This is a genomic window from Streptomyces sp. SCL15-4, assembly GCF_033366695.1.
In the GTDB taxonomy this organism is placed as follows: Bacteria; Actinomycetota; Actinomycetes; order Streptomycetales; family Streptomycetaceae; genus Streptomyces.
The window spans coordinates 2175948-2291290 of record NZ_JAOBTQ010000001.1; the positions used below are offsets into that span (position 1 = coordinate 2175948).

Sequence of the window (115343 nt, forward strand, 5' to 3'; positions counted from 1 at the left end):
CACCTGAACATGGAGCTGGAGCACCTGCACACGGCCTGCGACCTGATGCGCAGCTACGACGGCCGGGAGCCGCAGGAGGTCCTCGCACCGGAGCTGCCGAACGTGCTGACCTTCGAGCCGAACAAGCAGTACCTGCGGAATCTGCTGGACACCCAGATGGACCTGACCACGCTGGGCGCGGGCTATGTGCGCGAGGCGCACGAGCGGTTCGAGAAGATGCAGGAGCGGATCCACGGCGGCGAGGAGCCGCCGAGCGAGCGGGTCATGGCGGAGCACGACGCGATGTTCGGCCGCGAGTACCGCGTCCAGTCCGAGGGCGAGCACCCCGACCCCCGTATGCGTGAGAAGTGAGGGAGCCGACATGTCCGAGCTGCACACTCCGCAGGCCGGTGACGACGGGGCCAAGGACACGGACGTGGTGGCGCTGCTGATGCGCCAGCACGGTGACATCCGCAATCTCTTCGACGAGGTGGAGGCCGCGACCGGGGACGAGCGGCGCGACGCGTTCCGGCGGCTGGTGCGGCTGCTGGCCGTGCACGAGACCGCCGAGGAGGAGGTCGTCCATCCCTTCGTGCGGCACGGGGTGCCCGGCGGCGAGCAGGTCGTCCGGGACCGGCTCGCGGAGGAACGGGCCGCCAAGGAGGAGCTGGCCGCGCTGGACGAGACGGACACCGACGATCCGGAGTTCCTGCCGCGGCTGATGCGGCTGCGCACGGACGTCCAGGAGCACGCGCGGGCCGAGGAACGCTACGAGTTCACGCACATCCGGCGCAGCACCGACGTCACCAACCTCGCCGCCATGGCCAAGGCCGTCAAGGCCGCCGAGGCCATGGCGCCCACGCATCCGCACCCGGGTGTGGAGTCCGCGGCGAAGAACATGGCGCTCGGGCCGGTGGCCGCGCTGATGGACCGCACCAAGGACATGGTGCGCAGGAGCATGGGCAAGGACGGCTGACCGCCGCCCGCCCGGGCGGGCGAGCCGGGGCCGGTCCCGTCGGGGACCGGCCCCGGCCGTCTTTTTCCGCCGCCGTTTACCGCCGCTGATTCCGGGCGTCGATTCCGGCCGTCGATTCCGGCCGATGTTTCCCCCGCCGCCGTTTCCGGCCGTCGTTGCTGCGTCCGGAGGCCCGCCGATCGGGTGAACCGTGGGACGGCACCGGTGCGGGAAACCGGAGTGTGCGGTGCCGGGGCCGCTTTTCCCGCGGGCACGGCGGTCTCGTTGAGTGGCAGGGTGCCGTCCGGCTCGCCAGACTGAGAACGGCGGTTCGTGATCGAAAAAGATCCGGACGGCACAGGCGATCCACACGTCCTCAGGAGATCGAATGGTGGAGCAGTCCTCCGAGGTTCCGATATCCGGGCCGGACGAACCCGCCGTCACCATGAGCGACAAGGGGCCGGCCAGGGCGGAGACCGAGAGGAAATTCGCGGCGGCACTGGCGGAACTCGTGGAGGCCGACCACATTCCGGCCGACAGCCACTTCTTCACCGATCTGGGTGCCAATTCCCTGGTCATGGCCCAGTTCTGCGCCCGATTGCGCAAAATACCGGACCTGCCCTCGCCCTCCATACGGGACATCTACCGGCACCCCACGATCCGCGGCCTGGCCGAGGCCCTGGTACCGGCCTCCCCCAACGGCGACACCCCGGCGGACCCCGCGCCCGCGCCCGCTGTGACGCCGGCGCCGGCCCCGGTGACCCGGGTGAACCCGCTCCACCACCACGTGTGCGGCGCGTTCCAGCTGCTGGTCTTCCTGGTCTACTCCCTCTTTTACGGATACATAGCCGCCGGCGGATACGAGTGGATCTCCGAGGGTTCCGGTCCGGGCGGTGTCTACTTGCGTTCGCTGCTGTTCGGAAGCGTCGCGTTCCTCACGCTGTGCGCCTTTCCCGTCCTCGCGAAATGGGTGCTCGTCGGCCGGTGGAAACCGGGCGAGTTTCCCGTCTGGGGACTGGCGTACGTGCGTTTCTGGCTGGTGAAGGTGCTGCTGCACGCGAATCCGATGGTGTTCCTCGTCGGCACCCCGCTGTATGTGCTGTATCTGCGGGCGCTCGGCGCGCGGATCGGAAAAGGCGTCACGATTCTCTCCCGCTCGGTCCCGGTCTGCACCGACCTGCTGACGATCGGCGCCGGGACGGTGATCCGCAAGGACTCCTTCTTCCTGTGCTACCGGGCGTACGCCGGCCGTATCCAGACCGGCCGGGTCACGCTCGGCCGGAACGCGTTCGTCGGCGAGAAGACCGTCCTGGACATCGACACCTCGCTGGGCGACGACGCCCAGCTCGGGCACTCCTCCGCGCTGCACCGCGGCCAGGCGGTCCCGGACGGCGAGCGCTGGCACGGCTCCCCGGCCGAGCCCACCGAGGTGGACCACGTACGGGTCCCGCCGGCCCGGTGCGGCACCGCGCGCCGGGCCTGTTACGGCACCCTCACGCTGCTGCAACTGCTGTTCGTCTACCTCCCGATCGCCCTCGGCGGCGTGTACATGGTGTTCACCGGGCTGCCGGCGATCGGCAAGCGGCTCGATCCGCAGACGGCCTCGCTGAGCCGGCCCGAGCTGATACCCGACGCGCTGGCCGTCTCGCTCGTGGTGTTCTTCGGCTTCGTCGGCGCGGGGCTGGCCGCCCTGTACACGGTGCCGCGGCTGCTGCGCGTGCTGGTGCGGCCCGACCGGGTCTATCCGCTGTACGGGCTGCAGTACACGCTGCACCGCACGGCGGCCCGCATCACCAACATCAAGTTCTTCACCTGGCTGTTCGGCGACAGCTCGTACATCGTGTACTACCTCCGCCGGCTCGGCTACGACCTGTCGCGCGTCGAGCAGACCGGGTCCAACTTCGGCACCGAGGTGCAGCACGAGACGCCGTTCCTGGTGACCGTCGGCACCGGGACGATGGTGGCCGACGGGCTGTCGCTGGCGAACGCGGAGTACTCCAGCACGTCCTTCCGGCTGTCCCGGGCGGCGATCGGGCCGCGCAACTTCCTGGGCAACAACATCGCCTATCCGGCGGGCGGCCGGACCGGGGAGAACTGCCTGCTGGCGACCAAGGTGCTGGTACCGCTCGACGGCGAGATACGCACCAACGTCGGGCTGCTCGGCTCGCCGTGCTTCGAGATCCCCCGCTCGGTGGAGCGCGACGCCCGGTTCGACCACCTGCGCACGGGCGAGGAACTGCGCCGCCACCTGTCCGCGAAGAACCGCTACAACCTGCTGTCCATGGCGTGGATGCTGTTCGCGCGCTGGCTGCACGTCTTCCTGCTGACGCTGTTCGCCCTGGTCTCCGTGGAGCTGTACGGCGTGGTCGGCCACGTGGTGATCGCGCTGTACCTGGCGCTGACGCTGCTGCTGTCCACCGCGTACTACGTCCTGGTGGAGCGCTGCATGACCGCGTTCCGCCCGCTGCGCCCGCAGCTGTGCTCCATCTATGACCGGAACTTCTGGCTGCACGAGCGCCTGTGGAAGGTCCCGGTGCAGTACCTGAACGTCTTCAACGGCACCCCGTTCAAGGCCCTGGTGTGGCGGCTGCTGGGAGTGCGGATGGGCAAGCGGGTGTTCGACGACGGCTGCTTCATCACCGAACGGACCCTCGCCGCGATCGGCGACGAGTGCACCCTCAACGCCGGCAGCAAGATCCAGTGCCACTCGCAGGAGGACGGCACCTTCAAGTCCGACGGCATCACGCTCGGCGCCCGCTGCACGCTGGGCGTCGCCGCGCATGTGCACTACGGCGTGACCATGGGCGACGGCGCGGTGCTGGCGCCCGACTCCTTCCTGATGAAGGGCGAGGAGATCCCTCCGGGCGCGCGGTGGGGCGGCAATCCGGCCGTGGACATGCCGGAGACCGGCGGCGGCCCCTCCGCCCCGGCCCCGAAGACGACCGGCGCCGCCACGGCCGCCACCAGGTGAGGAAGGTCATCCCATGGAAACGCGCGTGGAAGCCGGCCGGGAGTACTGGAGCCGGGTGCTGACCGCCGGTGGCGCGACCACCGTGCCGCGCTGGGCCCCGGAGCCGGTGCCGCGGTGGCGGGAGCGGGAGACCGCGGTCCCCGAGGACGTGACGGCCGCGGTGCGCGCCCTGGTGCGGCGCTCGGGGCTCCCGCTGAGCGCGGTGCTGCTGGCGGCGCACGCCAAGGTGCTGGCCGCGCTGTCCGGCGAGCCGGAGGTGGTGACCGGGTACACCGCCGGAGTGCGCGGTGAGCCGCTGCCGTGCCGGCTGACCGTCCCGCCGGGGTCCTGGCGGGCCCTGGTGTCGGCCGCCGAGCGCGCCGAGGCGGAGGTGCTCGCCCACCGCGAGTTCCCGGTCGCCGCGTTGCGCCGCGAACTGGGCCTGGCCGGGCCGCCGTACGAGGTGGTGTTCGGGCCCCTGGGCGCCGACGGGACGCACACCGGTGAGGGCGTGCTGCACATCCGCTGGTACGACCGGGGCGGATGCCTGGTGCTGCGGCTGCGGCACCGCGCCGACGTGCTGGACTCCGCCGCCGCCGCCCGCGTCGGCGGCTACCACTTGACGGCCCTCGGGCTGCTGGCGACCGCACCGGACACCGATCACGGCCGGCAGAGCCTGCTGTCGGCCGAGGAGGTGCGCGAACAGCTTCAGGGGCTGGCGGGACCGCACCGGGAGCTGCCGGACGCCCGCGCGCACGAGGTGTTCGAGCGGCGGGCGCGGGAGCATCCGGAGCGGGTGGCCGCCGTGCACGGCGAGCGCGCGTGGACGTACGGAGAGCTGAACGCGCGCGCCAACCGGCTGGCGCACGCGCTGCTGGCGCGCGGAGTGGGCCCGGAGGACGTGGTCGCCGTCGTCACCGAGCGCGATCTCGACTGGCTGGCGGCGACGCTGGCGGTGTTCAAGGCGGGCGGCGTCTACCTGCCCGTCGAACCGAACTTCCCGGCCGGCCGGATCGCGGCCATGCTGACCCGCGCGGACTGCCGGCTGGTGCTCACCGGCTCCGGCGGCAGCCGCACCCTGGACGAGGCGCTGGCCGCCGTACCGGGGACCGCGAAACTGCCGGTGGAGACGGCGTACGCGCAAGCGCCCGCCGACACCGACCCCGGGCTCGCGATCGAGGCCGGCCGACTGGCGTACATCTACTTCACCTCCGGCTCCACGGGGGAGCCGAAGGGGGCGATGTGCGAGCACGCGGGCCTGCTCAACCACCTCTACGCCAAGATCGACGACCTGGGGATCGGCGAGGGCTCGGTGGTGGCGCAGACCGCCCCGCAGTGCTTCGACATCTCGCTGTGGCAACTGCTGTCCGCGCTGCTGACCGGCGGGCGGACGCTGCTGGTCGGCCAGGACGTGATCGTGGACGTGGAGCGGTTCGTGGACACGCTGGTCCGCGGCCGGGTCGCCGTGGCCCAGGTCGTGCCCTCCTATCTGGAGGTGGTGTGCGCGTACCTGGAGCAGCATCCGCGCGCGCTGCCGGACCTGCGGTGCGTGTCGGTGACCGGGGAGGCGCTGAAGCGGGAGCTGGTGCAGCGCTGGTTCGCGCTCCAGCCGGGAATCCGGCTGCTGAACGCCTACGGGCTGACCGAGACCTCGGACGACACCAACCACGAGGTGCTGGACGGCGTGCCGGAGCGGGTGCTGCTGGGCCGCGCGGTCGGCAACGTCCGCGTGTACGTCGTGGACGAGCACCTGGCGCTGGTGCCGCTGGGCGCCCCGGGGCTGATCGCGTTCTCCGGCGTCTGTGTGGGCCGTGGGTACGTGAACGATCCCGAGCGGACCCGGGAGGCGTACCGGACGGACCCGTACCGGCCCGGTGAGCGGCTGTACCTGGGCGGCGACCTGGGCCGCTGGCATCCCGGCGGCAGGCTGGAGTTCCTCGGCCGCCGGGACAACCAGGTGAAGATCCGCGGCTTCCGCATCGAGATCGGCGAGATCGAGAACACGCTGCTGCGGGTGGACGGGGTGCGCGACGGCGCGGTGGTCGTCGCGGAGCGGGGCGGCGGGAACAAGCACCTGATCGCCTTCCACACCGGGCGGCGGATCCCGGACGGGACGCTGCGCGAGGCGGTCGCGGCGGCGCTGCCCGCCTATATGGTCCCCTCGGCCTTCCACTGGCGGAAGAGCCTTCCGCTGACCGCCAACGGCAAGATCGACCGCAAGGCGCTGACCGCGCTGGCGGAGCGGACGGAGCCGGCCGCGCCGCCGGACCGCGCCGCCCGGAGCGCGGACGCGCTCAGCCCCGCCGAGCGGCGGCTGGCGGCGGTGTGGGCGCGGCTGCTGGGCGTGCCCGAGGAGCGGATCGGCCGTGCGGACCACTTCTTCGATTCAGGTGGCACCTCCTTGACGGCCGTGAAGCTCAGCGTCGCGCTGGACCGCGCGGTCTCGCTGAAGGACATCACCCGCCATCCGGTCCTCGCCGACCTCGCCGCCCTCCTCGACGGCGCCGGCCGGTCCCGCCCGGAGCTGCTGCAACCGCTGTCGGAGGCGGACGGCACGCTCGACGGCGCGCTGGTGTGCTTCCCGTACGCGGGCGGCAACGCGGTCAACTTCCGCCCGATGGCGGCGGCGCTGGCCGGCGGCGGCCCGGCGGTCCTCGCCGTCGACCTGCCCGGGCACGACCTCGCGGACCGGCGCGAGCCGTTCGCGCCGATCGCGGACGTGGCCGAACGGGTCGCCGCCGAGATCACCGCGCGCGGCCTGACCCGGGTCATGCTCTGGGGGCACTCCTCGGGCGCCGCCCCGGCCCTGGAGACGGCCCGCCGGCTCCAGGAGCGGGGCGTGCGGGTGACCCGGGTGTTCCTCGGCGCGCAGCTGCTCGGCACCGCCGCCGAGCGCGGCGCCGCCGTCGCCGAGCTGAGCCGCCGCGGCGACGCGGAGATCGCGGCACGGCTGGCCGCGGACAGCGGCTACACCGAACTCGCCGAGCTGGACGAGCGGCACGCCGAGCACATCGGCGCCGCCTACCGGCACGACTGTCTGGCGGCGCACCGCTATCTGCTGGCCGCCCTCGCCTCCCCGCCGCCGGTCCGGCTGTCCGCGCCGGTGACGGTGGTCGTGGCCGCCGACGACCCGCACACGGCCGGCTACGCGCGGCGGCACCGGGACTGGCGACTGCTGGCCGACCACGTCGAGCTGCACGAGCTGCCCGACGGCGGCCACTACTTCCCGCGCACGCGCCCGGCCGGGGCGGCGCGGGCCGTCCTGACCGCGGCCGTGCCCCTGGCCTCCACCTGAGGTCCCGTCCTCCACCCGACGGGCGACCGGAAAGGAAACCGAGATGCCGTCCTCATCCCTGGCAGCACCGCTCGACGTGGAGCTGCGGCCGGACCGACCGGCGATGCTGCGCGTCGCCGCGCCGGACGACGCCGCGCGCTGGGCGGCCGAGCACCGCGAGGCGCTGCGCGCGCGGGTCGCCGAGCACGGGGCGCTGCTCGTGCGCGGCCTCGGCCTGACGGATGCCGAGCACGTCGGTGCCGTCTTCTCCCGGCTGGCGGGCGAGCCGATGGCGGAGACGGAGGCGTTCGCCCCGCGCGAGACCGTCGGCCCGGGGCTGTACTCCTCCACGCCGTGGCCGGCCAACCAGCCGATGTGCATGCACCACGAGCTGAGCTACCGGCTGCGGGTGCCCGGCCTCGTGCTCTTCGCGTGCCTGACCCCGCCCGCGACGGGCGGGGCCACCGCGGTGGCCGACGCCGAGGAGGTCCTCCGTGCCCTGCCCGCCGACCTGACGCGGCGCTTCGAGCAGGACGGCTGGCTGCTGACCCGCAGCTACAACGAGGAGATCGGGGCGTCCCTGGCGGAGTCCTTCGGCACCGACGACCGCGCCGCGATCGAGGACTACTGCCGGGCCAACGCCATCGAGACCACCTGGCTCGGCGACGGCTCGCTGCGCACCCGGCAGCGCCGCGCCGCCGTCGTCCGCCACCCGCTGACGGGCCGCCGCTGCTGGTTCAACCAGATCGCCTTCCTCAACGAGTGGACCCTCGCCCCGGAGGTGCGCGAGTACCTGGTGGACGAGTACGGCCCGGAGGGTCTGCCGTTCAACACGTGCCACGGCGACGGCAGCCCGATCGGCGAGGACGTCGTCGAGTGCCTGAACGCGACGTACGAGGCACACACCCGGCGCGAGCCCTGGCAGGCCGGTGACCTGCTGCTGGTGGACAACATCCGTACCGCGCACAGCAGGGAGCCGTTCACCGGAGAGCGGCGGGTCCTGGTCGGCATGGCCGAGCCGCGGCACCTGGCCGACGGCTCCTTCACCCCGGAGGCGAGCGGACGATGACCGATGTACTGCCCCACACCGCCCGCGCGGCCGACTCCGGCCCGCCGGCCGTGCCGACCTTCGCCGTGATCCCCGGTGAGCAGGTGAAGAAGGCCCTGGAAGGGGCCGAGAGACAGGTCGTGGAGCTGGTGGAGGCCACCTACCGGCTGCACGGCGACGGGGAGTCGGTGAACCCGCCGTCGTACTTCCTGCGCTTCCCGGACCGTCCGACGTCCCGGATCATCGCGCTGCCCGCGTCCATCGGCGGGTCCGTCCGCGTGGACGGGCTGAAGTGGATCTCCAGCTTCCCGGAGAACGTGGACTCCGGGCTGCCGCGGGCCTCGGCGGTGCTCATCCTCAACGACCACGACACCGGCTATCCGTTCGCCTGTCTGGAAAGCTCCATCATCAGCGCGACCAGGACCGCCGCGTCCGCCGCGCTGGCCGCCGACCGGCTCAGCCGCGAGCGGCCCCGGCCCACCCGGGTCGGGTTCTGCGGCACCGGCCTGATCGCCCGGTACATCCACACCTTCCTGGCCCGCACCGGCTGGACCTTCGAGGCGATCGGCGTGCACGACGTGTCCGCCGCCAGCACCGAGGGCTTCTGCGGCTATCTGCGGCAGACCGGGGCCGGTGAACCGGTCACCGTCCACGACAGCGCGGAGGGCCTGATCCGCTCCAGCGACCTGGTGGTCTTCGCCACCGTGGCCGGCCGGCCGCACGTCACGACCCCGGCCTGGTTCGACCACAACCCGCTGGTCCTGCACATCTCGCTGCGCGACCTCGCCCCGGAGGTCCTGCTCGCCTCGGCCAACTTCGTGGACGACGTGGAGCACTGCCTGAAGGCGGACACCTCCCCGCACCTGGCCGAGCAGCGCACCGGCAACCGCGACTTCCTCAACGGCACCCTCCACGACGTGATGCTGGGCCGGGCCGCGCCGCCGCAGGACCAGCCGGTGATCTTCTCCCCCTTCGGCCTCGGCGTGCTCGACCTGGCCGTCGGCAAGTACGTCTACGACCAGGTCGCCCGGGCGGGCGCACTCCGCCTCGTCGACGACTTCTTCCACGACCTGCGCCGGTACGGCTGAGGCCGTTTCCCGCAGCCCTGGCAACAGGAGGCCTGCTGTGCCCGTGATCACCGCTCCCCACGCGTTCAACGAAGGGAGCCTCTTCGTCGATCTGGAGTCGATATTCGGATGCCGCCTCTACCTCAAGTGCGAGGGCTTCAATTTCGCCGGCTCCATCAAACTCAAGGCCGCGAACGAGATGGTGGAGAGCGCCGAGCGGGAGGGGACGCTGACGCCGGACTCCGTCCTCGTCGAGTCCTCGTCCGGCAACCTCGGCGTCGCCCTCAGCATGATCGCCGCGAGCAAGGGCTACCGGTTCCTGTGTGTGACGGACTCGCGGTGCAATCTGTCGACCAAGCTGCTGATGGAGGCTCTCGGCAGTCATGTGCACGTGGTGACCGACCTGGACGGCAACGGCGGTTTCCTGGGCACCCGGCTGGAGTACGTCCGTTCGCTGTGCGCGTCCGACGACCGGTACGTGTGGCTGAGCCAGTACACCAACGCGGGCAACTGGCGGGCGCACTACCGCACCACCGCGCCGGAGATCGCCGGCCACTTCCCGGGCCTGGACGTGCTGTTCGTCGGCACGGGAACCGCCGGCACGCTGATGGGGTGCGCGCGCTACTTCCGCGAGTGGCACCGGCCGGTGCGGATCGTCGCCGTGGACAGCATGGGGTCGGTGGCCTTCGGCGGCCCGCCCGGCCGCCGGATGATCCCGGGCCTGGGCATGAGCATGCGCCCGCCGCTGCTGGACGAGTCCTACGTGGACGAGGTGATCCGGGTGGAGGAGGCGGACACCATCCGCACCTGCCACCGGCTGGCCCGGCGGGGCTTCCTGTTCGGCGGCTCCACGGGGACGGTGGTCAGCGCCGCGACGGAGTGGCTGGCCCGGCAGGACGCCCGGAAGCTGACCGCGGTGGCCATCGCCCCCGACCTCGGCGAGCGCTATCTGGACACCGTGTACCAGACCAACTGGCTCCAGGACCTGTACGGCGACCAGCTGCTGGACTCGGCCGGGCTGGAGCCCCCGCCCTGGGACGACGACCCGGCCCCCCGCGCACCGGGCCGGCGCCACAGCCCCTAGTACTGCGACGGTGCTTGCGGTGACTGGTGGCCGGGTCGGTCGTCGGTGTGGCTGTAAGCGGGGACCGCGGGAGAACGGCTGGACGCCGGCGGAGGAAACCGGCCGACGCGGGCCCGGACCGCGTGCACCGGATGCCGATCCGGATCGAGGGGGACGCCGCGCCTCGCCGACGGGAGCGGGGAAGCGGCATTCCCCTGCCGTAGGGGTCCGGTCCGGGTCGTGCCGGGGGCGGCCGCAGGAGTGGCGGCGCGGGTTCAGGGGCAGCCCGGCGCTCAGCCCGGGGGAGCCCCCGTACGCAGTCCGTCCATGACCAGGTCGAGGAGCCGGGCGGCGCGGGGCCGCCAGTCCTCGCGCGGGTCGAGCTGCCACAGGCCGGCGATGGCGAGGAGGAAGTCGTCCGCGGTGACGCCGGGCCGTACGGTGCCGGCTTCCTCGTTGGCACGGAGCAGGAGTTCCGCTGCCCGGGCCACCGGCGTCGGGGACGGCTTCGCGGGGCCGCCCGGTGCGCTGGTGACCTGCCGGATCGCGTCGGCCAGTCCGGCCTTCGTCATGGCGAACTCGGACAGCCGGTCCATCCAGGCGCGCAGGGCCTCGTCGGGTGCCCGGCTGCCGAGCAGCTGCTCGGCGCTGTCCGCGACCTGCTGCATCTCGTGGCGGTAGATCTCGAGAACGAGCGATTCGCGATTGGGGAAGTTGCGGTAGAAGGTGCCCTGTCCGACACCGGCCTTCTTGGCGATCGCGCTGAGCGGGGCGTCCGCGCAGCGCGACAGCTCGACGAGAGCCACTTCCAGGATGCGCTCGCGGTTGCGCTGCGCGTCGGAGCGCCGGGGTGAGTCCTGCTGCTGAGGCACTCGTCCTCCTCAAGGGGCGTGGCAAAAGCTCGCCCTTGCTAAGCGGACAGCTGTCCGTTAAGTTTCCACGTAGCGGACAGCTGTCCGGTCACGTCCACCATAGCGGCGGACGCGGTCCTGAGGCAGCCGCCGGCTGCACTGTTCGGCCCCAGCACCCCGCACCTTCGCTTCGCCCCGTGCGGCTCCGGCCCGCACGACGGAGATCCCCGGGCCGCCCCGACCTTCCCGGCTGCCGCCCCATCTGCCCTGGAAATGCGAAAGAAGCAGCTCATGGCCTCATCGACGTCCAGTGTCATCACTTTGAAGATCAACGGCGAGAAGCACACACTGCCCGTCGATCACCGCACCACCCTGCTCGACGCACTGCGCGAACGACTCGACCTGACCGGCACCAAAAAGGGCTGTGACCAGGGTCAGTGCGGGGCCTGCACGGTCCTGCTGGACGGACGCCGGGCCGTCGCCTGCCTGCAACTCGCCGTGGCGGCCGAGGGCCGGGAGATCACCACCATCGAAGGTGTGGCCGACGGCGAACGGTTGCACCCCGTCCAGCAGGCCTTCCTCGATCTGGACGGCTTCCAGTGCGGCTACTGCACCCCGGGCCAGATCTGCTCGGCGATCGGGGTGATCGAGGAACACGCGGCGGGCTGGCCGAGCGCCGCCACCGAAGACGTCCGCCCCGAAGCGGGACCACCGGCCCTCACCGCCGACGAGATCCGCGAGCGGATGAGCGGGAACCTGTGCCGCTGCGGCGCGTACGTCTCGATCGTCGAAGCGGTGGCCCGCGCGGCGGCAGGCCGGACGCAGGGGCAGCTCATGACGGATGCGAAGGAGACCGTGGCATGAGGGAGTTCGACTACCAGCGGGCGCACGACGTCGCCGGCGCCGTCGCACTGCTCGACGCCGATCCGGACACCCGTTACCTGGGCGGCGGCACCAACCTGGTCGACCTCATGAAGACCGGGGTCGAGCGGCCGGCACGGCTCGTCGACATCCGCGAGCTGCCGCTCGACCGGATCGAGACGACGCCCGAGGGCGGGCTGCGGATCGGCGCCACCGTCACCAACGGCGACCTGGCCGCCCACCCCGAGGTCCGGCGCCGCTACCCGGCGCTCGCCCAGGCGGTGCTGGCCGGCGCGTCGGGACAGCTGCGCAACATGGCCACGGTCGGCGGGAACCTGCTGCAGCGCACCCGCTGCGGCTACTTCACCGACATCACCCAGCCCTGCAACAAGCGGGTGCCCGGCAGCGGTTGCCCCGCCATCGAGGGCGAACACCACAACCACGCGATCCTGGGCGCGACCGAGCACTGCGTGGCCGTGCACCCCTCGGACATGGCCGTGGCACTGACCGCCTTCGACGCCGTCGTCCACTTCGAAACGGCCGACGGCCCCGGAGAGACGCCGCTCGCCGACTTCTACCTGCCCGTCGGGGACGCCCCGCACCGGGAGACCGCCCTGCCGCCGGGCGCGCTGATCACCGGCATCACGCTGCCGTCCGCCCCGGTCGCCGCCACCTCCCGCTACCGCAAGGTGCGCGAGCGCGCCTCCTACGCCTTCGCCATCGGCTCCCTCGCCGCCGCGCTCGACATCCGCGACGGCGTCGTCCGGGAGGCGCGCCTGGCCTTCGGAGCCGTGGCGTCCCGCCCCTGGCGGGCCCACGCCGCCGAGCGGATCCTGACCGGCGCACCGGCCGGCGCCGAGACCTACGCCGCCGCGGCGGACGCCGAACTGGCGGCGGCACGGCCGCTGCCCCACAACGGCTACAAGGTGGACCTCGTCCGCAACCTCACGGTGGCCGTCCTGACCGAACTCGCCGAGGAGGCCGCCCGATGACCACCGTCACCACCGGAACATCCGCGCGGACGGCTTCCGTCGGCACCGGCCACACCCGTGTCGAGGGCCGCGACAAGGTCACCGGCGCCGCCCGCTACTCGGCGGAGGTGCCCTTCGCCGACCTCGCCCACGGCTGGCTGGTGCTGTCCACGGTCGCCCGCGGCCGCATCCTCGGCCTCGACACCGAACCCGTCCTCGCCATGCCGGGCGTCCTCGCCGTACTCGACCACCGCAACGCCCCCCACCTCGACACCGAATACACCGGTCTGCTGGGCAAGCCCGACCCGACCTGCGCCGTCTTCCAGCACGACCGGGTGCCGCACCGGGGCTGGCCGGTGGCGCTGGTCGTCGCGGAGACGTCCGAGCAGGCGAGGGAGGCCGCCGAAGCACTCGTCGTGCACTACGAACAGGAGCCGCACGAGACCGAGTTCGCGGGCGAGCACCCGGACGCCTACCCACTGGACGGCCATATGCCGGGCGTGACGGAGAAGGGCGACCTCGACGCCCAGCTGGCGTCCTCGGCCTTCGTGGTGGACGCGGAATACACCACCCCCGAAGAGCACCACAATCCGATGGAACCCCATGCGGCGACCGCCCGCTGGGACGGCGGACGACTCGAGGTGATCGACTCCAACCAGGGTGTCACCTGGGTCGTCGGCGAACTCGCGAGCCTCTTCTCACTCGACCCGGCCTCCGTGCGCGTACGCTCCGAACACGTCGGCGGCGGCTTCGGCAGCAAGGGGGTCCGTGCCCACCAGGTGGCCGCGGTGATGGCCGCGACCATGCTCCAACGGCCCGTCCGGGTGGTCCTGACCCGGCGCCAGATGTTCTCGCTGGCCGGCTACCGCAGTCCCACCACCCAGCGGGTCCGGCTCGGCGCCGACCCCGACGGACGCCTGCGCGCACTGGAGCACCGCTCCCTCAGCCGCACCTCCACCGTGTACGAGTTCGTCGAACCGAGCGCCGGGGTGGCGCGGGTGATGTACGACGCCGACGCCCACCACACCGCCAACCGCGTCGTACGGCTCGACGTGCCGTCCCCGACCTACATGCGCGCCCCGGGTGAGGCACCCGGATCGTTCGCGCTGGAGGCGGCGCTCGACGAACTCGCCGAGAAGTGCGGGATCGACCCGATCGAGCTGCGTCTGCGCAACGAACCCGACAAGGGACCGGTGTCCGGCCTGCCGTTCGCGGGCCGCGATCTGGCCGCCTGCTTCCGGGAAGGGGCCCGCAGGTTCGGTTGGGCGGACCGGGACAGGCGCCCCGGACTGCGCCGGGAGGGCCGCTGGCTGCTCGGCACCGGCACGGCGGCGGCCTCCTTCCCGGCGGGAGCCGCTCCCTCCACCGCGACCGCGACCGCGCACCCGGACGGCACCTTCACCGTCCGGATCTCCGCCGCCGACATCGGCACCGGGGCCCGTACCGCGCTCTCCCTCGTCGCCGCGGACGCCCTCCAGGTGCGGCCCGAGCACGTCCGGGTGCGCATCGGCGACAGCGACTTCGGACCGGCGATGATCGCCGGTGGCTCCATGGGCACCCGCTCCTGGTCCTGGGCCGTCAAGGAGGCGGCCGGCGAACTCCGCGAACGGCTGGCCCTCGGCGCCGACATCCCGCCGGAGGGTCTCACGGTGCGATCGGACACCACGGAGGCCATCGGAGCCCTCGCCCCCGCCGAACGACATTCCTTCGGAGCACAGTTCGCCGAGGTCGCCGTGGACGTCACCACCGGCGAGGTGCGGGTGCGGCGCATGCTCGGCATCTTCGCGGCGGGCCGGATCGTCAACCCGCTCACCGCGCGCAACCAGTTCCTGGGTGGCATGATCTGGGGCATCTCCATGGCCCTGCACGAGGAGGCGGTCCGGGACCGCGCCTCCGGCGGACACGTCGGCGCCGACCTCGCGGGTTATCACGTGGCCACCCACGCCGACGTGCCCCGCATCGAGGCCGACTGGATCGACGACACCGACGACGACGACCCGGTCGGGATCAAGGGCATCGGTGAGATCGGCGTCGTCGGCGCCGCGGCCGCCGTGGCCAACGCGGTCTGGCACGCGACCGGCGTACGCCACCGCAGCCTGCCCATCCGGCCCGACCGCATCCTGTCGGCCGCCGCGGGGGCCCGGGATGCTTGATCTGGCAGCGGAACTGCGCCACTGGACCGAGGAGGGCCGGGAGTTCGCCGTCGCCACGGTGGTGGCCGTGGGCGGCAGCGCCCCGCGCGGTCCCGGTGCCGCCCTCGCCGTCGACCGCGCGGGCACCGCCATCGGTTCGGTCTCCGGCGGCTGCGTCGAGGGCGCGGTGTACGACCTGTGCGGCGAGGCGCTCCGGACCGGCGAGAGCGTCCTCCAGCGGTTCGGCTACAGCGACGAGGACGCCTTCGCCGTGGGGCTGACCTGCGGCGGGACGGTCGACGTGCTGGTCACACCGGTGGGCGCCGAGGCGCCCGTCCGAGCGGTCCTCGGCGCGGCGCTGTCGGCCGCCGCCCGGGACGAACCGGCAGCCCTGGTCCGGGTCGTCCGCGGCCCCGCCGAACTGCTCGGACACGCCCTGCTGGTCCGGTCCGACGGCACGTCCCAGGGCGGTCTCGGCGGCCACCCGGAACTGGACCGGACCGCGACGGCCGAAGCCCGGGCGCTGCTGGAGGCGGGCCGCACCGGCACGGTGGAGCTCTCGGCGGACGGTTCGCACTGCCCCGGCGGGCTGACGCTGCTGGTCGAGTCGAACGTGCCGCCCCCGCGCATGATCGTCTTCGGTGCGGTCGACTTCGCCGCGGCGCTGGCCCGGGCCGGCAAGTTCCTCGGCTACCACGTGACCGTCTGCGACGCCCGCCCCGTCTTCGCCACCCGCGCCCGCTTCCCGGACGCCGATGAGGTCGTCGTCGACTGGCCGCACCGCTACCTTCGGCGTACCGTGACCGACGCCCGTACCGTCCTGTGCGTGCTCACCCACGACGCGAAGTTCGACGTACCGCTGCTGAAGGTGGCCCTCCGGATGCCGGCCGCGTACGTGGGTGCGATGGGCTCCCGCCGCACCCACGACGACCGCGAGCGGCGGCTGCGGTCGGAGGGCCTGACCGAACGCGAGCTGGCCCGGCTCCGCTCACCGATCGGCCTCGACCTCGGCGCCCGCACACCGGAGGAGACCGCCTTGTCGATCGTCGCGGAGATCGTCGCCGCCAGACGGGGCGGCACGGGCGTCCCCCTGACCGGCGGGAGAACACCGATCCACCACGAACTCGGTGGAGGGGGAAGCCCGGCGGTCGCCTGAACGTCCGCGGGGCGAGCAGGCAGGAACTCCGGCAGCCAGGACCTGATCTTCGAGCCTGCTCTTCGCTGAGCTGAAGGTCGTCGTCCTGCGCCCCGGCCCGGTGGACGCCCGGCGCCGGTCGCCCGCCCGGCCGGGGCCCGGTTCACGTCTCGGCGAGTGCGCCCGCGCGGGTGCGCCAGGGGATCCGGAAGGCGGTCGCCGTGACGATCAGGGCCGAGAACGCCACCGTGGCCATGCCCAGGGTCAGGCTCGTCGCGCTCGCCACGAAGCCGATCAGGGCCGGCCCGCCCAGCAGTCCGGTGGTGCCCATCGCGGCGACCAGGGCGAGGGCGTCCGAGCCGTGTCCGGCCGCCGCCACGTACACGCACGGCGTGACGGCGGCGGCCCCGAGGCCGACGCAGGCGAAGCCGAGGAGCGTCGGGACCACTCCCCCGGCGAGCAGGGCGAGGGCCAGGCCGACGGCGGCCACCGCGCTGCCGGTGCGCACCACGCGGCCGTCGCCCCAGCGGGTGCGCCAGCGGTCCGCGCACACCCGGGCCAGCAGCATCATCACGGAGACGACCGCGATGCCGAGCGGCGCGACGCTCGCCGACGCCTCGACGACGTCCTTCAGGTAGAGCGTCGACCAGTCGTTCATCGCGCCCTCGGTGATCGTGCCGAACGCCATGGCGCAGCCCATGAGGAGGGTCGTGCCGGAGGGCAGTCGGCGCCGGGCGCGCCGCTTGGGCCCGTCCTCGGCGGCGGGCCCCGGTTCCTCGTGCGCGAGCAGACCCGGCCGGGACCCGACGAGCAGGAGCAGCAGCAGCGCGCCCGCGACGGCGAAGTGGGCCGCGACGGAGCCGGTCAGCGCGGTGGCACCGGAGGCCAGCAGCGCGGCGGCGAGCAGACCGGCGCTGAAGGTGGCGTGCAGCTGGGACATGGCGGTGCGGTCGTATGCCTTCTCCAGCGCGGCGCCCTGCGCGTTCATGGCGACGTTCAGGCAGCCGACCGCGACCCCGTCGGCGGCCACGGCGAGCAGCGCCAGCGGGTAGTTCGGTACGGCGGACAGCGCGGCCAGTACGGCGATCAGGGCGGCCGCGGACATCAGGGACAGCCACCGTGAGCCGAACCGCCGCATCAGCACCGCGACCAGCGGGAAGGAGACCGCCGCGCCCGCCCCGCAGGCCATCAGCAGCAGCCCGACCTCGCCGGCGCCGAGGTCCAGCCGGGACTTCAGCGCGGGCAGGCGGGCGATCCAGGTGCCGTACTGGAAGCCGAGGAAGCAGAACAGCGCGGCGATCGACCACTTGGCGCGCGCGAAGGACGCCCCGGGCATCACACCGCCTCCCGGTCCGGCCGGACCGAGGTGGTCACCGGCGCCGACATGTAGACCGCGTCCCGGCCGTACTCCGGCGGGACGGTGGCCGACGGGTGGGCGCGGTAGCCGTGGGCGCGCCAGAACGGCTCCTTGTCGCCGACGGCGACCAGCGACAGGGTGGTGAAGCCGCGGGCGGCGGCCGTCGCGGTCAGGTGGCGCACCAGCCGGGTGCCGAGGCCCCGGCGGCGCAGCGGGGCGCTGACGACGATGTCGTGCAGGTGCAGGTTGGCGGTGTCGTGGACGGCCTGCTCCGGGCTGCCCAGCGCGGGGCAGCGGAAGCGCGGGTAGGGCAGGGCGAGGACGTAGCCGGCGAGCAGGCCGTCGTGTTCGAGGACGAAGCAGGTGCCGGCCGAGGCGCGGGCCCGGGAGCGGAGCAGGTCCTCGCCCTCGGCGAGGGAGAGGTCCGCGTACGCCTCGCTCTCCAGGGCGGCCAGCCGGGGCCAGTCGGCCTCGGTGATGCCCCGTATGAGGTCGTTCATGTCAGTGGAGTCCTTCCGGGCCGCGTACGCACACGCACGGCAGCGGGCGGATGCCGTTGAAGCCCTGGGTCGTGTAGCTGGGGGCGTAGGCGCCGGCGGAGCGGATCCACACCGGGTCGCCGGAGGCGAGGGTCCGGGGGACGGGCACCGGGTGCCGGCCGCCGCCGTAGGCGTCGTCGCTGTCGCAGGTGGGGCCCGCGACGACGGCGGGGACGTGTTCCTCGCTCTCCCGTCCCGGGAAGACCAGCGGGTGGGTGACCTGGTCCATCTCGTACAGCCCGTTGAACTTGCCCACGCTCAGGTACAGCCAGCGGGTGAGCCCGCCGTCCGGTCCGGTCCGCTCGGTGAGCCGCACCACGTGCGCGCGGATCGTCCCGTGGTCGGCGACCAGGTGCCGGCCCGGCTCCAGGAGGAACCGGAGCGGTGCGGCGGCCAGGCCGTTCAGGCGTTCCATGCCCTCGCGGAGCACGGCGAACATCTTGTCCAGCGGCGGTTCGAGCGGGATGCCGCGCCGGTCCAGATAGCCGAGCGCGGGCAGGCCGCCGCCGAGGTTGACGTGGTCCGGCACGATCCCCTGCCGGGCCAGTGCGAGCAGGGTCCCGGCGAGTGTGTCCAGGGCCTGCTGCCAGGCCTCGCCGGTCATCTGCTGGGAGCCGACGTGCACGGACAGTCCGGCCGGGACGAGGCCGGCGGCGCGGGCCGCGGCCATGATCCGGACGGCGTCGCCGGGTCCGCAGCCGAACTTGCGGTCCAGGCCCCACAGGGCGCCCTGGCCGCTGGTGGCCAGCCGGCAGAACACCCGGGCGCCGGGAGCGTGGGCGGCGATCGCGGCGACGTCTTCGAGGCTGTCGGTGGCGAACGTGCGGACACCCAGGCGGTGGGCCTCGGCGATGTCGTGGTCGGACTTGACGGTGTTGCCGTAGTGGACGCGGTCGGGCCGCGCCCCGGCGTCGAGCGCCTGCCGGATCTCGGCGGGGCTCGCGGTGTCGAAGCCCGCGCCGCGTTCCGCCAGGCAGTGCAGGACCTCGTCCACGGGACAGGCCTTGAGGGCGAAGCGGACCTCGGTGCCGGGGAGTTCCTTCAGGAGCGTGTCGTATTGGTGTTCTATGCCGGTGAGGTCGTAGACGATCCGGTCGGTTTCCTGTGGCCGGTCGCGCCGCTTCCCGGCGCTCATGGGCGGGCCGCCTCGATCAGTGCCGGCCATGCCTCGGCCAGGAAGGCGAAGTCCTCCATGTCCCGCGCCGCCTGGTTCAGCAGCTCCTCGCGTTCGGTGGCGAGCCGGTCGGCGAAGGCGGTGTATCTGCCGCCCAGTTTGCGGTAGGCCGTGTCCACTCGGTCCAGGCGCCAGACGTTCTCCGCGCGGTCCAGGGCCGTGCTCTCGCGCAGGAGCCGCACGATCCGGTCGGGGCGGACGCGGTGGCCGGGGTCCAGCAGGCCGGCGGGGCCTTCGGCGGCCATGCGGTCGTAGACGTGGTGGAAGTAGAGCATCGACAGCAGGAACTTCACGAACCGCCGCTGGTAGGCGGGGAAGCCGGTGTCGGTGCGGCGTTCGGGGGTGTGGAAGTTCTCGATGTGGCGGTTGTGCAGGATGCCGGGCAGGCCGGCGTCGTGGACGAGGTGCAGGAGGAAGTAGTCGCTGCCGATGGTGTCGGTGGCGGGCGGGAGCGGGACCCGCTCGTACACCGCGCGGTCGAAGGCGACGTTGCACATGTCGACGCGCATCGGGTCGACCACGGTGAGGGTCGAGTGGTCGCCGGTGAAGGGGTCGGTGCCCGCGCCCGTGAAGGACTCCTCCACCAGTGCGCGCCGGCGGTCCTCGGGCCAGTCGCCGGGCGCCCAGAGGCCGACCACGTCGTGGTAGACGCCGTCGTCCAGCCGCCGTATCTCCGCGATGTCCACGGAGAGCGCGCCGATGAAGGAGGCGCCGGCCAGCGACACCGGGCGGTGGGCCGGGACCGGGCCGAGGTCGGCGCGGGTGACGGCCGCCGAGGCCTCGGCGGCGGGCCGGCCGAGCCAGGGCAGCTCGTGGTGGACGGGGAACACCGGCTGTCCGGCGTGCACCTGGTAGGTGCTGTCGGAGTCCCTGCGGTGCACGGAGTGGCAGCCGAGCGCGGCGGCCAGCAGGAAGGCGCGGTTGGTGCAGGCGCCGTAGGAGACGGCGGGCGGGAGCATGAGGTCGAGCAGCCGGTCCGGCCCGGGCAGGCCGGAGCGCTGGATGATCCGGCGCAGCCGGGCGCGCTGGCGTTCCTCGTCGAGGTGGTGGACGCTCACGCCCGGCTCCGGCGGCAGGGCCGCGACGGTGCCGGCGTGCGCGGCCCGGGTGCGGTCGTCGGCGGAGTCCAGGATCAGCATCTGGACGTCGGCGCCGAAGTTCCGCGCGGCGTACGCCGCTTCGGCGTGCAGGGCGGTGATGGTGGCGGAGCAGGCGCGGTTGGTGGGCAGGGCGAGGCAGACGCGGTTCACCGGTCCCCTTCCGCGGCGGCCCAGGAGTCCAGCCCCAGCAGCTTGCGCCCCAGGCCGTTCAGTTCGGCGGTGCCGTAGCGCAGGGCTTCCGGCCTGCGGGCGTCGCCGAGCAGGGTAGCGTTCCAGTCGGGGGTGTCCAGGGTGCGCCAGGAGTGCACACGGGCCTCGCGCAGCGCGGTGTGCTCCTCCAGCGCGGGCATCATCGACAGGTACTGGACGGCTCGGACAGCGTTGTCGGAGAGGTTGGGCGCCACGCCGTGGGCGAGCATTCCGTTGAAGATCAGCAGGTCGCCGGGCTGGAGGTCGGGACGGATCACCGGGAACTCGGCGCGGTCGATCGCGGGCCGGACCGGGTCGCGGCCGGACGGCTGGGCGAGGCGCCACTCCTCGAAGCGGCGGAAGAGTTCGGGCGCGCACTGGAAGCCGCCGAGTTCGGGCCGGGTGCCGGTGAGCGCGATGATGCCCTGGACGCGCTGCGGCAGCACGGCGCGGGTGGAGTCGACGTCCCAGTGCAGCTCGATGTCGAAGCCCTCGTCGGTGGGTTCGATCAGGGAGCGCGAACGGGTGCGTATGTTGGGCGGGTTGAGGTTGAGCCGGTCCAGGGTGACCCACAGCTCGGGGCTGTCCCACACGTCCACGAAGGCGTCGTAGACCCGCTGGTTCTGCCGGCTGTCCCAGATCAGCTGGTGGTGGTAGGCCTCGACGAAGCCGTAGATGTACAGGTGCCGGTCGAGTTCGGAGCGGAACTCGGGTTCCTCGTACCAGGTGTCGGGGCGGTCGGGGTCGAGGCCCTGGAACTCCCAGGCGAAGTCGAGCAGGCCCTTGGCCTCGCCGGGGGTGATGGCCTCGCGGACGACGACGTAGCCGTAGTTCTGCCAGAAGGCGAAGTCCTTCTCGGACAGCACGCGCAGCGGCTCGGTCTTCTCCAGGTCGCGCAGCGGGGTCGGCGCGAGGTAGGTCTCGCCGTCGGCGCTGAAGTAGGGGCGGCCGGTCGCCGCTCGGTGGAGGTAGGGGGCGGGCTCGTGCATGTGTTCACACTCCGGGGTGATCGGGACGACAACACCTGCGGGTCGGACGTGAGACATGTGCCGGTGGCAAGCGTCAGGGCGCGAAAAGGCCACCGGTTCGCGGAAGAAGCACGGAGGACGGCCGCCCGCCGGGACGGCGGGCGGCCGGGAGGGGGAGGTCAGCCGGCCAGGACGGCCTCGGCGGCGGCCACGCCGCAGACACGGGCGGCGCCGTAGGTGGCGATGTGCGGGGCGCCGCGCGGCGGGGCCTGCGGCAGGCCCATCTCGACCACGACGGTGTCGGGCCGGGCGGCGAGCAGGGTGTCGAGCGCGGAGCGCATCCACGCGTGCCGGTGCTCGTCGCGGACCACGGCGACGACGCGGCGTCCGCCGGCCGCGGCGAGGGCGGCGGCTCCCGCGCCGTCGCCGGTGAAGGTGCCGGAGGCGCTGCCGGGCAGCAGCCGCTCCAGCTCGGCGGCGACACCCCAGGGGGTCTCGTCGCCGACGGCGATGTTCGGGGCCGGGTTGAACCGGGCGACGTACACCGGCCCGGTGACCGGTGCGGCGGCGCCGGCGCGGGTCACGGTCAGCGCGCGGCGGGCCGCGACCAGGCCGACGTGCGGATCGGGGTCGGTCCTGCGGGCGTCGTCGCGGTGCGCGGCGGTCCAGGCGGCCAGGTCGCGCACCCGGGCGGCGGCGTCGGCGAGCCGTTCCTCGGACAGTTCGCCGGAGCGTACGGCGGTGACGAGCGCGTCGCGCATGCCGAGCACGGTGTCCTCGTCGCACAGTCCGCCGCCCACGCAGATGGCGTCGGCGCCGGCCGCGATCGCGAGGACGACGCCCCGGTTCAGGCCGTAGGTGCCGGAGATGGCGCGCATCTCGATGCCGTCGGTGACGATCAGGCCCTGGTAGCCGAGTTCGCCGCGCAGCATGTCGGTGAGGATGCGCGGGGACAGGGTGCCGGGACGGTCCGGGTCGAGGGCCGGCACCAGGATGTGGGCGCTCATGACGGCCCGGGTGCCGGCGGCGATGGCCGCGCGGAACGGAGGCAGTTCGCGCTCGTAGAAGGTGTCGGCGTCGACGTCGATGCGCGGGATGGCGTGGTGGGAGTCGACGTTGGTGTCGCCGTGTCCGGGGAAGTGCTTGGTGCAGGCGGCGACGCCGGTGGACTGCAGGCCCTCGACCCAGGCGGCGGTGTGCCGGGCGACCAGGTCGGGGCTCGCGCCGAAGGAGCGGACGCCGATGACGGGGTTGTCCGGGTCGGCGTTGACGTCGGCGGAGGGCGCCCAGTCGAAGGTGACGCCGCAGGCGGCCAGGCGGCGGCCCAGTTCGCGGGCGACGGCCCGGGTGAGGCCGGGGTCGTCGACGGCGCCGAGGGCGTGGTTGCCGGGGAAGGAGGAGCCGGTGCGCACGTCGAGGCGGGTGACGTCGCCGCTCTCCTCGTCGATGGCGACCAGCAGGTCCTCGCGTCCGGCGCGCAGCTGCGCGGTGAGCGCGGTGACCTGGTCCTCGCTGACGACGTTGCGGCCGAACAGGGCGACGGAGGCCAGGCCCTCGTCGATGCGGCGGCGCACCCAGTCGGGGGCGGTGGTGCCGTCGAAGCCGGGCTGGAGCACCGCGAGGGCGTTGCGGGTGAGGGTGTCGGTGCCGGGGGCGATGGTGGTCATCGGGGCGTCATCCCTTCACGGCGCCGTCGGTCAGACCGCTGACGGCCTTGCGTTGCAGGAAGATGAAGAGGATCAGGATGGGCAGCGCGAAGAGGGACGAGGCGGCCATGGTGGCGCCCCAGTCGTCGCCGAAGGCGGTCTGGAACTGCGACAGCCACAGCGGCAGGGTCTGCTTCTCGGCGGACTTGTTGAGGATCAGGACGAGCGGGAACTCGTTCCAGGCGGTGATGAAGCCGAACAGCGAGGTCGCCATCAGGCCGGGCGCGAGCAGCGGGAAGATCACCTTGCGGAAGGCCTGCGTGCGGGTGCAGCCGTCGACCATCGCCGACTCCTCCAGCTCCTTGGGCACGGCGGCGATGTAGCCGCGCAGCGTCAGGATGGTCAGCGGCAGCACCATCATCGTGTAGAAGGCGGTGAGCGGGACCAGGCTGTCGAGCATGTCGTTGTCCCGGACGGTCATGTAGATGGCGATGATCAGGACCTCCCAGGGGGCCATCTGCGCCAGCATGAACGTCACGATGAGACCGCGCCGGCCCTTGAACCGCATCCGGGTCAGGGCGAAGGCCGCGAAGAGCGCGATGACGAGGGAGAACGCGACCGACAGGAGCGTGACGGTGACGGAGTTGAGGACCAGGGTCCAGAAGTGGTCGGCGTCGACGGCCGTCTTGAAGTGCTCCAGGGTGGCGTCGGTGGGGAACCACACCGGGTCGTCGGAGATGATGTCGCCGGTCGGCTTGAAGGCCGTGGCGAACATCCAGTACACGGGGAACACGAAGCCGACGAAGAGGACGACGGCGGTCGCGTTGGGCCAGATACGGCCGAAGAGCGAGCGCTTCATAGCTCGTCCTCCTCTTGCTTGAGCACCATGCGCAGGTAGTACGAGGTGATGGCGAGCAGCACCAGAATGGTCAGGAAGGAGATCGCCGCGCCGACTCCGAAGTGCTGGTTGCCGACGCCCTCCACATAGGCGTAGATCGGCAGGGTCTCGGTGAGGTGGTCCGGGCCGCCCTCGTTCATCGCGAAGATCTGCGGGAACGCCTTGAAGATCCAGATGACTTCGAGGAACGTCGTGGCGTACAGGAAGGGCCGCAGGAAGGGCAGGGTCACGGAGGTGAAGCCCTTCCAGGCGCCGGCGCCGTCCAGGGCGGCGGCCTCGTACAGCTCCCGGGGGATCGTGGTGGTGGCGGCGTAGAGGTTGATCGCCACGAAGGGGATGGACTGCCACACGAGCAGCAGGGTGACCACGGCGAAGGTGGAGAACTGGGTCTGGAGCCAGTTGTGGTCGGCCATGGAGTGCCAGCCGAGCTTGTCCAGGACCCAGTTGACGACGCCGAAGCGCTGGGCGAACAGCCACTTGTAGACGGTGGTGGCCGCGATGATCGGCATGGCCCAGGCGAGCACGAGGCCGATCAGGAGCAGCAGCCGCATCCGCTTGCCGAGGCGGGCGAGCAGCAGTCCGGTCAGGGTGCCGAGCGTCATGATCAGTACGACGTTGACGGCGGTGAAGACGACGGAGCGCTCGACGACGCGCCAGAACTCCCCGGCGGACAGCACCTCCTGGTAGTTGTCGACGCCGTTCCACTCGGTGAGGTGCTGGATGAGCTGCCGCGGGTTCAGGTTCTGGAACGACAGCAAGCCGTTCTTCAGCAGCGGCCAGCCGAGCAGCACCAAGGTGGCCAGCAGCGCGGGCAGCAGGAGCAGGTAGGGGGCGGCGGCGCGGCGCCGGGACGGGGCCCCGAGGGTGCGGTCGTCACCTCGTGGCGAGGCCGGCACCCGGGCCTTGCGGACAGCGGGCTCCCCGGCCGTGTCCGTGCCTTCGGTCTGCACTGACATGAGTTGCCATCTCTTCCGTGGCCGTACGAAACACCGGGGCCGTACCCGTGGCACGGCACCGGCGCGGGCCGGGGGCGCCGGCTCGCGGCACCCCCGGCACGGTGATCAGTTCTCCTGGGCCAGGCGCTTGTTGATCTCGCCTTCGACCTGCTTGGCGGCCTCGGCCGGGGACTTACCGTTCAGCACGGAGGTCATGTAGGACTTGATCGGGTTGGGGTTGTTCTCCACCGCGCCCCACGCGGGGATCAGCGGGGTGGTGCCGCCGACCGCGGCGCCCGGGGCGATGGCCTCGGCGACGAGGTTGCCCTTCAGGTTGGACTCCAGCGCCTTCTTGTTCGGGATGACGCCGTTGAGCTTGGCCAGTTCGCCCTCGTACTGGTCGGACAGGGCGATCTTCAGGAACTCCTTGGCCAGTTCCTGCTTCTTGCTGCCCGCGGCGACGGCGAGGTTGGAGCCGCCGAGGAAGACGCTCTCGGGCTTGGCCGCGGTCTCGCCGGGGATGGGGAAGTAACCGAGGTCCTTCTCGATGTCCTTGTTGGCGGCGACCGCCGTGGCGGCCTCCCAGCCCATGCCGATGAAGGCACCGGTCTTGCCGTTGGCGAACACCTCGCCCTGCTGCGGGGTGGCCTCGTCCTTGTCCTTGGGCGCCTTGGAGTAGGAGGCGTACTTCTTGTAGATCTCCATGGCCTTGGCGACCTTGGGGTCACCGAGGTTGGAGACGTACTTGTCGCCCTGCTTCTTCACCAGGTCGGCGCCCTGGCCGAGGGTCAGGCCGTCGAAGAAGTACCAGTTCTGGCCGGGCATGTAGATCGGCTCGGCCTCGGTCTTCTTGCCGATGGTCTCGAGGTCCTTGAAGAACTCGTCCCGGGTCTTGGGAATGTCCTTGATGCCGGCCTCGGCCCAGATCTTCTTGTTGTAGACGACCACGCGGCTGGTGAAGAACCAGGGCGCGGCGTACTGCTTGCCGTCGTAGACGGAGGACTCGGAGACCGCCGGCGTCCAGTCGGTGCCGATCTCCTTCTTCAGGTCGTCCAGTTCGGCGAGACCGCCGGTGGCCGCGTAGGCCGGGGTCTGGGTGTTGCCGACCTCGATCACGTCCGGCGGGGTGGACTCGGAGAGAGCGGTGGTGATCTTCTGCTGGATCCCGTCCCACTTCTGCGTCTCGAACTTCACCTTGGCGCCGGTCTTCTTCTCGAACGCGGCGGAGACGTCCTTGACCCACTGGTCCGGGGTGGAGCCGTCCATCGCCCAGACGGTGAGCGTCTCGCCCTTGAAGCTGTCCGGTCCCGCCTTCTTGCCCTCGTCGCCGTCGTCCCCTCCGCACGCCGACACGGAGACCATCATGCCCGCGATCACGATCGCGGCCGCAAGCTTGCGCTTCACGCCACCCTCCTCAGGGATGCCACTAACCCCCCACGCCCTCGGCGGTGACCTGCGTACGACGCTGTTGCACGTAGGGCTCGGGACCTGGCCACTAATGGTGTAGACCAGTACGGTGGAGCTTGGCCTAGACCTTTTGGAGTGTCAAGGGTGGTTCGGGAAGCCGGTCCCGGCCGTTACGAGAAAGTCACCGGAGCGCGTCCCTCCGCGTTCCGCCCCTTTCGCCCGGACCGTTCAGTTGGACTAGACCATACGGGAGTTGGTCGCTATAACGGGAGCCCATCGACACAGCCGGGAAGGCAGGCATGACCACCGACGTCAGCAGCGCCCATCCGCACCGGGGGGCGCCCGGCCGCACCGCGCGGGTGCCGAAGTACTACCGGATCAAGCAGCAGCTCCTGACGATGGCCGAAGCACTGCAACCCGGATCGGTCATGCCCGCCGAACGGCTGCTCGCCGTCCGGTTCGACACCTCACGGACCACCGTGCGGCAGGCCCTGCAGGAACTCGTCGGCGAGGGCCGGCTCGACCGGATCCAGGGCAAGGGCACCTTCGTCGCGCAGCCCAAGCTGTACCGCACGCTCCAGCTCACCTCGCACACCGAGGACATGCGCGCGCAGGGCCTCACCCCGGCCTCGCAGGTGCTGGACATCGGGGAGGTGCCGGCCGACGGGCACCTGGCGGGCCTGCTCGGCATCGGGACCGGCGAACGGGTGCTGCGCATCGAGCGGCTGCGGCTGGCCAGCGGCGACCCGATGGCCATCGAGACCACCCATCTGTCCGTGCGGCGCTTTCCCGGCCTGCGCCGCTCCCTGGACACCTACCCCTCGCTGTACACGGCGCTCGCCGAGGTCTACGGCGTCCATCTGGCCGAGGCCGACGAGACCATCGAAACCTCGCTGTCCACTCCGCGCGAGGCGCAGCTGCTGGCCACCGACGTGGGGCTGCCGATGCTGCTGCTGTCCCGGCACTCGCGGGACGCGGAGGGCACGCCGGTGGAGTGGGTGCGCTCGGTCTACCGCGGCTCCCGCTACAAGTTCGTCGCCGCCCTGCGCCGGCCGGGCGGCACGGTGGTCCGGCGCAGGGCGGCCCCGCCGGAGGGGGACGGGCTCTGATCCGGCGGGGAGCGGGCCTCAGCCCGTAACGAGCGTGACGTCCCGCTCCGACTCCGCGTGGAAGACCGGCAGCACGATGATGCCCGAGGGGCGCAGCTCCAGGCCGGTGGCCTGCACCCGCGCCGTCCCCGGCTTCAGCGTCTGCCCGTAGGGCTTGCCGGAGTTCTGCCAGCGGTGCTCGACGCCGTCGCAGCGGGCGGCGCTGCCGCCGATGCCCTGCCGGTCGGCGGTGTCGCCCTGGCCGACCGAGGAGCCGATGAACGCCGGGCCGGTGGCGCCGGAGCAGCGGTAGCTGCCGGACAGCGTGACCGTGCCGTCGGCAGCGATCCGGCCGGTCGCGTCGACGGTGACGTACTCGCCGGGTGCGGCGGCGGCCGGACCGGCGGCGGCGCACAGCAGGGCCGCGGCACCGGCGGCGGCGAGGAGGGAACGGCGGACGGGCATGGGATACCTCCCGGTTTCCAGGGGCTGAGGGCTTCCACTGGTACCGGGCGGCCGGGCCGGCGGGCGTGACCGTCACCCCTACGGTGGCGCGTCCATGCTCCTGACGGTTGTGCCGGCGACCGGCGGATCAGGGCAGTACGGCGAACCCGTCCAGCTCCACCAGCGCCCGCTCGTCCCACAGCCGTACGACCTGGACGACGGCCATCGCCGGGTAGTCGCGGCCCGCCGACTCCCGCCAGATCCGGCCCAGTTCGCGGGCGTGGGCGCGGTAGGCGGCGAGGTCCGTGGCGTAGACGGTGACCCGGGCCAGGTCGGCGGGGGTGCCGCCGGCCGCGCGCAGGGCGGCGAGGAGGTTGCCGAGGGCCCTGCCGAACTGCTCGGGCAGCGTCTCGCCGGTGATCGTGCCGCCGGCGTCCAGGGCGGTCTGGCCGGCCAGGAACACCACCCGGGAGCCGGTGGCGACGACGGCGTGGCTGAAGCCGGCGGGCGGGGACAGCCCGGGCGGGTTGACGCGTTCGGCCGTCATCGGGCCTCCTCGGCGGCCGTGGCGTACAACTCCTTGGCGATGATGCCCCGCTGCACCTCGCTGGCCCCTTCGTAGATGCGCGGCGCGCGCACCTCGCGGTACAGGTGTTCCAGGAGGTGACCGCGGCGCAGGGCGCACGCGCCGTGCAGCTGGACGGCGGTGTCGACGACGTACTGCGCGGTCTCGGTGGCGAGCAGCTTGGCCATCGCGGCCCGCCGGGGCACGCCGTCGGCCCCCGCGTCGTACGCCGAGGCCGCCGCGTACACCATCAGCCGGGCCGCCTCGGTGCGCAGGGCCATCTCGGCGACCTGGTGGGACACGGCCTGGAGGTCGCGCAGGGTGCCGCCGAACGCCTCGCGCCGGCCGGTGTGCTCCACGGTCGCCTCCAGCGCGGCCTGGGCCATGCCGACCGCGAAGGCGCCGACGCTGGGGCGGAAGAGGTTGAGGGTGGCCATGGCGACGGCGAAGCCGCGGTCCGCCTCGCCGAGCAGGTCGGCGACGGTCACGGGCACGGCGTCGAAGCGCAGCTCGCCAACGGGGTGCGGTGCGAGCATCTCCAGCGGACGGCCGGTGAGTCCGGGCCGGTCGGCCGGGACGAGGAAGGCGGTCACCCCGCGGGCCTTGGCACCGGGTGTGGTGCGGGCGAAGACGGTGTAGAAGTCGGCCTCGGGGGCGTTGGAGATCCAGCACTTGACGCCGGTGAGCCGCCAGCCGTCGCCGTCCGGCTCGGCGGCGAGGGACAGCGCCGCCGCGTCCGAGCCGGCGCCGGGCTCGCTGAGCGCGAAGGCGGCGACCGCGCTGCCGTCGGCGACCCGGGGCAGCCAGCGCGCCCGCTGGGCCGGGGTGCCGTGGGCGTGCACCGGATGCGCGCCGAGGCCCTGGAGGGCGAGGGCGGTCTCGGCCTCGGTGCAGCCCTGCGCGAGCGACTCCCGCATCAGGCACAGGTCCAGTGCTCCGGAGTCGAACAACCGGGCGAGCAGGCCGAGTCGGCCGAGTTCGGCGAGCAGCGGCCGGTTGACGCGGCCGGGTGTGCCCCGGTCCGCGAACGGGCGCAGCCGCCCGGCGGCCAGCGCGCGCAGCTCGGCGCACCAGACGGCCTGCTCCGGCGCGAGTGCGAATGCGGACACGGCCGTTCCTCCCTCCGGGGCGGGCCTCGGCACCCTCGGCCGCCCACCCCTTGACGGTATCGCGAGCCGTTGACTGCCGTCACCAAGGCGATACGCTGGGTGTCCCCCTCCGGGGGAGCGCGAGCCCACCAGGAAGCCCGTTCGGGCGGCCGGCCCGGACCTCCGTCACGGCAAGGGGGCGCACCGCCATGCATCTCTCCGCCCATGTCGACACGTTCGCGCGCGACCATCTGCCCCCGCCGCACGAATGGCCCGAGCTGCGGTTCGACCTGCCGGAACTGCGCTATCCCGCCCGGCTGAACTGCGCCGCGGAACTGCTGGACCACGCCGAGGAGTCGCGCCCGGTGTTCCGCACCGCGGCCGGCCCCGCCTGGACCTACGGCGAACTGCGCGCCCGCGTGGACCGGATCGCGCATGTGCTCACCGGCGCGCTGGGCGTGGTCCCGGGCAACCGGGTGCTGCTGCGCGGCCCCACCACGCCGTGGCTGGCCGCCTGCTGGCTGGCCGTGCTGAAGGCGGGCGCGGTCGCGGTCACCGTGCTGGCCCGGCAGCGCCCGCAGGAGCTGGCGGCCATGTGCGCGATCGCCCGGATCGGGCACGCGCTGTGCGACATCCGGTCGGTGGAGGACCTGGCCAGGGCGGCCGTACCGGGGCTGCGCGTCACGACGTACGGCGGTGACGGCCCCGACGACCTGTTGCGCCGCCCGGCCCCGGCCGGCCCCTACCCGGCGGTGGACACCGCCGCCGACGACGTCGCCCTGATCGCGTTCACCTCGGGCACCACGGGCCGACCGAAAGGGTGCATGCACTTCCACCGGGATGTGCTGGCGACAGCCGACACGTTCTCACGTCATGTGGTGCGGCCCCATGAGGACGATGTCTTCGCCGGCAGTCCCCCGCTCGGCTTCACCTTCGGCCTCGGCGGGCTGGTGATCTTCCCGATGCGCGCCGGCGCCAGCAGCCTCCTGCTCGAACAGGCGGGCCCCCGGCAACTGCTGCCCGCCGTCGCCGCGCACCGCGTCTCGGTGCTGTTCACCGCGCCGACCGCCTACCGGGCGATGCTGCGGGACCTGGACGGCCACGACCTCTCCTCCCTCAGACGCTGTGTGTCGGCCGGCGAGAACCTGCCCGCGGCCACCTGGCACGCCTGGCACGAGCGGACGGGCCTGCGCCTGATCAACGGCATCGGCTCCACCGAGCTACTGCACATCTTCCTGTCCGCCGCCGACGAGCACGTCCGGCCCGGCACCACGGGCCTGCCGGTGCCCGGCTGGCAGGCCCGCGTCCAGGACGCCGACGGCCGGCCCGTGCCCGACGGCGAACCCGGGCTGCTGGCCGTGCGCGGCCCCGTCGGCTGCCGCTATCTCGCCGACCCGCGGCAGCGGGAGTACGTGCGCGGCGGCTGGAACATCACCGGCGACACCTGCGTCCGCGACCGGAGCGGCTACTTCCGCTATGTGGCCCGCGCCGACGACATGATCGTCTCCGCCGGATACAAGATCGCGGGACCGGAGGTGGAGGACGTGCTGCTGCGCCATCCCGACGTGGTCGAGGCGGCGGTCGTCGGCCGCCCCGACGAGGCCCGCGGCCAGGTGGCCGTCGCCTACACGGTGCTGCGCCCCGGCGCCCGGCGCGACCCGGAGGCGCTGCGCGCGTTCCTCACCGCCGAACTGGCCCCCTACAAATGTCCGCGCGCGTTCGTCTTCCTCGACGCGCTGCCCCGCACGGCCACCGGCAAGGTGCAGCGGTTCCGGCTGCGCACCGGAGGTGACCAGCAGTGATGCCGACGACCTAAAATGATCAACGTGTCCGAGCAGCACGCCCCCAGGTCCCTCATCGTCACGCTCTACGGCGCGTACGGCCGCTCCATGCCCGGCCCGGTGCCCGTCGCCGAGCTGATCCGGCTGCTGGCCGCCGTCGGCGTGGACGCCCCCTCCGTACGCTCCTCGGTGTCCCGGCTCAAGCGGCGCGGTCTGCTGCTGCCGGCCCGCGCCGAGTCCGGCGCGGCCGGATACGCGCTGTCCGCCGAGGCACGCCAGTTGCTGGACGACGGCGACCGGCGCATCTACGCGGGCACTCCCGTGGCGGACGAGGGCTGGGTGCTCGCGGTGTTCTCGGTGCCCGAGTCGGAGCGGCAGAAGCGGCACGTGCTGCGTTCCCGGCTGGCCGGCCTCGGCTTCGGCACCGCGGCGCCGGGCGTGTGGATCGCGCCGGCGCGGCTGTACGAGGAGGCGGAGCACAGCCTGCGCCGGCTGCGGCTGGACGCGTACGTGGACTTCTTCCGCGGCGAGCACCTGGGCTTCGCGCCCACGGCCGAGGCGGTGGCCCGCTGGTGGGACCTGTCCGCGATCGCCAAGGAGCACGAGCGCTTCCTGGACCGGCACGAGCCGGTGCTGCGGGCCTGGTCCCGCCGCTCGGACACCCCGCCGGAGGAGGCCTACCACGACTACCTCCTCGCCCTGGACTCCTGGCGCCACCTGCCCTACACCGACCCGGGCCTGCCCACCCGCCTGCTCCCGCCCGGCTGGCCCGGCGTCCGCTCGGCGGAGGTCTTCCGGGGCCTGCACGAACGCCTGCGGGACGCGGGAGCGCGGTTCGCGGGACTGTGAGGACGTCTCAACTCTCCAGTGAAAGACGCGGTTTGGGGGCGTCGGTGCGGCCGGTGCGCGGAGGTCGGCTGCCCGCGCGGTAGGGGGCGGGCCAGGGGGCGCCGGGGCCGTCGTAGCCCTGCTCGGCCGCCGCGTGCAGGGTCCAGTGCGGGTCGTACAGGTGCGGGCGGGCCAGGGCGCACAGGTCCGTGCGGCCCGCCAGGATCAGCGAGTTGACGTCGTCCCAGGAGGAGATCGCGCCGACCGCGATGACCGGGAGGCGGACCTCGTGCCGGATCCGGTCGGCGAACGGCGTCTGGTACGACCGTCCGAACTCCGGCCGTTCCTCTGACACCACCTGCCCGGTGGAGACGTCGATGGCGTCGGCACCGTGCGCGGCGAAGGCGCGGGCGATCTCCACGGCGTCCTCCGCGCTCGTCCCGCCGTCGGCCCAGTCGGTGGCCGAGATCCGGACGGTCATCGGCCGTTCGGCCGGCCACACCCCGCGGACGGCGTCGAAGACCTCCAGCGGGAAGCGCAGGCGCCGCTCGGGCGAGCCGCCGTAGGCGTCGGTGCGGCGGTTGGTGAGCGGGGAGAGGAAACCGGAGAGCAAGTAGCCGTGGGCGCAGTGCAGTTCGAGCAGGTCGAAGCCGGCCCGTGCGGCGCGCCAGGCGGCCGCCGTGAACTGCTCGCGGATATCGGTGAGCTGGGCCCGGGACAGCTCGCGCGGTATCTGGCTGCCCGGTCTGTACGGCAGCGGGGACGCGGCGACGAGCGGCCAGTTGCCGGTGGACAGCGGCTCGTCCATGCCCTCCCACATCAGCTTCGTGGACCCCTTGCGGCCCGAGTGCCCGAGCTGGACGCCGATCGCGGTGCCCGGGGACTGGCGGTGCACGAAGTCGGTGACGCGCCGCCACGCCTCGGCCTGCCGTCCGGTGTAGAGGCCGGCGCAGCCCGGCGTGATCCGGCCCTCCGGGCTGACGCACACCATCTCCGTCATCACCAGGCCGGCCCCGCCGAGCGCGCGGGCGCCCAGGTGGACGAGGTGGAAGTCGCCGGGGACGCCGTCGGCGGCCGAGTACATGTCCATCGGCGACACCACGACCCGGTTGCGCAGGGTCAGGCCGCGCAGCCGGAACGGGGTGAACATCGGGGGTGTGCCGGGCGGGCAGCCGAACTCGCGCTCCACGGACTCGGTGAAGCGCGCGTCGCGCACCCGCAGGTTGCCGTGGGTGACGCGGCGGGAGCGGGTGAGCAGGTTGAAGGCGAACTGGCGGGGCGGCTGGCGCAGGTACAGCCGGAGGTTCTCGAACCACTCCAGGCTGGCCCGGGCGGCCCGCTGGGTGGAGGCGACGACGGGCCTGCGCTCCTCCTCGTAGGCCGCGAGCGCGTCCGGCACGTCCGGCCGCTCCGCCAGGCAGGCGGCGAGGGCGAGGGCGTCCTCGACGGCGAGTTTGGTGCCGGAGCCGATGGAGAAGTGCGCGGTGTGCGCGGCGTCGCCCAGGAGGACCACGTTGCCGTGCGACCAGCGGTCGTTGACGACCGTACGGAAGGTGGTCCAGACGGAGTTCCCGGAGCGCAGCGGACGGCCGCCCAGGGCGTCGGAGAAGAGCTTGGCGCAGCGCTCGGCGGACTCGCGCGGGGTGAGTTCGCCGTATCCCGCGGCCCGCCAGACCTCCTCGCGCATCTCGATGATGACGGTGGAGGCGCCGCATTGATCCTGCGGCCCGGAGGGCCTCGTCGAGGGGTGGTGGTCGGGAGACGGGCGGGCGTAGGGGTAGCCGTGCAGCTGGGTCACGCCGTGCTCGGTCTCGGCGATCTCGAAGCGGAAGGCGTCGAAGGCGAAGTCCGCGGCGAGCCAGATGTAGCGGCAGTGGTGTGCGGCCACATGGGGGCGGAACACATGGGCGTAGGTCTCGCGGGTGGCGCTGTGCACACCGTCGGCCGCGATGACGAGGTCGTACTCGGCGGAGAGGATGTCCGGGTGGGGGGCCTCGGTGCGGAAGCGGATCCGTACGCCGAGGGAGTGGCAGCGCCGGTGCAGGATCCGAAGGAGCCGGTGGCGGCCGAGCGCGGCGAAGCCGTGGCCGCCGGAGCGGTGACGTGTCCCCCGGTACACGATGTCGATGTCGTCCCAGCGGACGAGGTCCCGCCGCAAGGCTTCGTGGACGACGGGGTCGCCGTGTTCGATGCCGCCGAGTGTCTCGTCGGAGAGGACCACGCCGAAGCCGAAGGTCTCGTCGGGCGCGTTGCGTTCCCAGACGGTGATGTCGCGGGCCGGGTCGAGGCGTTTGAGGAGGGCCGCGGCGTACAGTCCTCCGGGGCCGCCGCCGATGACCGCCACGCGCAGGGGGTGGTGCGTCGTCGGCGGGCGCGGGCCGTCCGCGGCTGGTCGCGCCCCTGAGGCGGGTGTCCCCGAGGTCGGCATCCGGCTCACCTCCCCCGCCACTTCGGCGCGCGCTTCTCCGTGAAAGCCGTGTGGAACTCCGCGTAGTCCTCGCCGGTCATCAGCAGGGCCTGGGTGGCGGCGTCCAGCTCGACCGAGGCCGCCAGGGGCATGTCCAGCTCGGCCGTGAGCAGGGCCTTGGTCTGGGCGTGGGCCAGGGCCGGGCCGTCGGCCAGGCGGCGGGCCAGGGCGGCGGCGGCCTCGTCGGCCCGGCCCTCCTCGGCCAGCTCGCTGATCAGGCCGATCCGCTCGGCCTCGGGGGCCCGCACCGGGTCGCCCAGCATGAGCAGGCGGGTGGCGTGGCCGAGGCCGACGACCCGGGGCAGCAGATAGGCCGCCCCCATGTCGCCGCCGGACAGGCCGACCCGGGTGAAGAGGAACGCGAACCGGGCCGAGGGGTCGGCGACCCGGAAGTCCGCCGCGAGGGCGAGGACCGCGCCGGCGCCGGCCGCCACGCCGTGCACCGCGGCGATCACCGGGAAGGGGCACTCGCGGATCGCCCGCACCACCTGCCCGGTCATCCGGTTGAAGTCGAGCAGCCGGGCGGTGTCCATGGCGAGGGTGGCGCCGATGATCTCGTCCACGTCGCCGCCGGAGCAGAAGCCGCGGCCCTCCCCGGCCAGTACCAGGGCCCGTACCGCGCGCTCCCGGGACAGCTCGGCGAGCAGGTCGCGCAGGTCGGCGTAGGCACCGAAGGTGAGGGCGTTGAGTTTCTCGGGGCGGGCCAGGGTGACGGTGGCGACCTGGTCGGCGATCCGCACCCGCAGATGCTCCCAGTCGGCCGTGCGGGCGGCCGAGCCGGTGAAGGGACTCATGGCGCGCGGCCTCCTTCGGCGACGGTGCCGTACGTTGCTGCCTTCCGAAGTTATCACCGCTTTGTGACCGTCGTCACGAGGGCGCGACACAATCGGCCGGAGCGACCGGCCCGGCGACGGCCCCACGCGGCGGGGCCCGTACCATGCCTGGAGTCGTACAGCAGGACAGCCTGCTCCATGAAGGACTCGCCGTGCACGAACCCTCCGCCGAATCGGCTTCCTGGCGCATCGCGCTGCCGCACACCGCGGCGGCGGTGCCGGTGGCGCGTGCCCTGGTGCGCACGGCGCTCACCGAGGTGGAGCACGTGACCGACTGCGACACGGCGGAGCTGCTGACCGCCGAGCTGGTGGCCAACGCGGTGGAGCACACCGCCGGGCGCGGGCCGATAGAGCTGGTGGTGGAGCTGCGGCCGACCGACTGCCGGGTCGAGGTGCACGATCCGGACCCGGCGCCGCCCGGCCACCTGACCCGGCCGGTGATCGAGGAGCCCGATGTGTGGCAGGAGGGCGGGCGCGGGCTGCTGCTGATCCGCGCCCTCAGTTCCTCCTGCGGTCACCGCCCCACCCCGTCGGGCAAGGCGGTGTGGTTCAGACTGCCTGTGGTTCCCGCTCGGCGGCGGCCGGCGTGACCTCGGCCGGCGCGTCCGCGAGCGTGGAGTGCCGGCGGCCGTAGGCGCCGTAGACCGCCAGGCCCACCGCGAGGAACACGGCGAACTGGATCCAGGTCCGCCAGCCGGTCTCCCACATCAGGTACAGGCAGAAGCCGATGCCGAGCAGCGGGGCCACCGGGTACAGCGGGATGCGGAAGCTGCGGTCGAGGCCCGGCTCGCGGCGGCGCAGGGCCATCACCGTGACGTTGACGACGGCCATGACGGCGAGGGTGCCGATGGTGCACAGGTTCATCACGGCGTCGAGGGAGGCGAAGGCCGCCGGGAGCGCGAAGACGACGGCGACGATCAGCGTGCCGGCGACCGGCGTGGAGGTGCGCGGGCTGACCTTCTCGAAGACGCGCGGGATCAGGCCGTCCCGGGACATCGACATCAGGATGCGGGTCTGGCCGTACATCACGGCGAGGACCACGGAGGCGATGGCGACGACCGCGCCGAAGGCGATGACACCGCCGCCGATGGCCGAGCCGGTGACCTCGTTGACGACGTAGGACAGGGCCGCGGGGCGGCCGGCGACCTGGTCGCCGCCGATGGCGCCGATCGCGGCGAGCGCGACCGCGCAGTACAGCAGGGTCACGATGCCCATGCAGACCATGATCGCGACGGGGATGTGCCGGCGCGGGTTCTTCGCCTCCTCGCCGGCCGTGGTGATCGCGTCGAAGCCGATGTAGGAGAAGAACGCGGCGGTGGTGCCCGCGCCGATGCCGCCGAGGCCGGCCGGGGAGAACGGGGTGAGGTTGCCGTCCTTGAAGGCGCTGTAGCCGACGGCGCAGAAGGCGAGCAGGATCGCGAGCTTCACCGCGGCCATGGCGGCGGTCGCCCGGGCACTCTCCCGCACCCCGCGCACCAGCAGCACCGAGGCCATGGCGATGACGATCACGGCCGGCAGGTTGACCACGCCGCCGTCCCCGGGGCCCGCGGACAGGGCGGCCGGGAGCTGGAGGCCGGTGAGGCTGTGCAGCAGCTCGTTGACGTACTGGCTCCAGCCGACCGCGACGGCGGAGATGGACACGCCGTACTCCAGCAGCAGGCACCAGCCGACGAGGAAGGCGGTGGACTCGCCCAGGCCGGCGTAGGCGAAGGAGTACGAGGAGCCGGACACCGGGATCGCGCCGCCCAGCTCCGCGAAGGAGAAGGCGGTGAAGACGCAGGTGAGGGCCGCGAGGACGAAGGAGACGACGACGGCCGGGCCGGCCTGGGCGACCGAGTCGGACAGGCCGACGAAGATGCCGGTGCCGACGATGGCTCCGACGCCGAAGCAGATGAGCTGGAAGAGGCCCATGGTGCGCTTCAGGCCGTGTCCCTCGCGGTCGGCGCCGGACTCGGCGACGAGCAGACGCGGGGACTTGATACGGGGAGCGGGCATGCGGGTGGTGCTCGATTCTGGTGGTGCGGGCGGCCGTGGTGGGGCCGCGGCGACGGCTCCGGAAGGGGTGGTTCCGGGCCGCCGGTCAGGATAATGCCTGGTGAGGCGGGTCAGGCAAGGGTTTCCCGGGCGAGTGTGGCGACCAGCACCGCCTTGATGGTGTGCAGCCGGTTCTCCGCCTCGTCGAAGACGACCGAGTGGGCGGACTCGAAGACCTCGTCCGTCACCTCCAGCGAGTCGAGGCCGTACGCGTCGAAGATCTGCTGTCCGACCGCGGTACCGAGGTCGTGGAAGGCCGGCAGGCAGTGCAGGAACCGTACGTCCGGGTTGCCGGTGGCGCGCAGGACGTCCATGGTCACCGCGTAGGGCGCGAGGGCCGCGATCCGCTCGGCCCACACCTCCTTGGGCTCGCCCATGGACACCCAGACGTCGGTGGCGACGAAGTCGGCGCCCCGGACCCCTTCGGCGATGTCCTCGGTGAGGGTGATCCGCGCACCGCTGGAGTCGGCGAGCGCGTGGGCGCGGTCGAGGACGTCCTGGGCCGGCCAGTAGGACTTCGGGGCGACGATCCGTACGTCCATGCCGAGCAGGGCGCCGGTTACCAGGTAGGAGTTGCCCATGTTGAAGCGGGCGTCGCCGAGGTAGGCGAAGGCGGTCCCGTCGAGCGGCTTGGCGCAGTGCTCGGTCATGGTGAGCACGTCGGCGAGCATCTGGGTGGGGTGCCAGTCGTCGGTGAGGCCGTTGTAGACGGGCACGCCGGCGTACGCGGCCAGCTCCTCGACCTTGGCCTGGCTGTCGCCCCGGTACTCGATCGCGTCGTACATCCGGCCCAGCACCCGGGCGGTGTCCCGCACCGACTCCTTGTGCCCGATCTGCGATCCGGAGGGCTCCAGGTAGGTGGTGTGGGCGCCCTGGTCGGCGGCGGCGACCTCGAACGCGCAGCGGGTGCGCGTCGAGGTCTTCTCGAAGATCAGCGCGATGTTCCGGCCGCGCAGGTACTGGGTCTCGGTCCCGGCCTTCTTGGCGGCCTTCAGCTCGGCGGCCAGCTCGACCAGGCCGCGGAACTCGGCCTCGGTGAAGTCCAGTTCCTTGAGGAAGTGGCGGCCGGCGAGGGCGGTCGGGACTGTCGCCATGGGGGCGCTCCAGAGATATGACTACAGGGGACTGTGGAAGTCTATACGATCCTTCACATTTCTATACTGCGTCTCGCTGGACGGGACAGCTCATGCACCGTGGCCCGCCCCGGCCCCGGCCCAGCTCGCTGCCCGGGATCTCGATCACCTCGATGCCCTGTTTGCGCAGATGCGTGTTGGTGGTCACGTTCCGCTCGTAGGCGACCACGACACCGGGTTCGACGGCGAGGACGTTGCAGCCGTCGTCCCACTGCTCGCGTTCGGCGGCGTGCACGTCCTGCGTGGCGGTCAGCACCCGGATCTCGCCGAGGCCGAGCGCGGCGGCGATCGCCCGGTGCATGTGCTCCGGCGGATGGTCGGTGACCTTCAGCTCCCGGTCGCCGACGCCCGGCTCGATGGTGTAGGAGCGGAGCATGCCGAGGCCGGCGTACTGGGTGAAGGTGTCGCCGTCGACCATGGTCATCACCGTGTCCAGGTGCATGAAGGCGCGCCGCTTGGGCATGTCGAGCGCGACGATGGTGTGCGCGGAGCCGGCCGCGAACAGCTTGTGCGCCAGCATCTCCACGGCCTGCGGAGTGGTCCGCTCGCTCATCCCTATCAGCACGGCGCCGTTGCCGATCACCAGCACGTCGCCGCCCTCGATGGTGGAGGGGTAGTCGGCCTGGCCCCGGGACCAGACGTGGAAGGTCTCGTCCCGGAACAGCGGGTGGTGGCGGTAGATCGCCTCGAAGTGCACGGTCTCGCGCTGCCGGGCGGGCCAGCGCATGGCGTTGATGGAGACGCCGTCGTAGATCCACGCCGAGGTGTCGCGGGTGAAGAGGTGGTTGGGCAGCGGGCGCAGCAGGAAGTCGTCCAGGTCCATGACGTGGAAGCGCACGGAGGCGGGTTCCTCGTGGCCGGCCAGGTACTCCCGCTTGGTCATGCCGCCGACCAGGGCCTCGGCCAGCTCGGCCGGGGTCATCCGGTCGAAGGAGGCGCGCAGGTGGCCGGTGGCGAGGGGGCCGTACTCCTTCTCGTCGAAGACCCGGTCCAGGACCAGCGCGCGGGCCTCGGGCAGCGCCAGGGTCTCGGCGAGCAGGTCCCCGAAGAGGTGGACCTCGACCCCCCGGTCGCGCAGGACGTCGGCGAACCCGTCGTGCTCGGCGCGCGCCCGGCGCACCCACAGCACGTCGTCGAAGAGCAGTGCGTCCTTGTTGCTGGGGGTGAGCCTCTTGAGCTCTAGGTCGGGCCGGTGCAGGATGACGCGGCGCAGCCGCCCGGCCTCGGAGTCGACGTGGAATCCCATGGTTCCATCCTGACCGCCGGAACCGCTTCTCATCCCCGGCTCGTCGGTTTCCGGCGGCGGGGCCCCGGATGACGGTCCCGGCGGGCGGAGTCCCGGACCGCGGTGCACGGCACCGGCCACCGTGCCGCGCACCGGTCCCCGCGGGGACCGGTGCGCGTGCGGCACAAGGGCGCGGCGGGGCCTACAGGCGCGGGTCCACCGGCTCCGACTCCAGTGCCAGCACGCCGAACACCGCCTCGTGCACCCGCCACAGCGGTTCCCCGCCGGCCAGCCGGTCCAGGGCCTCCAGGCCGAGGGCGTACTCGCGCAGGGCCAGCGAGCGCTTGTGGTTCAGGAACCGCTGCCGCAGCCGCGCGAGCTGGTCGGGACGGGTGTACTCCGGGCCGTAGACGATCCGCAGGTACTCGCGGCCCCGGCACTTGATGCCGGGCTGCACCAGCCGTCCGTCCGGCCCGCGCACCAGCGCGCCGAGCGGCTTGACGACCATGCCCTCGCCGCCCCGGCCGGTCATCTCCAGCCACCAGTCGACGCCGGCGCGCACCGACTCGGGGTCGCCGGTGTCGACGTACAGCCGCCGGGTGGTGTGCAGCAGTCCGGTGCCGTCGTACTCCACGAGCCGGTCGATCAGGGCCAGCTGCTCGTCGTGCGGAAGCGCGGCGAGGCTGCGGCCCTGGACGGCGAGCAGCTGGAAGGGGGCCAGCCGGACCCCGTCCAGGCCCTCGGTGGGCCAGCAGTAGCGGCGGTAGGCGGCGGTGAACGCGGCGGCGTCGGCCGCGCGTTCCCGCTGCCGGTCGAGCAGCGCGGCCACGTCGGTCCCGCGCCCGGCCGCCGCCTCCAGGGCGGCGAGCGCGCCCGGGAACACGGCGCCGGCGGCGGCGCCCACGGCCGCGTACTGGCCGCGCAGCAGCCCGGCGGCCTTCAGCGACCACGGCATCAGCTCGGCGTCCAGCAGCAGCCAGTCCGTGTCCAGTTCGTCCCAGAGTCCGGCGTCGGTGACCGCCGCGCGCAGCCGGCCGAGGATCTCCTCGGTGGTCCGCTCGTCGTCGAAGAACGGCCGTCCGGTGCGGGTGTAGAGGGACCCGGTGGGTCCCTCCGCCCCGAACCGCCGCCGTGCCGCCTGCGCGTCCCGGCACACCAGGACCACGGCCCGCGAGCCCATGTGCTTCTCCTCGCACACCACCCGCGCGACACCGTCCCGCGCGTACTGCGCGAACGCCTCCTGAGGATGCTCCAGATAGCCCTCGGTCCGCGAGGTGGCCGTCGGTGCCATGGTCGGCGGGAGGTACGGCAGCAGGCGCGGGTCGATCGCGAAGCGGCTCATGACCTCCAGGGCCGCCGCCGCGTTCTCCTCGCGGACCGCCACCCGGCCGGCGTGCCGGGTCTCCACGGCGCGCCGGCCGTGCACGTCCGCCAGGTCCAGCGGCCGGCCGTCCTGGCCGCCGGGCGCCTCGGTGGCGAGCGGCCGGGCCGGCTCGTACCAGACCCGCTCGGCCGGTACGTCGACCAGCTCGCGCTCGGGCCAGCGCAGCGCGGTGAGCTTGCCGCCGAAGACGGCGCCGGTGTCCAGGCAGATCGTGTTGTTCAGCCACGTGGCCTCGGGCACGGGTGTGTGGCCGTAGACCACGGCGGCCCGGCCCCGGTAGTCCTCGGCCCACGGGTAGCGCACCGGCAGCCCGAACTCGTCGGTCTCGCCGGTCGTGTCGCCGTACAGGGCGTGCGAGCGGACCCGGCCGGAGGTGCGGCCGTGGTACTTCTCGGGCAGGCCGGCGTGGCAGACGACGAGCCGGCCGCCGTCCAGGACGTAGTGGCTGACCAGTCCGTCCAGGAACCGCCGGACCTCGGCCTTGAACTCCTCGCTCTCGCCCTCCATCTGCGCGATGGTCTCGGCGAGCCCGTGGGTGGGCTGGACCCTCCGGCCCTTGAGGTGGCGGCCGTACTTGTTCTCGTGGTTGCCGGGGACGCACAGGGCGGTGCCGGAGTTCACCATGGACATCACGCGGCGCAGTACGCCGGGGCTGTCGGGTCCGCGGTCGACCAGGTCGCCGACGAACACGGCGGTACGGCCCTCGGGGTGCACGCCGTCGGCGTAGCCCAGCTTGGCGAGCAGCGCCTCCAGTTCGGCGGAGCAGCCGTGGATGTCGCCGATGATGTCGAACGGTCCGGTGAGGTGGGTCAGGTCGTTGTAGCGCTTCTCGGTGACGACGGTGGCGTGCTCCACCTCCTCGGCGCCGCGCAGCACGTGCACCTTGCGGAAGCCCTCGCGCTCCAGGTGCTTCAGGGAGCGGCGCAGTTCGCGGATGTGCCGCTGGATGACCCGGCGGGGCATGTCCGCCCGGTCGGCGCGGGCCGCGTTCCGTTCGGCGCACACCTCCTCCGGCAGGTCCAGCACGATGGCGATGGGCAGCACGTCGTGCTTCTTCGCCAGCTCGACCAGCTGCCGCCGGCTGTCCTGCTGCACGCTGGTGGCGTCCACGACGGTGCGGCGGCCGGCGGCAAGCCGCTTGCCGGCGATGTAGTGCAGGACGTCGAAGGCGTCCCGGGTCGCGCTCTGGTCGTTCTCGTCGTCGGAGACCAGGCCGCGGCAGAAGTCGGAGGAGATCACCTCGGTGGGCTTGAAGTGCCGCCGGGCGAAGGTGGACTTGCCGGAGCCGGAGGCGCCGACGAGTACCACGAGGGAGAGGTCGGTGACGGGAAGCGTCCGTCCCTTGTGCGGTGCCTCGGTCATGCCGCCTTCGCCTCCTTCTCGCTTCTGATCGTGAAGGTCGCCATCTGGGTGGGCGGGCCTACCTCGGGGTCGTCCGGGCCGACGGGTGTGAATCCCACCTCGTAGCCGTGCCGTTCGGCGACGGTCGCCGCCCAGGCGCGGAACTCCTCGCGGGTCCACTCGAAGCGGTGGTCGCCGTGCCGGACGTGGCCGGCGGGCAGGCTCTCCCAGCGGACGTTGTACTCGGCGTTCGGCGTGGTCACGACGACCGTGCGGGGGCGCGCGTGCCCGAACACGGCGTACTCCAGGGCCGGCAGCCGGGGCGGGTCGACGTGCTCGACCACCTCGCTGAGCACGGCGGCGTCGTACCCCTTGAGCCGGCGGTCGGTGTAGGCGAGGGAGCCCTGGAGCAACGTGACGCGCGCCGCCTGCCGTTCGCCCATGCGGTCCAGTTTCAGCCGGCGGGCGGCGAGGGCGAGGGCGCGCTGCGAGACGTCGACGCCGACGATCTCGGTGAACCGCGCGTCCTTCAGCAGCGCCCGTACCAAATGGCCCTCGCCGCAGCCGAGGTCCAGGACCCGGCCGGCGCCGGCGGTGCCCAGCGCGGCGAGGATCGCCTCCCTGCGCTGCACGGCGAGCGGGGTGGGCTTCTCCTCGGTCCCGGTCTCGTCCGCCACCGCGTTGTCGATGTCCTCGACCTCGCTGTCGTCGGCCTCCGCGAGCCGCACCAGTTCCAGCCGCTCCCTCGCCTGCCGGGTCAGCGACCAGCGGCGCGAGAGGTAGCGGTTGGTGATCAGCTGCCGCTCCGGGTGCCCGGCCAGCCAGCCCTCGCCGGCCCGCAGCAGCTTGTCGACCTCGTCGGCGGAGACCCAGTAGTGCTTGGCGTCGTCGAGCACCGGCAGCAGGACGTACAGGTGGCGCAGCGCCTCGGCGAGCGTGAGCCGTTCGGACTCCAGCAGCAGCCGGACGTAGCGCGAGTCGCCCCACTCCGGGAACGCGGTGTCGAGCGGGACCGGGTCGGCGAAGGGGGCGTCTTCCGCCCGGTCGGCGCCGCCTGCGGGAGAGGTCCAGCCGAGCGGTTCGAAGAGCCGTCGTACGAGGTCGGGGCCGCCGCGGGCGGGCAGTGCGGGGACCTCGACGCGCAGCGGCAGCGGCGCGGCGGCCCGCTCCGGCCGGGCGGCGCAGACCCCGCGCAGGGCGCTGGAGAAGACGTTGCCCAGCGCGACGGCGAGCAGCGAGGAGGCGGCGTAGGGGCGGTCGTTGACGTACTGGGCGAGGGCCGCGTCGGGTGCGCCCCCGCGGCCCTTGCCCCGGCCCCGGCGGACCAGGGCGACGGGATCGATCTCCAGCAGCAGCGCGGCCGTGCAGCGTTCGGCGTTCGCCTCGGGGTAGAAGACGTGCGCCGTGCCGTAGGAGGTGGAGAACCTCTGCGCCTTGTCGGGGTGCTTGTGCAGCAGGTACCCCAGGTCGGTGGCCGGCCGCGCGGCCGTGCCGGTGGTGGAGATCGTCACGAACATGCGGTCGAGTCTCCCCGGCCGGGGCCCGTGCCCACCACCGGTTTTCGGCTCGGCCGAGGCGGTCGCCGGCCGGTGTCGGCCGCTGGGTCAGGAGGCTTCGGCGATGACCTGGCGGGCGGTCGCGAGGGCCCGCTCCTGGACGGCTCGCCGGCCCTCAAGCACCTTCGTGTTCTTGTCGATGGCGGCCCTCTGCGCACGGGTCTCCACGGCGTGCACGGCCTCGATGTAGCCGGTGTCGAGCTTGCAGCGGGCGTCGGCGGCGGCGGTCTCCTTCTCCTTGGCCGACGGCTTCTCGGTGCGGACCCATTCGATGTCGGTGGACGCCTTGTCCGGGTCGGCGTAGCGCAGGCCCTCGCCCTTCATGCAGGTCGCCCAGGCGCGGTCGGCCTTCTTCCAGGCGGGGTCCCGCATGGCCCGCGCACGCGCGTCGGACCAGAGCTTCATGACGACCGTGTAGTAGCCGGTGATCCGTATCCCGCCGATCTCGGCCGGCGCCGGCCCGGAGCCGTAGAGCTTCCGGTTCGCCTCGCCCAGGCAGCCGCCGTCGGGGACGGGGTTGCCGTGTGCCCGGTGGCTGTCACCGCTCTCGAAACGGCCGGTGAGGGCCGCGTACTGGTCGGCGGGCCACGCCAAGGGACGCTCGGTGGGCTCCTCCGCCGGTCGCTTGTGGTAGCCGTACTCGGCCGCCAGGTCGGGGTCGTCCGCTCCGTACAGGGTGTCGTCGCCGACCTTGCTGCTACCGGTGGCAGTGCCCTGGCGCACCGGGTAGGTGGACTCGACGCTCCTGACGTCGAACGTCTGGAAGCCGGTGAATCCGAGCCGGAGCATGCACCGCCCGGTCAGGATCCACTGTGCCCGGTCGATGGCCTTCGTGCCGCCGGACTCCTGGTCCGGCAGATAGGCCTGGAGCGGGAGCGAGTCCATGGTGTTGAGGCCGCGGGCGTCGTCGGCGGCGCCGTCGCCGCCGGCGCCGGACTGGCAGGCCGTCACGGCGAGCAGGGCGGTGAGAGCGAGAGGGAGGAGTTTGCGCACCGGGACATACGACCAGTCGCGGTTCCCGTGCGCTGTGACGGAACCCACAGTTCCGGCACGTGGCGTTCACAGGGGTTCACGGGAGAGCCATGTGACATCCGTTATGGCCCGCCGGCCGGAGACCTGATGAAGTGATCGTTCGTCAACTGACCATTGACCAACGACCGAAGACCAGGGGGAACCCATGACCATCGACCGGACATTCCGCCATCGCGGACGCGGACAGGCGGCCCGGAGTCGCAGGAGCGTCGCCGTCGCGGTGGCGGGAGGCGCCGTGCTGGGTGCGGGTGTCCTCGCGACCGCGCCCGTGCACGCGGCCCCGGCGGCACCCGCGGCCCGCGCCGCCGCGGTGGCGCCGCGGGTGTCGGCCCAGGGCGCGTACGCCATGAACTCCGCCAACGGCAAGCAGTTGTTCGGCAAGGCGCCGGACGCCCGGCTGCGCACCGGCTCCACCACGAAGATCATGACGGCGCTCGTGGTGCTGTCGCAGCGGAACGTGGATCTCGGGAAGAAGGTGAAGATCAAGAAGGAGTACACCGACTACGTCATCGACCCGGTGTCGCACACCCAGCGCTACTCCAGCGCGAATCTGATCCTCGGCGACTCGATGCCGGTGGGCGACCTGCTGTACGGCCTGATGCTGCCGTCGGGCTGCGACGCGGCCTACGCGCTGGCGGACACCTACGGCACGGGGTCCACGACGGCCCAGCGGACCAAGTCGTTCATCGCCAAGATGAACGGCAAGGCGCGTGAACTGGGCCTGAAGAACACCCACTTCGACTCCTTCGACGGGGTGTCCAACGGCAAGAACTACTCCTCGCCGCGTGATCTGGCCAAGCTGGCCGGGACCGCGCTGAAGAACAAGACGTTCAAGAAGGTCGTCGGCACCAAGGTCTACGACGACATGAAGTCGTACCGGCCCGGCGGCGGAACGCACGCCATGACGCCGTGGAACAACTCCAACAAGCTTCTCGGCTCCTACCGGGGCGCCTTCGGAGTGAAGACCGGGTCCGGGCCGGAGGCGAAGTTCTGCCTGGTGTTCGCGGCCACCCGTGGGTCCAAGACGGTCGTGGGCACGGTGCTGGCGGCCAGTACGGCGGACGAGCGGTTCAAGGACGCGACGAAGATCCTGGACTACGGCTTCACGCGCTGAGGGCCGAGCGGGGTGGAGCGGGGCGCGGCCGGCTCCCGCTCCTCCCACCGCCCGGACGCCATCGACGCCGACACCTTGAGGACCACGGCGGCCAGGCCCAGGCCGGCGACGCCCGCGTTGAGCCAGAGGTAGGCGGGGCTGCTGGAGCGGGTGCTGCCGTCGGCCAGGACGCAGTCGAAGCGGAGCGGCACGTAGGAGGCCGTCTGGCCCACGAGGACGCCGGGCGGGAAGTCGTCACGGCACTCGTGGGCCGGGGTGGAGTCGGCGCCGGAGGACGACTCGTGCACGGACAGCGCGACCCCTCCGGCGCCGAGCACGTACAGGACGACGGCGCCCAGGAGCGCCATCCGCGCCGACCAGCGCAGCAGGTCCGGCCGCCAGTCCGGGCGCCGGCCGGGCAGGGCCGCGGACAGCAGCTTGACGATGACGGTGATTCCCCAGACGGGGACCGCGAGCAGCGCCGGATACAGCAACAGCCCGAACAGGAGGCCGAGCGGGGAGTCATCGTCCATCGGCCGATCCCACCAGACCCACGCCCGCTCGACCGTGTCGGAAGCCACACTTCCGGTCACAGCCTCGTCACAACGGAGGGCAGAGGGGCCGCCGCTGTGCGGGGACGGGGACGGGACGCGGGGGCCCTGCCATCGCTCGGACCAGGCGCCGGGAGGCAGCTACGGGCCGCGTGAAACCGGGGGTCAGAACGCCCGGGCGCGCCCAGCGGCCGGAGCGTCGGGCTCATGCGCCGACTGCCGTATCCGGCCGGCCGGCCACGGCCCGTGACCCCAGGCCGCCGGCCCGGGAAACCGGCGCCACACACCGGCCAAGCCGGGGGCGGGGGCCGGGTAGGCCGGGGCGGGGGCCAGGAAGCCCGGGCGTGTCCAGCGGGCGGACCGTCGGACTCGCGCGCCGACTGCCGTATCCGGCCGGCCGCATCCCATGAATCCAGGCCGCCGTCGGCCCCGGAATCTCCGGCGCCACGCACCGGCCAAGCCGGGGGCGGGGGCCGGGAAGCCCAGGCGCGCCCAGCGGGCGGACCGTCGGGCTCGCGCACCGGCCGACCGCACCCGGCCGTCCGCCCACGGCCCGCGAGCCCAGGCCACCGGCCCGGAAACCCGGCACCACACACCGGCCAAGCCGCCACCACGCACCGGCCAAGCCAGGGGCGGGAACCACGAAGCCGGGGCGAGGGCCAGGAAGCCCAGGCGCGCCCAGCGGGCGGGCCCTCGGGCTCGTGCGCCGACTGCCGTATCCGGCCGGACGGCCGCAGCCTGGCTGCCAGGCAAGGAGCCCGGCGGCCCCGGCCGGGTGAGCCGGGGCGGAGGTCCGACAGCCGGGCGTACGCGGCGGGCGGGCCATCGGGCTCGTGCCGGCTGGCCGTCGGGCCACGGCCCGTGGGCCGTGGCTGTCGGGCCGGGCCGCGCCATGGCGGGCGGGGCCCGGGGGGCGGTCGTGGGGGCGGGTTACGACAGCTGGGACTGGACCTGGGAGGAGATCAGCTCCAGGTGGTCCAGGTCGTCGAGGTCCAGCACCTGGAGGTAGATCCGGCTGGAGCCGATGCCGGCGTAGCGGCCGATCTTGTCGACGACCTCGGCCGGGGAGCCGGCCAGGCCGTTGGCCTTCAGCTCGTCCACCTCACGGCCGATCGCGGCGGCGCGCCGGGCCACTTCCCGGTCGTCCTTGCCGACGCAGACGACGAGCGCGTTGGAGTACACCAGGTCGTCCGCGGCCCGGCCGGCCTCCGCGGCGGCGGCCCGTACCCGGCCGAACTGCCGCTCGCTGTCCTCGACCGAGGCGAACGGGATGTTGAACTCGTCGGCGTACCGCGCGGCGAGCCGCGGCGTACGGGTCGCGCCGTGGCCGCCGATCAGCACGGGGACCTTCTGCTGCGCGGGCTTGGGCAGCGCCGGCGACCCGGTGAGGTCGTAGTACGTGCCGTGGAAGTCGAAGGTCTTGCCGACCTCGGTCTTCCACAGCCCGGTGACGATCGCGAGCTGCTCCTCCAGCCGGGCGAACTTCTCCTTCGGGAACGGGATGCCGTACGCCTTGTGCTCCTCCTCGAACCAGCCCGCGCCCAGGCCGAGTTCGACCCGTCCGCCGGACATCTGGTCGACCTGGGCGACCTGGATGGCAAGCACACCGGGCAGACGGAAGGTGCCGGCCGTCATCAGCGTGCCGAGACGGATGCGCTTGGTCTCGCGGGCCAGGCCGGCCAGCGTGATCCAGGCGTCGGTGGGGCCGGGCAGACCGTCCACGCTGCCCATGCGCAGATAGTGGTCCGAGCGGAAGAAGGCGTCGAACCCGAGGTCCTCGGTGGCCTTCGCCACGGTGAGCAGGGTGTCGTAGGTGGCCCCTTGCTGGGGCTCGGTGAAGATTCGCAGGTCCATACACCTATCCTGCACGGCGCCGCCCGGCTCGACCGCGCGGGTACCGCCCGGCACGGCCGCCCCCGGACGGGTGAAATCCGTCCGGGGCGGCGGGCGGAGACCGAGGCCGCTCCGCCCTCGGCACTCGAGTGCTGTCCCGTGTGCGGGGGCCGGGAGGGCCTGTTAGGGTCGGCCTTGTGACTGCCGGGTCGGCCATGGGCCACGCACGAGTGAGGCGCCCGGCCTCGGCGTGAGCACGAGGCGGGCCAGAGGCCCGCCGTTTCCTCCGTCTGCGTTTCCCGCGCCCGCGAGGCGCTCCCCAGAGGATCCAGCACTCGGAGACACATCCACTTATGTCACATGAACAGCAGCGCCTTCACGCACCCGCGTCGCCAGCCGCCGTCCAGCTGAACCACACCGCCGTCCACGCCTTCGACCGTCATCTGTCGGCCGAGTTCATCGCGGCGATCCTGGGGCTGAGCGTCGGCGCTCCCTTCGGGCCGTTCCTGCCCGTCGACCTGGGCAACGGCGTGACGCTCGACTACTACGAGAAGCGCGACGAGCCGATCCAGTCGCAGCACTACGCGTTCCTCGTGCCCGACGAGGAGTTCGACACCATGATCGCCCGCCTGGAAACGGTCGGGGTCACCTACTACGCCGACCCCCGCCGCACCGAGCCCGGCCGGATCAACCGTCTCTTCGGCGGTCGCGGTGCCTACTTCGACGATCCGGACGGCCACAACATGGAGATCATGACCCGCCCGTACGTACGGCCGTAGCCGGCGCCGGAAGCAGGCGGGCGGCGGTCATACGCCGTAGGGGGTGTCCTGGGCGTCCTCGGGCACCATCGCCGCCCGCGCCGCCAGTTTGCGCAGCATCTCCAGGACCCGGTCACGGGACTCGTCGGCCGCGTCGATCGCCTCCATGCACTGCCAGTACGTCGCCTCGTCGACGGCGGCGCTCGCCATGCCGACCAGGGCTATGCCGACCTCGCCGAGCAGGCCGCCGAGGCAGAGCAGGGTCTCGCGGGCGTCCTCCAGCTCGGTGAGCTGGGCGGCGCGCAGGTCGCCGGGGTCGAGTTCGGGCGGATCCAGGACGCCGCAGCCCCGGCCCGCCAGCTCCGTCAGTCCCAGCGCCTCCCCGCGCAGTTCCGGCGGGCCGGAGACCGCGAGGCGGCTGCCGATCGCCTGCGCCAGGGCCTGCGCCTGCCACACCTCCGCCATCATCTCTCCCGCGTCGGCGCCGCCCGCCAGGGCCCGCCTGCTCGCGAGGATGAGCCGTACCGCATCCATGGGTGCCCCCGTCCGTCCGCCGTGCCCTCCGGCGCGGTCTGTTGAACTCTCTACACCACTACCCAGAGTGAGGGTGGTTGAGGCGAAAAGCCAGAGGAAGACGGAAATCTCTGGACAACAATTCGGATTCGTCACGCGAGTTAACTACAGAGAGTGATAGAGGAGTTCAGGAGTCCGCTTGTTGGTCCGCCGGGCCGGCGCCCCGTCCGTCCCCCGCGCCCCTCCGGCGGTCCCGGTCGTCCGGGACCGGGAAGCGGTGTTCGTTGCGGTCGATCTTGGCGGCCAGCGCGGCCAGCGGGTCGATGCCGAGGACCCCGCAGAACTGGAGCAGGTAGGCCAGCACATCGGCGACCTCGTCCGTGACCCGGTGCGCCGTGCCGGGGTCGTCCATCACCCGGGCGGACTCCTCCGGTGTCAGCCACTGGAAGATCTCGACCAGTTCGGACGCCTCCACCGAGAGGGCGGCGACGAGGTTCTTGGGTGTGTGGTAGGGCTGCCAGTTCCGCGCGGCGGCGAAATCGGCGAGTCTGCGCTGGAGCGAGGCGAGGTCGGGGTGTTCCGTCACACGTTCAGATGTACCACCGTGACTCCCGGGGTTCCGGCGGCCCAGGAGGCGTCCTGCACCGCGGCCACGCAGCGGATGTGTCCGCGCCGCCCCATCTCGGCGGCCGTCCGCAGCAGTTCCCGGCGCTGGGCCGGGTCCAGGCCCCGGTCGAAGCCGTCGGCGAGGACGGTGAGGCTCCGCAGGGCGTCGGGCACCTCGCCCGGCGCGTCCATGTCCAGCACGCCCGGTCCGGTCAGCAGTACCAGGGTCAGCGCGAGATAGCGCAGCTCGCCGTCGCCGAGCCGGGCGAGTTCGGTGCGGACGCCGTCGCCTCGGTCGAGCAGCGCCCGTACCGTGCCGTCGGACAGCGGTTCGGCCATCAGGTCGGTCACCGGGCCGGCGCAGCCCACGTCCAGCGCCTCGACCAGTCGGCCGTGCCGGCGGACGCACTCGGCGCGGGTGCGCCACAGCACGTCGGCGAGGTTGTCGCAGCCGGGCAGCAGCCGGCCGGAACCGGTGGGCACGGGGACGCGCATGTGCTCGGGGCGCGGATCGCAGGGGAAGACGGAGCGCAGGGCGACGACCATCTGCTCCGCGGCGGCGAGCACATGGCGCTGTCCGTCGGTCTTGCCGGCCACGCGCAGCGGCAGCAGGGCGGTGCCGAGGTGGTCGTCGGGGAGCGGGGCGCGGGTCACCGGGGCGGAACCGGCCGTGTGCCAGGCGGCCTGGACGGTCCGGCGCCCGGGGTCGCGCAGCGCGGTCTCCAGCAGGACCACTCCGCGCGCGGTCAGCCGCTCCCCCACGATCCGCAGGTCCGGTTCGGCCTGTACGGCGACGTCGAGCCGGACCGGGCCCTCGGCGCCGTCGGCCGTGCACCCGATCCTGAAGCCCCGGCGCCCCTCGGCGTCGGGCCGCGCGCGCTCGGGGACGCAGGCGGCCGGGTCCCGGAACGCCTCGGCGAGCGGGGCCCCGCCGCCGAGGCGGGCCAGGGCCTCGCAGGCGGCGAGCGCGGTGGTCTTGCCGGCCCCGCTGGGTCCCGCGAGCAGGGTGACCGGCCCGAGCGGAAACCCGGCGCCCCGGTGCCCCGCGAAGGCGGAGAGCCGCAACTCGGTGATCCGGGACCGGATGTCGGGGTGCGTGCCGGGGAGCGGGGGCGCGTCGGCCGCCGGTGACTCAGCGAACACGAAGGGCACGGCCATACGCGGACCGTAGGGCCTAGCGGCCGCGCCGAACCGTTTCACCGTCGGGCTTTCGCCCGATCGTGGGACGGGCGCGGCGCGTGGCGCCGTCAGCCGCCCGACAGTTCCGCGCCCTCCATCAGGCCGCTGACCTCCGTGCCGGGCGGGGTGAGGAGGAAGACGTTGCGGTCGACGCGGTGCATCCCGCTGCCCAGGCCGAAGACGACGCCGGTGCTGAAGTCGAGGACGCGCTTGGCGACGTCGCCCTCCGCGCCGGACAGGTCCAGCAGCACCGGCACCCCGGCCATCAGGGTCTCCGCGACTTCGCGGGCGTCCGCGAAGACGTTGACGCGCAGGACCACGAACCGGCGCCGGGTCTCGGTCTCGGCGTCGGGCAGCGAGCGGTGGTCCACCGCGGACGGCCAGGAGTCCCGGCCCCGCAGCGGCACGACCTGGGCGAGCCCTTCCCACTGTTCATCGGTGGCGTCGTAACGGCTCACCGGCTCCCCCTGACCTCGCTCGCGAACAATCCGTACACCAGCCAATTCTTACGCCAAGTCACCCGTTCGGCCCAACAGCGACACGATGCGCGACCGGGGCATCCCGCCCCGTGGGCCCCCGGGCGCGCTCCTCGGACCCCCGGGATGGCACAGATCACAAACGCAAGAAGAGAAACCTCACAGCCCGCGCCGCGCCCCCGATTCGGTGCCCTGCCCTAGCATCCCAGCCATGACGGTCCTGCCTGACGACGGGCTCTCACTGGCCGCCGAGTTCCCTGACGCGACACACGAGCAGTGGCAACGCCTGGTGGAGGGCGTACTGCGCAGGTCAGGCAGGGAATTGTCCGGCGAGGCAGCGGAAGACGCCCTGTCCACGACGCTCGAGGACGGGCTGCGCACCCGGCCCCTGTACACCGCGCACGACCACGCGCCCGATCCCGGCCTGCCGGGCTTCGCCCCCTTCGTGCGGGGCGGCAGGCCCGAGGGCACCGGCCCGGGCGGCTGGGACGTGCGCCAGCGGCACACGGCACTCGGCGACGGCCCGGCGGACGCCGTGCTCGCCGACCTGGAGAACGGCGGCACCTCCCTCTGGCTGGTGCTGGGCGAGGGCGGCATCCCGGTCACCGAGCTGGGCCGCGCCCTCGACGGGGTCTACCTCGACCTGGCCCCGGTCGTACTGGACGCGGGCCGGGACACCGCCCGGGCCGCCGAGGCCCTGCTGCGGCTGTACGCGGACCGGGGCGTGGACGCCGGGGCGGTGCGCGGCAACCTGGGCGGCGACCCGCTCGGGTACGAGGCCCGTACCGGCACCGCGCCGGACTTCGCGCCGTACGCCGAGCTGGCCGTGCGCTGCGCCGAGGGGTATCCGGGGCTGCGCGCGCTGACCGTGGACGCGCTGCCGTACCACGAGGCGGGCGGCTCCGCCGCGCAGGAGCTGGGCGCCTCGCTGGCCACCGGGGTCGCCTATCTGCGGGAGCTGACCGAGGCCGGGCTCGGCGTCGAACAGGCCGTCGGCCAGCTGGAGTTCCGTTACGCGGCGACCGCCGACCAGTTCCTGACCATCGCCAAGCTGCGCGCGGCGCGCCGGCTGTGGGCGCGGGTCGCGGAGGTGTGCGGGGCGGCCGGTGCGGGTGCGCAGCGGCAGCACGTGGTGACCTCGCCGGTGATGATGACCCGCCGCGACCCGTGGGTGAACATGCTCCGTACGACGGTCGCGGCGCTGGCCGCCGGGGTGGGCGGCGCGGACGCGGTGACCGTGCTGCCGTTCGACCACGCGCTGGGGCTGCCCGACGCCTTCGCCCGGCGGATCGCCCGCAACACCTCCACCATCCTGATCGAGGAGTCCCATCTGGCCCGGGTCGTCGACCCGGCGGGCGGCTCCTGGTACGTGGAGCGGCTGACGGCCGACCTGGCCGAGGCCGCCTGGGCGTTCTTCCGGTCCGTGGAGCGCGACGGCGGTCAGGCGGCCGTGCTGCGCTCCGGCCGGCTGCGCACCGATCTCGCCACGACCTGGGCGGAGCGCTCCAAGCGGCTGGCCAGGCGGCGCGAGCCCGTCACCGGTGTCAGCGAGTTCCCGCTGCTGGCGGAGAAGCCGGTCGAGCGCCCGCCCGCGCCCGAGCCGCCCTCGGGCGGTCTGCCCCGGGTGCGCCGCGACGAGGCGTACGAGGAGCTGCGCGCCCGCTCCGACGCCCAGCTGGCGAGGACCGGCGCCCGGCCCCGGATCTACCTGGCCACGATCGGCTCCCCGGCCGAGTACACCGCGCGTGCGGCCTTCGCCGCGAACCTCTTCCAGGCCGGCGGCATCGAGCCGGTCACCGAGGGCGGCTTCGCCGGCAGCGGCGCCACCGAGGCCGTGGTGTGCTCCAGCGACGCGCTCTACGCCGAACAGGCCGGGCAGGTGGCCGAGTCGCTGCGCGCGGCCGGGGCCCGGCACGTGTTCCTGGCGGGCCGGGGCGAGTATCCCGGCATCGACTCGTACGTCTTCGCGGGCTGTGACGCCGTGGATGTGCTGTCCGCGACCCTCGACCGCATGGGAGTGTCCTGATGGGAATCCCCGACTTCTCCGGCATCGAGCTGGGCACCCCGGTCACGGGCGGCACCGAGGACGAGTGGCGCGCGGCGCTGCGGCGGGCCGCCGGGGACGCGGAGCCGGTGTGGGAGACCCCGGAGGGCATCGGGGTCAAGCCGCTGTACACCGGACGCGACCTGGAGGGCCTGGACTTCCTGGGCACCTACCCGGGCATCGCGCCGTATCTGCGCGGTCCGTACCCGACGATGTACGTCAACCAGCCCTGGACGATCCGGCAGTACGCGGGCTTCTCCACCGCCGAGGAGTCCAACGCGTTCTACCGGCGCAATCTGGCGGCCGGCCAGAAGGGCCTGTCGGTCGCGTTCGACCTGCCCACGCACCGGGGCTACGACAGCGACCACCCGCGGGTGACGGGTGACGTCGGCATGGCGGGCGTGGCCATCGACTCGATCTACGACATGCGGCAGTTGTTCGACGGCATCCCGCTGGACAGGATGACCGTGTCGATGACGATGAACGGCGCGGTGCTGCCGGTGCTGGCGCTGTACATCGTGGCGGCGGAGGAGCAGGGCGTACCGCCCGAGAAGCTGGCCGGAACCATTCAGAACGACATTCTGAAGGAGTTCATGGTCCGCAACACCTACATCTATCCGCCGAAGCCGTCGATGCGGATCATCTCCGACATCTTCGCCTACACCTCGCAGCGGATGCCCCGCTACAACTCCATCTCCATCTCCGGCTACCACATCCAGGAGGCGGGCGCGACGGCCGACCTGGAGCTGGCGTACACCCTCGCGGACGGTGTGGAGTACCTGCGCGCGGGGCGTGAGGCCGGGCTGGACGTGGACGCGTTCGCGCCCCGGCTGTCGTTCTTCTGGGCGATCGGCATGAACTTCTTCATGGAGATCGCCAAGCTGCGGGCGGCCCGGCTGCTGTGGGCGAAGCTGGTGCGGCAGTTCGACCCGCAGAACCCCAAGTCGCTGTCGCTGCGCACCCATTCGCAGACCTCGGGCTGGTCGCTGACCGCGCAGGACGTCTTCAACAACGTGACCCGCACCTGTGTGGAGGCGATGGCGGCCACCCAGGGACACACGCAGTCGCTGCACACCAACGCGCTCGACGAGGCGCTGGCGCTGCCGACCGACTTCTCGGCGCGCATCGCCCGCAACACCCAGCTGCTGATCCAGCAGGAGTCGGGCACCACCCGGGTCATCGACCCGTGGGGCGGCAGCGCGTACGTGGAGCGGCTGACGTACGACCTCGCCCGCAAGGCGTGGGCGCACATCCAGGAGGTCGAGCAGGCGGGCGGGATGGCGCAGGCCATCGACGCCGGCATCCCGAAGCTGCGCGTGGAGGAGGCGGCGGCCCGCACCCAGGCCCGCATCGACTCCGGCCGGCAGCCGGTGATCGGTGTGAACAAGTACCGGGTGGACAGCGACGAGCGGATCGACGTACGCGCGGTCGACAACTCCGCCGTCCGCGCCCAGCAGATCGAGAAGCTGCGGCGGCTGCGCGCGGAGCGGGACGAGACCGCCTGCCGGGACGCGCTCGACGCGCTGACCCGGGCGGCCGACGGCACGGACAACCTGCTGGAGCTGGCGGTGCGCGCGGCCCGCGCCAAGGCGACGGTCGGCGAGATCTCCGACGCCCTGGAGAAGGTGTACGGACGGCACGCCGGGCAGATCCGTACGATCTCCGGTGTGTACCGCAACGAGGCAGGACAGTCGGCGTCGGTGGGCCGCACCCGGACCCTGGTGGACGCGTTCGAGGAGGCCGAGGGGCGCCGGCCGCGCATCCTGGTCGCGAAGATGGGCCAGGACGGCCACGACCGCGGCCAGAAGGTGATCGCGACGGCCTTCGCCGACCTCGGTTTCGACGTGGACGTCGGCCCGCTGTTCCAGACGCCCGAGGAGGTCGCCCGGCAGGCGGTCGAGGCGGATGTGCACGTGGTCGGGGTGTCCTCGCTGGCCGCCGGGCACCTCACGCTCGTCCCGGCGCTGCGCGAGCGGCTCGCCGAGGAGGGCCGCGAGGACATCATGATCGTGGTCGGCGGGGTGATCCCGCCACAGGACGTGCCGACGCTGCGCGAGATGGGCGCGGCGGAGGTGTTCCTGCCGGGGACGGTGATCCCGGACGCGGCCCACGACCTGGTCAAGCGGCTGGCGGCCGACCTCGGTCACGAGCTGTAGCGGCGATGGCAGCGATCGATCTCGACACGTATGTGAAGGGTGTGCTCGACGGGAAGCGGGCCCTGGTGGCCCGCGCCATCACGCTCGTGGAGTCCACCCGGCCGCAGCACCGGGAGCTGGCGCAGCGGCTGCTGACCGAGTTGCTGCCGTACAGCGGCCGGGCGCGGCGGATCGGGGTGAGCGGGGTGCCCGGGGTCGGCAAGTCGACGTTCATCGACGCGTTCGGCACGATGCTGACCTCGCTCGGGCACCGGGTCGCGGTGCTCGCCGTCGACCCGTCCTCGACCCGTACGGGCGGCTCCATCCTCGGCGACAAGACGCGGATGGAGCGGCTCGCGGTCGATCCGGCGGCCTTCGTGCGGCCCTCTCCCAGCGCCGGCACGCTGGGCGGGGTCGCCAAGGCCACCCGGGAGTCGATGGTGGTGATGGAGGCGGCCGGCTACGACGTGATCCTGGTGGAGACCGTCGGGGTGGGCCAGTCGGAGACGGCGGTCGCCGACATGGTGGACTCCTTCCTGCTGCTGACCCTGGCCCGCACGGGAGATCAGCTGCAGGGCATCAAGAAGGGCGTCCTGGAGCTGGCCGACGTGATCGCCGTGAACAAGGCGGACGGCCCGCACGAGCGGGACGCGCGGGCCGCGGCCCGGGAACTGGCGGGCGCGCTCCGGCTGATGCACGGCAAGGAGGCCTTCTGGACGCCGCCGGTGCTGCACTGCAGCGCTCGGGAGTCGGCCGGTCTGGACACGGTGTGGGAGCGGCTGGAGCAGCACCGCCGGCTGCTTCAGAGCACCGGGCGGCTGGCGGCCAAGCGCCGGGACCAGCAGGTCGGCTGGGTGTGGACGATGGTCCGCGACGAGCTGCTGGGCCGGCTGCACGCCGACGCGGCGGTGCGCGCCGCCGCGCCGGACCTGGAACGGCGGGTCCGCGAGGGCGAGCTGACGGCGACCCTGGCGGCGGAGCGGATCCTGGCCGCCTTCGAGGGCCGTACGGCTCCGGCGGCCGGGGACTGACCGGGCGGGCGCGGTCCCGGGGACGTGCCCGCGGGACCGCGCACCGGGCCGGTGCTACCAGGCGACGGGCAGCGAGGTCACGCCGTGGATCAGCCGGCCGGCGGACCGGGGCACCTGATCGGCCGGGATGTCCAGGCGGAGCGTGGGGAACCGGCGCAGCAGGGTGCCGAGGGCGATCTCCAGCTCCAGGCGGGCCAGTCCGGCGCCGAGGCAGTAGTGGATGCCGTAGCCGAAGGTCAGGTGCTGGGCGCCGGGGACGCGGGCGACGTCGAGGGTGTCGGCGTCGGTGTACTGGGCGGCGTCGCGGTTGGCCGAGGCCAGGGAGGCGAGGACGGCGGTGCCCGCGGGCACCAGGGTGTCGCCCAGCTTCACGTCCTCGGTGGCGATGCGCAGGGTCGCCTCGTCGCCCGGCGGGACGAACCGCAGCAGCTCCTCGACGGCGGCCGGGACGGCGGCGGGGTCGCGGCGGACCGCCTCGAACTGGTCGGGGTGGGTCAGCAGCGCGAGGACGCTGTTGCCGATCTGGTTGGTGGTGGTCTCGTGCCCGGCGATGAGGAGGGTGATCGCCAGGTGCAGCAGTTCCTCCTCGTCGAGCCGTTCGGCGTCGGCCTCGTGGATCGACACCAGGGCGGACAGCAGGTCGTCGCCGGGCTGCCGCTGCTTGGCGGCGATGAGGGCTCCGAGGTAGCCGGCGAGGCCGTTGTGCGCGGCGACGATCCGCTCGACGGGCAGGGAGACGGTGGACAGGACGGTGCCGGACCACTCGGCGATCTGTTCGCGCTCGTCCAGCGGGACTCCGAGGAGTTCGCAGATGACGGTCACGGGCAGCGGGAAGGCGAGCGCGGGGACGAGGTCGGCCGGGGAGCCGGTGCGCTCCATGGCGTCCAGCAGTTCGTCGGTGCGCGCCTGGATGCGCGGGCGCAGCGCCGCCACCCGGCGGGCGGTGAACTCCCGGGACACCAGCCGGCGCACCCGGGTGTGCTCCGGCGGGTCCATGGTGAGCAGGTTCTTGGCGTTCTGCGGCTCGGTGCCGATGCGGGGCGCACCGGGGCGGGCGGTGGCGGCCCGGCTGAACCGGGTGTCGGACAGCACCGTGCGCACCGAGTCGTAGTCGGTGACCATCAGGGCCCGGTCACCGCTGGGCATGCGGATGCCGGAGACCGGGCAGGTCTCGCGCAGCCGCCGGTACTCGGGGGCCGGTTCCAGCGCGGTGGGCCGCTCGAAGGGGTAGGCGAGGGGGGCGTTGTCGACCGTGTTGTCGGTCACGTTGCGTACTGCCAATCTGTGTGGGCCTGCGGGTGGGGGGTCAGGCGGTGCGGAAGCGGTTGATGGCCGGTTCGTGCCGCTCGCGCAGCCCGGGGTCGGTGACGCCCAGGCCCTCGCGCGGGGCGAGGCAGAGCACTCCGACCTTGCCGTGGTGGCGGTTGCGGTGGACGTCGCCGACGGCCTGGCCGATGCCGTCGAGCGGGTAGGTGCGCGACAGCGTGGGGTGGATGCGGCCCTTGACGACGAGCCGGTTGGCCTCCCACGCCTCGCGGTAGTTGGCGAAGTGCGAGCCGATGATCCGCTTCAGGTGCATCCAGAGGTAGCGGTTGTCGAACTCGTGCCGGTAGCCGGAGGTGGAGGCACAGGTCACGATGGTGCCGCCGCGCCGGGCGACGTAGACGGAGGCGCCGAAGGTCTCCCGGCCCGGGTGCTCGAAGACGATGTCCACGTCCTCGCCGCCGGTCAGCTCGCGGATCCGGCCGCCGAGCCGCTTCCACTCCCGGGGGTCCTGGGTGTCCTCGTCGCGCCAGAAGCGGTAGTCCTCCGCGTTCCGGTCGATGATCGCCTCGACGCCCATGGCGCGGCAGATCTCCGCCTTCTGCGGGCTGGAGACCACGCAGATCGGTATCGCGCCCCCCGCCAGCGCGTACTGAGTGGCGTAGGAGCCGAGTCCGCCGCCGGCGCCCCAGATCAGCACGGTGTCGCCGACCTTCATGCCGGCGCCGTTGCGCGAGACGAGCTGGCGGTAGGCGGTGGAGTTGACCAGGCCGGGCGCGGCGGCCTCCTCCCAGGTCAGGTGGGCGGCCTTGGGCATCAGCTGGTTGGCCTTCACCAGCGCCAGCTGGGCCAGTCCGCCGTAGTTGGTCTCGAAGCCCCAGATCCGCTGCTCGGGGTCGAGCATGGTGTCGTCGTGGCCGGCGGCGTCCTCGAGTTCGACGGACAGGCAGTGCGCGACCACGCGGTCGCCGGGGTGCCAGCGGCGCACTCCGGGGCCGGTGCGCAGGACCACGCCGGACAGGTCGGAGCCGATCACGTGGTAGGGCTGGTCGTGCCGGGCGGCGGGACCGCCGGTGCGGGCGTAGCGTTCGAGGAACGCGAAGGTCGGCACGGGCGAGAACAGCGCGCTCCACACCGTGTTGTAGTTGACGGAGCTGGCCATGACGGCGATCAGGGCCTCGCCGGGGCCGGGCTCGGGGGTGGGTACGTCGCTGATGTGCAGGGCCTTGGCGGGCTCCCGGTCGGCGACCGGGATGCCGTCGAACATGTGCTGCTCGTCCTTGAACAGCACGGCGGCCCGGTACGACTCCGGTACCGGCAGGGCGGCGAAGTCGCGGGTCTCGGCGTCCGGCGACTCGATCGCGGCCACCAGGTCGGCTGTCACCACTCAACTCCCGTGGATATAGAAGGCGTTCGGCTGTCTCGGGCGGCGGCCCGGGCGGGCCGCCACCCGTGGGCGGGGACTACTGGTTGAGCTTCACGGGCAGTTCGGTCAGCCCGCGCATCACCAGGCCCGGGCGCCAGCGCAGGTCGGCGGCCGGGTCCTGGCGCTCCATGCGGGGGAAGCGCTCCAGCAGCTGGCGGAAGGCGATGTGCGCCTCCAGCCGGGCCAGCGGCGCGCCCAGGCAGTAGTGCATGCCGTAGCCGAAGGCCATGTGCTGGTTGGGCGTGCGCTCGGCGTCGAAGGTCATCGAGTCGTCGAAGACCTGCTCGTCGCGGTTGGCGGACAGCAGCGAGATCAGGACGAGTTCGCCCTCCTTGATGGTCTGCCCGCCCAGTTCCAGGGTCTCGGTGGCGACGCGGAAGCTGGCGCCGGGCACCGGGCTCTCGAAGCGCAGGAACTCCTCGACGGCGGCCGGGATGGCGTCGTGGTCGGCGCGCAGCCGCGCGGCCAGCTCGGGCCGGTCCAGCAGCAGGGCGGTGCCGTTGCCGAGGAGGTTCACGGTGGTCTCGTAGCCGGCGATGATGAGCAGGAAGCACATCGAGGTCAGCTCGTGCTCGGCGAGCCGGTCCTCGTCGTCGCGGGCGGCGATCATCGCGGACAGCAGCTTGTCGTCCGGTTCGGCCCGCTTCTGCGCGACGAGGTCGCGGACGTAGTGGACGAACTCGGTGACCACGTCGACCGGGAAGTTCTGGGTGCCGACGCCCGCCAGGTAGGCGTTGGACCAGGTGCGGAAGCGCTCGTGGTCGGAGACGGGCACGCCGAGCAGCTCGCAGATGACCTGCATGGGCAGCGGGTAGGCCAGGTCGCGGATGGCGTCGGGCTGCTCCTGGACGGCCATCTTGTCCAGCAGGTCGCTGGTCATCTGCTCGATCATCGGCCTGAGGTGTTCGATCCGCTTGGCGGTGAACACCGAGGAGACCAGGCGCCGCAGCCGGGTGTGGTCGGTGCCGTCGACCCGGAGCATGTGGGTGCCCATGCTGGCGCGGATCTCGGCGGGCAGGACGTCCTGGGAGACGATCCGGGTGCCGATGCGGTTGGACAGCCGGGCGTCGCCGAGTCCGGCGCGGCAGTCGGCGTACCGGGTGACCAGCCACAGCGGCACGCCGTTGGGCAGTTCGACCTGGAAGAGCGGGCGGTCCTCGCGCAGGCGCTCGAAGAGGTGGTGCGGGGTCTTCACGCCGTAGTCGGCGTACAGGTCGGCGAAGGTGACCATGCGGGGTGTGCTCCTTGTGTGTCGGGACGGGGTGCCGGGGCCTGTGCGGGGCTCAGTCGAGAGCGGGCTGCCGGGCCGGCGCGGGTGCGGCGGCGGGCGGCTTGAGGGCCGGGATGCCCAGCGCGACCGCGCCGCCGGCCAGCAGGACCGCGACGCAGATCCACAGGCCGGGGATCATCGCGTCGGTGAAGGCCTGCGCGGAGGTGTAGGTGCCGCCGCGGGCGGTGAACACGGTGGTGAGGACGGCGATGCCGAGGGCGCTGCCGATCTCCCGGACGGTGGCGTTGGTGCCGGATGCCTTGCCGATGTCCTGCGGCTGGACGGAGCTGACCACGACGACCGCGCTCGGCGCGAAGATCAGTCCGGTGCCGATGCCGCACAGCATGTACGGCACCACCATCTGCCAATCCGCGGTGGCCGGGTCGGAGATCAGCGCGCACCAGGCCAGGCCCACGGCGGCCAGTCCGAGTCCGGCGGCGATCAGCCGGGCCGGGCCCACCTTGGGGATGAGCTTGCCAGCGTACGGGGCGCAGATCGTCGGCATGACGGCCCAGGGCAGGGTCCACAGGCCGGCCACGAACGGCGAGTGGCCGCGGGCCACCTGGAGGTACTGGGCGAGGAAGAAGATCGATCCGAACAGGCCGAAGTACACGGCCAGTGACGAGAGGTTGGTCAGGGTGAAGGCGCGGCTGCGGTAGATCCTGAGCGGCAGCAGCGGTTCGGCGGCGCGGCGCTCCCACAGCACGAACGCCAGCAGCAGGACGGCCGCCGCGGCGTACAGGCCGAGGACCCGGCCGGAGGTCCAGCCGTGGTCGCTGCTGTCCACGATGGCCCAGACCAGGGCGAGCACGCCGGCCGCGCCGAGCAGCAGCCCGAGCGGGTCCAGTCCGGCGGCGGCGCCCCGGCTCTCGCGGTGCACGCGCAGCACCAGCGGCACGGCGACGAGTCCGATCGGGACGTTCAGCCAGAACAGCCAGTGCCAGCCGATGCCGGTGGTGACGGCGCCGCCGATCAGCGGGGCGATGCCGACGGCGAGGCTGCTGATGCTGGACCACACGCCGATCGCCACGCCCCGCTTCTCCGGCGGCACGGCCACGGTCAGCATCGTCAGCGACAGCGGCAGGACGGCCGCCGCGCTCATGCCCTGAAGGGCGCGCAGCGTGATGAGCGCGGCCGTGGAGGTGGACAGCGCGCAGCCGACGGAGAACAGCACGAACAGCGTCAGCCCGGAGACGAACACCTTGCGGCGCCCGTAGCGGTCGCCGAGGCCGGCCGCGACCAGCAGCAGGCCGGCGAAGCCCAGGATGTAGCTGTTGGTGACCCACTGCAGGCCCTGCACCGAGGCGTCCAGGTCGCGCCGGATGGACGCCAGGGCGTTGGTGACCACCAGGTTGTCCAGCGCGACCATGAACATCGGCAGGGACACGGCGAGGACGGTCAGTCCGAACGGCGGGCGTGCCGGGGCAGCCGCTTCGTTTGCCATCGATCGTTCTTTCTGTGTCGGGGGGTGGGGCCGGCGAGGGGGGCGCCGGCCCGTGCGGGGGTGCGGTCAGCGGAAGCGGGCCAGGTCCTCGGCGAGCGCCCGGACCACCCGGTCCTTCTGCTCGGCCAGGTAGAAGTGGCCGCCGGGGAAGGCGCGCAGGCGGAAGTCGCCCGCGGTGTGCGCGCGCCACTCCTCGGCCTCGGCGAGCGTGACCTGCGGGTCGTCGTCGCCGACGAGCACGCTGACCGGGCAGCGCAGGGGCGGCCCGGGCTCGTACCGGTACGACTCCACCGCCAGGTAGTCGCCGCGGATGGCCGGCATGATCATCCGGATGACGTCGTCGTCCAGGAGCAGCCGGTCGTCGGTGCCGTTCAGGCGGCGGATCTCGCCGATGACCGCGTCGTCGTCCATGAAGCGGACCTTGGTGTCGCGCAGCGTGGGCGGGGCGGTGCGGCCGGAGGCGATCAGTCCGCGCAGGTCCAGGGAGGAGCCCCGCTCGATCCGGCGGGCCACCTCGAAGGCCACGCAGGCGCCCATGCTGTGCCCGAACAGCACCAGCCGGCGCCGGGGCAGCGATTCCAGCACGGTGACGATCTCGTCGGCGAGCCGGGCGACCGAGGTGAGCGGTGGTTCGGCGCGCCGGTCCTGCCGTCCCGGGTACTGCACCGGCAGCACCTCGGCGGTGTCGGCGAGGGCGTCCGCGAGGGGGCGGAAGTAGCTGGCGGAGCCGCCCGCGTGCGGGAAGCAGACCAGCGTCAGGTCGCTGTCCTGGGGCGCCGGGTGGTAGGGGCGGAGCCAGAGTTCGTGTGCGGTGGGGGTGTTGGTCATCCCCGTACCTCCGTGCGCAGCCAGGACGCGATGGCGTCGGCGGTTGTCCGATGGTGGGTGTCGAGCATCGAGAAGTGGTCGCCGGGTACGTCGACCACGTGCTGGGCGTGCTCCCAGCCGGCCCCGCGTGCGCCCTGCTCGGCGCCGGGCACCTCGGCGGTGGCGCGCAGCAGCAGCACGGGGGTGTCCAGGGGGTGCGGGGTCCAGTCCGCGAAGGCACGGAAGTAGCCGCCCATCGCCACCAGCCGCTGGTCGTCGAGGAGTTCGGCGGCCTCCTCGTTCTCCAGCAGCTGCGAGACCATCAGCCGGGTGCTGGAGCGGTCGGCGGCGCGGGAGAAGGTGTCGGCCAGGACGACGGCGGCGGCCGGGGTGCCGAGCGCGGCCAGGTGCTCGGCGACGGCGTGCGCGATCCAGCCGCCGGAGGAGCGGCCGAGGAGGACCAGCGGGCGGCCGGCGGCGAGTTCGAGGGCGGTCTCGGCGTGCGCGGCGGTCAGTGCCGCGGCGGTGCGGGGCAGTGGTTCGCCGGGGCCGAAGCCGGGGTGGGGCAGCGCCCAGACCTCGCCGGCGGTGCCGAGGGCCGCGCCGAGCCGCAGGTACTCCTGCGGGCCGGAGACGGCGCTGAGCGAGGGGAAGCACAGCACGGCGAGGTCTCCGGTGCCGGCGGTGATACGGACCGGGGCGGGCCAGCGATCGGCGTCGGCGCGCCGGGCGAAGTCGGGCCGCAGGGCCGCGGCGGCGGTCAGCAGCGTGAAGCCCTCGGTGAGTCTGCCGGTCAGGTGGGCCTGCCGGAACAGCCCGGTCAGCGGGTCGCCGGCCGGTTCGCCGGGCGTCCCGGCCAGCCGCTCGGCGAGGTGGGCGGCCAGTGCGCGCGCCGTGGGATGGTCGAAGACCAGGGTGGCGGGCAGCGGCAGCGCGGTGGAGTCCCGCAGCCGGTTGCGCAGTTGGAGCGCCGTCAGGGACTCGAAGCCGAGTTCCACGAAGGACCGGTCGGGGTCGACGTCCTCCGGGCCGGCGTGGCCCAGGACGGCGGCGGCGGCCGCGCGGACGTGCTCGGTGACCGCGGCCGTGCGCTCCGCGTCGTCGGCGAGCCGCGCCAGGACCGCCGGCAGCGTCTCGGTGTCCTCCGCCGCGGCGGCGGGAGCGGACACGGCGGGCAGGGCGACGGCGGGGGTGGACGCCAGCCAGTACGAGCGCCGCTGGAAGGCGTAGCGGGGCAGCTCCACGCGCCGGCCGGCCGGGAGGGCGGCGGTGAAGTCGACGGCACCGCCGCGTACGTGGAGTTCGGCGGCCGAGGCCAGGAAGCGGCCGAGGTCTCCCTCGTCGCGCGCCAGCGAGCCGGTCACGGTGACGGCGTGGCCGGCCTCGGTGGTCTCGGCCGTCTCCGTCATGCCGCCGGCGAGCACGGGGTGCGGGCTCGCCTCCACGAAGTACCGGACGCCGTCCTCGACGAGCAGCCGTACCGTCTCCTCGAACCGCACGGTCCGGCGCAGGTTGCGGTACCAGTACCCGGCGTCCAGCTCGGTGCCGGTGAGCCGGGTGCCGGTGACGGACGAGTAGAAGGGCACCTCGGCGGGCTTGGGCGTGACGGCGGCCAGCCGGGCGAGCAGGTCCTCGCGGACGGCCTCGACCTGCGGCGAGTGGGAGGCGTAGTCCACCGGGATGCGGCGGATCCGTACGCCGTCCGCCTCGGCGGCCGCGCGGAACGCGTCCAGGGCCGCGGCCTCGCCGGCCACCACGGTGGCGCCGGGGCCGTTGACGGCGGCGACGGCGAGCCGGTCCGCCCACGGGGCGAGCCGGGGAGCCACCCGGCCGGCGGGGAGCGCGACCGACATCATGCCGCCGCCTCCGGCCAGCCGGGTCAGCACCTGGCTGCGCAGCGCGACGACGAGCGCGGCGTCCTCCAGCGACAGGGCGCCGGCGACACAGGCCGCCGCGATCTCGCCCTGCGAGTGCCCGGCGACGGCGTCCGGCTCGACGCCGTAGGACCGCCACAGCGCGGCCAGCGACACCATGACGGCGAACAGGGCGGGCTGGACCACGTCCACCCGGTCCGGTGAGGGCGCGTCCGGGTCGCCGCGCAGCACGGCGGTCAGCGACCAGTCCACGTGCGGGGCGAGCGCCTCCTCGCAGGCCCGCAGCCGGTCCCGGAACACCGGGGCGGCGGCGGCGAGTCCGGTGGCCATGCCCGGCCACTGGGAGCCCTGGCCGGGGAAGACGAAGGCGGTACGGCCGGCCGCGCGGGCGGCGGTGGTGCCGCGCACCGTCCCGGGCGCGTCCTGTCCGTCCGCGAGGGCGCCGAGCCGGGCGAGCAGTTCGTCGCGGGCCTCGGCGACCACGACCGCGCGGTGGTCCAGCGCGGCCCGCCCGGTGACCAGCGACCAGGCCACGTCGGCCACGGGCAGCTCCGGGCGGTCGGCCAGATGCGCACGCAACCGACCGGCCTGCGCCCGCAGGGCCCCGGGGGTACGGGCGGAGAGGAGGAAGGGCAGGGGTGCGTCGGCGGGGGCCGCTCCGGCCGGGGCTGCCCCGAGGGCGACCGCACCGGCCCGGGTCGTCCCGGGGGCGGCTCCGGCCGAGGCTGCTCCGGCGGCGGCGCCCGCGGCCGTGGCCGTGGCCGTGGCTCCGGGGTGTGGCGCCGTGGCGGCGTCCGTCGCGGTGGTCGTCGTTCCGGGCGCGGGTTCGCCGGGCGGTGTTGTGGCCGGTGCCTCGGGCTGTTCCTCGAACTGTTCCAGGACGACGTGGGCGTTGGTGCCGCTCATGCCGAAGGAGGAGACGGCGGCGCGGCGCGGGTGGTCCGCGCGGGGCCACGGCCGGGCCTCGGTCAGCAGCTCGACGGACCCGGCCGACCAGTCGATCCGCGGGGACGGCTCGTCGACGTGCAGCGTGCGCGGCAGGGTGCCGTGGCGCATGGCCTGCACCATCTTGATCACGCCGCCGACACCGGCCGCCGCCATGGTGTGCCCGATGTTCGACTTCAGCGAGCCGAGCCGCAGCGGCCGTCCGGCCGGCCGGTTCTGGCCGTACGTGGCGAGCAGGGCCTGGGCCTCGATCGGATCGCCGAGCCGGGTGCCGGTGCCGTGCGCCTCGACGGCGTCGACGTCACCGGGCTTCAGCCGGGCGTCGGCGAGGGCCTGCCGGATCACCCGGCGCTGGGCGCGTCCGTTGGGCGCGGTCAGGCCGTTGCTGGCGCCGTCCTGGTTGACCGCGCTGCCCCGCACCACGGCCAGCACCGGGTGGCCGAGCCGCCGGGCGTCGGACAGCCGTTCCAGCAGCAGCAGGCCCACGCCCTCGCCCCACGCGGTGCCGTCGGCCGCGGCGGCGAAGGACTTGCAGCGCCCGTCGGGGGCCAGGCCGCCCTGGGCGCCGAAGTCCGCGAACGCGCCGGGCGAACTCATCACGGTGGCGCCGCCGGCCAGGGCCATCGCGCACTCTCCGCGCCGCAGCGCCTGCGCGGCCAGGTGCAGCGCCACCAGGGAGGAGGAGCAGGCGGTGTCGACGGTGAGGGCCGGGCCCTCCAGGCCGAGGAAGTAGGCGATCCGCCCGGAGGCGACGCTGCCGGAGTTGCCGGTGCTGAGGTAGCCCATCGCCTCGGCGGGGATGGCCTCGGCCCGGGTGGCGTAGTCGTGCAGGTTCAGTCCGGTGAAGACGCCGACCGGCTCGCCGCGGACGGCCGACGGGTCCAGCCCGGCCGCCTCGAACGCCTCCCAGGCCGCCTCCATCAGCAGCCGCTGCTGGGGGTCCATGGCCAGGGCCTCGCGCGGGGAGATGCCGAAGAAGTCGGCGTCGAACTCGTCGGCGCGGTGCAGGAATCCGCCCCGGCCCGCCGCGTCGTCCGGCCAGCCGCGGTTGTCCGGGAAGCCGGTGATGGCGTCCCGGCCCTCGGACACCAGCTCCCACAGCCCGTCCGGGTCCTCGACCCCGCCCGGGTAGCGGCAGCTCATGCCGATGATCGCCACCGGTTCGTGCCGGCTCTCGGTCAGTTCGCGCACCTGCCGCCGGGCCTCGCGCAGGTCGGCCGTCGCGCGCTTGAGGTAGTCGAGGTACTTCGCCTCGTTGGTCACAGTTTCCGTGCTCACGGCGACTCCAGTTCGGCGTCCAGCAGGTCGAAGATCTCCTCGGCGGTGGCCGACTCCAGGTCGGTCGCCGGCGCGCGGTCCACCGGCCGCTCCGGGGCGCCGGTGAGGGCCCGCAGCCGGGCGTGGATCTCCTCGCGTTCCGGGCCGGCGCCGGGCAGCGCGGCCAGCAGCTCCTCCAGCCGGTCCAGTTCGCGGTGGAGTGCGCGAACACCGGACAGCTCGGCCGCGGCCTCCTCCGCGAGCCGCTCGGCGAGCGCGGCGGGGGTGGGGCAGTCGAACAGCACGGTCGGCGGCACCTGGAGGCCGGTGGCCGCCGTCACCTGGTCGCGCAGTTCCACGGCGGTGAGCGAGTCGATGCCGATGTCCTTGAAGGACTGCGTGGGGTCCACGTCGTCGGGACCGGTGTGCCCGAAGACCACGGCGGTGCCCCGGCGGACGATGTCCAGCAGGGTGCGGGCCCGCTCGTCCGGTGCCAGCGCGAGCAGCCGCTCCCTGGCCCCGGGCGCCGCGGCGGGCGCGGCGGTGACCGTGCGTCGGGCCGGCGGGGACGCGGGCGCGGTGCGGTCCGCCGCCGGGCGGGGCAGGTCGGCCGGTACGGGGCCCAGGGTCACCCGGTCGGCGGAGGCGACCGGCAGTCCGGCCGGATCGGTCAGCAGCAGCGAGACGGCGTCCGGCGCGACCGGGGCGACCCGGACCCGGACGCTCGTGGCCCCGGTGGCGCGCAGGGTCACGCCGGACCAGGACACGGGCAGCGGCCCGGCCGGACCGGTCAGGCCGAGCGGGTGCAGCGCGCCGTCCAGCAGGACGGGGTGGATGCCGTACCGCGCCGCGTCCCGTGCCTCGTCCGGCCCGAGGGCGACCTCGGCGAACAGCTCCGTGTCCCGGCGCCACACGGCCCGTACGGCGTGGAACGCCGGACCGTGTTCGAGTCCGGCCGCCGCGAGCAGCCCGTACAGCTCGTCGGCCGCGACCGGTGCGGCACCGGTGGGAGGCCAGGTGGTGAGGGTGGTGTCCACGGGCGGGGTCTCTGCGGCGGGGCTCAGGGTGCCGTGGGCGTTGCGGGTCCAGCCGCCGGGGCCGGACGTGCCCTCGGGCCGCGTGTGCAGTTCGACGGTGCGGTGGCCGTCGGCGAACGGACCGACCGTCAGCCGCAGTTGGACCGCCGCCCGCTCCGGCAGGACGAGCGGCGCGTCCAGGGCGAGGTCCTCGATCGCGCCGCAGCCGGTCCGGTCCCCGGCGCGCAGGACCGTCTCCAGCACGGCCGAGGCGGGCAGCACCGGTGTTCCGCCGAGGGTGTGCTGGGCGAGCCAGGGGTGGGTGCCGGCGGCGAGGCGGCCGGTGAACACCATTCCGTCGGAGCCGGGCAGTTCGACGGCGGCGCCCAGCAGCGGGTGGTCCGCCGCGCCGAGCCCGGCCGCGCCCAGGTCCTCCGGCCCGGCGGGCGGCGCGTCGAGCCAGTACCGCTGCCGCTGGAAGGCGTAGGTGGGCAGCTCGGTGCGGGGCGGGCGGGGTCCGTCGAGCGCCGCCGACCAGTCCACCGGGGTGCCGCAGAACGCCGCCCAGTCCACGGCGACGCCGTGCGCGTGCAGCCGGACCACGGCCTTGGTGAGGCTCTGCGCCTCGTCGGCGCCGCCGCGCAGGCTCGGCACGAAGGTGACGGAAGCGGCGTCCGCCGCGAGGCAGTTGGGACCCATCGCGGACAGCACGCCGTCCGGGCCGACCTCCAGGAAGGTGGTCACCCCGTCGGCCGCCAGCGCGTTCACGGCGTCGTGGAAGCGCACGGGCTGCCGTACGTGCCGTACCCAGTACTCGGGACTGCCCGGTTCCTCCGCCGGTACCGGTCCGCCGGTCACGGTGGAGACGAACGGCGTCCCGGCCTCGCCGTACCGCACGCTCCGCGCCACCTCGGCGAAGGCGTCCAGCATGGGGTCCATGAGCGGTGAGTGGAAGGCGTGGCTGACCTCCAGCCGCTTGGTCTTGCGGCCCAGGCCGCGCAGCCGTTCGGCGAGGTCCAGCACGGCGTCCTCGGCGCCGGACAGGACGACGGCGGCCGGCCCGTTGACGGCGGCGACACCGGCCCGGCCGCCGGCCTCGCCGAGGAGGTCGAGGACCTCGGACTCGGTGGCCTGTACGGCGACCATGGCGCCGCCCGCCGGCAGGTCCTGCATCAGCCGTCCGCGCGCCGCGACCAGGGCGGCGGCGTCCGGCAGCGAGAGGACGCCGGTGACGTGCGCGGCGGCCAGCTCGCCGATGGAGTGCCCGGCCACGGCGTCGGGCCGGACGCCCCAGTGTTCGAGGAGCCGGTAGAGGGCGACCTCCAGGGCGAACACGGCGGGCTGGGTGAATCCGGTCTGGTGGACCAGACCGGCCTCGGGGCTGTCCGGGCCGGCGAAGACGATGTCCTTCAGCGGCCGTCCGAGGTGCGGGTCCAGAGCGGCGCACACCTCGTCGAAGGCCGTGGCGTAGACGCCGTAGGTGTTATACAACTCCCGGCCCATTCCCAGGCGTTGGCTGCCCTGGCCGGTGAAGAGGACGGCGAGCCGGCCGGAGCCGCGCCGGCCCTCGGCGACCTCGGCGGCGGGTTCGCCGGCGGCCACGGCGGCCAGTGCGCGCAGGAGTTCGGCGCGGTCCTCGGCGAGTACCACGGCGCGGTGCTCGAACGTGGTCCGGGTGGTCAGCAGGGCGTGTCCGGCCGCGGCCAGGTCGAGTCCGGGGCGTTCGGTGACGAAGGCGTGCAGCCGCTCGGCCTGTGCGCGCAGCGCCGCCTCGGTCCTGCCGGAGACCACCCAGGGAACCGGACCGAGGTCCGTCGACGTGGACTCGGCGGTTTCCGGGGCCTGTTCGAGGATGACGTGGGCGTTGGTGCCGCTGAGTCCGAAGGAGGACACGGCGGCCCGGCGCGGCCGGTCGAGCGCGGGCCACTCCCGCCGCTCGGTCAGCAACTGCACCGCACCGGCGGACCAGTCCACGTGCGACGACGGCTCGCCCACATGCAGCGTCTTCGGCAGCACACCGTGCCGCAGCGCCATCACCATCTTGATGACGCCACCCACACCCGCGGCGGCCTGCGCATGTCCGATGTTCGACTTCAACGATCCCAGGAACAACGGCCGTTCGACGGGCCGCTCCTGCCCATAGGTCGCGATGAGCGCCTGCGCCTCGATCGGGTCGCCCAGCCGCGTCCCCGTCCCGTGCGCCTCCACCGCGTCCACATCGGCGGCACCGAGCCGGGCGTCGGCCAGCGCCTGCCGGATCACCCGCTGCTGCGACGGCCCGTTCGGCGCCGTCAGCCCATTACTGGCACCGTCCTGATTGACGGCACTCCCCCGGACCACCGCCAGCACCGGATGTCCCAGCCGCAGCGCGTCCGACAGCCGCTCCACCACCAGCACACCGGCGCCCTCGGCCCAGCCGGTGCCGTCCGCGTCCTCCGCGAACGCCTTGCACCGCCCGTCCGGGGACAGCCCGCGCTGCCGGCTGAAGTCCAGGAACGCGGCCGGCGACGACATCACCGTCACCCCGCCCGCCAGCGCCATCGAGCACTCGCCGCGCCGCAGCGCCTGCACCGCCAGGTGCAGCGTGACCAGCGACGACGAACACGCCGTATCGACCGTGACGGCCGGGCCCTCCAGGCCGAAGGTGTACGACAGCCGTCCGGCCGCCACGCTGCCCGCCGTGCCGGTGCCGCGGAACGCCTCCAGCTCCTCGGGGATGGCGCGCAGCCGGGTGAGGTAGTCACGGTTCATCAGGCCCATGTAGACGCCGGTACGGCTGCCGCGCAGCGACGCCGGGTCGATACCGGCCCGCTCGACGGCCTCCCACGACGTCTCCAGCAGCAACCGCTGCTGCGGGTCCATCGCCAGCGCCTCACGCGGCGAGATCCCGAAGAACCCGGCGTCGAACTCGGCCGCGTCGTGCAGGAACCCGCCTTCACGGGTGTAGACCTTGCCGCGTACGCCCGGGTCCGGGTCGTAGAGGCCCTCCAGGTCCCAGCCGCGGTCGACGGGGAAGCCGGAGATGGCGTCCGCGCCGCCGGCCACCAGCTCCCACAGCTCCTCCGGGGACCGCACTCCGCCGGGGAACCGGCAGCCGATCCCGACGATGGCCACCGGCTCGTCCTCCGCTCCGGTGCCGGCGGCGGGCCGGTCGGTGTCGGTGTCGGTGTGCTCGGCCAGGAGTTCCCGGCGCAGGTACTCCGCCAGCGCGGCCGGGGTCGGGTAGTCGAAGACGAGGGTGGGAGGCAGGGCCAGGCCGGTGAGGGGGCTGAGCGCGTTGCGCAGTTCGACGGCGCTGAGCGAGTCGACGCCGAGGTCGCGGAAGGTCGCCCGGGCGCCGATGGCGTCGGGTGCCGTGTGGCCGAGGACGGTCGCGGCGTGGCCGCGGACCAGGTCGAGCAGCAGGACGTCGCGTTCGGCGGCGGGCAGCGCGAGCAGCCGGTCGCGCAGCGTCGCGGCGGGCGCGGTGGCCGTCCGGGCGGCGCGGCGGGCGGTGCGGACCAGGCCGCCGAGCAGCGGCGGCACCTCCCGGCCGGGCCGGGGCGCGGTGTCCAGGCGCATAGGGAGCAGGGCCGCCCGGTCGGCGGTGAGGCAGGCGTCGAAGAGCGCGAGTCCGTCCTCGACGGTGAGCGGGAGGAACCCGGCCCGTTCGATGCGCGCGAGGTCCGTCCCGGCCAGGTGGCCGGTGATGCCGCTGCGCTCGCCCCACAGGCCCCAGGCCAGCGACAGCGCGGGCAGGCCGGCCGCGCGGCGGTGGGCGGCCAGGCCGTCCAGGAAGGCGTTGGCCGCCGCGTAGGCGCTCTGTCCCGCGCCGCCGAACACTCCGGCGGCGGAGGAGAACAGCACGAACTGGTCCAGGTCCGTGTCCCGGGTGAGTTCGTGGAGGTGGAGCGCGGCGTCGGCCTTGGGCCGCAGGACCGCGTCGGCCTGCTCCGGGGTGAGGGATTCCAGGAGCCCGTCGGCGACGATCCCGGCCGTGTGCACGACCCCGGTCAGCGGGTGTGCGGCGGGGACGGCGGCGAGCGTCGCGGCGAGGGCGGTCCGGTCGGCGACGTCGCAGGCGACGACCGACACGCTCGCGCCGAGTGCGCCCAGTTCGGCCGCCAGCGCCTCGGCGCCCTCGGCGGCCGGCCCCCGCCGGCTGGTGAGCAGCAGGTGCCGCACCCCGTGCGCCGCCACCAGGTGCCGCGCCACGGCGGCGCCGAGGGTGCCGGTGCCGCCGGTGACCAGGACGGTTCCGCCGGGACGGAAGGCGGGGACGGGCTCGGTGGTGGCCGGAGCCTCCCCGGTGGCCTCGGCCCGCGCCAGCCGGCCCACCGACCAGGTGCCGGCGCGGACCAGGAACTGTGGCTCGGTGCCGAGTACGGCCTCCGTCGGCGGGGCTTCGGGCCGGTCGGTGTCGACCAGGACGAACCGGCCGGGGTGTTCGGTCTGCGCGGAGCGCACCAGGCCGTGCAGCGCGGCGGCGGCCGGGTGGGTGACCTGCTCCCCCGTCGCGCCGCTGGTGACGAGGACCAGGCGGGCGGCGGCGAAGCGGTCGTCGGCCAGCCAGGCTCGCAGCAGCCGCAGCGTGCGGTGGAGGGCGTCGTGCAGGTCGTCCGTTCCGGGCCGCTCGCGGACGATTACGGCGTCCGGCAGCGCGGTACCGGCGTCGAGCGCCGCGGCGAGGGCCCCCAGGTCCGGGTAGTGGTCGTCCGCGGCGGGGCCGACACCGGCCCAGCGGCCGGAGGTCAGCGGCTGTGCCGGGTCCGTGGGCAGCCAGTCGAGCCGGTACAGGGCGTCCGCGACGGGCGAGGTGCGCAGCGCGTCGGCGGTGACGGGTCGTACGGTCAGCGCGTCGACGGACGCCACCGGCGCTCCGGTCGGGTCGGCGACCGCGAGGCTCATCGCGTCCTGGCCGGCCGGGGCCAGCCGTACCCGGAGCGTGTCGGCGCCGGTCGCGTGGAGCCGTACGCCGGACCAGTGGAACGGCAGCCGCGGCCGGTCCTCGCCGGCCGGTGCGGCGAGGCTCCAGGCGTGCAGCGCGCTGTCCAGGAGGGCGGGGTGCACGCCGTAGCCCTCGGCCGGTTCGCCGGTCAGGGCGACCTCGGCGTAGATCTCGGCGCCGCGCCGCCAGGCCGCGCGGACGCCCCGGAAGGCCGGGCCGTAGTCGAGTCCGGCGGCGGCGAGGTCGTCGTACAGCGCCTCCACGGGCAGCGGCCGGGCTCCCTGCGGCGGCCAGACGGCGAGGTCGAAGCCGGGCTCGTCGGGGCCGCCGGGGGCCAGGGTGGCGGTGGCGTGCCGGGTCCAGGGCCGGTCGGGTACGTCGTCGGGCCGGGCGAAGACGGTCAGTGCCCGGTGGCCGGTCGCGTCGGCACCGCCGACGGCCAACTGGATCTGTACGGTGCCCTGTCCGGGCAGGACGAGCGGGGACTGAAGGGTCAGCTGCTCGATCGCGCGGCAGCCGGACAGGTCGGCCGCGTGGAGCGCCAGGTCGGCGAAAGCGGTGCCGGGCAGCAGCACGGTGCCGGCCACCGCGTGGTCCGCGAGCCACGGGTGGGTGCGCAGCGACAGCCGCCCGGTGAGCAGCAGTTCGTCGGCGCCGGCCACCGACACCGCGGCGCCGAGCAAGGGGTGGTCGGCGGCGCCGAGGCCCAGTTCGGCGGGGCGGGCGGAGCCGGTGGCCGGGGAGTCGGCGAGCCAGTAGTGGGCGTGGTCGAAGGCGTAGGTGGGCAGGTCGGTGCGGCGCGGGGCGAACCGGCCGAAGAAGGCGTCGGCGTCGATGTCGGCGCCGCGCGCGTACAGGTGGGCGAGGGCGGTCAGCAGGGTGTCGGGCTCGGGGCGGCCCTCGGCGAGGGTCGGCAGCAGCACGGCGTCGCTGTCCTCGGCGAGGCATTCGCGGCCCATCAGGGACTGCATCGCGACCGGGCCGAGTTCCAGGTAGGTGCGCACGCCCTCGGCCTCCAGGGTGCGCATGCCGTCCAGGAACCGTACGGCGCCCCGGACATGGCGGCCCCAGTATTCCGGGGAGCACAGCTCGTCTGGGTCGGCGAGCCGGCCGTCGAGGCAGTTGACGACGGGGATGCGCGGCCGGTGGAAGTCCAGGCTCCGGACGGCGGCGACGAACGGTTCGAGGACCGGTTCCATGTGCGCGGAGTGGAACGCCCGCCCGAAGGACATCTGGTGGGTGCGCCGGCCGGCGGCCCGCCACTCCTCGCCGATCCGCGCGACGAGTTCCTCGTCACCGGAGACGACGACCTGGCGAGGGCCGTTGACCAGGGCGATGTCCACGATGCCGGTGCGGCCCTCCAGGGAGGCGCGGACCTCTTCCTCGGACGCCTCGATCGCGACCATGGTGCCGCCGGGCGGTGTCCGCTGGAGCAGCCGTCCCCGGGTGGCGACGAAGGCCGCCGCGTCCTTGAGCGACAGCGCCCCGGTGACGTGCAGGAGGGCCGAGTCGCCGTTGGAGCCGCCGAAGACGACGTCGGGCCGGATGCCCCAGTGTTCGAGGAGCCGGTAGAGGGCGACCTCCAGGGCGAACACCGCCGGGTGGCCGTACTCGGCCTGGGCCAGCAGCGCGGCCTCGGGGCTGTCCTCGGCCGCGAAGACGATGTCCTTCAGCGGCCGGCCGAGACGCGGGTCCAGGGCGGCGCACACCTCGTCGAAGGCCGCGGCGTAGGCCGGGAAGGTGTCGTACAACTCGCGGCCCATGCCGAGGCGTTGGCTGCCCTGGAAGGTGAACAGGAAGGCAAGTTTGCCGTCGTCGTCGCGCGTGCCGCGCACCACGTGCGGAGAGGGTTCGCCGGCGGCCAGGGCGGCGAGGCCGGCCAGCAGTTCGGCGCGGTCTCCGGCCAGGACGACGGCCCGGTGGTCGAAGCCGGCGCGGCGGCGCAGCAGCGAGTACGCGGTGTCGACCAGGTCGAGTCCGGGCCGCTCGGCGACGAAGGCGTGCAGCCGCTCGGCCTGTGCGCGCAGGGCCGTCTCGGTCTTGGCCGAGAGCACCAGGGGCAGCGGCCCGTGCGGCGGGCGGGAGACGGCTTCCGGTTCGGGCGCGGTGACCTGTTCGAGGATGACGTGGGCGTTGGTGCCGCTGAGTCCGAAGGAGGACACGGCGGCCCGGCGCGGCCGGTCGACCGCGGGCCACTCCCGCCGCTCGGTCAGCAACTCCACCGCACCGGCGGACCAGTCCACATGTGACGACGGCTCGCCCACATGCAGGGTCTTCGGCAGCACACCGTGCCGCAGCGCCATCACCATCTTGATGACCCCGCCGACGCCCGCGGCGGCCTGCGCGTGCCCGATGTTCGACTTCAACGACCCGAGGAACAACGGCCGTTCGACGGGCCGCTCCTGCCCATAGGTCGCGATGAGCGCCTGTGCCTCGATCGGATCACCCAGCCGCGTCCCCGTGCCGTGCGCCTCCACCGCGTCCACATCGGCGGCACCGAGCCGGGCGTCGGCCAGCGCCTGCCGGATCACCCGCTGCTGCGACGGCCCGTTCGGCGCCGTCAGCCCATTACTGGCACCGTCCTGATTGACGGCACTCCCCCGGACGACGGCCAGCACCGGATGACCCAGCCGCAGCGCGTCCGACAGCCGCTCCACGACGAGGACACCCACGCCCTCGCCGAAGCCGGTGCCGTCCGCGTCCTCGGCGAACGCCTTGCACCGCCCGTCCGGGGACAGCCCGCGCTGCCGGCTGAAGTCCAGGAACGCGGCCGGCGACGACATCACCGTCACGCCGCCCGCCAGCGCCATCGAGCACTCGCCGCGCCGCAGCGCCTGCACCGCCAGGTGCAGCGTGACCAGCGACGACGAACACGCGGTGTCCACCGTGAGGGTGGGGCCCTCCAGACCGAAGGTGTACGCGATGCGTCCGGCCGCGATGCTGCCCGCCGTACCGGTGCCGAGGTGTCCTTCCAGGTCCTCCGGCACACCGGCGGCGTGGACGGCGTAGTCGTGGTACATCAGGCCCATGTAGACGCCGGTGCGGCTGCCGCGCAGCGACGCCGGGTCGATACCGGCCCGCTCGACGGCCTCCCACGACGTCTCCAGCAGCAGCCGCTGCTGCGGGTCCATCGCCAGCGCCTCACGCGGCGAGATCCCGAAGAACCCGGCGTCGAACTCGGCCGCGTCGTGCAGGAACCCGCCCTGCCGGGCGTAGACCTTGCCGCGTGCCTCCGGGTCCGGGTCGTAGAGGCCCTCCAGGTCCCAGCCGCGGTCGGCCGGGAAGCCGGAGATGGCGTCCGTGCCGCCGGCCACCAGCTCCCACAGCTCCTCCGGGGACCGCACTCCGCCGGGGAACCGGCAGCCGATCCCGACGATGGCCACCGGCTCGTGCGCCTTGGCGTCGACGTCGCTGAGCCTCTGGTTCGCCTGCCGGAGGTCGGCCGTCATCCGCTTCAGGTACTCAAGGAGTTTTTCCTGCTCTGCCATCGCCTTGCCCAATGCCTTTCGAAGATCACGTGGAAGTGCCGCTCATCGCCCGGAACCGGTTCGGGTCACACGGAGCCGAATTCCTTGTCGATGAGGCCGAGCAGCTCGTCAGCTGTGGCCGAGGCGATTTCCTGGTCGATGTCCGTGTCGCCGCCGCCCGTGCCGGCGACCTTCGCGGCGAGGGCGCGCAGCCGGGACGACACCCGCTCCGGGTCCGCGAGCCGGTCGGCGGAAGACAGCAGGACGGACTCCAGCCGGTCCAGCTCCGCCAGGACACCGGACGGATCGGCTCCCGTCTCGCCGTCGCCGCCGAACAGCTCTCCGTGGAGGTGGTCGGCCAGGTCGGCCGGGGTCGGGTGGTCGAACACGACGGTCGGCGGGAGTTTCACCCCGGTCGCCGCACTCAGCTGGTTGCGCAGCTGGACGGCGGTGAGCGAGTCGAATCCCAGCTCGTTGAAGGCGCGTTCCGCCGTCACCGAGCCGGTCGCGGTGTGTCCCAGCACGGCGGCGGCGTGGGTACGCACCAGGTCCAGCAGGGCCGCCGGGCGCTCCTCCTCCGGCAGTCCGAGCAGCCGTTCCCGGGCGGACGTGGTCGTGGACCGTACGGCGCTCTGCCCGGTGTTCCCGCGACGGCGCACCTCGTGCCGCAGCACCGGCGGCAGCGCGTCCTGACGCCGGAGCGCCGCGTGGTCGAGGCGGATCGGCAGCAGCACCGGCTCCGCGGAACCCCACGCCGCGTCGAAGAGCCTCAGCGCCTCCTCGGACGACAGGCCCAGCACGCCGGACCCGCCCGTCTCGGTGACCGAGGCCGTCAGCTCACTGCGCTCGCTCCACAGACCCCACGGCAGCGACAGCGCCGGCAGTCCGGCCGCGGCGCGGTGCGCGGCGAGAGCGTCCAGGAACACGTTGGCGGCGGCGTAGTTGCCCTGCCCGGGACTGCCGAGCACACCGGCCGCGGAGGAGAACAGGACGAATGCCTTGAGGTGGTGGTGGCGGGTGAGCCGGTGCAGGTTGACCGCGGCGTCGATCTTCGGCCGCAGGACCCGGTCCAGGTGGCCGGGTGTCAGTCCGGTGACCACGGCGTCGTCCAGCACACCGGCCGCGTGGATCACGGCGGACAACGGACGGTCCTCCGGGATCGCCGCCAGCACACCGGCCAGCGCGTCGGCATCCGCCACGTCACAGGCGGCCACCGTGACCTGGGCACCAAGCCCGGTCAGCTCCGAGACCAACTCGGGCGCACCGGGGGCCTGTTCGCCACGCCGGCTGGTCAGCAGCAGGTGCCGTACGCCGTGCGCGACGACCAGGTGCCGGGCCACCAGAGCACCCACGGTGCCGGTACCGCCCGTGAGCAGCACGGTCCCGCCCATGTCACCGCCGGCATCCACCGCGGAAGCACGGTGCCGCACCAGCCTCGGGGCGTACCAGCGGCCGTCCCGCACCGCCGACTGGGGCTCGTCTCCTACGGCGACACTCGCGGCCTTCGCCTCGTCGGCGCCGTCGACCAGCCACAGCCGGCCCGGGTGCTCCCGCTGCGCCGAACGCACCAGTCCCCACACCGGCGCCGCCGCAAGGTCCGGCACCTCCTCGCCCGGCCGCACCGCCACCGCACCACGGGTGACGAACACCAGCCGGGAGGAGTCCCAGGCCTCTTCGCTCAGGAACCGCTGCACCAGCGCGAGCACCCGCTCGGTGACCGCCCGCGCCTCACCGGCCACACCGTCCTCGCCGGTTACGACGGGGGCCACGACGATGGCGGGCGCCGGCTCGTCGAGAGCCGGAAGTCGCAGGTCGGTGTCCAGGACGAGGTGGCCGTCACCTGTCGTGGGCGCGGCCGGAACCGGCTGCCATTCCAGCCGGTAGAGGTTCTCGTGCCCGGCCCGGAGCCGCTCGGGGCTGACGGCGCGCAGCGCCAGCGAGTCGACGGACACCACCGGCCGGCCGGCCGTGTCGGTCGCCGACAGGGACACCGCGCCCTCACCCGTCTCGGCCAGCCGTACGCGCAGCGCCGTCACACCCGAGGACACCAGGGACACGCCCGTCCACGAGAACGGCAGCCTCGGCTCTCCGACACCCTCCGCACCCGGATCGATCAGCACCAGCGCGTGCAAGGCCGCGTCCAGCAGCGCCGGATGCACGGAGAAACCTTCACCACCACCGGACGGCAACCCGACCTCGGCGAACACCTCCCCGGCCCCACGCCACACGGCACGCACGCCCTGGAAGAACGGCCCGTAGTCATACCCGGCGGCACCGAAGTCGTCGTACAGCGCCGAGACGTCCATGGGCTCGGCGCCCGGCGGCGGCCAGGCGACGGGAGCGGCCTGCTCGTCGGAGGCGGCGGGTGCGACGACTCCGCGCGCGTGGACGGTCCATTCCTCGTCGCCGGAACGGGAGCGGACGATGACCGTACGGCGTCCGGAGTCGTCCGCGCCGGCCACGCTCACATGCAGACGGACGTCCTCCTCGTCCGCGAGCAGCAGCGGCGCCTCCAGCACCAGTTCCTCCACGGCACCGGCACCGACCTCGGCCCCGGCGCGCAGGGCCATCTCCACGAAGGCCGTCCCCGGAAGCAGCGCCGTACCGAACACCGCGTGCTCGGCCAGCCACGGCTGCGACCGCAACGACACCGACCCCGTCAGCACCACACCATCGGAATCCGGCACCGGCACCAACGCACCCAGCAAACCATGCCCGAGCCCCTCCAGCCCCAGCTCGGCCGGATCACCCGAACCGGACGGAACCGGCTCCAGCCAGTACCGCTCGCGCTGGAAGGCGTACGTCGGCAACTCCAGGAAGTCCGCCGTGCGACCCTCAAGACCCCAGTCGATGTCCAGCCCGGCAACGAAGGCTTCCGACAGGGTCAGCGCGAACCGCCGCTGCTCGTCCTCGTTGCGACGCAGGGTGCCGAGGACGACCGCCTCGACGCCCGCCTCCTCCACACTCTCCTCCACCGACGCCGTCAGCACCGGATGCGCACTCGACTCGACGAACGCAGTGAAACCGTCAGCCAGAAGAGCCTTCGTCGCGCCATGGAAATCGACCGTCTGCCGGAGATTCGTGTACCAGTACTCGGCATCCAGCTCGGAGCCGTCCGTCACCTGACCCGTGACGGAGGAGTAGAACGGCACCCGACCCGCCTGGGGCCGCACGGGCTCCAACAGCTCCAGCAGCTCTTCACGGATCTGCTCGACATGCGCCGAATGCGACGCGTAGTCGACCGGGATACGCCGGGCCCGCACCCCATCGGCCTCACACCGGGCCAGCAGCGCCTCCAGCGCATCGACGTCACCGGACACGACCGTCGTGGCGGGCCCGTTGACCGCAGCCACCGACAACCCCTCACCCAGCAGACCCTGCACCCGCTCGACGGGCAGCGCCACGGACACCATCCCGCCACGCCCCGCCAGCACACCCAACGCACCACTACGCAACGCCACCACCCGCGCCGCGTCCTCCAACGACAACGCACCCGCCACACAAGCAGCAGCGATCTCACCCTGCGAATGACCCACCACAGCCGCCGGCTCCACACCACACGACCGCCACAACTCCGCCAACGACACCATCACCGCGAACAACACCGGCTGCACCACATCCACCCGGTCAAATCCCGGCGCATCGGCTTCTCCCCGCACCACCGCGGACAACGACCAGTCCACAAACGGAGCCAACGCAGCCTCACACCGCTCCATCGCCCCCGCGAACACCGACGACGACTCCCACAACCCGGCCGCCATCCCCACCCACTGCGACCCCTGACCAGGAAACACGAACACCACACGCCGACCGGCGACACCCACACCCGACACCACACCCGGCGCCACACCACCCGACGCCAACACCTCCAGACCGGCCAGCACCTCACCCCGGTCCCGGCCCACCACCACACCACGGTGCTCGAACACCGACCGCGACCCCACCAACCCCGCCGCCACACCGGCCAGATCCACATCAGGACGCCCGGCCACGAACGCACGCCACGCTTCGGCCTGCGCCCGCAACGCCTCCACCGACCTGCCCGAGATCACCCAGGGAAGCAGCCCCTGGGACGCGACGGAGGCGGCCGCCTCCGGCTCGGGACCCTGCTCCACGATCACATGGGCGTTGGTGCCACTGGCACCGAACGCGGACACACCGGCCCGGCGCGGCCGCTCGAGCGCGGGCCACTCCCGCTGCTCGGTCAGCAACTCCACCGCACCCGCCGACCAGTCCACGTGCGACGACGGCGCATCCACATGCAGCGTCTTCGGCAGCACACCGTGCCGCAGCGCCATCACCATCTTGATGACACCACCCACACCCGCCGCCGCCTGCGCATGTCCGATGTTCGACTTCAACGAGCCCAGAAACAGCGGCTGTTCATCGGTGCGCTCCTGACCGTAGGTCGCCAGCAGCGCCTGGGCCTCGATCGGGTCGCCGAGCCGCGTTCCCGTCCCGTGCGCCTCCACCGCGTCCACGTCGGTGGCGGCGAGCCGGGCGTCGGCCAGCGCTTGGCGGATGACTCGCTGCTGGGAGGGGCCGTTGGGCGCGGTGAGCCCGTTGCTGGCGCCGTCCTGGTTGACGGCCGTACCCCGGACCACGGCCAGCACCGGATGACCCAGCCGCAGAGCGTCCGACAACCGCTCCACCACCAGCACACCCACACCCTCGGCCCAGCCCGTGCCGTCCGCACCCTCGGCGAACGCCTTGCACCGTCCGTCGGGAGACATGCCGCGCTGCCGGCTGAACTCGACGAACAGGCCCGGTGACGACATCACCGTGGCACCGCCCGCCAACGCCATCGAGCACTCACCGCGCCGCAGCGCCTGCACCGCCAGATGCAGCGCCACCAACGACGACGAACACGCCGTGTCCACCGTCACCGCCGGCCCCTCCAGACCGAACGTGTACGACAACCGGCCGGCGGCGATGCTGCCCGCGCTGCCGTTGAGGAGGTATCCCTCCAGCTCGTCCGGAGCCTTGCCGATCCGGGACCCGTAGTCCTGGTACATCAGGCCCATGTACACGCCGGTGCGGCTGCCGCGCAGCGACGCCGGGTCGATGCCGGCCCGCTCGACGGCCTCCCAGGAGGTCTCCAGCAGCAGCCGCTGCTGCGGGTCGGTCGCCAGGGCCTCACGCGGTGAGATGCCGAAGAAGTCGGCATCGAACTCTGCGGCGTCGTAAAGGAATCCGCCCGACCGCGAGTACGACTTGCCCACCGCGTCCGGGTCCGGGTCGTACAGCCCCTCCACGTCCCAGCCACGGTCCGTCGGCCACGACGACACGGCGTCCGCACCCGACACCACCAACCGCCACAGATCCTCCGGCGAACCCACACCACCCGGGAACCTGCACCCCATCCCCACGATCGCCACCGGCTCGTGGGCGTCGTCCTGCGCCTTGCGCAGGCGCTCACGGGTGTCGTGCAGATCGGCGGCAGCCTGCTTGAGGTACGAGCGCAGCTTGTCCTCGGTGTTCACTTTCTCCCCCTTGCGTGAAAGTCCTGGCGATCCGTCGCCCGGCCCCGGTGTCAGATGCCTTTGTCGAGGAAGTCGAACAGCTCGTCGTCGCTGGCCGCGTCGAACCGGTCCGCACCCGACGGCTCGCCGTCACCGGCGAGGCCGCCGCCGAGGTGCTTGGCGACGAGTTGCTGCATCCGGCTCAGGACGCGGTCGCGGGCCTGCTCGTCGGGGGCCAGCGTGGCGAGCGCGGACTCCAGTTCGTCCAGGTCGCTCAGCACCCGGTCGGCCAACGTCTCCTCCTCCGGCCGCAGTTCGCCCCACAGGTAGTCGGCGAGCGCGGCCGGTGTCGGGTAGTCGAAGGCCAGCGTGGCGGACAGGCGCAGACCCGTGGCCCGCATCAGCCGGTTGCGCAGCTCCACCGCGCCCAGGGAGTCGAACCCCAGCTCCTTGAAGGTCTGGTGGGCCTGGACGGCGGTCGCCGACGCGTGTCCGAGGACTCCGGCGGCCTGGGCGCAGACCAGGTCGCGCAGTCGCTCCGTCCGCTCCGCCTCGGAGGCCGCCGCCAGCCGCTCGGCCAGCGTGCCGGCGTCCGTGACCGGACCGGTCTCCGCCGGGGCGGCGGACTGCCGTGCGGGCCTGCGGACCAGTTCGCGCAGGATGGCCGGCAGGCTGCCCGCGGCAGCCTGCTCCCGCAGGCTCGCCTCGTTGAGCAGGGCGGGCAGGACGAACGTCTGCCCGGCACGCAGCGCCGCGTCGAACAGTTCGAGCCCCTGCTCCGAGGTCATCTCGGCGAGGCCGATCCCGGAGATGCGGCGCATCGCGACCGTGTCGAGGTGTTCCGTCATCTCGCTGCGTTCGGCCCAGAAGCCCCAGCCGAGGGCCGTTCCGGGCAGCCCGGCCGCCGCACGGTGTGCCGCCAGCGCCTCCAGGAACATGTTGGCCGCCGCGTAGTGCGCCTGCCCGGCGCTCCCGAAGGTGGCCGCCGCTCCCGAGAAGAGGACGAATGCCTTGAGGTGGTGGTGGCGGGTGAGCCGGTGCAGGTTGACCGCGGCGTCGATCTTCGGCCGCAGGACCCGGTCCAGGTGGCCGGGTGTCAGTCCGGTGACCACGGCGTCGTCCAGCACACCGGCCGCGTGGATCACGGCGGACAACGGACGGTCCTCCGGGATCGCCGCCAGCACACCGGCCAGCGCGTCGGCATCCGCCACGTCACAGGCGGCCACCGTGACCTGGGCACCAAGCCCGGTCAGCTCCGACACCAACTCAGGTGCACCAGGGGCCTGTTCGCCACGCCGGCTGGTCAGCAGCAGGTGCCGCACGCCGTGCGCGACGACCAGGTGCCGGGCCACCAGAGCACCCACGGTGCCGGTACCGCCCGTGAGCAGCACGGTCCCGCCCATGTCACCGCCGGCATCCACCGCGGAAGCACGGTGCCGCACCAGCCTCGGCGCGAACAACGCGCCGTCCCGCACCGCCAACTGCGGCTCCCGCTCCAGCGGCAGCGTGGACACCGAGTCCGGCTCGGCGCCGTCGACCAGCCACAGCCGGCCCGGGTGCTCCCGCTGCGCCGAACGCACCAGCCCCCACACCGGCGCCGCCGCAAGGTCCGGCACCTCCTCGCCCGGCCGCACCGCCACCGCACCACGGGTGACGAACACCAGCCGCGACGAGGCCCAACGCTCTTCGCTCAGGAAGCGCTGCACCAGCGCGAGCACCCGCTCGGTGACCGCCCGCGCCTCACCGGCCAAACGTTCCTCCGTCACCTCATCCGCCGCGACGGGGGCCACGACGATGCCGGGCACGGAGTCACCGAGAGCGGCCAGGTCCAGGTCGGCGTTCAGGACCAGGTGGTCGTCACCGGTCGTGGGCGCGGCCGGTACCGGCTGCCACTCCAGCCGGTACAGGCCCTCCTGCCCGGCCCGGAGCTGCTCGGGGCTGACCGCGCGCAGCGCCAGCGAGTCGACGGACACCACCGGCCGGCCGGCCGTGTCGGTCGCCGACAGGGACACCGCGCCCTCACCGGCTTCGGTGATCCGCACGCGCAGCGCCGTCACACCCGAGGACACCAGGGACACGCCCGTCCACGAGAACGGCAGCCTCGGCTCTCCGACACCCTCCGCACCCGGATCGATCAGCACCAGCGCGTGCAAGGCCGCGTCCAGCAGCGCCGGATGCACGGAGAAACCTTCACCACCACCGGACGGCAACCCGACCTCGGCGAACACCTCCCCGGCCCCACGCCACACGGCACGCACACCCTGGAAGAACGGCCCGTAGTCATACCCGGCGGCACCGAACTCCTCATACAGCGCCGAGACGTCCACCGGTTCCGCATCGGCCGGCGGCCACGTCACGGGCGGGAGGACGGGCTCTTCCACGGCCTCGGCGGCCAGGAGACCCCGGGCGTGTACGGTCCACTCCTCGTCGGTACGGGAGCGCACCACCAGCGTCCGGCAACCGTCCTCGTCCGCGCCGCCCACGCTCACGTGGAGCCGTACCTCACCCTGGTCCGGCACCAGCAGCGGCGCCTCCAGCACCAGGTCCCGCACCACGGGGGTGCCGGCTTCCGCTCCGGCGCGCAGGGCCATCTCCACGAAGGCCGTCCCCGGAAGCAACGCCGTACCGAACACCGCGTGCTCGGCCAGCCACGGCTGCGACCGCAACGACACCGACCCCGTCAGCACCACACCATCGGAATCCGGCACCGGCACCAACGCACCCAACAGACCATGCCCGAGCCCCTCCAGCCCCAGCTCGGCCGGATCACCCGAACCGGACGGAACCGGCTCCAGCCAGTACCGCTCGCGCTGGAAGGCGTACGTCGGCAACTCCAGGAAGTCCGCCGTCCGACCCTCAAGACCCCAGTCGATGTCCAGCCCGGCAACGAAGGCTTCCGCCAAAGTCAGCGCGAAACGCCGCTGCTCGTCCTCGTTGCGACGCAGGGTGCCGAGGACGACCGCCTCGACGCCCGCCTCCTCCACACTCTCCTCCACCGACGCCGTCAGCACCGGATGCGCACTCGACTCGACGAACGCAGTGAAACCATCCGCCAGAAGAGCCTTCGTCGCGCCATGGAAGTCGACCGTCTGCCGGAGATTCGTGTACCAGTACTCTCCGTCCAGCTCGGAGCCGTCCATCACCTGACCCGTGACGGAGGAGTAGAACGGCACCCGACCCGCCTGGGGCCGCACGGGCTGGAGGAGTCCCTTCAATTCGTCACGGATCTGCTCGACATGCGCCGAGTGCGACGCGTAGTCGACCGGGATACGCCGGGCCCGCACCCCATCGGCCTCACACCGGGCCAGCAGCGCATCCAGCGCCTCCACATCACCGGACACGACCGTCGTGGCGGGCCCGTTGACCGCAGCCACCGACAACCCCTCACCCAGCAGACCCTGCACCCGCTCGACAGGCAGCGCCACGGACACCATCCCGCCACGCCCCGCCAGCACACCCAACGCACCACTACGCAACGCCACCACCCGCGCCGCGTCCTCCAACGACAACGCACCCGCCACACAAGCGGCAGCGATCTCACCCTGCGAATGACCCACCACAGCCGCCGGCTCCACACCACACGACCGCCACAACTCCGCCAACGACACCATCACCGCGAACAACACCGGCTGCACCACATCCACCCGGTCAAACCCCGGCGCGTCCGCTTCTCCCCGCACCACCGCGGACAACGACCAGTCCACAAACGGAGCCAACGCAGCCTCACACCGCTCCATCGCCCCCGCGAACACGGAAGAGGACTCCCACAGCCCGGCCGCCATCCCCACCCACTGCGACCCCTGACCAGGAAACACGAACACCACACGCCGACCGGCGACACCCACACCCGACACCACACCCGGCGCCACACCACCCGACGCCAACACCTCCAGACCGGCCAGCACCTCACCCCGGTCCCGGCCCACCACCACACCACGGTGCTCGAACACCGACCGCGACCCCACCAACCCCGCCGCCACACCAGCGACATCAACCTCGGGACGCTCAGCCACATACGCACGCAGAACCTCCGCCTGCGCCCGCAACGCCTCCACCGACTTACCGGACACCACCAAAGGCATCACACCGGGCGCGACGACCTCGGGGCCGGAGTCGTCGGGTGTGGTCATGGGCGGCTGCTCGATCAGGACATGCGCGTTGGTGCCGCCCACGCCGAACGCGGACACACCGGCCCGGCGCGGCCGGTCGAGCGCGGGCCACTCCCGCTGCTCGGTCAGCAACTCCACCGCACCCGCCGACCAGTCCACGTGCGACGACGGCGCGTCCACATGCAGCGTCTTCGGCAGCACACCGTGCCGCAGCGCCATCACCATCTTGATGACACCACCCACACCCGCCGCCGCCTGCGTGTGACCGACGTTCGACTTGAACGAGCCCAGGAACAGGGGCTCTGCACCGGGCCGTTCCTGACCGTAGGTCGCCAGCAGCGCCTGGGCCTCGATCGGGTCGCCGAGCCGCGTCCCCGTCCCGTGCGCCTCGACCACGTCCACGTCCGCCGGACTCAGCCGCGCGTCCGCCAGCGCCTGCCGGATCACCCGCTGCTGCGACAACCCGTTCGGAGCCGTCAGACCATTGCTCGCACCATCCTGATTGACCGCGCTGCCCCGGACCACGGCCAGCACCGGATGACCCAGCCGCAGAGCGTCCGACAACCGCTCCACCACCAGCACACCCACACCCTCGGCCCAGCCCGTGCCGTCGGCGGCCTCGGCGAACGCCTTGCAGCGGCCGTCCGCCGCCAGCCCCCGCTGCCGGCTGAACTCGATGAAGGGACCGGGGGTCGGCATGACCGTGACTCCGCCGGCCAGGGCCAGGGAGCATTCGCCGCTGCGCAGCGCGCGGACCGCGAGGTGCAGGGTGACCAGGGAGGAGGAGCATCCGGTGTCGACGGTGACGGCCGGGCCTTCCAGGCCGAACGTGTACGACAGCCGGCCCGAGACCACGCTTCCCGTGGTGCCGGTCAGGATGTGGCCCTCGGTCTCGGCCGTGCCCTGGTGCAGGCGGTGGCCGTAGTCCTGGACCATGGCGCCGACGTAGACGCCGGTACGGCTGCCGCGCAGCGACGCCGGGTCGATGCCGGCCCGCTCGAACGCCTCCCACGACGTCTCCAGCAGCAACCGCTGCTGCGGGTCCATCGCCAGCGCCTCACGCGGCGAGATCCCGAAGAACCCGGCGTCGAACTCCGCCGCGTCGTACAGGAATCCGCCCGACCGGGTGTACGACTTGCCCACCGCGTCCGGGTCCGGGTCGTACAGCCCCTCCAGGTCCCAGCCTCGGTCGGCGGGGAAGGCCGATACCGCGTCCGTTCCCGTGACGACCAGCCGCCACAGGTCCTCCGGAGAGCCGACGCCGCCGGGGTAGCGGCATCCGATGCCCACGATCGCCACCGGTTCGGCGTCGGCGTCGGCATCGCCCGGGAGCGTCGGCGCGGAGGGCTCCACCTCTCCGGCCGGGTCCTCGGACAGCCCGAGCAGGCGGGCGCGCACGAACCGGGCGAGGGAGGCGGCCGACGGGTGGTCGAAGACGACCGTGCTCGGCAGCCGCAGCCCCGTCGCCGTGTTCAGCCGGTTCCGCAGCTCGACGGCCATCATCGAGTCGAAGCCCAGCTCACGGAAGGCCCGGTCGGCCTCGACGGCGTCCGGTGCGCTGTGGCCGAGCGCCGCCGCGGCCTGGGTGCGGACCAGGTCCAGCACGGCGAGGTACTGTTCCGCCTCGCTCAGCCCGTCGAGCAGCGCCGAGGAGGCGGTGCCGGCGGTCGATCCCGCCGCCGTGCCGTCCGGCTCGGCCAGCGCCTCCCGTACCTCGGGCAGGTCGGAGAGCAGCGGCGCGGACCGTACGGCGGTGAACTGGGGTGCGAAGACCTCCCAGTCGATGTCGGCGACGATCCTGGTCGGGTCCGTGCCCGCCGTGGCGGAGGCGAGCGCGGCGACCGCCCGGTCCGGGTTCATGACCCGCACGCCCCGGCTGAGGATCCGGTCGCCGACCTCGCCCTCGGCCATTCCGCCGCCGCCCCACAGGCCCCAGGCCACCGACAGGGCGGCCCGTCCGCGGGCCCGGCGCCGCAGGGCGAGCGCGTCGAGGTAGGCGTTGGCCGCCGCGTACGCGCCCTGTCCGCCGCCGCCCCAGACTCCGGCGCCGGAGGAGAAGAGGATGAACGCGTCCAGGTCGGTGTCCCGGAAGACGTCGTCCAGGTGGTGGGCGCCCAGCACCTTCGCCGAGGTGAGTCGGGTCAGCAGGTCCAGGTCGGTTTCGGCGAGCGGCGCGGTCTCGGTCGTACCGGCCGCGTGGACGACCGCGCGGACGGGTTCGCCGTCGGCGGTGACCCGGGCGACGAGCGCGGCGAGCGCGTCCCGGTCGGCGACATCGCAGGCCGCGATGGTGACCCGTGCGCCGAGGGCCGTCAGTTCGGACTCCAGCTCCTCGGCGCCGGGCGCGGAGCGGCCCCGGCGGCTGGTGAGGACCAGGTGCGCGGCGCCGTCGGCCGCGAGGCGGCGGGCGAAGCGGCGGCCGACACCGCCGGTGCCTCCGGTGATCAGGACGGTACCGCGCGGCTGCCACGCCGGGCGGCCGTGCGGTGCCTTGCGGGCGACCCGCACCAGGCGCCGGGCGAAGACCCCGGACGGGCGAAGCGCGAGCTGGTCCTCGCCCTGCTTCCCCGCGAGTACGCCGCACAGCGCGCGCAGCACCCTCGGGTCGGGGGTCTCCGGCAGGTCGGCCAGGCCGCCCCAGCGCTCGGAGTGTTCCAGCGCGGCCACCAGTCCGAGGCCCCACACCTGCGCCTGGTCGGGCCGTACCGTCGTCTCGGCGCCGGGGACCTGGACGGCTCCGCTGGTCAGGCACCACAGGGGCGCGGTCACGGCGGCGTCGCCGAGCGCCTGGATCAGCAGCAGCGCGCGGGCCGGGGCCGCCGTCAGCGTCCGGGCATCCGGGCTCACCGCCTCCGCCGGATCATGCGGTTGAGGCAGGGAGAGCACACCGGCCGGCGTGCCGCCGTCGAGCCCGCCGACCGCCTCGGCGACCCGCCGGGCCAGCCGCTCCCGGTCGTCGTCCGCCGCCACGGTCAGCCGTACGACCCGGGCGCCGGCGGCCGAAAGGGCCTCTTCCACCGGCTCCGCCCACGGGTGGACCGGCTCACCGCCGGAAACGGCCAGCAGCCAGGTCCCGCCGAGCGACACCGCCCGCGCCTCGGACACGGGCCGCCAGTCCACGCGGTAGTGCCAGGCGTCGGTCTCGGAGCGCTCCCGGTTGTCCCGGCGCCAGGGGCCGAGCAGTCCCATGACCTCTTCCAGCCGGTCGGCGTCGTCCACGCCGAGCAGGTCGGCGAGTTCGGCGCGGTCCGCGCGGTCCACGGCCGCCCAGAACCGGCCCTCCTCCGGGTCCCCGGCCGCCGGGGCCACCGCACCGGCCGACCCGTCGAGCCAGTACCGCTCGCGCTGGAAGGCGTACGTCGGCAACTCCAGGAAGTCCGCCGTGCGACCCTCAAGACCCCAGTCGATGTCCAGCCCGGCAACGAAGGCTTCCGACAGGGTCAGCGCGAACCGCCGCTGCTCGTCCTCGTTGCGACGCAGGGTGCCGAGGACGACCGCCTCGACGCCCGCCTCCTCCACACTCTCCTCCACCGACGCCGTCAGCACCGGATGCGCACTCGACTCGACGAACGCAGTGAAACCATCCGCCAGAAGAGCCTTCGTCGCGCCATGGAAATCGACCGTCTGCCGGAGATTCGTGTACCAGTACTCTCCGTCCAGCTCGGAGCCGTCCATCACCTGACCCGTGACGGAGGAGTAGAACGGCACCCGACCCGCCCGAGGCCGCACGGGCTCCAGCAGTTCCAGCAGCTCTTCACGGATCTGCTCGACATGCGCCGAATGCGACGCGTAGTCGACGGGGATACGCCGGGCCCGCACCCCATCGGCCTCACACCGGGCCAGCAGCGCCTCCAGCGCATCGACGTCACCGGACACGACCGTCGTGGCGGGCCCGTTGACCGCAGCCACCGACAACCCCTCACCCAGCAGACCCTGCACCCGCTCGACAGGCAGCGCCACGGACACCATCCCGCCACGCCCCGCCAGCACACCCAACGCCCCACTACGCAACGCCACCACCCGCGCCGCGTCCTCCAACGACAACGCACCCGCCACACAAGCAGCAGCGATCTCACCCTGCGAATGACCCACCACAGCCGCCGGCTCCACACCACACGACCGCCACAACTCCGCCAACGACACCATCACCGCGAACAACACCGGCTGCACCACATCCACCCGGTCAAACCCCGGCGCATCGGCTTCTCCCCGCACCACCGCGGACAACGACCAGTCCACAAACGGAGCCAACGCAGCCTCACACCGCTCCATCGCCCCCGCGAACACCGACGACGACTCCCACAACCCGGCCGCCATCCCCACCCACTGCGACCCCTGACCAGGAAACACGAACACCACACGCCGACCGGCCACACCCACACCCGACACCACACCCGGCGCCACACCACCCGACGCCAACACCTCCAACCCGGCCAGCACCTCACCCCGGTCCCGGCCCACCACCACACCACGGTGCTCGAACACCGACCGCGACCCCACCAACCCCGCCGCCACACCGGCCAGATCCACATCAGGACGCCCGGCCACGAACGCACGCCACGCTTCGGCCTGCGCCCGCAACGCCTCCACCGACCTGCCCGAGATCACCCAGGGAAGCAGCCCCTGGGACGCGACGGAGGAAGCCACCTCCGGCTCGGGACCCTGCTCCACGATCACATGGGCGTTGGTCCCGCTCATGCCGAAGGAGGAGACGGCGGCCCGGCGCGGTCGCTCGAGCGCGGGCCAGTCCCGCTGCTCGGTCAGCAACTCCACCGCACCCGCCGACCAGTCCACGTGCGACGACGGCGCGTCCACATGCAGCGTCTTCGGCAGCACACCGTGCCGCAGCGCCATCACCATCTTGATGACACCACCCACACCCGCCGCCGCCTGCGTGTGACCGACGTTCGACTTCAACGATCCCAGGAAAAGCGGCTGTTCCTCCGGCCGTTCCTGTCCGTAGGAGGCGATGAGGGCCTGGGCCTCGATCGGGTCGCCGAGCCGCGTCCCCGTCCCGTGCGCCTCGACCACGTCCACGTCCGCCGGACTCAGCCGCGCGTCCGCCAGCGCCTGTCGGATCACCCGCTGCTGCGACAACCCGTTCGGAGCCGTCAGACCATTGCTCGCACCATCCTGATTGACCGCGCTGCCCCGGACCACGGCCAGCACCGGATGACCCAGCCGCAGAGCGTCCGACAACCGCTCCACCACCAGCACACCCACACCCTCGGCCCAGCCGGTACCGTCCGCACCCTCGGCGAACGCCTTGCACCGCCCGTCCGCCGCCAGCCCCCGCTGCCGGCTGAACTCCACGAACAGACCGGGCGACGACATCACCGTGGCACCGCCCGCCAACGCCATCGAGCACTCACCGCGCCGCAGCGCCTGCACCGCCAGATGCAGCGCCACCAACGACGACGAACACGCCGTGTCCACCGTCACCGCCGGCCCCTCCAGACCGAACGTGTACGACAACCGGCCGGCGGTGACGCTGCCGTGTGTGCCGGTGAGCAGGTAGCCCTCGCTCTCGGGGGTGGCATCGGCGAGGCGGGGGCCGTACTCCTGGACCATGGCGCCGACGTACACGCCGGTACGGCTGCCGCGCAGCGACGCCGGGTCGATGCCCGACCGCTCGAACGCCTCCCACGACGTCTCCAGCAGCAACCGCTGCTGCGGGTCCATCGCCAGCGCCTCACGCGGCGAGATCCCGAAGAATCCCGCGTCGAACTCCGCCGCCTCGTAAAGGAATCCACCCGACCGCGAGTACGACTTGCCCACCGCGTCCGGGTCCGGGTCGTACAGCCCCTCCACGTCCCAGCCACGGTCCGTCGGCCACGACGACACGGCGTCCGCACCCGACACCACCAACCGCCACAGATCCTCCGGCGAACCCACACCACCCGGGAACCTGCACCCCATCCCCACGATCGCCACCGGCTCGGTGTCGGCGTCGGAATCGCTCGTGGGGACCGGCTGGGCGGTCTGCTGGTCGGCCGGGGACAGGCCGAGGAGTTCGGCGCGCAGGAACCGGGCGAGGGCGGCGGCCGACGGGTGGTCGAAGACGACCGTGCTCGGCAGCCGCAGCTCCGTCGCCGTGTTCAGCCGGTTGCGCAGCTCGACGGCCATCATCGAGTCGAAGCCCAGCTCGCGGAAGGACGCTTCGACGTCGATCTCGTCGGTACCGTCCGTGCCGAGCACGATGCCGAGGTGGGTGCGGACCAGGTCCAGGGCCGCTTCCTGGCTCGCCTTCTCGCCGAGCGCGGCCCACCGCTCGCGCAGCGGTGCCTCTTCGGTGGCGGTGTCGTCGTCGGCCTCCGGGGCGGGCGCCAGCGCGTCGGGCGCGGTCGGTGCGGTGCGGGTGGCGGCCGGTGCGTCCAGCCAGAACCGGCGGCGCTGGAAGGCGTAGGTGGGCAGGTCGACGCGGCGGGCGCCGGTGCCGGTGTAGGCCGTGGACCAGTCGACGGCGACACCGTGTACGGAGGCCTCGGCCAGGGCCGTGAGCATCCGGTCGAGTCCGCCCTCGCCGCGCCGCAGCGAGCCCACGACGAGGCCCTTGCCGGAGGCGGCCTCCTCCACGGTCTCCTGGATGCCGGCGGCGAGGATCGGGTGCGGGCTGACCTCGATGAACGTCTCGTGGCCGGCCTCGGCGAGGGCCCGTACGGCGGGTTCGAAGCCGACGGTGCGCCGTGAGTTGCGGTACCAGTACTGGGCGTCGAGTCCGGCGGTGTCCAGCCAGCGGCCCTCGACGGTCGAGTAGAACGGCACCTCGGCGGACCTGGGGGTCACGGTGCCGAGCAGGTCCAGCAGGGGTTCGCGGATCCGCTCGACGTGCGCGGAGTGGCCGGCGCAGTCGATGGGCAGCAGGCGGACGCGGATGTCCCGGTTCTCGCACCGGGCGATCAGCTCGTGTAGGGCGGGGACGTCGCCGGAGACGGTGACGGCGCGGGGGCCGTTGATGGCGGCGATGGACAGCCGGTCCGCCCACGGGGTGAGGAGGTCCGCCACCTCGGCGGCGGGCAGCGCGATCGAGGCCATGCCGCCGGTGCCGGCCAGCAGCGCGAACGCCTTGCTGCGCAGCGCGACCACGCGGGCCGCCTCCTCCAGGGAGAACGCACCGGCCACGTGGGCGGCGGCGATCTCGCCCTGCGAGTGGCCGACGACGGCTCCGGGTTCGACGCCGTGCGAGCGCCACAGCGCGGCGAGGGAGACCATCACCGCGAACAGCACCGGGTGGACGACGTCGAGGCGGTCGAGGGACAGCTCGGGGTCGGTCTCGCTGCCGCCGCGCAGCACGTGCGTGAGCGACCAGGGGACATGCGGGGCGAGTGCCTGTTCGCAGCGCCGGATGTGTTCGGCGAAGACCGGCGAGGTGTCCATGAGGCCGACGGCCATGCCGGCCCACTGGGATCCCTGGCCGGGGAAGACGAAGACGGGTCGGTCCGTCGTACGGGAGGCGACGCCCTGGACGAGTCCGGTGGCGGGACGGCCGGCGGCCAGGTCGGTCAGGCGGGCGCGGAAGTCCTCGGTGGTGTCGCCGAGGAGGACGGCGCGGTGCGGGAAGGCGGTACGGGTGGTGGCCAGGGAGTGGCCGACGCGCACCGGGGACACGGTGTCGTCCAGCCGGTCGAGCAGCGCCCGGGCCTGCCCGCGCAGGGCCGCCTCGGTCTTGGCGGAGATCAGCCACGGTACGGGTGCGGAAGCGCTTTCGGCGGAGTCGGTCCCGGCGGAACCGGTCGCGGCGGAGGCGGAGGCGGAGTCGGTCGCGGACCGGCCCGGGGCCGGTTCGCCGGAGGCGGTGTCGGCCTCTGTGTTCTCTCGGTTCTCTCGCCAGTCCTCCAGGACCACGTGGCAGTTGGTGCCGCCGACGCCGAAGGAGCTGACGCCGGCGATCAGCGGGCCGTCGCCGCCCGGCCAGGGCCCGTTCTCGGTGCGGACCTTCAGCCGCAGCTCGGTCAGCGGGATGTCCGGGTTGGGGGTGCGGAAGTGGAGGCTCGGGGGGAGTTCCCGGTGTTTGAGGGCGAGCGCGGTCTTGAGGAGACCGGCGATGCCGGCGGCGCCTTCCAGGTGGCCGATGTTGGTCTTGACCGAGCCGACGAGCAGCGGGGCCTCGGCCGGTCGGCCGGCGCCGAGCACCTCGCCGAGCGCGGCGGCCTCGATCGGGTCGCCGACCCGGGTGCCGGTGCCGTGCAGTTCGACGTACCGGACGTCCGCGGGGCGCACTCCGGCGTTGCGGTAGGCGCGGCGCAGCAGGTCGGCCTGGGCCTCGCGGCTGGGGCTGGCGAGGCTGTCGCCGCCGCCGTCGTTGTTGACGGCGCTGCCCCGGATCAGGCAGTGGACGCGGTCGCCGTCGGCGAGCGCGTCGGACAGCCGCTTCAGGACGACGAGGCCGCCGCCCTCGCCGCGCACGATGCCGCCCGCGCGGCTGTCGAAGGTGAAGCAGCGGCCCTCGGACGAGAGGGCGCCGAACTCGGCGACGGTCAGGGCGCTTTCGGGGACGAGGTCCAGGTTGACGCCGCCGGCGAGGGCGACGCGGGTCTCACCGCCGCGCAGGCTCTCGCAGGCCAGGTGGACGGCGGTGAGGGAGGAGGACTGGCCGCTGTCCACGGTCATGCTGGGTCCGCGCAGGCCGAGGACGTAGGAGAGGCGGTTGGCGATGATGCCGCGCTGCAGGCCGGTGAGGGTGTGCGGGGTGATGCCGGTGGTGCCCCGGCGGCGGGCCAGCGTGGCGTAGTCGTCCCAGATCGCGCCGACGAAGACGCCCGTGTCGGTGCCGCGCAGCGACTCCGGGAGGATTCCGGCGTCCTCCAGCGCCTCCCAGCCGAGTTCCAGCGTGATCCGCTGCTGCGGGTCCATCGCGGTGGCCTCGCGCGGGGAGATGCCGAAGAAGGCCGCGTCGAACCGGTCCACGTCGTCGAGGAAGCCGCCCCACCGGGTGCCCGCGCCGGGCGTGTCCGTCGTCTCGCCGGTGTACTCCGCCGCGTCCCAGCGGTCGGCGGGAACCTCCCGGACGGCGTCGACTCCGTCGCGCAGGAGCCGGGCGAACGCGTCGGGGCCGGACGCCTGGGGCAGCCGGCAGGCCATGCCCACGACGGCGATGGCCTCGGCCGGCGAAGCGGCCGGGGAGGCGGCCCCGGTGTCGGTGGCGGCGTCCGCCGGCGTGTCGGCGGAGGTGTCGGCGGAGGTGTCGGACGTGAGCCGGGCGCGGGCCTGGGAGGAATCTCGCATGATGCTGCAAACCTTCGGGGCAGGGCGGTCCAAGACGGGTGAACGGGCGGTTCCGTCCCGGCTACGCGGGGTCGGCGAGCGCGGACTCGGGGGACGCGGACGCGGCGGACGCGGCGGACGCGGGAGCGCCGGCCGTGGTCTCGTCGGACGCGGACGTGAACGTGGTCTTGGTGAACGCGGTCGCGTAGTCGACGTGCGCGATGGGCGCGCCGACCAGGTCGTAGGGCACGTCCAGGGCGTCGGCCAGTTCCAGGGCGTGCGGCGCGACGTCGGCGCAGATCCGGTCGAGCAGGCCGGGCAGGGCGACGGCCTCCTCGGCGGTGATCAGGCCCTCGGCGAGGTACCAGCCGCTGTGCGCGGAGATCTCGCCCAGCAGGTGCAGGGAGCACAGGTCGAGGGCGGCGCGCCGGGCCCCGGCGTCGGGCAGGGCGTCGGTCTCGGCGCGGACCAGGTCGACCAGCAGGCGCAGGGCGTGTGCCTCGGCGAGCTGTTCGGCCAGGTCGAAGCGGTCGTTCCAGACGTCGAACTCGCCGAGTCCGGCGGCCCGGGCGGCGCCGAGTTCGGCGACCAGGCGTTCGTGCAGGCGCCGTTCCCGGGTGCCGGCCAGCGCCCGCCACCGCGCCGGGTCGCGCAGGTCGAGTCCCTCGGTCGCGGCGGACTCGTCGGCGGGCGCCTCGTAGTCGAAGCCGAGGGCCATGGTCCAGGCGGCGTTGAGGTGGAGGACCTGGGTGCTCAGTCCGGCGGCGTTGAAGGCGTGGGCGAGGCCCTGGTAGTCCAGGAAGCGGTTGCTCGGGCTGAAGCCGAGGACGCCGGAGGCGGCGCGGGTGTCGGCGGTGACGCGTTCGGCGATCCGGTCGATCTCCGCCTTGAGGGTGAACAGGGTGCGGATCTCGCCGGCGCTGCGGCCGACCGGCTCGGGGCCGGAGAAGGACTTCGCGGCCATGGCGGACACATAGGCGCCGGCCAGGGCGCCGAACAGGGTGCGCTGCTGGTTGCGGTAGCGGATGACCGGCATGGGGTCGGCGAATCCGGCGAAGGTGCCGTTGGTGTGCCGGGCGTGGGCGTGCCGTACGGCGACGGCGGCCGAGGCCCGGGTGACGGCGGCGAGGCCGACGGCGGCCACCTCCCAGACGTACCGGATCAGCCGGGAGGCCTGCCGGGAGCGCATCGCGGGGGTGCTGAGGGTGTCGGTGAAGGTGCCGTCCTCGGCGATCGAGGCGGAGTCCCGCAGCCAGTTACGGAAGGGGACGCGTACGCCGTGGAAGGAGACGGTCGCCCAGTCGAGGGGGAGGATGGGGGCCGAGTCCTGCGGTTCGATCACCACGCCCGGGCAGGGGCCGGTGGTGTCCCGGAGGGGGACGATGAAGCAGAACAGGCCGCGGTCCTCGCCGCCGACGACGAGCTTGGCGGTGACGATGCCGAGCCGGGCGAGGCCCGGACACGCCACGCTCGGCGGGTACTTGACGGCCTCGGGGCCGGGGGTGGTGAGGACGAACTCGCGGGTGTCCGGGTCGTAGACGGCCTCGGTGCGCACGGCGGCGTTGCTGTTGCCGTGGCCGAGTTCGGTCATCAGCAGGGCGCCCACCGTCTCGGTGGACGCGAGCCGGGCCAGGATGTCGTCGAGGTCGTCGCGGCCCGCGCCGAACTCCAGCAGGGCGCCGACCGTCGTGCAGTGGTGCAGGAAGAAGGCGTAGAAGAGGGAGGGGTCGGCGAGGGCGACCCATTCCAGCAGCGGGAAGAGCAGGTCGCGCTGGGTCAACAGCGGTGTGCTGGTGTCGAGTTGCTCGTTGATGTGCCGCAGCCGCTGGTAGGTGAGCGCGTGGCGGTCCTGGTCGGCCAGGCCGGACGGTCTGGCGAACAGCTCCGGCGCGAAGATCTCGGTCAGTCGCGGCAGCGCCTCGCGGTAGGAGTCGCCGTGCACGAGCGAGGACAGGGTGTCGCGCGGTGAGGTGCCTGGTGCCATGGTGGTGGTTCCCCTGTTCCGTCTTCGTCCGTCGGTGTGTGAAGGCGTGGGCGCGCGGGCGCGCGCCGCCGCACGGGCACGGCGGGCGGCGGTCGGGGCCGCGGCGGCCGTGTCCGGGCACGCGGCGGCACGGCGGCCGGCCCGCGGGCGGTGGTGAGCGAGGCTGAGGTGAGGGTGGACAGGCGGGAGCCGCGGAACCGTTCCGTGGACCCCGGGGTGGGTCAGTGGTGCGGGTGCGGGGACGTCCCGGTCCGCGTCCGAGGGGCTTCGTCCGGACGTGCGGTCCGGGTGCGGAGTCCGCGGATCAGGAGTGCGGCCGCGCCGGGCCGCGCCTCGCGGGTGAGGTGCGATGGGGCACCGGCGGAGCGGTGCCGATGATGCGTCGGCTTGCGCCCGATTCCCTGCGGTTGACCGAGGCGGGCTCGCACGGGGCTCACGTGCGCCGGACGCGGCACGGCGACGGGGTCGCCGGCGGCGGAGAGGGGCGGCACGGAGGGCCCGGGGGCGCTGCCGTCGGTCTGCGGGTGGTGGTCGGGCGGGAGGGCGGTGCCGCGCCGGACGGCGCGGCGGTGGATCGGGGCGGAGGGTGCGCGGTCCTCCGGGCGGAACGGGTGCCGGCGGGCCTCGGCGAGGCCGGTTCCGGTGTCGTCCGCGGTGGCCTGGTGTGCGGCCGGGCCGGGCGTGCCGGTGTGGGCTAACGACGGGCGGAGGGCGGAGGGCGCGGTCCGGACGGCCGGGCCGGCCTCCTCGGCCGGTGCCGCCGGGTGACTCGGGGCGGCCGCGCGGAGAGCGGTGGCGCGTTCACCTGGCCCGCCCCCCGGGAGCACCCGGGCACAACTGTTCTCCGCACCGTCAGGCACGTCGCCTATCCCCCTTAGACACGTTGCTCTGCAGCCGTTCGCAGCTTTCAGCCACGATGCGTAGGCATTTCGCCACGGCCGATCAATACCTATCACGGCACCGGACGGGCCGCCTCCAGAACAAGAGTGTCGAAGATCACTCGCGGCAAACCGATCGGCTGTTGGTAGCCTCACCACACCAACTGGGCGGCCGACAGGGCCGATTCGAGTGGGTTGCGCGTGAAGCCGCAGCCGGACAAGGATCAACTCCTTGTGAGCCAACATTTCGATGTCGTTGTTCTAGGAGCGGGCCCGGGCGGCTACACCGCCGCGGTTCGCAGCGCGCAACTCGGCCTGTCCACCGCGGTGGTGGAGGAGCGGTACTGGGGAGGTGTCTGCCTCAACGTCGGCTGCATTCCTTCCAAGGCACTGCTGCGCAACGCCGAGATGGTGCAGTTCGTCACGAACGAGGCCAAGGCGTACGGGATCGCCGTGGGCGACAACGTGTCCGCGGACTACCGGGTCGCGCACGAGCGCAGCCGCATGGTCGCCGACGGCCGGGTCAAGGGCGTTCACTACCTGATGAAGAAGAACGCCATCACCCAGTTCGAGGGACGGGGTGTCTTCACCGACGACCACACGCTGACGGTGACCCACCCGGACGGGCACAAGGAGACGGTGACTTTCGGCCACTGCATCATCGCCGCCGGTGCCACTCCCCGGCTGCTGCCCGGCACCTCCCTGTCGGACCGCGTGGTCACCTACGAGAGCCAGATCCTCAGCGAGACGCTGCCGGACAGCATCGTCATCGCGGGCGCCGGCGCCATCGGTGTGGAATTCGCCTATGTGCTGCGCAGCTACGGCGTGGACGTCACCATTGTGGAGTTCCTCGACCGCATGGTCCCGCTGGAGGACGAGGAGATCTCCAAGGAGCTGGCGAAGCACTACCGCAAGCTCGGCATCGAGGTGCTCACCGGCACCGCCGTGCAGAGCATCGACGACTCCGGCCCGCGGGTCCGGGTGACCGTCGACAAGAACGGCGAGCGCCGGACCCTGGAGACCGACAAGGTGCTCCAGGCCATCGGTTTCGCACCGAACGTGCGGGGCTACGGCCTGGAGAACACCGGGGTACGCCTCACCGAGCGCGGCGCCATCGACGTCGACGGACGGTGCCGCACCAGCGTGCCGCACATCTTCGCGATCGGTGACGTCACCGCCAAGCTGATGCTGGCGCACGCCGCCGAGTCCATGGGTGTCGTGGCGGCGGAGACCATTGCCGACGCGGAGACCATGGAGCTGGACTACACCATGATTCCGCGGGCCACCTACTGCCAGCCGCAGGTGGCCAGCTTCGGCTGGACGGAGGCCCAGGCCCGCGAGCGGGGCTACGACGTCCAGGTGGCCAAGTTCCCCTTCACCGCCAACGGCAAGGCGCACGGCCTGGGCCACCCCGTCGGCTTCGTGAAGATCATCAGCGACGGCACGCACGGTGAGCTGCTCGGTGCCCACCTCATCGGCCCCGAGGTCACCGAACTCCTCCCGGAGCTGACGCTGGCCCAGCAGTGGGACCTGACGGTCCACGAGGTCGCCCGCAACGTACACGCGCACCCGACGCTCGGCGAGGCGGTCAAGGAGGCCATCCACGGCCTGGCCGGCCACATGATCAACATGTGACCCACCCCCACCCCGGCGGACGCCCCCGCACCACACCGGCGGGCGTCCGCCACACCACACGGCACCTACGGGCCGGCACCGCCCACCACCACCGAGCCGGCGGAACCGAACACCGTCCCGCCGCCCCTCGTACGAACACCTGCCGGCCGACAGCTCGCCCACGAGAGCGTGCAGATGCATGCCGTACGGATCCCGACCCGCCTCGGTGCGCAGGATGGCCACCGCCGTGTCGGCGGGCCGGCTGGTCGGCGGCCAGGATGTGCATGCGGCCGTTGCGGACGAACGCGGGCCCGGCGGTGATCGCGTCCAGGGTCCACCGGATCTCACCCACGCGTGATCCGGCCCCGGCCGGACCCGGCACGGGCCCGCCTCCGCGCGGCGTTCAGGGCGTGTAGACGGTGGGCCGGGGCGCGGTGGGCATGTTGGCGCCGAGGAAGAAGCTCGGGTGCGGCGGCTGGTTGTAGGCGGTGTTCTGCCAGGCCAGGGCCGTACGGTACTGGGTGTCGTGGAGCAGCGTGGTGATCCTGGTGCCGGTCTGGTACGGCGTCGAGTAGATCCGCAGGGCCCGGTTGTCGGCGGTCCGCCAGACGACCTCCTCGCGCCAGTCGCCGAGGAGGTCCCCGGACAGCGCGGGTGTGGACTTGGTGCCGTTGTTCGAGGAGACGCCGGAGCCGGTCAGCAGGCGGGTGTCGCCGGAGGTGCCGTACTTGTCGATGTGGGTGCCGTCGAGGAGTTCGCGGACGGTGTCGCCGTCCCACCACGACAGGAAGTTGACGCTGGACGGTTCCCGGCCGAGGGAGGCGCCGGTCGCGGAGCGCAGGGTGGTGTCGGAGGCCGACCACGCCTCGGCGCCCGGACTGCCGGCGTAGATGTCACCGGCGACGCCCCGGCCGTTGTCGGAGCCCGAGGCGGTCTGCCACAGGATCTGACCGGTGCGCGCGTCGGCCATCCAGGAGCCCGGCTTGCCCGAGTCCTCGTCCACCTTGAAGTACTCCAGGCCCGGCCGGGAGGGATCGAGGTCGCCGAGGTGCGCCGCGTCGCCGTGACCCATCCGGGTGGTCCACAGGCCGGCGCCGTTGTCGTCCACGGTCATCGCGCCGTAGACGATCTCGTCCTTGCCGTCGCCGTCCACGTCCGCGACGGACAGCGCGTGGTTGCCCTGACCGTCGTATCCCTTGCCGGAGTTGGTGGAGGAGTTGGTGTCGAAGGTCCAGCGGCGGGTGAACTGGCCGCCCCGCCAGTCCCAGGCGGCGATGACGGTACGGGTGTAGTAGCCGCGCGCCATGATCAGGGAGGGACGGGCGCCGTCCAGATAGGCGGTGCCGGCGAGGAAGCGGTCGACGCGGTTGCCGTAGGAGTCGCCCCAGGAGGAGACCGTGCCGCGCGCCGGGACGTAGTCGACGCTCTGCATCGCCTTGCCGGTCTGCCCGTTGAACATGGTCAGGTACTCGGGGCCGGACAGGACGTAGCCGCTGGAGTTGCGGTGGTCGGCCGAGGCGTCGCCGATGACCGCGCCGGTGCCGTCCCGGGTGCCGTCGGCGGTCTTCATCGCCACCTCGGCCTTGCCGTCGCCGTCGTAGTCGTACACCTGGAACTGCGTGTAGTGGGCGCCGGAGCGGATGTTGCGGCCCAGGTCGACGCGCCACAGGCGGGTGCCGTCCAGCCGTATGCCGTCGACGTAGGTGTTGCCGGTGTAGCCGGACTGGGAGTTGTCCTTGGCGTTGGTCGGCTGCCACTTCAGGACCAGGTCGAGCCGGCCGTCACCGTCGAGGTCGCCGGCGCTGGCGTCGTTGGCCTCGTAGGTGTACGCCACTCCGTCCGGGGTGGTGCCGCCGGCCGGCGGTGAGATCGGTACGTCGAGATAGCCGGGCCGGAACTGGAGCGCGTGCTCCGAGGCGGCCTGCTCGGTGCCGCCCACCACCGCGCGCACCGTGTAGTCGGCCGAGTCGGGCGCACCGGAGTCGAAGTAGTTCGTCGAGGCGGTCACGGGCGAGGAGTTGAGCTTGGTGCCGCCGCGGTAGACGTTGAACGCCACGTCGTTCGGATCGGTGGCGAGCCAGCGCCAGGACACCAGGTTGCCGCTGCTGGTGTGGACGCTGGTCAGGCCCCGGTCGAGGCGTTCCACCTGCCGGGCGGTCGCCGCGTGCGCGGTCTGCGGCAGTCCGGCGAGCGCGGTGGCGGCCAGCGCGGCGGCGGACAGGCCGACGGTGAGCCGGTGTCCCGTGCTCCGGGAGCGCCGTGGGGTGCGGGCGAGCGGGTGTGCGTCGGTCACGATGACCTCCGGGGGATGACTATGGGAACGCTCCCACGGCGTGTGAGGTTAAAGACGCCCTGATGCCCGGTCAAGGATTCTGTCAGGGTTCGTGTTCGGCAATGTTGAGATCCGTGTTTTTCTCTCGCAACCTGATTGACAGTCAGGAGGGCCGTCGGGAAACTGCGTGATACGCCAGGGATTTCGCGGGAGCGATCCCCGTCGGTCCGCGGCGCGGCACCCGGACTCCCGTACGCCGGCTCGCGCCCCGCTCACCGCCCCCACCCCCCACCTTCCGGGAGCGTTCACACAACCCCTTCGGGCCGCGCCCTGTCCTCACGCCCCGCTCAGGTCGCTCACCCGTCGCTCCCCTGTCGGTCAAGGAGGCCCGCCCTCATGCCCGTTGCGTCCCCGCACGCCCGCACACCGGAAGAGCCCGAGACTCCCGTGAAGACATTACGGACCCTCATCACGACCGTCCTGATGCTGGCCCTGTCGGTCCTGGGCACCGGCTTCGCCTCGGCGGCCGACGGCCCCGGGCCCCGCTGCGCGAGCAGCCACCGCACCACGACGACGTCCACGGCCTCGCCGGTCACGGTCTGGCTGGCCGGCGACTCCACCATGGCCAATCCCAGCGGCCGTTGCCCGGTCGGCTGGGGCAGCCAGTTCGGCACTCTGTTCGACGGCGAGGTGACCGTCAGGAACCAGGCGGTGGCCGGCCGCTCCATCCAGACCTGGCTGTACGAGTCGAACGTGAGCGGCACCATGGGCTCCGACGGCGAGTGCGTCCTCAACTCCACGTCGTACTCGGTCCGTTGGGAGGCGATGCTGGACGCGACCACCGGGATGAAGGCCGGCGACTACCTGTTCATCCAGTTCGGCATCAACGACTCCTCCCGCACCTGCCCCCGGCACGTCGGCACGGCCCGCTACCAGCAGCTGCTGACCACGATGGCGCGAGCCGCACTGGCCCGGGGCGCGCACCCGGTACTGCTCACCCCGGTCGCCGCGATCACCTGTTCCGGCAGCACGGCGACGAAGAACCGCGGCTTCGTCACGGAGACGTACTCCGCCGGAACGGCCACCGGAGCGCCGGTCGTCGACCTCCAGTCGCTCAGCGTCTCGCTCTACAACAGCCTGCGCTTCTGCCCGGACAACGGCGACTACGGCTCGGGCCCCGTGGGTGCCTTCTTCTGCGAGGACCACACCCACTTCGAGACGTACGGCGCCCAGCGCGTCGCGGGCCTGGTGGCGGCCGACGTACGCCGCCAGAACCTGCCGCTGGCCACACACCTGAAGTGACCGCGGGAGGCGTGCCGTCCCGACGGCACGCCTCCCGCGCGCCTCAGCTTCCGGCCGCGTACCGCACGAACCGCGCCCAGCCGTCCCGGCCGACGGCGAAGTCCGGACGCGTGACGTCCTTGGAGTCGCGCACGTGCACGGCCTGCGCGGTGACGGCGACTTCAACGCAGTCGTCGCCCGAGCTACCGCTATAGCTTGACTTGAACCAGGCGAGTTCGGTCGTGCTCATAGCTCTCCTCGCAGTCGCTCCAACAGGGCCCGTGAGAGTGTGGGGTTCAGGGCCTGCGACCGCAGTGTGTCATAGCGCTGGTAGAGAAGCCTCACGTCTCTCGGGTCGGCGATCAACCGGCCGTTCTCCTGCCCCTCCGAGTACGCCATTCGCCGCCCCTGAGAGGTCTCCAGCAACCGCAGAGGACCATCCATGCATGAGTGGCACTCGGCATTGATCGACATGATCTGCAGCGTCACGTTACGGGGCGCCGTGCAGTCCAGCACGTGCTCCAACTGCGCGCGCATCACCTCAACACCGCCCAGCTTCCGTCGGAAGACGTGCTCCTCGACAATGAAGTGGAACGGCACGGTCGGCCGCTCGTACAGCATTCTCTGCCGGTCCAAGCGAGCCGCAACCTGCGCCTCCAACTGGTCATCGGTCAGCAGGGGAATCCGATTCTCGAACAGTGCCCTCGCATAGCCCTCCGACTGCAAAAGTCCCGGAACCAACCGGCACTCATACGTGCACAGGCTCACCGCGACCCTCTCCAGCTTGGCCCAGCGCCGGAACCAGGCCGCAAGCCCCGCCTCTCCTCGCGTCAGGAACTTCGCGGCCCTGCGGAGCGCGCCCGTGTTGCCCGATGCCTCCTCCGCCCGCTCCACGAAGGACTCGTCAGGCATCCTCCTGCCCAACTCCACCGACTCCACGGTGTGTTTGGAGAACTGGACCAGCCTGCCGAACTCCTCCCTGCTCAACCCCGCGTGCTCGCGCAGGGCCTGGACGACCGCTCCGAAGGTCCGCAGACTGTCGGAGGGATCGGGTTCCCGCTCCGCCTCGCAGACCGTAAGGTCGTCGTCGTTCTCGCTCGCGCCGCCGTCTGTCATCCGCGGCCACCTCCAGGTCCGTACGTACCGTGCTGAGCCCCCGCGCTCGACGGCACCCAGAGTGACGGCAGGGATTGCGTACTGTCTACCGAATGTGCCCGTACGCTGACAGAGCGTACGAGGTGCGCCTCTGGATCAACGCCGCGCGCGCCCGCCACGGTGATCCCATGAACCCCACAACCCCCCAACTCCCCAGTGCAGCCGCACATTCGTTCTCCCAGCTGCTGTCCTCCACGCGCCGGGGCGCCCGCCTGGCCAGACTGCTCGCCGCCGGAGAACTGCGCGCCTGGGGAGTGTCACCGAGCGTCATCGACCGCGCGGAGCACATCGTCGCCGAACTCGCCGCGAACGCGGCCCTGCACGGCCGGGTGCCAGGACGGAGCTTCCGGCTCGCGCTGGCCCTCGATGTCACCGCCGGGACCCTGCGCATCGCGGTCAGCGACGCACGCGGCGACCGGCTGCCCGCACCCGCGAGGACGGCCCGGCCCGAGGAGGCGGAGTCGGGCCGCGGCCTGCTCCTCGTCACCGCGCTCGCCGACCGGTGGGACACCGCGCCGTACCCGCCGTCCGGCAAGACGGTGTGGGCCGAGCTGGACGTCGTCCTCCACAACCGAACACCGAGGCCGGGCCGGTGAACCGCCGGGACCTGGGTACCCGCGTCTGCGAGACGGAAATACCGCATGCCATGCACAGCACGTCTGGAAGGTGATCACCGTGTCCAGTACGCAGCCCCACTACGAGGCAGGCCATCAGGCGCACGGGTCCGAACCGGTGGGCGAGCTGGTCCAGCGGGCCTCGCAGCAGCTGACCGAGCTGGTGCGGGGGGAGCTGCGCCTGGCGCAGGCGGAAATGAAGGAAAAAGGCAAGCGCTACGGCAAGGGCGGCGGGCTGTTCGGCGGCGCCGGGCTGGTCGGGTTCCTGATGCTCCAGGCCCTGGTCGCCACCGTGATCGCGGCTCTGGCCGTGGCGCTGCCGGTGTGGGCCGCGGCCCTGATCGTCACCGCCGTGCTCGGTGTGATCGCCGGGGTGATGGCGCTGACCGGGAAGAAGCAGATCGCCGAGGCCGCGCCGCCCGCACCGCAGCAGACGATCGAGAACGTGAAGGCCGACGTGGCCGAGATCAAGGAGAGTGCGCACCGATGACCCAGCCGCCCCACGACGAGCCCACCGCCGCCGGCCCCGAGGAACTGCGCGAGCAGGTCGAGCAGACCCGCCACGAGCTGGGCGAGACGGTCGAGGCACTCGCGGCGAAGACCGATGTCAAGGCCCGCGCTCAGGAGAAGGCCGCCGACGTCAAGGAGCAAGCCGCAGCGAAGGCCGCCGATGTGAAGGAGCAGGCCGCCGCGAAGGCCGCGCAGCTGAAGGACAAGGCCGGCGGCCTCGCGCACCAGGCGCAGCCCCTCATCAAGGACAAGGCGACCCGCGTGGCCGACCAGACCCGCGACAAGGCCGCTCAGGCGGGCCGGCTGTGGCAGGAAAAGGCTCCGGAGCCGGTACGGCAGACCACCGCCCGCACCGCACGCTGGACCCGCGACAACCGCGCCCTGCTGCTCGCCGGCGGCACGGCACTCGTACTGTGGCTGGCGTGCCGCCGCAAGAGGTAGCCGGAGAGGTGTGCTACTTCCGCTTGACCGGCGGGCAGGTGCCGGTCTCCGCGCCGATGGAGTTGATCTCGGCGTTGGAACGCACGTCACCCGCGTAGTTGAGCTGGTCCGTGCACTTCTTGTCGTCGGACGCCGGCTTCTGCACCGGCGGACACGTACCCGTCTCCGCGCCGATGGAGTTGATCTCGGCGTTGGAACGCGGGTCGCCGGCGTAGTCGATGCGGTCCGTGCACTTCATGGCGGACTTGACGGGCGCGCCCGACGATGTGCCCTCAGCGGGGGCGGACTTGTCGGACGCGCCCGACGACGTTCCGGGCGCGCCCGACGGCTTGCCCTCCGTCGTGCCGGACTGCGGGCTGCTCGTGGCCTTGGCCGTAGCCGTAGCCGTCGAGTTGCTCGCGGAAGCGGAAGGGGACGTGTCGGCGTCGCCGTCGTTGCTGCACGCCGTCAGCGCCAGGCCGAGGGCCACGGCGGTCAGGGTCAGTGCGGAGATCTTCCGAGTGCGCATGCTGGTGTCCGTCCTCTGTCTGCTGGCGAGCGATCCGGGCGACTGTTCACCCGGGTGGCTTTCTGCCCTCTTTGATAGTCGGCGAGGTTGCCTGCGTTGCCTCTCGATCGCGCTCAAGACACGTTCGTGACATGACGGCGACGGCATCGCGACGTACTCCCGGCCGGAGCTAAGAGGCGCGATACGCTGCGCGGGAGCTGACCCGGCAAAGGAGCGGTGTATGTACGCCCAGGGACATCGAGCGCGGCAGAGCGCACAGGACGAGGACCGGCGGGCGCCCGCGCACGCGCCGCGTCCGGGCGCCCGTGCGCCGGCCCCCGGGACGCTGCTCCACCTCCAGCGCACCGCCGGCAACGCCGCGGCCGTCCGGGCCCTCGCCCCCGTGGTGCAGCGGGTCGCGGTGACCGACCCGAACTCCAGGCAGTCCGTGGAGACCAGCGGCCTCTCCCCCGAGCAGCGCGTCGTCCTCGCCACCCAACTCCTGCGGGCCAAGAAGACCAAGGAACTGGAACGCCTGCGCACCGCGCACCCCGACGAGCGGGACAGCCTGTCCGAACAGGCGCTGCGCGCCATCATGCCCCGCTACCGGGACGTCCACCCGGAATCCGAGGGCGAGTCGGAGAGCGAGGACCCCAACGTCTTCTACCGCACGCTCCGCCCCGAGGAACTGCCGCTGCGCAACGGCCTGCGCCCGCCGGTCGGCCACGACGTCACCAAGTCCGCCGCCGATCACATCCGCGCCGGCAGCAGGGCCAAGGTCAAGTCGTCCTGGGTCTCCTTCACCCGCAGCCTCAAGACGGCCGCGGCCTGGGCCGCGGAGAACGAGTCGCGCATCGCCAAGGTGAAGCTGCCCGACGGAGCCAGGGTCGTGGAGGGCAGGGTCTACGACACCACCGACCCCGAGCAGCTCGCGGCCGTCTTCGGCGACAGCGGCGGCAGCGCGGAGAACTTCGCCAAGGCGTCCCAGGAAGTCGTGGTGAAGGGCGGACTCGGCGCGGAGGCCGTGCTCCAGGTCTTCAAGGCCAAGTACCTCACTCCCGAGCAGTACGAGCAGTACAAGACGGGAGCCGCCACGGACTCCGATCTCTACGCCGTGGTGCGCACCCGCGCGAAGGTGACCGAGAAGAAGCAGAAGCTGGCGCCGAAGCCCATCGGCATCTACAACCACCAGGAGACGGAACTCGCCGCTCCCAAGCGCAAGGACCGGGATCGCACCCCGGACGAGGACCGCGGCAGCCGCGCCCGGCTCACCGCCTGAGGCACGGCAACGCGACGGACGAGAGGAACCCCGGCCGCCGTACGGCCGGGGTTCCTTTGCGGTGGTGCGTGTCGGTCAGCGGGCGCGATCAGCCACGCCGGGAGGGTCAGCGCTGCAGGGTGAGGACACCCGGGCGCCACGGCAGCTGGTCGTAGGGACCGCTCGCCGTCGGGGACTTGCCCTGGTAGAGGAACTGCAGGTTGCAGGGATCGATGGTCATGGTCTGGTCGGGGTTGTTGCGGACCAGGTCACCGTGGCTGATGTCGTTGGTCCAGCCGGCCCCGCTGTTGGCCTTGCCCGCGAAGGGGTTGCTCTCGCTGGTGGCCTGCGGGGTCCACGAACCGCTCAGGCTGGAGGCCGTGAAGGAGCGGAAGTAGCGCCCGTTCGCACCCATCGCCTCGACGATCATGAGGTACTGGTTCTGGCCCTGGACCTTGTAGACCTGCACGGCCTCGAAGAGGTTGGCCTTCGTGTCGCTCATGACCGTCGTGTACGACGAGCCGAAGTTGCCCGGGAAGTTCCCGATCGGCATGCTCGCCCGGTAGATCTTGCCGTTGTCACCGGCGAAGAAGAGGTACATGTTCTGGCCGTCGGCGATCAGCGTCTGGTCGATCGGGCCGGTGTCGGAGCCGGAGAGGCTCCCGGTGAACAGCGGCTGCGGGGCGGACCAGCCGTTGGGGTTGGTGGGGTCGCTCGACGTGCGGTAGATGAACGGCCACGCACCCCACTGGTACGCCAGCACCCAGATGTTCTTGGGCGCGAAGTAGAACAGCGTGGGCGCCACCGCGGACTGGCTCATGCCGGTCTGGCCGGCCGACGCCATGTCCGACCAGTTCGTGAAGGGGCTGAACATCATCGAGCCGTACGACGATCCGGACACGTTCGACGCGTAGACGAGGTGCTTGCCGTTGTACGTGACGGTGGTGAAGTCCTTCACCGAGGCCCACCCGTTCGCCGGCTGCGCCAGCGCACCCGTCGACGACCACCGGTACGTCGACGGAAGAGCGCAGCTGCCGTCCGTCGGCGTCCCGGGCAGACCGGACCACTTCTGGTTGCTGCCGCCGTTGCACGTTCCGATCTGCACCGCCGTACCGTTGGCCGTACCGGCGCCGGCGGCCTCCAGGCACAACCCGGACTCCGCGCCGACGACCGTGCCGTCGGACTTCACCCGCCACTGCTGGTTGGCGCCGCCGGAACAGGACCATATCTGCACCCGCGTACCGGCCGTGGTGGCGTGACCCGGAACATCCAGGCACTTGTTGCCGTAGACGGTCAGCTGGTTGCTGTCCGTCAGCGTCCACTGCTGGTTGGTCCCGCCCCAGCAGTCGTAGAGCTGAAGGTACGTGCCGTCGGTCTGGCTGGCTCCCGGCACATCGAGACACCGGTTGGAACCGGCACCGCGCAAGGCGCCGCTGGCAGCCGCCTGAGCCGGAGTGGCCACGAGCAGCGCCGCCAACGCGACCAGCGCCGCGGTCACCGCGGCGAGCACCGCAGACGGATGCCTGCGGCTCAAACTTCCTCTGTGCATGGGGACTTCCTCAACTTTGAGTAAGCGATTCCGGTTGCCGACGCGCGGCTACGAAAGCTGGATTGGCACGTTCATGACATACGTCCGCGACAGGCCTCTCCTCCAGCCCCCACTAGTTCGATATACCGAACATCAGCCGCAATATCGGCCAACTGAAGGATAGGGAACCGGTGAACGACGTCAATACCTCGCGCACGTGTCGCCTCCGGCTCCGAAACATTCGCACCGCGAGTTCGTACAAGCCCGCACGTCACAGCGGTGCCACCTGGAGCGACCACGACTCGGCTCTGAAGCGGGGCCACCCTCAGCCGACGCCGACACCGGCCGGGACAAGACGATTTCCGAACGCCACCAGAAATTTCGCCGCCGACTCCGGAGGTGTCGAACGGCCAGGAGGCCGGTGCCCGCCCGGCCGACGGCACGTGGCCCCTCCTCCGGACGGGAAGGGCCCCTGATCACGGTCGTTTCCGCATACGCCGACCGACTACGCGGGAACCAGCACCGGCTTCGCCGGGAGCCCACCGTTCTTCTCACAGCGCAGTTCCTTGGCCATGGCCAGCGCGAAGGAGTGGGCCACGGTCGCGTAGGCGTTCTTCAACGCCTTGATGTCGGCCTCGGGTGGCTTCGGCATGCTCCAGCGCCGCACGCTGACGGAGATGTGGGCCGGGCCCCCCACTTCGCTGAGCCTGGGGCTCCGGCACGCGAAAAAGACGTGCGCGTTGTTCTCCGCCGCCACGGTCCGCTCCCCCATCTTCAGCACGGTGAATTCCGGGTCCGGAGTGCCCGTCGGAGCGCCTCCTTCCAGCTGCCAGGTGATTCTGAGCTGAAAATCCGGCGTGCCGACGGGCATGAAGACACGGCAGAGGTCCCCGTGATCCAAGAACCCCTCGCCAAGGTCCGCCGCGGACTGCGCGACGCTGTACTCCTTCGCCGATGCCTCGAACCGTGACGACCCCGTGATCACCTTCAATGCCTTGGCCGCGTCGGCGGACACGGCCTCACCACCGCACAGTCGTGTCCCCACGACCGCCTTGTAGTTCTCCGGGAGATGATCGTCATCTCCGTCCCCTCCGCAACCGGTGGCTCCGAGAAACAGCGAGCCGGCCACGGCCGCGGAGAGGAGCCCTCCGTGTACCGACCTACGATTGATCACTGTCCGCATCCTCACGTCGTCTCCGGATTCAGCCGGTCTCCGGGGCGTTTCCCTGCTGTTTCGCCCGGTCGTTTCCGAGCCCGTAGCCGATCAGCATGGATTCGTACAGGTCCTGCCTGAACACGCTGCCCGTGGGTACGGCGTTATGGTCCAGGAACTCCTCCGCCGGGGCCTCGGCCATGCTCTCGCCAGCGGAGTAGATCTTTTTCTTCTCGTCGTCGGCGAGGTCCTCCATCCTCTCCTTGTGCTCGTCCACCGAGTTGTCGGAGATGTTCCCGATCGTCTGGCCGATGACCTGTTCGGCGGCGCCGCCGGCGGTATCGGTCGCCAGCGGGATGAGCACCGCGGCCGTCCCCACGGCCGCGGTCGCGGGCAGGAAGGCGACGCCCGCCGCGATGCCCGCCGTGGCCCCGAACTCGATCCAGCCCGCCCGCTTGGCGACCGCCTTCTCGTAGTCCTCGTGGGCCTTGAGGTTCGTCGCCTCCACCTGGTCGGCCCGGGACTGGTCGAGCATGCCGTGCACCTCGGCGCCCACGCGCACGGTCGCCCTGGCCCTGGCGGCGACCTCGTCGTCGATCTTCCCGTCCGGGCCCACTGCCCCTTCCAGCACGCTGCGGGTGTAGACCTGCTCCGCGGCCGAGACCGTCGCGTAGGCGTCCGGGTGCTGCCCCAGGGTGCTGAGGAAGCCCCGGACGACGCTCCGCCCGTTCCCGTCCACGGTGTCCATGAAGTCGAGGTGGCCATCCGGATTCCTGCCCGGCGCGAACACACTGTCCGGATCGTTCTTGGCCAACGCCCAGTTGATGTCGTCGACGTAGCCGGCGCCCATGACGCCCAGGCTGTCGGCCATCGCCTCGTGGTGCTCCTTGAGCAGCCCCGGGTCCGCACCGTACTTCTCCATGACCTTCTGCATGACCGCGGCGTTGTCCGCGTCCCGCACCACACCGGCGTCCGGGTGCCCGACCGGGTAGCCGAGGGTCGCGGCCTCCAGGGCGTGGCCGAGGGCGTCGGGCATCTGGTCGAGCGACGCCTTGTTCTCCTTCTCGTCGAGCGAGTTGACGTCGGGGAAGGACTCCCACTTCTCGTTGCTGAAGAAGTCGAGGTAGTTGTCGATCGCCTCGCCGTCCTTGTTCTGCCCGAGGTCGGCCGTGGCACCGTGGTCGACCGTGCCGTCCTCGTTGTACGCGGTCGGCGGGTCGGTGAAGAACTTCTTCGCCGCTTCCGGACTGTTGCCGAGCGCTTCCAGCATGGCGGTGGCCGGGTCGTAGCCGGCCCCGTTGACGCCGGAGGGGTTGAACGGGTTCTTGAACGGACTGTTCACCACCTTGTTCTCGGCGAACATGTCCGGGTCCTTCTGGTGCAGTTGCGCCACGTGTTCGGCGATCGGATTGAGGAACTTCGCGTCGTAGTTCCCGTACCGCATGATCCCGCCGAGCAGTTGGTATCCGAACGGCCCGCCGTAGTCGTGCTTGGCCAGCGGAATCCGTTCCGTACCCAGCTTGCGGAGCTGCGGGCCCCACGTGTCGGTGAATTCCTTGTCATGGGAGGCGGTGGCCAGGTTGAGGCCGAGGTTCTTCTGAAGCTCCTGGACGTCCTTGAGGCGCTCCGCGTCGACCTTGCCGTACTCGTACGTGTCCGTGGAGAGCTGGCCGAAAAACGCGAGCGACTTCTCCGGGCCGAGCTTCTCGTAGAAGCCCTTGGAGAACGTCACCGATGAACTGTTGTCCTTCAGCAGCTCGTTGAGCTGCTGAAGTTCGGCGTGGGTGATGTCCCGGCCCTTGGCCGCCAGAGCGGCGGCGCGGGCGGCCTCCTCCTGGTCCAGCTTCGTGTACGTCGGAGCGTTGAAGTCCTTGCGGTCGGTGACGTTGGATTCAAGGGTGTTCTTGAGGGCGAGGTCGGTGTCGTTGCAGTTGTCGACGATGAGGTCGATCCTCTTCTGCCACGACTCGATGTTCCGCCTCTCCTTCTGCAGGAACTCGCTGTAGTCGGGGTCGTGCTGCGCCGCGCGGTTCTCGGACAACGGATGCCGTGCCGTCACCTTGCCGTTTCCGTCCACGCGGATGCCGGCCGCGGGCCCTTCGTGATCCCGGATACTGATCAGGTCGTCCTTGGCCTTCTTGATGGCCGCGTAACCCTCTTCCAGGATCAGCTGCACACCCTTGGCCTCGGCCGCGGCATCCGCGAACTCCTTGACCGTCTTGCCGATGAACGCCTTGGTGACCCCTGCGTTGACGCCCTCCCAGGCCGCTCTGTCCGCCTTCGCCTTCATCCCGTCGGCGGCGTCCGTGGCGAGCGTGTCCAGCTTTCCCGCCATCTCCGACCAGTCGTCGGCGGCGGCCTTCAGCTTCGCCACCGGGGCGTCGATGATGTCCTCGTACTTCAGCACGTCGCGCGCTCCCCCGAGCCCTACTTCATGTATTCCGTGAGCACGGATATCCGCTTCAGGTCTCCCTCGACCTTCGCCTCGTCCTTGGCGTGCTGGGCCTTGCTGTAGTCGAGGTGATTCGAGATCTGCGCGCAGGCGTCCAGCAGCGTCTTCAGGTGGGTCTGCCAGAGGTCGTGCACCTTCAGCACGGCCGAACCGCTCACGAAGTTCCCGTTGGTCAGCGCGGTCGCCGCGTCGAACGTGGAGGCACGGGCGATGTCACCGTCCTTCGCCAGTCGGCCCAGCAGGCCGTACGCGTCGTTGCCGATGGCGCCGAGGTCGTCCCGGCTGACCACCAGGTCGATCCCGCCACCACCTCCGCCGCCGTCGGCCGGAACGCTGTCGATCCGCATGGCGGTCCGCTTGGCCGCCGCCGCGCGTAATTCTGACCATTCTTGCTCGAACGTCACGAAATCCCCCAAGTCCTCCAGGCAGGCCACACCACCGTACTCGCGCGGCAACCGACCTGATCACCTGTCTGTTGCTTCGTCACCCGCTCGTGTCTGAAAGGTAGTTGGTGTTCCGAGGTCCGGACGCAGGAAGCGGTCCGGTCAGGTTGACGCGGATCACGCGCTCGGACTCGTCCGGACTCATCCGGTCGGGTCTGCGGTGGTGCGAGGCCAAGGTGACGTCGGGCACGGCGGCCTCGGGCACGGGGGCATCGAGGCCACCGTCCGCGCGACGGCCGCCCAAGAGGCTGATGCTCGACGTAGCGGTCCGCGAAGATCGGACGGGGAGCTGACGCCAGACGGTTGCCCTTGGCCCGGGAGACACCTCGGTGAGGGGCGTAGGCAGGGCCGTGTTCGGCGGCGAGTTCGGGCCAGGAAGGTCGTCCGGGCGGCGGGCAGGGTCCGCGCGCCCGCCAGGCTCTCCGGCCCCCGGCGGCGTCTCGCGGCGGACCGCTGGGAAGCAGTTCTCCAGCGCCCGGCGCACGGTCTTCGACGGCCGCCCGAGCAGCTTTCGGAGCTGGTCGCCGACGCCGCGGTACCCATCGCCGATCAGCCGGGTCAGGGCCTTCATGCGCTCCACGGTGGGCGGGAACTGGCTGGGACGCTCGGCCGGCAGCCGTTTCCTCTTGTCCGGGAGCGGTCGCAGCACGATGTCCGTGCGGACGTCTCGCGGTCGTCCAGGTACGGACGCGGGAGACCCTCGTCGGCGGGGCGGAGGGTCATGCAGTAGCCGGGGTCGACTCTGGTCGTCCATGAAGGCGCGCCGAGCCCGAGCGGGTACCTGCCCTTGCCGTCGAAGGCCCCTTGAGGCCCGCGGGCACGGCGACGTCGTCGCCACGGGCACGCCAGGCCGCATGGGGTTTTCCTGCCTCGCGCGCGGGCCGTGAGGCGGCCGGAGCGTCAAGTGAGCGGGTGTGGCCGATCCGGCGGCAGGTCAGCTGCTGGAAGGGCCGGACGTGCCCGGCGCGGCGTTCCCGCCACCGGGCCGCGCCGGGCACGTCCGGGCAGAACCCGGGCGCGCTTCGTACGGGCCGGCCCGGCCCGGTGGCCGGTGACGAGGCCGGGCCACGGCAACGACTCGTCGCCGAGTTTCACCTCGCGCACATCGCCGTCCGGCCCCGGACGCCTGCCGGGCCGTGGCTCACGCGTCGATGATGACGGGGATGATCAAGGGCTTGCGGCGGTACGTGCGGAACGCCCAGTTCGCCACGGCGCGGGCGAGCAGCTGTTCGAGTTGGTGCGCGTCCCCGACGCCTTCCTCGGCCGCGGTGGCCAGGGTCTTCTC

70 protein-coding genes and 2 pseudogenes (2 of these 72 cut by a window edge) are annotated in these 115343 nt (G+C 72.7%); 26 read left to right on the forward strand and 46 right to left on the reverse strand.

The window, feature by feature from the left end:
- The 7 genes from SCK26_RS09110 to sbnA form a co-directional block, all read left to right on the forward strand.
- Positions 1–351 carry the end of a hypothetical protein gene (locus SCK26_RS09110; RefSeq protein ID WP_318200772.1) on the forward strand. Its footprint begins 849 nt before the window's first position, so the window shows 351 of its 1200 coding nt (coding positions 850–1200); the start codon falls outside the window, past its left edge; it ends in the stop codon at positions 349–351.
- A gap of 10 nt (positions 352–361) precedes the next feature.
- On the forward strand, positions 362–955 hold the full coding sequence (locus SCK26_RS09115) for a hemerythrin domain-containing protein (protein ID WP_318200773.1): 594 nt from the start codon (positions 362–364) through the stop codon (positions 953–955).
- Between the two features lie 367 nt (positions 956–1322).
- Positions 1323–3905 (forward strand): Pls/PosA family non-ribosomal peptide synthetase, encoded by a 2583-nt coding sequence (locus tag SCK26_RS09120; RefSeq protein WP_318200774.1) that lies wholly within the window; start codon positions 1323–1325, stop codon positions 3903–3905.
- Positions 3906–3918: 13 nt separating this feature from the next.
- On the forward strand, positions 3919–7179 hold the full coding sequence (locus SCK26_RS09125) for an amino acid adenylation domain-containing protein (RefSeq protein WP_318200775.1): 3261 nt from the start codon (positions 3919–3921) through the stop codon (positions 7177–7179).
- Between the two features lie 43 nt (positions 7180–7222).
- Positions 7223–8227: a TauD/TfdA family dioxygenase gene (locus SCK26_RS09130; protein ID WP_318200776.1), complete on the forward strand. Its 1005-nt coding sequence runs from the start codon at positions 7223–7225 to the stop codon at positions 8225–8227.
- Positions 8224–9294, forward strand: a complete 1071-nt coding sequence (gene sbnB, locus SCK26_RS09135) for a 2,3-diaminopropionate biosynthesis protein SbnB (protein WP_318200777.1) — start codon at positions 8224–8226, stop codon at positions 9292–9294. Before SCK26_RS09130 ends, sbnB begins: the two co-directional genes overlap by 4 nt.
- A gap of 37 nt (positions 9295–9331) precedes the next feature.
- Positions 9332–10357: a 2,3-diaminopropionate biosynthesis protein SbnA gene (sbnA, locus tag SCK26_RS09140; protein WP_318200778.1), complete on the forward strand. Its 1026-nt coding sequence runs from the start codon at positions 9332–9334 to the stop codon at positions 10355–10357.
- Positions 10358–10629: 272 nt separating this feature from the next.
- Here the strand turns inward: sbnA and SCK26_RS09145 are convergent, their stop codons facing one another.
- On the reverse strand, positions 10630–11208 hold the full coding sequence (locus tag SCK26_RS09145; protein ID WP_318200779.1) for a TetR/AcrR family transcriptional regulator: 579 nt from the start codon (positions 11206–11208) through the stop codon (positions 10630–10632).
- Positions 11209–11478: 270 nt separating this feature from the next.
- Here SCK26_RS09145 and SCK26_RS09150 point away from each other — a divergent pair, with 270 nt between their 5' ends.
- From SCK26_RS09150 to SCK26_RS09165, 4 genes are read left to right on the forward strand one after another with little or no spacing between them, the layout of a single operon-like run.
- Positions 11479–12051 (forward strand): (2Fe-2S)-binding protein, encoded by a 573-nt coding sequence (locus SCK26_RS09150; protein ID WP_318200780.1) that lies wholly within the window; start codon positions 11479–11481, stop codon positions 12049–12051.
- The gene (locus SCK26_RS09155; protein WP_318200781.1) at positions 12048–13040 is read left to right on the forward strand and encodes a xanthine dehydrogenase family protein subunit M; all 993 of its coding nucleotides are present in this window, start codon (positions 12048–12050) and stop codon (positions 13038–13040) included. Before SCK26_RS09150 ends, SCK26_RS09155 begins: the two co-directional genes overlap by 4 nt.
- A complete protein-coding gene (locus SCK26_RS09160) occupies positions 13037–15172 on the forward strand; it encodes a xanthine dehydrogenase family protein molybdopterin-binding subunit (protein WP_318200782.1) in 2136 nt (711 codons plus the stop codon). Before SCK26_RS09155 ends, SCK26_RS09160 begins: the two co-directional genes overlap by 4 nt.
- Positions 15165–16307 carry an XdhC/CoxI family protein gene (locus SCK26_RS09165; protein ID WP_318200783.1) on the forward strand — a complete coding sequence of 381 codons (1143 nt, stop codon included), beginning with the start codon at positions 15165–15167 and terminating at the stop codon, positions 16305–16307. Before SCK26_RS09160 ends, SCK26_RS09165 begins: the two co-directional genes overlap by 8 nt.
- 142 nt (positions 16308–16449) lie before the next feature.
- Here the strand turns inward: SCK26_RS09165 and SCK26_RS09170 are convergent, their stop codons facing one another.
- From SCK26_RS09170 to SCK26_RS09210, 9 genes are all read right to left on the reverse strand, one after another.
- Positions 16450–17622: an MFS transporter gene (locus SCK26_RS09170; protein WP_318200784.1), complete on the reverse strand. Its 1173-nt coding sequence runs from the start codon at positions 17620–17622 to the stop codon at positions 16450–16452.
- Complete coding sequence (locus SCK26_RS09175; RefSeq protein ID WP_318200785.1) at positions 17622–18143, reverse strand: GNAT family N-acetyltransferase; 522 nt, start codon at positions 18141–18143, stop codon at positions 17622–17624. The genes SCK26_RS09170 and SCK26_RS09175 overlap by 1 nt, the downstream gene beginning before the upstream one ends.
- Before the next feature lies 1 nt (position 18144).
- A complete protein-coding gene (locus SCK26_RS09180) occupies positions 18145–19317 on the reverse strand; it encodes a type III PLP-dependent enzyme (protein ID WP_318200786.1) in 1173 nt (390 codons plus the stop codon).
- Positions 19314–20606, reverse strand: coding sequence for a DUF6271 family protein (locus tag SCK26_RS09185; protein WP_318200787.1), 1293 nt, complete (start codon positions 20604–20606; stop codon positions 19314–19316). The genes SCK26_RS09180 and SCK26_RS09185 overlap by 4 nt, the downstream gene beginning before the upstream one ends.
- Positions 20603–21634 carry a phytanoyl-CoA dioxygenase family protein gene (locus SCK26_RS09190; protein WP_318200788.1) on the reverse strand — a complete coding sequence of 344 codons (1032 nt, stop codon included), beginning with the start codon at positions 21632–21634 and terminating at the stop codon, positions 20603–20605. Before SCK26_RS09190 ends, SCK26_RS09185 begins: the two co-directional genes overlap by 4 nt.
- Positions 21635–21792: 158 nt before the next feature.
- Positions 21793–23280 (reverse strand): glycoside hydrolase family 3 protein, encoded by a 1488-nt coding sequence (locus SCK26_RS09195; RefSeq protein ID WP_318200789.1) that lies wholly within the window; start codon positions 23278–23280, stop codon positions 21793–21795.
- A gap of 7 nt (positions 23281–23287) precedes the next feature.
- On the reverse strand, positions 23288–24118 hold the full coding sequence (locus SCK26_RS09200) for a carbohydrate ABC transporter permease (protein ID WP_318200790.1): 831 nt from the start codon (positions 24116–24118) through the stop codon (positions 23288–23290).
- Positions 24115–25113 (reverse strand): carbohydrate ABC transporter permease, encoded by a 999-nt coding sequence (locus SCK26_RS09205; RefSeq protein WP_318200791.1) that lies wholly within the window; start codon positions 25111–25113, stop codon positions 24115–24117. The genes SCK26_RS09200 and SCK26_RS09205 overlap by 4 nt, the downstream gene beginning before the upstream one ends.
- Before the next feature lie 105 nt (positions 25114–25218).
- A complete protein-coding gene (locus tag SCK26_RS09210; RefSeq protein ID WP_318200792.1) occupies positions 25219–26496 on the reverse strand; it encodes an extracellular solute-binding protein in 1278 nt (425 codons plus the stop codon).
- A 302-nt stretch (positions 26497–26798) separates the two neighbouring features.
- Here SCK26_RS09210 and SCK26_RS09215 point away from each other — a divergent pair, with 302 nt between their 5' ends.
- Entirely contained in the window at positions 26799–27608 is an 810-nt protein-coding gene (locus SCK26_RS09215) for a GntR family transcriptional regulator (RefSeq protein WP_318200793.1), read from the forward strand.
- Between the two features lie 18 nt (positions 27609–27626).
- Here the strand turns inward: SCK26_RS09215 and SCK26_RS09220 are convergent, their stop codons facing one another.
- The 3 genes from SCK26_RS09220 to SCK26_RS09230 form a co-directional block, all read right to left on the reverse strand.
- A complete protein-coding gene (locus tag SCK26_RS09220) occupies positions 27627–28052 on the reverse strand; it encodes a DUF6299 family protein (protein WP_318200794.1) in 426 nt (141 codons plus the stop codon).
- Positions 28053–28179: 127 nt separating this feature from the next.
- Complete coding sequence (locus SCK26_RS09225; protein ID WP_318200795.1) at positions 28180–28578, reverse strand: RidA family protein; 399 nt, start codon at positions 28576–28578, stop codon at positions 28180–28182.
- The gene (locus SCK26_RS09230) at positions 28575–29705 is read right to left on the reverse strand and encodes an acyl-CoA dehydrogenase family protein (protein WP_318200796.1); all 1131 of its coding nucleotides are present in this window, start codon (positions 29703–29705) and stop codon (positions 28575–28577) included. The genes SCK26_RS09225 and SCK26_RS09230 overlap by 4 nt, the downstream gene beginning before the upstream one ends.
- 188 nt (positions 29706–29893) lie before the next feature.
- On the opposite strand from SCK26_RS09230, the gene SCK26_RS09235 reads away from it, so the two are divergent.
- Positions 29894–31486 carry an AMP-binding protein gene (locus tag SCK26_RS09235; RefSeq protein WP_318200797.1) on the forward strand — a complete coding sequence of 531 codons (1593 nt, stop codon included), beginning with the start codon at positions 29894–29896 and terminating at the stop codon, positions 31484–31486.
- Between the two features lie 15 nt (positions 31487–31501).
- Positions 31502–32314 carry a PaaX family transcriptional regulator C-terminal domain-containing protein gene (locus SCK26_RS09240; RefSeq protein WP_318200798.1) on the forward strand — a complete coding sequence of 271 codons (813 nt, stop codon included), beginning with the start codon at positions 31502–31504 and terminating at the stop codon, positions 32312–32314.
- A gap of 7 nt (positions 32315–32321) precedes the next feature.
- On the opposite strand, the gene SCK26_RS09245 is transcribed toward SCK26_RS09240, so the two are convergent.
- Together SCK26_RS09245 and SCK26_RS09250 are read right to left on the reverse strand one after the other, a co-directional pair.
- The gene (locus SCK26_RS09245) at positions 32322–34721 is read right to left on the reverse strand and encodes a bifunctional salicylyl-CoA 5-hydroxylase/oxidoreductase (RefSeq protein WP_412080724.1); all 2400 of its coding nucleotides are present in this window, start codon (positions 34719–34721) and stop codon (positions 32322–32324) included.
- 5 nt (positions 34722–34726) lie between these two features.
- The gene (locus SCK26_RS09250; RefSeq protein WP_318200799.1) at positions 34727–35554 is read right to left on the reverse strand and encodes an enoyl-CoA hydratase family protein; all 828 of its coding nucleotides are present in this window, start codon (positions 35552–35554) and stop codon (positions 34727–34729) included.
- Positions 35555–35697: 143 nt separating this feature from the next.
- On the opposite strand from SCK26_RS09250, the gene SCK26_RS09255 reads away from it, so the two are divergent.
- Positions 35698–36183 carry an ATP-binding protein gene (locus tag SCK26_RS09255; RefSeq protein ID WP_318200800.1) on the forward strand — a complete coding sequence of 162 codons (486 nt, stop codon included), beginning with the start codon at positions 35698–35700 and terminating at the stop codon, positions 36181–36183.
- Here SCK26_RS09255 and SCK26_RS09260 read toward each other — a convergent pair.
- The 6 genes from SCK26_RS09260 to SCK26_RS09285 all read right to left on the reverse strand — a co-directional run bounded on the left by SCK26_RS09260 (position 36143) and on the right by SCK26_RS09285 (position 45259).
- Positions 36143–37588 (reverse strand): amino acid permease, encoded by a 1446-nt coding sequence (locus SCK26_RS09260; protein WP_318200801.1) that lies wholly within the window; start codon positions 37586–37588, stop codon positions 36143–36145. The two genes, SCK26_RS09255 and SCK26_RS09260, sit on opposite strands and share 41 nt — an antisense overlap.
- Before the next feature lie 110 nt (positions 37589–37698).
- Positions 37699–38721: an ornithine carbamoyltransferase gene (gene argF, locus SCK26_RS09265; RefSeq protein WP_318200802.1), complete on the reverse strand. Its 1023-nt coding sequence runs from the start codon at positions 38719–38721 to the stop codon at positions 37699–37701.
- A gap of 61 nt (positions 38722–38782) precedes the next feature.
- On the reverse strand, positions 38783–40006 hold the full coding sequence (locus SCK26_RS09270; RefSeq protein WP_318200803.1) for an arginine deiminase: 1224 nt from the start codon (positions 40004–40006) through the stop codon (positions 38783–38785).
- 181 nt (positions 40007–40187) lie between these two features.
- On the reverse strand, positions 40188–42731 hold the full coding sequence (locus tag SCK26_RS09275) for a polynucleotide kinase-phosphatase (protein WP_318200804.1): 2544 nt from the start codon (positions 42729–42731) through the stop codon (positions 40188–40190).
- Positions 42728–44227, reverse strand: a complete 1500-nt coding sequence (locus SCK26_RS09280) for a 3' terminal RNA ribose 2'-O-methyltransferase Hen1 (RefSeq protein ID WP_318200805.1) — start codon at positions 44225–44227, stop codon at positions 42728–42730. The genes SCK26_RS09275 and SCK26_RS09280 overlap by 4 nt, the downstream gene beginning before the upstream one ends.
- An 87-nt stretch (positions 44228–44314) precedes the next feature.
- The gene (locus SCK26_RS09285) at positions 44315–45259 is read right to left on the reverse strand and encodes a hypothetical protein (protein ID WP_318200806.1); all 945 of its coding nucleotides are present in this window, start codon (positions 45257–45259) and stop codon (positions 44315–44317) included.
- A gap of 184 nt (positions 45260–45443) precedes the next feature.
- Between SCK26_RS09285 and SCK26_RS09290 the strand changes: the two genes are divergently transcribed.
- Complete coding sequence (locus SCK26_RS09290; RefSeq protein ID WP_318200807.1) at positions 45444–46412, forward strand: D-alanyl-D-alanine carboxypeptidase family protein; 969 nt, start codon at positions 45444–45446, stop codon at positions 46410–46412.
- On the opposite strand, the gene SCK26_RS09295 is transcribed toward SCK26_RS09290, so the two are convergent.
- Both SCK26_RS09295 and SCK26_RS09300 read right to left on the reverse strand, forming a co-directional pair.
- Positions 46394–46924, reverse strand: a complete 531-nt coding sequence (locus SCK26_RS09295; RefSeq protein WP_318200808.1) for a hypothetical protein — start codon at positions 46922–46924, stop codon at positions 46394–46396. The two genes, SCK26_RS09290 and SCK26_RS09295, sit on opposite strands and share 19 nt — an antisense overlap.
- A gap of 948 nt (positions 46925–47872) precedes the next feature.
- Entirely contained in the window at positions 47873–48796 is a 924-nt protein-coding gene (locus SCK26_RS09300; protein ID WP_318200809.1) for an LLM class F420-dependent oxidoreductase, read from the reverse strand.
- A 332-nt stretch (positions 48797–49128) separates the two neighbouring features.
- Here SCK26_RS09300 and SCK26_RS09305 point away from each other — a divergent pair, with 332 nt between their 5' ends.
- On the forward strand, positions 49129–49554 hold the full coding sequence (locus SCK26_RS09305) for a VOC family protein (protein WP_318200810.1): 426 nt from the start codon (positions 49129–49131) through the stop codon (positions 49552–49554).
- 27 nt (positions 49555–49581) lie between these two features.
- On the opposite strand, the gene SCK26_RS09310 is transcribed toward SCK26_RS09305, so the two are convergent.
- The 4 genes from SCK26_RS09310 to SCK26_RS09325 all read right to left on the reverse strand — a co-directional run bounded on the left by SCK26_RS09310 (position 49582) and on the right by SCK26_RS09325 (position 52289).
- Positions 49582–50067: a DUF6099 family protein gene (locus SCK26_RS09310; RefSeq protein WP_318200811.1), complete on the reverse strand. Its 486-nt coding sequence runs from the start codon at positions 50065–50067 to the stop codon at positions 49582–49584.
- Between the two features lie 166 nt (positions 50068–50233).
- Positions 50234–50677, reverse strand: coding sequence for a nucleotide pyrophosphohydrolase (locus SCK26_RS09315; RefSeq protein ID WP_318205966.1), 444 nt, complete (start codon positions 50675–50677; stop codon positions 50234–50236).
- Positions 50629–51810: an ATP-binding protein gene (locus tag SCK26_RS09320; protein WP_318200812.1), complete on the reverse strand. Its 1182-nt coding sequence runs from the start codon at positions 51808–51810 to the stop codon at positions 50629–50631. Before SCK26_RS09320 ends, SCK26_RS09315 begins: the two co-directional genes overlap by 49 nt.
- A gap of 89 nt (positions 51811–51899) precedes the next feature.
- Positions 51900–52289: a cell division protein SepF gene (locus tag SCK26_RS09325; protein ID WP_318200813.1), complete on the reverse strand. Its 390-nt coding sequence runs from the start codon at positions 52287–52289 to the stop codon at positions 51900–51902.
- A 229-nt stretch (positions 52290–52518) separates the two neighbouring features.
- Between SCK26_RS09325 and SCK26_RS09330 the strand changes: the two genes are divergently transcribed.
- Genes SCK26_RS09330 through meaB form a run of 3 tightly spaced genes read left to right on the forward strand, consistent with a single transcriptional unit; the run spans position 52519 to position 57517 of the window.
- Entirely contained in the window at positions 52519–54333 is a 1815-nt protein-coding gene (locus SCK26_RS09330; RefSeq protein ID WP_318200814.1) for a methylmalonyl-CoA mutase family protein, read from the forward strand.
- On the forward strand, positions 54333–56507 hold the full coding sequence (gene scpA, locus SCK26_RS09335) for a methylmalonyl-CoA mutase (protein ID WP_318200815.1): 2175 nt from the start codon (positions 54333–54335) through the stop codon (positions 56505–56507). Before SCK26_RS09330 ends, scpA begins: the two co-directional genes overlap by 1 nt.
- Before the next feature lie 5 nt (positions 56508–56512).
- Positions 56513–57517 carry a methylmalonyl Co-A mutase-associated GTPase MeaB gene (meaB, locus tag SCK26_RS09340; protein WP_318200816.1) on the forward strand — a complete coding sequence of 335 codons (1005 nt, stop codon included), beginning with the start codon at positions 56513–56515 and terminating at the stop codon, positions 57515–57517.
- 54 nt (positions 57518–57571) lie between these two features.
- Here the strand turns inward: meaB and SCK26_RS09345 are convergent, their stop codons facing one another.
- The 10 genes and pseudogenes from SCK26_RS09345 to SCK26_RS09390 all read right to left on the reverse strand — a co-directional run bounded on the left by SCK26_RS09345 (position 57572) and on the right by SCK26_RS09390 (position 97972).
- On the reverse strand, positions 57572–58783 hold the full coding sequence (locus SCK26_RS09345; RefSeq protein WP_318200817.1) for a cytochrome P450: 1212 nt from the start codon (positions 58781–58783) through the stop codon (positions 57572–57574).
- Between the two features lie 40 nt (positions 58784–58823).
- Positions 58824–60164 carry a crotonyl-CoA carboxylase/reductase gene (ccrA, locus tag SCK26_RS09350; protein ID WP_412080725.1) on the reverse strand — a complete coding sequence of 447 codons (1341 nt, stop codon included), beginning with the start codon at positions 60162–60164 and terminating at the stop codon, positions 58824–58826.
- Positions 60165–60243: 79 nt separating this feature from the next.
- Positions 60244–61437: a cytochrome P450 gene (locus SCK26_RS09355; protein ID WP_318200819.1), complete on the reverse strand. Its 1194-nt coding sequence runs from the start codon at positions 61435–61437 to the stop codon at positions 60244–60246.
- Between the two features lie 52 nt (positions 61438–61489).
- Positions 61490–62920: an MFS transporter gene (locus SCK26_RS09360; RefSeq protein ID WP_318200820.1), complete on the reverse strand. Its 1431-nt coding sequence runs from the start codon at positions 62918–62920 to the stop codon at positions 61490–61492.
- A 66-nt stretch (positions 62921–62986) separates the two neighbouring features.
- On the reverse strand, positions 62987–63748 hold the full coding sequence (locus SCK26_RS09365; RefSeq protein ID WP_318200821.1) for a thioesterase II family protein: 762 nt from the start codon (positions 63746–63748) through the stop codon (positions 62987–62989).
- Positions 63745–67809: pseudogene (locus SCK26_RS09370) on the reverse strand (type I polyketide synthase); the annotation flags it as partial. The gene SCK26_RS09365 and the pseudogene SCK26_RS09370, both read right to left, overlap by 4 nt.
- Positions 67810–67820: 11 nt before the next feature.
- On the reverse strand, positions 67821–77246 hold the full coding sequence (locus SCK26_RS09375; RefSeq protein ID WP_412080726.1) for an SDR family NAD(P)-dependent oxidoreductase: 9426 nt from the start codon (positions 77244–77246) through the stop codon (positions 67821–67823).
- A 53-nt stretch (positions 77247–77299) separates the two neighbouring features.
- Positions 77300–82696 (reverse strand): annotated as a pseudogene (locus SCK26_RS09380) (SDR family NAD(P)-dependent oxidoreductase); the annotation flags it as partial.
- A gap of 50 nt (positions 82697–82746) precedes the next feature.
- Positions 82747–96009 carry a type I polyketide synthase gene (locus SCK26_RS09385; RefSeq protein ID WP_318200825.1) on the reverse strand — a complete coding sequence of 4421 codons (13263 nt, stop codon included), beginning with the start codon at positions 96007–96009 and terminating at the stop codon, positions 82747–82749.
- A gap of 61 nt (positions 96010–96070) precedes the next feature.
- The gene (locus SCK26_RS09390) at positions 96071–97972 is read right to left on the reverse strand and encodes an acyl-CoA dehydrogenase (RefSeq protein ID WP_318200826.1); all 1902 of its coding nucleotides are present in this window, start codon (positions 97970–97972) and stop codon (positions 96071–96073) included.
- Positions 97973–99084: 1112 nt separating this feature from the next.
- Here SCK26_RS09390 and lpdA point away from each other — a divergent pair.
- A complete protein-coding gene (lpdA, locus tag SCK26_RS09395) occupies positions 99085–100485 on the forward strand; it encodes a dihydrolipoyl dehydrogenase (RefSeq protein ID WP_318200827.1) in 1401 nt (466 codons plus the stop codon).
- A 382-nt stretch (positions 100486–100867) separates the two neighbouring features.
- On the opposite strand, the gene SCK26_RS09405 is transcribed toward lpdA, so the two are convergent.
- Positions 100868–102757 carry a rhamnogalacturonan lyase gene (locus SCK26_RS09405; RefSeq protein ID WP_412080727.1) on the reverse strand — a complete coding sequence of 630 codons (1890 nt, stop codon included), beginning with the start codon at positions 102755–102757 and terminating at the stop codon, positions 100868–100870.
- 375 nt (positions 102758–103132) lie between these two features.
- On the opposite strand from SCK26_RS09405, the gene SCK26_RS09410 reads away from it, so the two are divergent.
- Positions 103133–104038: an SGNH/GDSL hydrolase family protein gene (locus SCK26_RS09410; protein ID WP_318200828.1), complete on the forward strand. Its 906-nt coding sequence runs from the start codon at positions 103133–103135 to the stop codon at positions 104036–104038.
- A gap of 43 nt (positions 104039–104081) precedes the next feature.
- On the opposite strand, the gene SCK26_RS09415 is transcribed toward SCK26_RS09410, so the two are convergent.
- Together SCK26_RS09415 and SCK26_RS09420 are read right to left on the reverse strand one after the other, a co-directional pair.
- On the reverse strand, positions 104082–104267 hold the full coding sequence (locus SCK26_RS09415; protein WP_318200829.1) for a DUF397 domain-containing protein: 186 nt from the start codon (positions 104265–104267) through the stop codon (positions 104082–104084).
- A complete protein-coding gene (locus SCK26_RS09420; protein ID WP_318200830.1) occupies positions 104264–105133 on the reverse strand; it encodes a helix-turn-helix transcriptional regulator in 870 nt (289 codons plus the stop codon). Before SCK26_RS09420 ends, SCK26_RS09415 begins: the two co-directional genes overlap by 4 nt.
- A gap of 167 nt (positions 105134–105300) precedes the next feature.
- Between SCK26_RS09420 and SCK26_RS09425 the strand changes: the two genes are divergently transcribed.
- From SCK26_RS09425 to SCK26_RS09435, 3 genes are all read left to right on the forward strand, one after another.
- On the forward strand, positions 105301–105768 hold the full coding sequence (locus SCK26_RS09425; protein WP_318200831.1) for an ATP-binding protein: 468 nt from the start codon (positions 105301–105303) through the stop codon (positions 105766–105768).
- A 79-nt stretch (positions 105769–105847) separates the two neighbouring features.
- Entirely contained in the window at positions 105848–106276 is a 429-nt protein-coding gene (locus SCK26_RS09430; RefSeq protein ID WP_412080728.1) for a phage holin family protein, read from the forward strand.
- Positions 106273–106737 carry a DUF3618 domain-containing protein gene (locus SCK26_RS09435; protein WP_318200832.1) on the forward strand — a complete coding sequence of 155 codons (465 nt, stop codon included), beginning with the start codon at positions 106273–106275 and terminating at the stop codon, positions 106735–106737. Before SCK26_RS09430 ends, SCK26_RS09435 begins: the two co-directional genes overlap by 4 nt.
- Before the next feature lie 13 nt (positions 106738–106750).
- Here the strand turns inward: SCK26_RS09435 and SCK26_RS09440 are convergent, their stop codons facing one another.
- The gene (locus tag SCK26_RS09440) at positions 106751–107245 is read right to left on the reverse strand and encodes a hypothetical protein (RefSeq protein WP_318200833.1); all 495 of its coding nucleotides are present in this window, start codon (positions 107243–107245) and stop codon (positions 106751–106753) included.
- Positions 107246–107465: 220 nt separating this feature from the next.
- Between SCK26_RS09440 and SCK26_RS09445 the strand changes: the two genes are divergently transcribed.
- On the forward strand, positions 107466–108503 hold the full coding sequence (locus SCK26_RS09445; protein WP_318200834.1) for a hypothetical protein: 1038 nt from the start codon (positions 107466–107468) through the stop codon (positions 108501–108503).
- A gap of 106 nt (positions 108504–108609) precedes the next feature.
- Here SCK26_RS09445 and SCK26_RS09450 read toward each other — a convergent pair whose 3' ends face one another.
- The 5 genes from SCK26_RS09450 to SCK26_RS09470 all read right to left on the reverse strand — a co-directional run.
- On the reverse strand, positions 108610–110031 hold the full coding sequence (locus tag SCK26_RS09450) for a non-reducing end alpha-L-arabinofuranosidase family hydrolase (RefSeq protein ID WP_318200835.1): 1422 nt from the start codon (positions 110029–110031) through the stop codon (positions 108610–108612).
- Positions 110032–110515: 484 nt separating this feature from the next.
- Positions 110516–111025, reverse strand: coding sequence for a hypothetical protein (locus SCK26_RS09455; RefSeq protein ID WP_318200836.1), 510 nt, complete (start codon positions 111023–111025; stop codon positions 110516–110518).
- A 187-nt stretch (positions 111026–111212) separates the two neighbouring features.
- The gene (locus SCK26_RS09460) at positions 111213–113570 is read right to left on the reverse strand and encodes a hypothetical protein (protein ID WP_318200837.1); all 2358 of its coding nucleotides are present in this window, start codon (positions 113568–113570) and stop codon (positions 111213–111215) included.
- 20 nt (positions 113571–113590) lie between these two features.
- On the reverse strand, positions 113591–114019 hold the full coding sequence (locus SCK26_RS09465) for a hypothetical protein (protein WP_318200838.1): 429 nt from the start codon (positions 114017–114019) through the stop codon (positions 113591–113593).
- A 1180-nt stretch (positions 114020–115199) separates the two neighbouring features.
- Positions 115200–115343: the end of a ribonuclease J gene (locus SCK26_RS09470; RefSeq protein ID WP_318200839.1), read on the reverse strand. It continues 1542 nt past the right edge of the window; 144 of the gene's 1686 nt are visible here — the last part of the coding sequence; its start codon lies beyond the right edge, outside the window — the gene reads right to left on this strand; it ends in the stop codon at positions 115200–115202.

What these genes read in the sequence shown, in the direction of transcription:
- SCK26_RS09115 (WP_318200773.1), top strand. Translation starts at nt 362, where the DNA reads ATGTCCGAGCTGCACACTCCGCAGGCCGGTGACGACGGGGCCAAGGAC.
- SCK26_RS09120 (WP_318200774.1), top strand. Translation starts at nt 1,323, where the DNA reads ATGGTGGAGCAGTCCTCCGAGGTTCCGATATCCGGGCCGGACGAACCC.
- SCK26_RS09125 (WP_318200775.1), top strand. Translation starts at nt 3,919, where the DNA reads ATGGAAACGCGCGTGGAAGCCGGCCGGGAGTACTGGAGCCGGGTGCTG.
- SCK26_RS09130 (WP_318200776.1), top strand. Translation starts at nt 7,223, where the DNA reads ATGCCGTCCTCATCCCTGGCAGCACCGCTCGACGTGGAGCTGCGGCCG.
- sbnB (WP_318200777.1), top strand. Translation starts at nt 8,224, where the DNA reads ATGACCGATGTACTGCCCCACACCGCCCGCGCGGCCGACTCCGGCCCG.
- SCK26_RS09150 (WP_318200780.1), top strand. Translation starts at nt 11,479, where the DNA reads ATGGCCTCATCGACGTCCAGTGTCATCACTTTGAAGATCAACGGCGAG.
- SCK26_RS09155 (WP_318200781.1), top strand. Translation starts at nt 12,048, where the DNA reads ATGAGGGAGTTCGACTACCAGCGGGCGCACGACGTCGCCGGCGCCGTC.
- SCK26_RS09160 (WP_318200782.1), top strand. Translation starts at nt 13,037, where the DNA reads ATGACCACCGTCACCACCGGAACATCCGCGCGGACGGCTTCCGTCGGC.
- SCK26_RS09165 (WP_318200783.1), top strand. Translation starts at nt 15,165, where the DNA reads ATGCTTGATCTGGCAGCGGAACTGCGCCACTGGACCGAGGAGGGCCGG.
- SCK26_RS09170 (WP_318200784.1), bottom strand. Translation starts at nt 17,622, where the DNA reads ATGCCCGGGGCGTCCTTCGCGCGCGCCAAGTGGTCGATCGCCGCGCTG.
- SCK26_RS09175 (WP_318200785.1), bottom strand. Translation starts at nt 18,143, where the DNA reads ATGAACGACCTCATACGGGGCATCACCGAGGCCGACTGGCCCCGGCTG.
- SCK26_RS09180 (WP_318200786.1), bottom strand. Translation starts at nt 19,317, where the DNA reads ATGAGCGCCGGGAAGCGGCGCGACCGGCCACAGGAAACCGACCGGATC.
- SCK26_RS09190 (WP_318200788.1), bottom strand. Translation starts at nt 21,634, where the DNA reads ATGCACGAGCCCGCCCCCTACCTCCACCGAGCGGCGACCGGCCGCCCC.
- SCK26_RS09195 (WP_318200789.1), bottom strand. Translation starts at nt 23,280, where the DNA reads ATGACCACCATCGCCCCCGGCACCGACACCCTCACCCGCAACGCCCTC.
- SCK26_RS09200 (WP_318200790.1), bottom strand. Translation starts at nt 24,118, where the DNA reads ATGAAGCGCTCGCTCTTCGGCCGTATCTGGCCCAACGCGACCGCCGTC.
- SCK26_RS09205 (WP_318200791.1), bottom strand. Translation starts at nt 25,113, where the DNA reads ATGTCAGTGCAGACCGAAGGCACGGACACGGCCGGGGAGCCCGCTGTC.
- SCK26_RS09215 (WP_318200793.1), top strand. Translation starts at nt 26,799, where the DNA reads ATGACCACCGACGTCAGCAGCGCCCATCCGCACCGGGGGGCGCCCGGC.
- SCK26_RS09220 (WP_318200794.1), bottom strand. Translation starts at nt 28,052, where the DNA reads ATGCCCGTCCGCCGTTCCCTCCTCGCCGCCGCCGGTGCCGCGGCCCTG.
- SCK26_RS09225 (WP_318200795.1), bottom strand. Translation starts at nt 28,578, where the DNA reads ATGACGGCCGAACGCGTCAACCCGCCCGGGCTGTCCCCGCCCGCCGGC.
- SCK26_RS09235 (WP_318200797.1), top strand. Translation starts at nt 29,894, where the DNA reads ATGCATCTCTCCGCCCATGTCGACACGTTCGCGCGCGACCATCTGCCC.
- SCK26_RS09240 (WP_318200798.1), top strand. Translation starts at nt 31,502, where the DNA reads ATGATCAACGTGTCCGAGCAGCACGCCCCCAGGTCCCTCATCGTCACG.
- SCK26_RS09245 (WP_412080724.1), bottom strand. Translation starts at nt 34,721, where the DNA reads ATGCCGACCTCGGGGACACCCGCCTCAGGGGCGCGACCAGCCGCGGAC.
- SCK26_RS09250 (WP_318200799.1), bottom strand. Translation starts at nt 35,554, where the DNA reads ATGAGTCCCTTCACCGGCTCGGCCGCCCGCACGGCCGACTGGGAGCAT.
- SCK26_RS09255 (WP_318200800.1), top strand. Translation starts at nt 35,698, where the DNA reads ATGCCTGGAGTCGTACAGCAGGACAGCCTGCTCCATGAAGGACTCGCC.
- SCK26_RS09260 (WP_318200801.1), bottom strand. Translation starts at nt 37,588, where the DNA reads ATGCCCGCTCCCCGTATCAAGTCCCCGCGTCTGCTCGTCGCCGAGTCC.
- argF (WP_318200802.1), bottom strand. Translation starts at nt 38,721, where the DNA reads ATGGCGACAGTCCCGACCGCCCTCGCCGGCCGCCACTTCCTCAAGGAA.
- SCK26_RS09270 (WP_318200803.1), bottom strand. Translation starts at nt 40,006, where the DNA reads ATGGGATTCCACGTCGACTCCGAGGCCGGGCGGCTGCGCCGCGTCATC.
- SCK26_RS09275 (WP_318200804.1), bottom strand. Translation starts at nt 42,731, where the DNA reads ATGACCGAGGCACCGCACAAGGGACGGACGCTTCCCGTCACCGACCTC.
- SCK26_RS09280 (WP_318200805.1), bottom strand. Translation starts at nt 44,227, where the DNA reads ATGTTCGTGACGATCTCCACCACCGGCACGGCCGCGCGGCCGGCCACC.
- SCK26_RS09290 (WP_318200807.1), top strand. Translation starts at nt 45,444, where the DNA reads ATGACCATCGACCGGACATTCCGCCATCGCGGACGCGGACAGGCGGCC.
- SCK26_RS09295 (WP_318200808.1), bottom strand. Translation starts at nt 46,924, where the DNA reads ATGGACGATGACTCCCCGCTCGGCCTCCTGTTCGGGCTGTTGCTGTAT.
- SCK26_RS09300 (WP_318200809.1), bottom strand. Translation starts at nt 48,796, where the DNA reads ATGGACCTGCGAATCTTCACCGAGCCCCAGCAAGGGGCCACCTACGAC.
- SCK26_RS09305 (WP_318200810.1), top strand. Translation starts at nt 49,129, where the DNA reads ATGTCACATGAACAGCAGCGCCTTCACGCACCCGCGTCGCCAGCCGCC.
- SCK26_RS09310 (WP_318200811.1), bottom strand. Translation starts at nt 50,067, where the DNA reads ATGGATGCGGTACGGCTCATCCTCGCGAGCAGGCGGGCCCTGGCGGGC.
- SCK26_RS09320 (WP_318200812.1), bottom strand. Translation starts at nt 51,810, where the DNA reads ATGGCCGTGCCCTTCGTGTTCGCTGAGTCACCGGCGGCCGACGCGCCC.
- SCK26_RS09330 (WP_318200814.1), top strand. Translation starts at nt 52,519, where the DNA reads ATGACGGTCCTGCCTGACGACGGGCTCTCACTGGCCGCCGAGTTCCCT.
- scpA (WP_318200815.1), top strand. Translation starts at nt 54,333, where the DNA reads ATGGGAATCCCCGACTTCTCCGGCATCGAGCTGGGCACCCCGGTCACG.
- meaB (WP_318200816.1), top strand. Translation starts at nt 56,513, where the DNA reads ATGGCAGCGATCGATCTCGACACGTATGTGAAGGGTGTGCTCGACGGG.
- SCK26_RS09355 (WP_318200819.1), bottom strand. Translation starts at nt 61,437, where the DNA reads ATGGTCACCTTCGCCGACCTGTACGCCGACTACGGCGTGAAGACCCCG.
- SCK26_RS09360 (WP_318200820.1), bottom strand. Translation starts at nt 62,920, where the DNA reads ATGGCAAACGAAGCGGCTGCCCCGGCACGCCCGCCGTTCGGACTGACC.
- SCK26_RS09365 (WP_318200821.1), bottom strand. Translation starts at nt 63,748, where the DNA reads ATGACCAACACCCCCACCGCACACGAACTCTGGCTCCGCCCCTACCAC.
- SCK26_RS09385 (WP_318200825.1), bottom strand. Translation starts at nt 96,009, where the DNA reads ATGCGAGATTCCTCCCAGGCCCGCGCCCGGCTCACGTCCGACACCTCC.
- SCK26_RS09390 (WP_318200826.1), bottom strand. Translation starts at nt 97,972, where the DNA reads ATGGCACCAGGCACCTCACCGCGCGACACCCTGTCCTCGCTCGTGCAC.
- SCK26_RS09410 (WP_318200828.1), top strand. Translation starts at nt 103,133, where the DNA reads ATGCCCGTTGCGTCCCCGCACGCCCGCACACCGGAAGAGCCCGAGACT.
- SCK26_RS09415 (WP_318200829.1), bottom strand. Translation starts at nt 104,267, where the DNA reads ATGAGCACGACCGAACTCGCCTGGTTCAAGTCAAGCTATAGCGGTAGC.
- SCK26_RS09420 (WP_318200830.1), bottom strand. Translation starts at nt 105,133, where the DNA reads ATGACAGACGGCGGCGCGAGCGAGAACGACGACGACCTTACGGTCTGC.
- SCK26_RS09425 (WP_318200831.1), top strand. Translation starts at nt 105,301, where the DNA reads ATGAACCCCACAACCCCCCAACTCCCCAGTGCAGCCGCACATTCGTTC.
- SCK26_RS09435 (WP_318200832.1), top strand. Translation starts at nt 106,273, where the DNA reads ATGACCCAGCCGCCCCACGACGAGCCCACCGCCGCCGGCCCCGAGGAA.
- SCK26_RS09440 (WP_318200833.1), bottom strand. Translation starts at nt 107,245, where the DNA reads ATGCGCACTCGGAAGATCTCCGCACTGACCCTGACCGCCGTGGCCCTC.
- SCK26_RS09445 (WP_318200834.1), top strand. Translation starts at nt 107,466, where the DNA reads ATGTACGCCCAGGGACATCGAGCGCGGCAGAGCGCACAGGACGAGGAC.
- SCK26_RS09450 (WP_318200835.1), bottom strand. Translation starts at nt 110,031, where the DNA reads ATGCACAGAGGAAGTTTGAGCCGCAGGCATCCGTCTGCGGTGCTCGCC.